Here is a 114397-nt window from a genome sequence, read left to right on the forward strand (position 1 = left end):
ACGCAGCAGCGGCATTGCGCCCTGCTGCGTTTTTCATTGCATCGCTTATTCGATGCCCTGGCTTGCGAGGTACTCTTCGTAACCACCATGGAAGTCGATCACTTCGCCGTCCTTCACTTCAAGGATGCGTGTCGCCAGCGATGACACGAACTCGCGGTCGTGCGATACGAAGATCAAGGTGCCGGCGTATTTATCGAGAGCGATGTTGAGCGACTCGATCGATTCCATGTCCATGTGATTGGTTGGCTCGTCCATCAGCAACACGTTGTGCCGGCCCAGCATCAGCTTGCCATACATCATGCGCCCTTTCTCGCCGCCGGACAGGACCTTGACGGACTTCTTCACATCGTCGCCGGAAAACAGCAGTCGGCCAAGGATCGAGCGCACCGCCTGATCGTCATCGCCCTCTTTGGTCCATTGCCCCATCCAGTCGGTGAGGTTCTTGTCGGCGGCAAATTCCTCGGTCGGATCTTGCGGCATGTAACCGACATTCGCGTTTTCAGCCCATTTCACGTTGCCATGATCGGCTTGCAGACCGGTTATTTCGGTGCCGCCAATGCAGCGCAGCAGCGTGGTTTTACCGGCGCCGTTGGCACCGATGATCGCAATCTTTTCGCCGGCCTCAACCAGGATGTTGAAATTCTTGAAGATCGTGCGGTCATAGGATTTCGCCAGCCCTTGCACATCCACCGCCAGACGATGCAGCTTCTTCTCGCCTTCGAAACGGACGAACGGGTTCTGACGGCTGGACGGCTTGATGTCTTCCACCTTGATCTTTTCGATCTGCTTCGCGCGGGAAGTGGCCTGGCGCGCCTTTGACTTGTTGGCCGAGAAGCGCCGCACGAAGTCCTGCAGTTCCGCCACGCGCTCCTTGGCTTTGGCATTGGCTGCGACCTGCTGCGCGCGCGCCTGCGACGACGCCAGCATGTAGTCATCGTAATTGCCCGGGTAGATCTTCAGCGTGCCGTAGTCCATGTCCGCCATGTGCGTGCACACCTGATTCAGGAAGTGGCGATCGTGCGAGATGATGATCATCGTCGAATTGCGATCATTGAGCACGTTTTCCAGCCATCGGATCGTGTTGATGTCGAGGTTGTTGGTCGGCTCGTCCAGCAACAGGATGTCCGGATTGGAGAACAGGGCCTGCGCAAGCAAGACACGCAGCTTCCAGCCGGGCGCGATGTTGCTCATCGGCCCCTGATGCTGGTCGAGCGAAACACCAACGCCAAGCAGCAGTTCGCCGGCACGTGCCTCGGCGGTATAACCGTCATATTCCGCGAACTTTGCTTCGAGGTCGGCGGCGCGCATATAGTCGTCGTCGGTCGCGTCGGGATTGGCATAGATTGCGTCGCGCTCCTGCATTGCCGCCCACATCTCGGTATGCCCCATCATCACGACATCGAGGACACGCATGTCTTCAAATGCGAATTGATCCTGGCGCAGCTTGCCCAGGCGTTCATTCGGGTCAAGCATGACGTTGCCGGCACTCGGCTCCAGGTCTCCGCCGAGGATTTTCATGAAGGTCGACTTGCCGCAACCGTTGGCACCGATCAGGCCATAGCGATTGCCCTCGCCGAATTTGACGGAAATGTTTTCGAACAGCGGCTTGGGGCCGAACTGCATCGTGATGTTAGCGGTGGAAAGCACGGAAAAAAACCTTTTGCGGGATGAACAACGAAACCGGACATTTTACCATTTCGCGGTGCAGCAACACCGGCTTTCCCGAGTCACCCGGGTTCAAGCTCCTTGCAGAAGGCTATGGCGGGCGGCCATGAAGGCGTCTGCTGAACGCTTCAATGTCATTTCATCAACACGCGGCTGATAAAGCTGGCCTCCGATTCCGAAGCCGGTGGCACCGGCCGCGACGTAGGCAGCCATGTTATGCGGCTGAACGCCGCCTACCGGGAACAGCGGCGTCCCGACGGGCAGAATCTCGCGGATTGCCTTTACCGCTGCCGGCGAAATCATTTGGGCCGGAAACAGCTTCAGTCCGTGCGCCCCGGCCTGCAAGGCATTGAAAGCCTCGGTAGGCGTTGTCACGCCGGGTAGCGCGATCATTCCATGCCTTGCCGCGTGCGAGATCACTTCCGGCGCATAGTGCGGGGAAACAATCAATCGGCCGCCGGCTTCCTTGACGGCATCGACGTCGCTCACGCTCAATACGGTGCCTGCACCGATGAGCGCATCATCGGGCGCAATACGCAGCAGTCCGTGTATTGCATCGATGGCGCCGGGACGGTTCAATGGCACTTCCAGCATGCGAAAACCGGCATCGAACAGCACACGTCCGACGCTCGGAACTTCTGCCGGCGTCAGCCCGCGCAGGATGGCAATCAAGGGGCAGGGAAATGGACGAAACAAGTCGATCATGGCTTACCTTTTCAAGTTGAACAGCGCACGCAAGGCCGCGAGGTAGACGCTGTCCGGCTGCCACGAGCGAGCTTCGACACCGAGCAGTTCCAGCGCGCTGAGATAGCGCGACGACAAGGCGGGGCTGCCGATGACCTGCACGGGAGACGGCATGTCGCCATGGGTCTTTTTCAGGATTTCATGCAGTTCGCTCCCGATCAGCAGGCCGGACAAATAGGAAGCGGTATGCTCGGCGGGCATACGATCTGTCACCACCAGCGCACGACAGCAAAACGCCATATGCGTAAAACCACCGTAACGCGCCGCGCTCACGCCGGCTGCGAAGGCTTCCGGCACCGACTGCTCGCCGGTCATCACCTTCGCCAGCGTGCCGTGATGTGACATCAGGGAAAAAAGCTCGCCGGTCATGTATGTGACCAGCTCGATGATTTTTCCGTTCTCGACCCGCACCCATTTGCTGTGCGTACCCGGCAAAAGAAACCAGCCGCCGGACGCACTCAACTCGAGTGCACCCAATACCTGCGTTTCCTCGCCGCGCATGACGTCCGGGAGGCCCTGCGCATCGATGAATTCGTAGCCGGGCACGATGCGGCAGCGCACATCGGGAATTGCGGTCGCGATCTCGATCAATGCCTGATGCAGATGCGACAAAGGCTGGTCCACCGACAGATAGGGAACCTGACGCCATCCGTTGCGGCTGCCGACCATGCCCGACATCACGACATCGGCATGCTCCACGCCCAGGGCCAGCAACAAGTTCTTCAGCGAACCTTCAAAATCGCCTTCCACGTGCAGGATGCCCGCATCGTCGTTATGCTGCCGTACGATCTTGCCGTCGTGGTCCAGGAGATACGCGCGTCGATTGCTGGTGCCCCAGTCGATGCCCAGCAGGTTGGTGGACGGATGAGTCATGTTGGCGCAGTCAAAGAGCAAGTCCAATGTAACGAACGGTATTGCCTGCAGCGCTGGCGAGCGAAGCAGTCTCGCCCCGTACTGAAGTTCGCCCGACGCATCACGCCCACCCGCCGTCGACGATATATTCCTGCGCGCTGCACATCGCCGCATCGTCGGACGCAAGGAACAGCACCATGCGCGCCACATGCCAAGGCATCACCCTGCCCTTCAGGCATTGGCTGCGGTCGATCAGCTTTTCACCTTCTTCATCCACCCAGAGCTTGAGCTGGCGCTCGGTCATCACCCAGCCGGGCGTGACCGTATTGACGCGAATATTGTAGGGCCCGAGATCGCGCGCCAGACCGCGCGTCAAGCCGCTGACCGCCGCCTTGGTGGTGGTATAGACCGGATAACCGCCATTGGCGATATGCCAGCTGGTGGAACCGAGATTGATGATCGCCCCACCGCCGCGCTTCTTCATCCCCTCGATCACCGCCTGGCAAGTGAAGAACATGGGCCGCAGATTGATGGCGACGCGATCGTTCCAGAAATCCACCGTGACTTCTTCCGGCGTGTGCCGCTGATCATTGCCCGCATTGTTGACCAGAATATCGAAGTCGCCGATGTCCCCGGCTACCGATTGCATCACCTTTTGCAGGGCCGGGATATCGCGGATATCGCATTCGCGAAAGACCGGTTTCTCGCGTCCCGCGACTGCCAGTCTTTCACACAGCGCAAGGCTCGCTTCCACCGCGATATCGACGAACGCAACCTTCGCGCCCTGCTCGGCAAATGCCGTGACGATACTTTCTCCAATGCCTGAGCCGCCGCCGGTCACGAAAACGCGTTTCCCCTTCAAGCTGTCGAACGTCGCCAATCCACCTTCTCCGGACATCATTTTTCTCCTGAACTTTCGATTCGATGGTCAATCAATATTGATTCTGAGTCGAAACCCCTCCTCTAGACCCTGTCATGACCATCCAAAAAACCTATCGTCGCAGCCAGGCATGGTTTGAAAAGCAGGACCGCGACGGCTTCGTGCACCGGAGCTGGACCTTGAAAGCGGGACATCCACAAGACGAAGTGGATGGCCGGCCGATCATCGGCATCTGCAATACCTGGTCCGAATTAACTCCGTGCAACAGCCACTTCCGCGAGTTGGCTGAATTTGTCAAACGCGGTGTACTTGAGGCAGGCGGATTCCCGCTGGAGTTCCCCGTGATGTCTCTCGGAGAAACGCAATTGCGTCCGACGGCAATGCTGTTTCGCAACCTTGCCAGCATGGATGTCGAAGAATCGATACGCGGCAACCCGATTGACGGCGTCGTCCTGTTGATGGGCTGCGACAAGACCACGCCCGCCTTGATGATGGGTGCCGCAAGTTGCGGACTGCCGACCATAGGCATTTCAGGCGGGCCGATGTTGAACGGAAAGTTTCGCGGCAAGGACATCGGCTCCGGCACCGGTGTCTGGATGATGTCGGAAATGGTGCGCGGCGGCTTGATGACGCAGCAGGAGTTCAGCGAGGCGGAAGCTTGCATGAATCGCTCCGCAGGGCATTGCATGACCATGGGCACGGCCTCGACGATGGCCAGCATGGTGGAAGCGCTCGGCATGTCGCTGCCCGGCAATGCGGCCGTTCCCGCGCCCGACACGCGGCGCAATCGCCTTGCGCAGTTGAGCGGACGACGCATCGTGCAAATGGTGGAAGAGGATCTCGGCATGGACAAGATCCTCACGCGCGAAGCCTTCGAAAATGCCATCCGGGTCAATGCGGCCATCGGCGGATCGACCAACGCGGTGGTGCACCTGCTGGCAATCGCCGGGAGGGTCGGCATCGACCTCACGCTCGAAGATTGGGATCGTATCGGAAAAGGCATGCCCTGCCTGGTCAACCTCCAGCCGTCCGGCCACTATCTGATGGAAGATTTTTATTATGCCGGCGGCCTTCCCGCGGTGATGAACGAGATCCGGCATCTGCTGCATCTGAACGTGCTGACCGTGAATGGCAGATCGCTGGGGCAAAACATCGAGGACGCGCCCTGCTACAACCGCGATGTCATCAAGAGTATCGATCAACCCTTCAAGGAAAACGCCGGCATTGCCATCCTCAAAGGCAATCTCGCTCCCGATGGCGCGGTGATCAAACCGTCTGCCGCGTCGTCGCACTTGCTCAAGCATCGCGGACGCGCGGTGGTGTTCGACTCGATCGAAGACTTGCGCAACCGGATCGACGACCCGGCGCTCGATATCGACGAGACCTGTGTGATGGTCTTGAAGAACTGCGGTCCATGCGGCTATCCGGGCATGGCGGAAGTCGGCAACATGCCCCTGCCAAAGAAGATCCTTGAAAAGGGTATCACCGACATGGTGCGCATTTCGGATGCGCGCATGAGCGGGACTGCATACGGCACCGTGGTGCTCCACACCTCGCCCGAGGCCGCCATCGGCGGTCCGCTGGCGTTGGTGCGCGAGGGCGACATGGTGCAACTGGACGTCGGCGAGCGCAGCCTGCATCTCGAAGTCAGCAATGAGGAACTGCAGCGTCGCAAGGCCGAATGGGTGCCACCGCCGATGCCCGCACGCGGCTATGCCAGGCTGTATGTCGATCATGTGCAACAGGCGCATCTCGGTGCGGACCTCGACTTCCTCGTCGGGAAGAGCGGCGCGCCAGTGCCGCGCGAATCGCATTGACGGAGGCAGCCATGAACGCCCCGGAATGCGTATGGAACGCACATGCCGAACTCGGTGAAGGCCCGCTATGGTCGGTCCGAGAACAATCGCTCTACTGGGTCGATATCCTGAGTCATTGCCTGCATCGCTACTCGGCGAAAGAAGGACAGCGCACCTGGCAGTTCGACCAGGAGATATCCGCCGTCGCGGAGCGCGCGGCAGAGGACGGTTTGATCATCACACAGCGCCATCGCTTCGCCACATTCAATCCGAATACCGAAGCGCTGACGCCGCTGCTCGATGTCGAGGCAGAGCTGCCGGCCAATCGCTTCAACGACGGAAAGTGCGATCGCCTCGGCCGCTTCTGGGCTGGCACGATGGACTTCGCGGCCAGACAACCGACCGGCTCACTCTACTGTTTGACGCCGGATCTGATCTGCGTCCGCATGGATAGCGGCTATATCGTCACTAACGGCCCGGCCTGGTCTGCGGATGGCCGTACCCTGTACCACAACGACAGCGTCAACGGCCGGGTATTCGCGTTTGATTGCGACCCCGAATCCGGCGCGCTATCCAACAAGCGCTTATTCCTGCAATTCGGTGGAGAAGAAGGATCGCCTGATGGCATGACCACCGATGCAGAAGGCAGTCTGTGGATTGCGCATTGGGGCGCCGGCAAACTGACTTGTCACGATCCGGCTGGCAAGGTATTGCGGTCAATCGAGCTGCCATGCAGCCAAGTCAGCAGTTGCGCATTCGGCGGTTCTGAATTGAGAACGCTGTACATCACCACAGCCGCAACCGGTCTGTCGCCGCAGCAACGGGAACGCGAACCGCTCGCGGGCGGTCTATTTGCGCTAGACATGGACGTCGCCGGCGTCCCCGCCAACTTCTTTCGTGGATAGCGCAGCCAGCCATGAGCACCCAACTTGTTTCGCAGGAATCGGAAACACAACGCCTGCAATTGGCGCCCGAACTGGGAGGTAGCGTTACCGCCTGGGAATGGAAGACCGGCGATGGATGGATATCCTTGTTCCGGCCGTGGGATGGCGCCTCCGTAGATCGCTACACACTGGCATGTTTTCCACTTGTGCCGTGGTCCAACCGGATGACGCAAGGCGGCTTCGAACATGAAGGCCGCATGTATGCGATCCATGCCAACCGGGCCGAAGAGCATTATCCGATCCATGGAGACGGCTGGCTGCAAGCCTGGCAGATGAGCGAGCATGCGCAAGACCGTATAAAGCTGACGCTTGAATCGCGCGGCTTCGACCGAAGCCCCTATCACTATCGCAGCACGCAAACCTTTTTGCTGCTCCCGGACGGCCTGCAAATCGATCTGACCGTTACCAACACCGGCCATGAGTCTTTACCCTTCGGCCTCGGGCTGCATCCCTACTTCGTCCGAAATGACCGGACCCGCCTGCAGTTCAAAGCCGAGGGTGTCTGGCTGTCCGGTGACGATCCGATTCCTGTTGAGCATGCGACCTTATTTCCGCCCACATGGGACTACAACATGCTGTCGTCGCTCGACGGCCCGATGATCGACAACTGCTATACCGGCTGGAACGGCAAGGCACTGATCGATTATCCCGATCGAGGGTTGTCACTCACGATGGTCATGCCCGACTGTAACGGCTACACCTTGCTCTATCGGCCGCCGGGCCGCGATTATTTTTGCCTTGAACCGATCACCCATCCGATCGATGCTTTTCACATGCCGGGCCAACCCGGATTGGCCTATCTGGCGCATGGCGATAGTCTCGCGCTGCGCGCAAAATTTCTGGTCGGCCCTTCAGGCGGCCGGCGATAGGAAGGGGTAACCTGACATCGTGAGCGATACTGCTTGCCCATTCGAACGCAAGTGTGCCTCGCAGCCGACCGCCAGGGTCGCTTTGTCGCGCGTATGCCCGAACGGGAGACCCGTCAGTATCGGAACGCCCAGACGCTCTCGCAGGTAGGCAAGCATGGCTGCGAAATCATAGCCATTGTCATACTCGGTCAAGCGGTAACTGGAAAAATCACCCAGCACGATTGCCTTCTGATTCAGCAATCCGGCGTGGAAGAGTTGCAGCAGCATGCGTTCTACCCGGTACGGATGCTCATTGACGTCCTCGATGAACAGGATGCCATCCGCGATGCGCGGCATGTATGGCGTTCCGGCGAGATGCGCGAGCATGGTCAGGTTGCCGCCCCATAGAATCCCGGACACATCGAGGGCCGGATTTCCCTCGCCTTCAAAGCGCAGGGTATGGGTCTGGCTGGTGACGCACTGCCAGAAATTCGTCAGCGTGAACGTGCTCGTCTCTTCGCGCGAAAAATCGTCGCAGATCATCGGCCCCGCGAAGCTGATCCCACCGCTGTGCGACAGCAATCCCATCTGCAGTGCGGTGAAGTCGCTGTGCCCGACAAACAGTTTCCTGCTTGTCGCCAATGCGGTGAAATCCAGCGCCGGCAATAATCGCGACATGCCATAGCCGCCGCGCAGCGCGAGGACAATCTGCACATCGGGGTCGGATGCCGCCGCATGCAACTGCGCCAGGCGTCCGGCATCCGTGCCGCCGAAGCGCTGATGGATTGCCGAGGCATTGTAGAAATTGCGCACCCGGCATCCGCATGCTTCCAGACGCTTCGTGGCGCGCTCCACCGCATTCACATCCGCCGCATAGCCTCCCGGCGCGACGATCGCCACCGTGATGCCGGAAAGATCTTGTTCTGCTCCCATCGCCTGTCCAGAAAGTGAATCCTTCACGCGCGGCGCGCCTCCGGCTCCAATTCGCCTTTGCAATGCGCCACAATCAATCCGGACAATACACCATCCAGCGCCGGCGGGAAATCATGTCCCATCCCCTCGATCTCATGCAAGATCGAACCCGACACCAAGCGCGCCGTATCGCGTCCGCAGGCGACCGGCACCAGAGGATCGTCAGTTCCGTGGATGACCAGCGTCGGCGTTTTGACGGTTCGCAGCAGCGCTCCCTGGTCACCGGACGACGCCACAGCCATGATCTGGCGCGCCGTTCCGCTCACGCTCACGTTACGCCGCACGCTTGCGGTCACCCTCTTGCGCAATTCTTCATCGGGAGTCGGATATGAGGGGCTGCCGATCACCTTGAACATCTTGACGAAATGATCGATTACGCTGTTGATGTCGCGCGGGTTGTCCGGACGCGAAAACAAGGCTTTGTTCGCCTCCAATGCCGGCCCCGGCAAGCCCGGGCGACCGCTGGTGGACATGATCGAGGTAAGCGTCAATGCACGATGCGGATAGCGCGCCGCGATGATCTGCGCAATCATTCCGCCCATGGATGCGCCGACGATGTGGGCTTTTTCGATGCCGAGTTCGTCCAGCAGACAGGTTCCGTCCTTTGCCATGTCATACAAGGTGTAGCCGCTGAACAGGGGCATGTGAAACAGGGTTTTGAAAAACGCGAAATGCAGATCGGGTTTGCCGAAGTGATCCATCTTGCTCGACAGGCCGCTATCGCGATTGTCGAAACGGATGACGCGAAATCCCTGATCGGTCAATCCTTTGCAAAACGCATCAGGCCATGAAATCAGCTGCAGCCCGAGCCCGGCGATCAGCAGGATCGGCTCGCCTTTCGGATCGCCCTGCAGATCGTAGGCCAGCTTGATGCCATTTGCTTGAATTGTAGGCAAGTCGAATTTCCCTTCGCTATTTTGCGCTTCGGTACAACAATTTCTTCACTCCGTTCAGCCCGTTCGCGTCGAAGCGCTTCCAGTCGCCGTGTGCTTGCGCGAGTCGATCTGCAACGGCGTACAAGGCCGTCGGGTTCATGCACATGCCAAGATGGCTTGCATGAATCTCGATGTTCTCGGAGCGTTCGGATTCACGCTCCACGCTGCAGCGCCACGCGACAACGCCATCGGTCCTGCTATAGATCGATGTTGTCGGCACCGGCGGGGCCTTGTGCAGATGCACCGTGCGCAGATCGCTTTCTATGCTTTGCCCGCTGGCCATCTCATAGAGCCGCCAAGCGTTGTTCGCTTTCGGATTGCCTGCAAATGGCGTGCCTAGCGTAACCACCATGCGTACATCGTCGGGAATCTGTTTCGCGATCTCGCGTGCGTAGATGCCTCCCAGGCTCCAGCCGACCAGGCTCACCGGCGCTTTGTGATGTTGACGCAGAGACTGCACGCGCTCCACGCAACGTTCGATCACGCCGGGGCGAGGGCCGAGATTCAACCCTTGCTCCCATGCATAGGGGACATAACCACACTGCTCGATGTAATTCCGTAATACCAGGGTGGAAAAATCTCCCGTCACCAGTCCCGGAAATACCAGCACCGGATGGCCGTCTCCCTTCGGTACGCTCTTGAGCAGGGGCGCCGCAACCAGCGACGCACCAAACTCCCAGGCCGCGCGCCCTTCGAGCGCGAGCAGAAGCCAGCTGGGAGCTTGCACTTCATGCAATTCATTGTCCGCAGGGGGGCGACGCTTCTGATCGGATTGCTTCAAAATCAGTTTTCTCTGTCGCATCATGATAAGAACACCACACGAAGGTGGGTGTTTGAAGATTACCGATTACTGTACACGAGCGCCGGGAACTCTGCCGGAGCACGAACGCGGGACAATGTCAGGTCTTGTCCGATTCCAGGGCGGAATCGATGGCGCGCTGCGTGGTGCGCCGACGCTCGGCAAAGAACTCTCTTAGCAGCGCACCGCACTCGTCCGCGAGCACGCCGCCGACCACTTCGGTGTGATGATTGAGTTTTTCCTGCTCGAACAGGTTGACGATAGAGCCGCAGGCGCCCGTCTTCGGATCGGACGCCCCGAACACCACGCGCGCCAGTCGCGCATGCATCATTGCGCCGGAACACATGGCGCATGGCTCAAGCGTCACGTAGAGCTCGCAGCCGGGAAGCCGATAGTTTCCGAGAATTGCCGACGCCGCCCGCAAGGCCATGATCTCCGCATGCGCGGTCGGATCATGCGTTCCGATCGGCTGATTGAATCCGGTCGCAATCACCTCGCCGTCCTTCACGACGATCGCACCGACCGGAACCTCGCCCAAGGCCCAGGCATTGTGCGCTTGCGAGATCGCTAATTGCATGTAGACGGACTCTTGCATGAAGTTTCAGTCGTCAGTGATTTCGGCCCAGCAATTGGGGGTTTCGTGCAGGACCAGCTTATGCAGCCGCAAGCCCGTTCCATAACGGTCCTGGTATGCGGCCTTGAGAATATTGAATGCGGTCTGCGCGAGATTCTCTACGGTCGGAATGCTGCTGATGATGACCGTTTTATGTCCCGGAAGCGATTCCAGGAATTCCCGCACAACAGTGTCCTTCTCGTACGCGAGGAAGGCGTGGTCCCAGACATCGACCAGATGTTGCTTTGCCAATGCTTTCACATCGGAAAAGTCCATGATCATGCCGTTGTCGGAACTGCCCTCTTCCTGAATCACGGAGCCAACGAGCGTGATTTCGAGCGTGTAGCGGTGCCCGTGCAAATTGCGGCACTGGCTCTTATGATCGGGAATGCGATGACCGGCATCAAATTCCAGCTTGCGGGTAATGGTCAACATGATAATCAGGGTATTTGAAGCAGCTTATGCGTTTGCAGGCTCAGCTTCCACTTCGGGTGCGCCTTGCAGATTTCAATCGCAAGCCGGGTATTGCGTTCAAGGTCGGGGCCGGCCATCGGCTGCACGTAAAAATGCTCGAACTCCAGCGATTCGTAGTCGGCAAGCGACTGCCCGTCCTGCGGGATGACGACCTTCAGCTCGCTTCCCTTGCGTACGCACAGCTCTGAACCCATTTTCGGACTGACGCAGATCCAGTCGACGCCTGCCGGTACCGGCAAGGTGCCATTGGTTTCAATGGCGATCTCGAAGCCGTGATCGTGCATGCTTCTGATCAGCGCATCGTCCAGCTGAAGCAGCGGCTCGCCGCCGGTAAACACAACGAACTTGCTTGCCGCATAACTTGCCGGCCAGAGAGCATCAATGGTTTGCGCGAGGCTCTCGCTGTCCTTGAACTTCCCGCCCAACTCACCGTCGGTGCCGACGAAATCCGTGTCACAGAACTTGCATATGGCAGAGGCGCGATCGCTCTCCCTGCCGGTCCACAAATTACATCCGGTGAACCGGCAAAATACTGCAGGACGTCCGGCATGCGTTCCTTCCCCCTGCAGCGTGTAGAAGATTTCCTTGACGCTGTATGTCATTCCCACTCGATCGTCGCCGGCGGTTTTCCGGAAATGTCGTACACCACGCGATTGAGACCGCGCACTTCATTGATAATGCGATTGGAAACCTTGCCCAGCAACTCGTGCGGCAAGTGCGCCCAGTGCGCGGTCATGAAATCCTGCGTCTGTACCGCACGCAATGCGACGACGTACTCATAGGTGCGGCCATCGCCCATCACGCCCACAGATTTCACCGGCAGGAATACCGCGAATGCCTGGCTGGTCTTGTCGTACCAGGATTTGCCTTCCTCGTCCTTTGTCGCACGCAATTCCTCGATGAAGATTGCGTCGGCGCGGCGTAGCAGATCCGCGTATTCTTTCTTCACTTCACCCAGGATGCGCACGCCCAGCCCCGGTCCCGGGAACGGATGGCGATACACCATATCATGGGGCAGGCCGAGTGCAACGCCGAGTTCACGCACCTCATCCTTGAACAATTCGCGCAGCGGTTCCAGCAGCTTGAGGTTGAGCGTCTCCGGCAAGCCGCCGACATTGTGATGACTCTTGATGGTATGCGCCGTTTTCTTGCCCTTGCCGGCGCTCTCAATCACGTCCGGATAGATTGTGCCCTGCGCCAGCCACTTCGCATTTTTCAGCTTGCCGGCTTCGGCCTGGAACACTTCGACAAACTCGCGCCCGATGATCTTGCGTTTAGCTTCCGGATCGGAAACGCCGGCCAGCTTGCCCATGAACTGCTCGGTCGCATCGACATGGATGACCTTCACGCCCAGGTTCTTGCCGAACATGTTCATCACCATCTTGCCCTCATCGAGCCGGAGCAAGCCGTGATCAACGAACACGCAGGTCAACTGATCGCCGATGGCGCGATGAATCAAGGCCGCTGCGACACTGCTGTCAACGCCGCCCGACAAGCCGAGAATGACCTCGTCATTGCCGACCTGCTTGCGAATCGCCTCGACCGCCTCCGAGATGTAATCGGGCATGTTCCAGTCCGCCTTGCATCCGCAAATCTCGTGGACGAAACGGCTGAGGATCGCTTTGCCCTGCTGCGTGTGCGTTACTTCCGGGTGGAATTGCACTGCATACAGCTTCCGCTCTTCGTCGGCCATGCCGGCGATCGGACAATTATCGGTCGACGCCATCAGTTTGAAGCCGGGCGGCATCTCGTTGACTTTATCGCCGTGACTCATCCACACCTTCAGCATGCCGTGGCCTTCCGGCGTCACGAAGTCGCTGATGCCATTCAGCAGCGACGTATGTCCACGCGCCCGAATCTCTGCATAACCGAACTCGCGCACCTTGCCACTTTCAACCTTGCCGCCCAGTTGCTCGGCCATGGTCTGCATTCCGTAGCAGATGCCGAGCACCGGCACGCCGATCTCGAAAACCGATTGCGGCGCGCGCGGCGTATCGCCCTCGGTCACCGAATTCGGTCCGCCCGACAAGATAATGCCGGCCGCGCCATAGTTGCGCACGAAGTCATCGCTGACATCGAAGGGAAAAACCTCGGAGAACACGCCGGCCTCGCGCACGCGGCGCGCGATCAGCTGAGTTACCTGGGAACCGAAATCGAGAATGAGAATTTTAGAGTGCATGGAGTGCGAATAAAAAATCAGGATAAATCTGGAGTCGCCTTGACTACCCGATTGCGCCCCGCGTCTTTCGCGGCATACAGCGCCATATCGGCTCGGCTGATCAATTCTTCTGTTGTCGCAGTCGGGAACAAGTCCGTGGAGGCAACGCCCGCGCTGATCGTCAGATTCAGCGTCGTGCCACCGATCACCTCCGGCTGCGACACAATCGCAAGCCGCATCCGCTCCGCCACGGCCATTGCCGTCGAATGGGACGATCCTGGCAACACGATCAGGAACTCTTCGCCGCCGTAGCGCCCCAACGCTTCCTGAGGGCGGATGCAGGAACGCAAGCGGCTGGCGACCTTGACGAGCACGGTGTCGCCCGCCGGGTGTCCGTATGTGTCGTTGATCTTCTTGAAAAAATCAAGATCGGCAACGATCAGCGACAACGGCACGCCGGCCTTGTCGCAGCGGACCGCCTCGATCGTCAGGATGCGCATGATTGCACCCCGGTTCCAGGTGCCGATCAAGGGGTCGATCAGCGACTTGCGCCGAAGGTTCTTGTTCTTCTTCTGCAGATCCAGCTGCGATGCATTGATCAGGCGGAGATGCAATTCGCGCTCCACCAGCGCAGCCAGGTCCGCAAGCAACTGAATATCTCGTTCGCGAAACGCGGGCCGCGGCGCATAATCAACCAGGTTGATGCTGCCAACCAGCGCCTTGTCGCCGTTATAAACCGGATGCGAAGCGTAAAAGCGTATATACGGCGCGCCAGTGACTGCCCGATGCTGGCCGAGCAGCGAATGACTGCGCGTATCCGGCGCCACTACCGGCTCGTCCTGGAGCGACATGCCGTAGCAAAAAGCGGTCTCGATCGATTCGATGGACCGTACGCCGTCGGGAAAAACCGGCGGCGTATCTCCAAATCTGATCACGCAGTTCGCCACATCGAACAGAGTCTTGCCTATGCGGCTGATCCTCAGCATCTGCTGGTCGACATCACCATTCAGAACATCGGCCTGCTCTGGTCGCAGTATCGATGTGTCTGTGTGCTTGGTGCTATCCACGCGTGTCATACCGTTGAATACATGCGGAGATCATTCCGCACGGTAGTTCGGCGCTTCTTTCGTGATCTGCACGTCATGCACATGCGACTCGCGCATGCCTGCCGACGTAATTTCGACGAACTCGGCCTTCTCGCGGAATTCATCAATCGTCGCACAGCCGCAATAACCCATCGACGAGCGTACGCCTCCGACCAGCTGATACAGGATCGCCAACACACTGCCCTTGTAAGGAACGCGGCCTTCGATGCCCTCCGGGACCAGCTTGTCGGCATTGCTCGCCGAATCCTGGAAGTATCGATCCGCCGAACCTTCGCTCATCGCCCCCAAGCTGCCCATGCCACGATAAGACTTGTAGCTACGGCCCTGATACAGAATCACTTCGCCCGGCGCTTCTTCAGTGCCGGCAAACATGCTGCCCATCATGACGCTGGAGGCGCCCGCGGCCAAGGCCTTGGAGATGTCGCCGGAGAAGCGGATGCCTCCGTCAGCGATACAGGGAATGCCGCTCGACTTGAGAGCGTCGGAAACGTTGGAAATTGCCGTGATTTGCGGCACGCCTACGCCGGCCACAATACGCGTCGTGCAGATCGAACCCGGGCCGATGCCCACCTTGACGCCGTCCGCGCCATGCTCGGCCAAGGCCAACGCCGCTGCAGCGGTAGCAATATTGCCGCCAATGACGTCCACCTGCGGATAATGTGTTTTCACCCACTTGACGCGCTCAAGCACGCCTCTCGAATGGCCATGCGCCGTATCGACCACGATCACGTCCACACCGGCTTTCACCAGCAGGTCGATGCGCTCGTCATTGTCGGCACCGACGCCAACCGCTGCACCCACGCGCAGCTTTCCGTGTTCGTCCTTGCAGGCATTCGGATGCGAGGTCGCTTTCTGAATGTCCTTCACCGTGATCAGGCCGCGCAGCTCAAATGCGTCATTCACCACGATCACGCGCTCCAGGCGGTGCTTGTTCATCAGCCGCTTGGCTTCGGTAAGCCCTGCGCCTTCCTTCACGTACACCAGGCTTTCACGCGGCGTCATCTTGGCACGCACTTCCGCATCCAGCTCTTCTTCAAATCGCAGGTCGCGGTTGGTGATGATGCCGACTACGGTCTTGCCTTCGACGACCGGAAAACCGCTGATGCCATGCTGCTCGGACAGCGCGATCACGTCGCGAATGCGCGTGGTCGGCGGAATCGTGATCGGATCACGTACCACGCCGGACTCGAAACGCTTGACCTTTGCGACCTCGCGGGCCTGATCTTTCGGCTTGAGATTCTTGTGAATAATGCCTATGCCGCCCTCCTGCGCCATCGCGATTGCCAACCGCGCTTCGGTGACCGTATCCATCGCGGCCGACAGCAGCGGAATATTCAGGGTGATGTTGCGCGTCAGGCGCGTTTTCAGGGAGGTGTCTTTGGGGAGAATGTCCGAATGTGCCGGGACGAGCAGCACGTCATCGAATGTGAGTGCTTTTTGGAGTAGACGCATAGTGATTCCTATAGGCGCAAAAGCGGATTATACAGTAATCCACGGAACACGTTGTTTTTGCGTACTTTTTTAGACGAAATCTCCCCTCTCGTTGATTGACATCCCCGTCAAAGCATGGCGAAATCCACACTATGTTTCTGGTGCAAGGATACCAATGATCCGTTTTTCACTTCGACACCTGGCCGCCTCGGCGATCGCCATGACAACGATCTCCCTGAGCGGCGCCGCGTTCGCGCAATATGTGTGGCTTGATGAGCGAGGCATCAAGCAATTCTCGGACATGCCGCCGCCGGCTTCCGTCCCGGCGAATCGCATCCTGAAACAGCCGAGAGGCGGCACGATCCCGGCAACAACGCCAGCCGAAAATGCAGCCCCGGCTACGTCGTCGGCCAAGCCCGAGTTGACCATCGCGGAGAAAAACGCAGAATTTCGCAAGCGGATGACCGAGCAAGCGGAAAAAGAGAAGAAAGCCGCAGACGAAGCCCGGGTCGCGTCTGAGAAGGCCAAGCGGTGCGAACACGCACGGGATTATCTTCGTACGCTGGACGCCGGCGGCCGTATGGCTCGCGTCGACAAGAATGGGGAACGCACGTTCTTGACAGATGAGCAACGCGCACAGGAGCGAAGCGATGCTCAAAAAGTACTCTCCGAATGCAAATAAGAGTGCGACCTGTCCAGGGATGAAGACCGCTCAGCGGTTCTTCGCCTCTTCCTTTTTTACGGCCCGCTTGCGACGGGATTCCTTGGGATCGGCAATCAGCGGCCGGTAGATTTCGACGCGATCGCCATCACGCAGGACAGTGTCCAAGGCCTTCAGCTTCCCATACACACCAACGCGGCAGACGGCAAGGTCGATTTCCGGCAAGTCGCGCAGCATGCCGCTCTGCTCTATGGCGAATTGCAATGTCGCACCTTCACGCACATCCAGCTCCCGCATGTGATGCGATTCCGGCCTTGCGTAGCAAACCTGCACGCGGATGTCAGTCATACACCGTCTCCGCCCGCTTGCAAAAGGAATCAACGAAACTGTTCGCGATCATGTTGAATACCGGGCCGATGATCTGCTCCAGCATCTTGCTGGAAAATTCATATTCCAAGTCGAATTCGATCTTGCAGGCGTCCGATCGCAAGGGTTTGAAGGTCCACGTTCCGTTGAGATGCTTGAAAGGTCCCTCAATCAGCACCATCTTGATCGAAGTCGGAGGTGTATTCGTATTCTCCGTCGAAAAGGATTGCTTGACGCCATGGTAATTGATCGTCATCGACGCGATCACCTGGTCGCCATCTTGATGCTTCACTTGAGCGCCGCCGCACCATGGAAGAAACTTCGGATAGTCCTCGAAGTTGCTAACGAGCGCAAACATCTGCTCGGCGCTATACCCAAGCAATACGGACTTATGTACGACAGCCATTGAAAATAATCCGTTTGATAAAATACGAACTTAGAATTTTAACTGACCTGTCCTGTTTCCCACATTCATGAGCATTGTTGACAATAAAAAAGCCTTCCACGATTACTTCATCGAGGAACGCTTCGAAGCAGGTATGGTTTTGGAGGGATGGGAAGTCAAGGCGATTCGCGCCGGACGCGTTCAGTTGAAGGAAGCCTACGTCATCGTGCGCCAGGGAGAGGTCTTCTTGTTCGGCGCCCACATCAGCCCGCTATCTGCCGCTTCCACCCACATCAATCCGGATCCCGTCCGCACACGCAAGTTGCTGCTGAATGCAGAAGAAATCAAGAAACTGATCGGCAAAGTCGAGCGCGCCGGATACACGCTGGTTCCAATCAACATGCACTTCGCCAAGGGCCGGATCAAATGCGAGATCGGCCTGGCCAAAGGCAAGAAGCAGCACGACAAGCGCGAGAGCGAAAGACAGCGCGACTGGCAGCGCGAGCAGCAAACCATCCTGAAGCAGAATCGACGCTGAGTCTCCGACCGGCGCAGCATTACGCTTTCTGCTGCGACTTCACAACCTGCATGGCACTTGCAATCAGCCCGCTGATGTCGCTCATGTTGGCCGGAACAATGATGGAATTATTGGTCTTGGCGAGTTGCGAGAAGGCGCTCACGTATTGCTCGGCCACCTTCAGGTTGACTGCGTCTGAACCGCCGGGTTCGCGGATTGCCGCAGCCGTCTTGCGCAAGGCTTCCGCACTTGCTTCGGCGATGGAAAGAATCGCTGCTGCCTGCCCTTGTGCACGATTGATCGCGGCCTGTTTTTCACCTTCCGATCTCGCAATAGCCGCTTCGCGTTCGCCACTCGCGATGTTGATCTGCTCCTGCTTGCGCCCTTCCGATGCTGCGATCAATGCGCGCTTTTCCCGCTCTGCGGTGATCTGCGCCTGCATGGCATGCAGGATCTCTTTCGGCGGCGTCAGATCCTTGATCTCATAGCGCAGCACTTTGACGCCCCAGTTTGCGGCCGATTCATCGATCGCATTGACGATCGCCTTGTTGATGTAGTCGCGCTCTTCAAATGTCTTGTCGAGTTCCAGCCGTCCTATGACTGAGCGCAGCGTCGTCTGCGCCAACTGTGTAATCGCCGCGATATAGTTCGAAGAACCGTAGGATGCGCGCATCGCATCGGTCACCTGAAAATACAGGATCCCGTCAACCTGCAGTTGCGTATTGTCCTTGGTGATGCAGACTTGGCTGGGCACATCGAGTGGAATTTCCTTGAGCGAATGCTTGTAGGCGATGCGATCGATAAAGGGAAGCACGATGTTGAGTCCCGGGCCAAGCGTCGCGTGGTACTTGCCCAAGCGCTCCACCACCCATGCATGCTGTTGCGGCACCACATTAATGGTCTTGACAACGAATACCACCGCGACAATAAAAATCACCAGACTGAGGGTTCCAAAACTCATTTCCACTACCCGTCCTTTCTTGTTATTTGTCGCTATTTGCGACGATGAGACGACTTCCTCTTACTTCGCGGATGACAAACATTCCCGGCTGTGCGCGGGCGCCGTGCTCAAGCTCCACATCCCACTGCGCTCCCCGGTAAGTAGCGCGCGCAGTTCTCGCTTCGCCAGCATTGCCGGACCAAGCGTCGACGACAAGCGTCTGACCGATGTCGAGATTGACATTCGGATCGCGTGCAGCCTCTCGCCTCGCTGTTCTTCCCCACTTGCTGCGCCTCAGACCGTAAGTCGCGATGCTGCCTACAATCGCCGCCACGACCAATTGCGCGCCGTCGGAAGCGCCGGCCAATGCGGCCGTGCCGCCGGCGGCGAGGCCGATTCCGATCATCAGAAGGTAGAACGTTCCGGTGAACATCTCAAGAATCATGACAACGCCCACCAGAATGAACCAGATCATCCACTCCGCCATACGCCCCCCCCGTTCCCTATTTGATTTTTTCAATCATATGTCAAAAACAAAAAGCCCCCGCTCTCCAAAGAGTCGCGGGGGCGCAATACACCCAGGTACTGCTGTTTTTGTTGGTTATTGTTCGGTAACAAGTTGGCTCAAGTCTAATCCAAATTTCCATAGCGTCAAATGCTTTTCCTCCGCATTTTGCCGGCACACAACAGCGCAGCGCGTAAACAAAAAAGCGCGGACAGGACGTCCGCGCTTTTCGTGAAACGTGCGTAGGAAAAATCCCTACAGCAAACTCGGATTAACTTGCTGACGCCAACTTCTGCCAAGTGTCAATCACGGTATCGGGATTCAGCGAAATCGAGATGATCCCCTCCTTCATCAGCCATTCCGCAAAGTCCGGATGGTCGGATGGGCCTTGGCCGCAAATACCGATGTACTTGCCTTGTGCACGACATGCCGCAATCGCCTTGGACAGCAGCGCCTTTACCGCGAGATCGCGTTCATCGAAATCAACGGCCAGCAACTCCATGCCGGAATCACGATCGAGACCCAAGGTCAGCTGGGTCAGGTCATTGGAACCGATCGAGAAGCCGTCAAAGAACTCCAGGAACTGTTCGGCCAGAATTGCGTTCGACGGCACTTCGCACATCATGATCAGGCGCAAGTCGTTTTCACCGCGCCGCAAACCATTCTTCGCAAGAAGGTTCACCACCTTCTCGGCCTGGCCCAGCGTGCGAACGAACGGCACCATGATCTCGACGTTGGTGAAGCCCATGTCATTGCGCACGCGCTTCATCGCTTGGCATTCCATCTCAAAGGCTTCCGCAAAATCGGGAGCCAGGTAGCGTGCCGCTCCGCGGAAACCAAGCATCGGATTTTCCTCGTCCGGCTCGTAGCGCGATCCACCGATCAGCTTCTTGTACTCGTTCGATTTGAAATCGGACAGGCGCACGATGACCGGCTTCGGCCAGAACGCGGCCGCAATGGTCGCAACGCCTTCCGCAAGCTTGTCGACGTAAAAAGCCTTCGGCGAAGCATGGCCCCGCGCAACGGATTCGACCGCCTTCTTCAGATCCGCATCGATACCCGGATATTCCAGAATGGCTTTCGGGTGCACGCCGATGTTGTTATTGATGATGAATTCCAGACGCGCCAAGCCAACGCCGCCGTTCGGGATCGACTGGAAGTCGAACGCGAGCTGCGGATTGCCGACGTTCATCATGATCTTCAGCGGCAAGTCCGGCAAGGCGCCACGAGAAACTTCCGACACTTCAGTTTCCAGCAAGCCGTCGTAGATCCTGCCCTCATCGCCCTCCGCACATGACACGGTCACCAGCGTTCCATCCTTCAGCATGTCGGTCGCATTGCCGCAGCCGACTACCGCCGGCACACCCAGCTCACGCGCAATGATCGCCGCGTGGCAGGTACGTCCGCCGCGATTGGTCACGATGGCCGATGCACGCTTCATCACCGGCTCCCAGTTCGGATCCGTCATGTCAGCGACCAGCACATCACCCGGCTGCACACGTTCCATCTCGGAGGGATCACGAATCACGCGAACCGGACCGGCGCCGATCTTCTGGCCGATTGCGCGGCCTGAAGCGAGTACCGTGCCGCTGCTCTTGAGCTTGAAGCGCTGCTGCACATCGGTCGACTTTTGCTGCGACTTTACCGTCTCAGGGCGTGCCTGGAGAATGTACAACTTGCCGTCCCGGCCATCCTTGCCCCATTCGATATCCATCGGGCGGCCGTAGTGTTTCTCGATAATGACTGCATATTTCGCCAGTTCAACGATTTCCTGATCGTTCAGCGAATAACGATTGCGCATCTCGATAGGCACATCGACCGTTTTGACCGATCGCCCGGCCTTGGCTTCACCGGTGAATTCCATCTTGATCAGCTTGGAGCCGATATTGCGACGGATGACTGGCAGTTTGCCTTTTTCCAGCATCGGCTTGTGAACATAGAACTCGTCCGGATTGACCGCACCCTGCACAACGGTCTCGCCCAATCCATAGCTGGAGGTGATGAACACCACGTCCGTGAATCCGGATTCCGTATCCAGCGTGAACATCACGCCTGCGGCACCAACATCGGATCGAACCATGCGTTGTACGCCTGCAGAGAGTGCAACCTCGGCATGCGTAAAGCCTTTGTGCACACGATACGAGATCGCACGGTCGTTATACAGCGACGCGAAGACGTGTTTGATCGCTTCGAGCACATTGTCGATGCCTACCACGTTCAGAAAGGTCTCCTGCTGACCTGCAAACGATGCGTCCGGCAAATCCTCAGCAGTTGCGGAAGAGCGTACGGCAAACGACATTTCCGCCGTCGAACTGGCGACGAGATGCTGGTAAAACTCGCGAATCTCCTGCTCCAACCGCGGCTGGAAAGGTGTTTCGATGATCCATTGGCGAATTTCAGCACCTGCCTGCGCCAAGGCTCGGACATCGTCGATGTTGAGCGTGGACAAGCGATCGGCGATACGCTCTCCGAGCGTTGCCCCGCCACTCGTGCTGAACGCAAGAAAATCACGGAAAGCCTGAGCGGTCGTTGCAAAACCGCCCGGCACGCGGACGCCGGCACCAGCCAGCTGGCTGATCATTTCGCCGAGCGACGCGTTCTTGCCGCCGACGGACTCAACGTCCGTCATTCTCAGGTTTTCAAATGAAGCTACGTACGTAGCCTCCTGGGTCGCCCCGGTGGATAATGCGTTGGACATAACTACCTCTATTTTGATGATAAGAAATCTTCATATGCGCCGTCGCCGCTCGGATCTTTTTGTTATTCTTGGTGAGCACGGTGTGATGTAATCAATTGGTTGTCATTTTACAGTGCGCAACAGGATCGTGTCGCACACGACAGAATTTTTCATGCTTTATATTTGATTAACATTATGCCAGACTTGTCCGCATCTCACTTGCCACCGGCCGATCGCACGGTTTTTTTTGTTTCCGATGGAACCGGCATTACCGCAGAAACCTTTGGCCATTCCGTTTTGACGCAATTTGAGTTGCGATTCAAGCAAATCCGCCTGCCGTTCATCGACACCCTCGACAAGGCGCATGAAGCCGTGCGGGACATCAATGAAGCGTGTGAACGCGATGGCAAGCGTCCAATTGTCTTCTCCACCCTCGTGAAGTCTGAACTATCCTCCGTGATTCGCCGGTCAAAGGGCATGCACATGGATCTGATCCAGACATTTGTTGAACCGCTTGAACAGGAGCTGGGAGTCAAGTCGACCCATACCATTGGGCGTAGCCACAACATCGCTGATTCGGACGACTACAAGAATCGTATCGAAGCGATCAATTTCTCACTCGCGCATGACGACGGCCAGTCCAATCAGAACCTCGCTGCAGCGGACGTAATTCTCGTAGGTGTGTCGCGGTCAGGAAAAACGCCGACCAGCCTCTACCTGGCAATGCAATATGGGGTCAAGGCGGCTAACTATCCGTTGATTCCCGAGGATTTCGAACGCGCCAAGCTGCCTCGCGATTTGCTGCCCTACAAAAGGAAGATTTTTGGCCTGTCCATTGCTCCTGACCGCCTCTCCGAGGTGCGAAACGAACGTCGGCCAGGGAGCAAGTATGCTTCATTGGAAAACTGCCGATATGAAGTGAATGAAGCCGAGAAAATGATGCAGCATGAAGGTATTCGATGGATGTCATCAACAGCAAAATCCATTGAGGAAATTGCAACAATGATTCTTCAAGAGATCAAGTCCGAAAATCCGTCGTATTAGTCTTCAAGCAAGCTCCTTTCCAGCACCTCTAATTCTTGTCTTTATTACAAAAGCCGCCGTGCAGATGCATGGCGGCTTTTTTTATTTCTTTTGAATCAGGAACTCTTACAAAAAAGCTTACACAAAGCTTACAAATTGGGTATAAATAAAGGAAAGACGAATGGAGGCAGACATGGATCTCATGTTGATTGAACTGGTATTGTGGGGCGGGCTGCTCTTCTTCTTCTGGGCGCTGAAGGACGGATTAGGAAACGTCGAATCGGACATTGAATCGCTGGGCCTCTTGCCCAATGCAAAAAATGCCCTGTCATCCCAGGAAGATGCGGGAGCCTCGCACCCTGAACGTGTCGCAGAAGTGATAGGTAGTTATCGCGATGCTCAAATTTACCGCTACGCAGTGATCCAAGGACGCACTTACCAGTTTGATCGTATCTGTCCGCTCGAACGCGACATCAAGCTCGACGCCGGAGAGCGCTATGTTGCACCTGGGCTGATCTATCAGGAGTGTCGAAACAAGCCCGCAGATTCTATCTGATGGCTACACTGCAACTTTTTGCCGCACCTGCTCAAAGAAACACACCGCCGCACTTGCGGCAACATTGAGTGACTCGACAGAACCCAAGTGCGGAATCGCCACTTGGCTCGTCGCCAGTCCCAGCAGATCCTCCGACACACCCTGTCCTTCGTGGCCAAACAACCAGGCGACCGGTTGGGTCAGATCGAGATCATAGATACGCTGACTAGCATGTGAACTGGTCGCCAGTATTGGTATCGTGGCATGCCGCAGCAGCGCAACGAGGTCAACATTCTCGTGAATCTTGAGCAAGAAATGCGCACCCATTCCCGCCCGCAGAACCTTGGGCGACCAAGCGAGTGCCGTACCCTTACCGCAAAATACCGACTCTATCCCTGCAGCCGCCGCACTGCGAAGAATGGAGCCCATGTTGCCCGGATCTTGCAGTCTGTCGAGCAACACTGCGGACCGTGTCAGTTTTTCAGGCACTGCCGTTTGCGGCGTATCGATCACAAATAGCAGGCCTACACCATGCTCAACCTGACTCAATGTCTGATATAAAGCATCCGGCAATTCAATGCACGGTACATGCGCGGATTCACATTGACGGACGATGTCGGCCACTTCCGCGTGTGAGAATGAATTCTCGCTGAGGATGCACGTTGGTGGCATGCCGACGCTCTGCAGATAAGTCTGGCAAAGATGAATACCGTCCAACAAGGTGCGCGCACTCTTGCGTCTGGCCTGCGAACTCGTGGCCAGCAGCTTCAGTTCCTTGTACAGCGGATTCTCACGCGAGCTGATGGTCTTCATGTCAGGATGCTCGCAGATTGTTGTCGCGCGCACCAATCTGTGCCCCCTCAATCAGTTCTCGCACGGGCGCATACGACTTGCGGTGCACCGGCGATACCCCATGCATTCGCAAGCGCTCCAGATGCATTGGTGTCGGGTACCCCTTGTGCTGGTCGAACCCGTACTGAGGATATTCGATATGCAACGCCATTAAAGCAGCATCGCGGGCGGTCTTGGCCAGAATCGACGCTGCCGAGATCGCCGGAATCTTGTCGTCGCCTTTCACAATTGCCTCGGAACGAATCGGCATTACCGGACAGCGGTTTCCATCGATGAGCGCCAGCGTTGGAATCACGTTCAAGCCCTCGATTGCCCTCCGCATCGCCAGCATCGACGCCTGCAGGATGTTGAGCGTATCGATTTCGCTTTCCGAGCATTGCGCTATCGACCATGCCAGTGCATCGGCCTTGATCTGTTCGGTGAGGGAATTGCGCCGCGCTTCGGTCAACTTTTTCGAGTCCCGCAAACCGGCGATCGGCTTCGCAGGATCGAGAATCACGGCAGCGGCAAATACCGCACCTGCCAAAGGGCCTCGCCCAGCTTCATCCACGCCGCAAATCAACTCATCAGCATAGTCAAAAAGCGGCAAGCTCGAAGTATCCGATTTCATGCAGCCGCCGAACGTCCGATCAGTTGAAGAACTGCCTGCGCGCTTTCCTTGGCGGTATCGCGCAGCAGAGCGTGATGCATTTCGGTAAAGCGATGGCGCAAGCTCTCGCGGTGCCGCTCGTCGTCCAACTGCTTCCAGAGTGCATCTGCAAGGCGCTCCGGTGTCGCCGCGTCTTGCAGCAATTCGGGTACGACGAACTCCCGCGCAAGAATGTTCGGCAAACCAACCCAAGGCTGATAGCCCATATGGCGCAGGATTTCCCAGGAGGCCCGCATCATCTTGTATGCAATCACCATCGGCTTCTTGAACAGCGCCACTTCCAAGGTGGCGGTGCCGGATGCCACCAGAACAGCATCTGCTGCGGCAATCGCGGCATGCGAACGTCCGGGCAGCACCTGAATCGGCACATCCGCCAAGCCAGCCTTGGATAGCAGCTCTTTGAAGTAGGATTGCTGCTGCTCGCCTGCCATGGGCACGACAAATCGTATGGAAGAATCGCGTTGCGCCAGGCGCTTTGCAGCACCGATAAACGCTACCGAGTTGTACTTCAATTCGGACATGCGGCTGCCAGGAAGAATCGCTACGATACGAGCATCGGCCGGCAATCCAAGTTCGGCGCGTGCAGCGGCTGTGTCGGGCTCCATGGGAATCACTTCCGCCAATGGATAGCCAACGTAGGTGACCGGAATTCCCTCTTTGCGGTAAATCTCTTCCTCGAAGGGGAACACCACAAGCATGTGCGAGACCGCGCGCGCAATCTTCTTGATGCGCCCGCCACGCCATGCCCAGATTGAGGGACTGATGAAGTGCATCGTAGGAATACCGGCCTGCTTCAATTGTGCTTCAAGACTGAAGTTGAAATCGGGCGCATCCACGCCGATGAAAACAGCAGGTTTTTCCGCCAGCAATTGGTCGCGTAAACTATTCTGGATCGCCTTGATTTCGCGGTAATGGGCGAGCACTTCAAACAGCCCTCGCACCGACAATTTTTCCATCGGCCAATCGCTGCGAAAACCATACTCTGCCATCCTGGATCCGCCGATACCATGGATCAGCGCGTCAGGAAGCTGCGGCCGCAAGCCGGAGAGCAAGCGACTGGCAAGCAGATCGCCTGAACTTTCTCCAGCGACCATCGCAATGGAAAGTTTATCGGACGATGCCACGAGTCGCGTTGTCGAGGAATTCACGCATCAAGCGCAAATGGATGGCGGAATGTGAGGAATCCGCTTCTGCCTTGGCAAGTTCCGTCTTGGCTTCTTCCAGCGTTAACCCGGATTTGTAGATCAGCTTGTAGGCATTGCGGAGCGCACCGATCTGCTCCCGCGAAAAACCGCGACGCTTGAGCCCCTCGATATTGATGCCATGTGCTGACGCGGGGTTGCCGGACAATAGAACAAATGGCGGAACATCCTGGGTGAGGCTGGTATTCATTCCCACGAAAGCATGGTCACCAATCTTGCAGAATTGATGGACGGCCGCAAACCCGCTCAGGATGACCCAATCACCAACATGTACATGTCCAGCCAGGCTGGCATTATTTGAAAAGATGGTGTTATTGCCGACCACGCAGTCATGCGCAATATGGACGTATGCCAGGAGCCAGTTATCGCTGCCGATCCGGGTGAGCCCTTCATCCTGCATCGTACCGAGGTTGAATGTGCAGAACTCGCGAATCAGGTTGCGATCACCGATTTCCAGTCGCGTCTGCTCGCCCGCATACTTCTTGTCTTGCGGTGCGCCGCCAATCGATGAAAACTGGAAAAACGTATTGTCGCATCCGATGGTCGTATGACCGTCAATCACGACATGCGGGCCAATCTTGGTGCGGGCGCCAATCTTTACATTCGGTCCGATGATCGAGTAGGCACCAACCTCGACCGAATCATCGAGTTCCGCCTTCGAATCGACAATCGCGGTCGGATGGATCATCGTCATTACTGCCCCGCTGGCTGGCTGGCGTCCGTGGCGCTGCGCATGGTACACATCAGTTCGGCTTCGACCGCAACCTGTCCGTCAACACTTGCCTGCGCCTTGTATTTCCAGATGCCACGTGCCGTGCGCAAAATCTCCACCTGCATCTTGAGCTGATCACCTGGCTCAACGGGTCGCTTGAAACGCGCGCCGTCAATGCCAACAAAGTAGACCACGCTGTTATGGTCGGGTTTCTGGCCCATGGTCAGGAAAGACAGCAAGGCCGCAGTCTGTGCCAGCGCTTCGATCATCAAGACACCAGGCATGACCGGCTTGTGCGGGAAATGTCCATTGAAGAATTCTTCATTCACGGTCACATTCTTGATCGCGGTAATCGACTTGCCGGACTCCCACTCCAGCACGCGATCGACGAGAAGCATCGGATATCGATGCGGAAGATATTCCTTGATTTGGGTGATATCGAGAGTTTTCATTACTTTTTTTCGGTGAGCGATTTAATAGTTTTTTCCAGCTCGCGGATTTTCTCACGCATCGATCCCAAATTGCGCACAATCGCCGCTGATTTTTCCCATTCGGCATTCTTTGCCAGAGGATAGAAGCCCGTGTAATGGCCCGGCTCAAGAATGGAACGCGACACCATACTGGCAGCAGAGATATGCACGTTATCGACAATCGTCAATTGGCCCAGCACCATCGCTGCACCACCGAAAGTGCAATATTTGCCAATTTTTGCGCTCCCGGCGACACCGACACAACCAGCCATCGCCGTATGAGCGCCGATATGGCAGTTATGTCCAATATGGATCTGGTTATCCAGCTTGACATCGTCTTCGATAATCGTGTCTGCCAGCGTACCGCGATCGATAGTAGTGCTAGCACCGATCTCGACATCATCACCAATCACGACCCGCCCCGTCTGCGGAATCTTGACCCAAGTTCCCTTGTCATTGGCAAAACCGAATCCATCGGCACCGATTACGGCGCCCGAGTGGATAATGCCGCGTTGCCCGATTTCACAGCCCGCATAAAAACTGACATTTGCGTAAAAATGCGTGCGTCCGCCGACCTTGGCGTCGCGCCCGATAAAACATCCCGCCTCGATAATCGCGTGTTCGGCAATTACGGCGTTCGCATCTATTGTTACATGCGGGCCGATATACGCAGTTGGGTCGATTTTCGCATCAGGGTGGACAGTCGCACTGGAGTGAATGCCAGGGACGACCGGTATCGCCGCCTGCTCGGCAAAGAACTGGGCGGCGCGCGCAAAGTATGCGTATGGATTGTTTGTAATGATGCGTACGCCTGAATAGCTGGCGCTGATTGCAGGGTCATCCGCTTGGGAGAGAATCAGTGCTGCGGCTTTTGTCTGCGCCGCTTGCGTACGCAGTTTGGGATTGGAGAGAAACGTCACTTGCGACGAGTCCGCCGTATCCAATGGTGCGATGCCGGTCACTGTTGTGTTGGCATCGCCAATCAGTTGGCCTCCCAAGCGATCGACCAATTCTTGCAGCCGAGTGCTCATTGCGGCCCTTTTCAATGATTACTTGCCGTTGAGCGCCTTGAGCACTTTGTCTGTGATGTCGATGCGCGGACTTGCATAGACCGCTTCCTGGAACACGATATCGTACTTTTCCGTTTCAGCGATTTGTTTGATCACTTTATTCGTACGCTCCAGGACGATCGCCAGCTCCTCATTACGGCGCTGATTCAAGTCCTCGCGGAACTCACGTTGCTTGCGCTGGAAGTCCTTGTCCAGATCCGCCAGGTCACGCTGGCGTTTGACTCGGTCCGACTCGGACAATACCGCCGCATCCTTGTCGAGTTTTTCAGACATGGACTTCAGCTTGCTGGCCATTTCCTGCAGCTCTTTGTCGCGGCGCGAAAACTCCTGTTCGATCTTTGCTTGCGCTGCCTTTGCCGGTGCCGCCTCACGGAAAATCCGCTCCGTACTGACGAAGCCGACTTTGGATTCCTGCGCCTGTGCACTCGCCAGCGGTAACAAAAGCGCCGCAAGAAGAGCCATGCACTTGAGCGATACGGATGATGTGGTTAGAGACTTCAAGGTCATTCTCCGCAAAACAAATTACTATTATGCCACTAGAATCCAGTGCCAAGCTGGAACTGGAACCGCTGCTTCCGATCGCCTGCCTTTGCATTCAAAGGCATGCCGTAACTCAGCTTCAATGGACCAATGGGCGACACCCAACTGATGCCAAGGCCGGCGGAATAGCGCAGTTCAGAAACCTGCGGTCGGACCCCTTCCGCAAATACGTTACCGACATCCGCAAATGTAAACCAGCGCAATGTCCGGTCATTTCCCGAGCCGGGGAATGGAAACTGCAATTCAGCATTGGCGATGATACGGGACGTGCCGCCCAATGGGTCGCCGTTGGCTGCACGAGGGCCGAGCGAGGATCCTTCATAGCCTCGAACCGAGCCAATACCGCCTGCATAGAAGTTCTTGAAAATCGGATACGGCTTGCCGCCCATTCCGCGGCCATAATCAAACTCGCCATTCAAAGCCAAGGTCACGGCACGGAAGAGCGGCCGGAAATATTGGTGCTGATAGACGGCTCGGTAATATCGCAATGTACCCGCCGGCGCCACCTCAAAGTTGACACGCTGATACCGTCCTATAGTCGGCACAAGCGCGCTGTCGCGGCTGTCACGCTGCCATGCTGCAGTCAGCGGGAAGCTGGTCGTTCCTGCGACAGTGCCGTCACCGAAATCGGTCACATAACGCTTGTAAAGCTCGGGACTGTCATTATGTCCCGGCACGCCTGTATATGTCGTTACGTCGGTACGCTCGACACCCGCACCGAAGAAGACGGTATCGAGCTCCGAAAACGGCACACCGAACCGGATGTTTGCGCCTTTCGTTTGCACCATGTAATCGCCGGTGTTCACTTCAGGCGGACGCATCGTTCGCAAAAAGACCTCGTAACTGCGGCTGACACCGTCGTCCGTAAAGTACGGCGTCGTCTGTGACAAGGCAATCGTCTTGTTGAGCTTGCTCGTATTGACGTCCAGGCCAAGCGTATTGCCGCTGCCAAAGGCGTTGGCCTGCTGAATGGAGCCGGTCAGCATGAGCTTGTCGCTGCTGGAGAAGCCGGCGCCCAGCATGATGTTGCCAGTGGGCTTTTCAGCGACCGTCATGTTGATGTCAACCTGATCGGTTGAGCCCGGCACTTCCGGCGTCTCGATATTGACTTCCTTGAAATAGCCGAGGCGATCCACGCGGTCGCGCGACAAGCGGATCTTTTCTCCGTCATACCAGGAGTCTTCAAATTGACGGAATTCGCGACGAATGACTTCGTCACGTGTCTTCGTATTTCCCGCGACATTGATCCGGCGCACGTAAACACGCTTGCCCGGATCGATCAGGACGGTGAAGCCGACTTCTTTCTTATCACGATTGATTTCCGGATTCGCATTGACGTTGGCGAACGCGTAGCCAAAATTCCCCATGCGCTCGGAAATCTTCTTCACGCTTTCCGCGAGTTTTTCGCCGGAATAGACGTCGCCACGCTTCAATTGCACCAACGATTTCAGTTCTTCTTCACGACCAAACATCTCGCCTTCCAGCTTGACGTCTCCGACTGTGAATTTTTCACCTTCATTGATATTGATGGTGATGTAAATATCTTTCTTGTCCGGCGTAATGGATACCTGGGTCGATTCGACCTGCATTTCCAGGTAACCGCGATTCAGGTAAAACGAACGCAGAGTTTCAATGTCGCCGGTCAGCTTCTGCTTGGAATACTGGTCGGCCTTGGTGTACCAGGTAAACCAACCCGGCGTAGAAAGGTTCAGTAATCCCAACAGCTCCTTGTCGGAGAAAATCTTGTTGCCGACAATATTGATCTGCTTGATGCGAGCGACCTCGCCCTCATCCACTGCAAACGTGACATTGACGCGATTGCGTTCGATCGGCGTCACCGTAGTGGTGATCTGCACGCCGTACAACCCGCGCGAAAGGTATTGCCGCTTGAGTTCCTGCTCAGCACGGTCCACCAATGCCTTGTCGAAGATCCGCGACTCGCCGAGTCCGATATCCTTCAATGCCTTGGTCAGTTGCTCCTTGTCGAACTCCTTGATGCCGGAAAAGTCGACGCTTGCAATCGCAGGGCGTTCCTCGACGCTGACGACGAGGACACTGCCCTCGACTTCAATTCGCACATCCTTGAAAAAACCGGTTGCGTAGAGCGCCTTGATGGCTGCAGCACCTTTTTCATCGGTATATGTTTCCCCGACACGAACCGGCAGGTAACTGAAAATGGTGCCCGCCTCGGTACGCTGAATTCCCTCTACACGAATGTCCTTGACGACGAACGGATCTACAGCGAGAGCATGGCCTGCGCAAAGGGCAAAGGCGGCAATGGCAATGAGGCGACGAGGAAAAAAAGGCTGAGGAAAACGCTCGAAATGTAATTTCATCGGTTATTTTATTATCAATGTTTTCGCCAGTCGCCCGTCCTCTGACAAGCTGGCGAAAACTCAGGACATGAGCCGAACGATGTCATTAAAGATGGCAACCGCCATCAATGTCATCAAAATGCCCACACCTGCACGCTGGGCCAATTCTCCGAACCGTTCGGGAATGGCCCGTCCGGTCAAAAGTTCCAGCGAATAATACAGTAAAAGCCCCCCGTCTAAAACCGGAATGGGAAGCAGATTCATCACACCCAAACTGATGCTGATAAACGCGATGAACGTCAGGTAGCTGATGACGCCGATTCGCGCAGTCTGCCCTGCGTAATCGGCAATTGTGATCGGCCCGGTAATATTCTTCCAAGAAACTTCTCCGACTACCATTTTACCAAGCATCTTTAGCGTAAGGGCACTGGTATCCCAAGTCTTTCTGATGGCCTTCGCCACGGCGGGCAATGGCGATTCGCTGGCAATGACCATTTCCGGTGCGAGCGGAACCTCAACCTTGATGCGGCCGTAAATCTGATTGTTCTTGCTGTACGATTCGGGCGTGATCGCAATATGAAATTCCTCGCCCTTACGCAAGACGCGGAGGTCAAGTTGGCGACCGGCGGAGGAACGGACGAGTTCAACAAATGCGAGCCCGTCGACAATGGGTCGGCCATTTACTTCGAGTACACGATCACCCTCGCGCAGCCCGGCATTCATCGCAGGTCCGTCCGGCATGATCTTCGCGAGCGTCGCCGGTGGGCGGGCCAGGTCAATCCCCAGTTTCGAGAGGAAGTCGCCTTCAAGATCCTCGGTTGACAATCCGTCGAGCCGCACCGTGACGTTGCCGGAAACATTGCCACTGGATACCGCAGGATTTGGCCGCTGCACTTCAAGCTGCGCAGGTGTTTTTTCGATGGCCAGCTGCATCAGCTTCCAACGCAGATCCGACCATACCCGAACCCGGTCACCGTTTACGGAAGTGATCAGTTCGCCACCGCGCAGGCCCGCCTGATACGCTGCGCTCTTCTCGGGAACCGCCCTTACTCGCGTGGTCGGCTCGGGGACTCCGTAGGTGTACAAACCGGCAAATACGGCGATCGCCAGCAAGAAATTGGCAAGCGGCCCTGCTGCGACAATGGCGATGCGTTTCAATACCGGCTGCCGGGTGAATTCCCGCTTCAAGTCCTCAGCCGGAAGATTGCTCAAATCCTGCTCACGTGCATCAAGCATTTTCACATAGCCGCCGAAGGGCAAGGCGGAAAGCGCCCACTCGGTTTGATCCGGTCCAATCCGCCGCGAGTAGACAATCCGCCCCATGCCGATGGAAAAACGCAAGACCTTCACGCCGCACCAGCGCGCCACCCAATAGTGACCAAGCTCATGCACCATAACCAGCACGCCGAGCGCCACGAGAAACGCTATCACCGTCTGCAGCAAAGTCATGTTTTCGCTATCTATGAAATGAGGGAATGAGCGGCCTCCCGCGCGCGACCATCTTGTTCCAGCAGTGAATTGATGTCGCTGACTTCGCCATGCGGCACGGTATCCATCACCTGCGCGATCACCCGGTCTATTGCGCGGAAGCCAATTTTTCGATCCAGGAATGCTTGGACAGCAACTTCATTGGCCGCGTTCAGTATAGCTGGGGCACTGCCACCCGCCAACAATGCGTCGTATGCGAGCTTCAGGCAAGGGAATTGCCCGAAGTCCGGGCGTTCGAAAATCAGCTGGCCGATTTGCGCGAGGTCCATGGCGGTAACGCCGGACGCGATGCGTTCAGGATAGGCCAATGCATGTGCAATCGGCGTCCGCATGTCGGGATTGCCCAACTGCGCCAGCACCGACCCGTCTACATAGGACACCATGGAGTGAATCACGCTTTGGGGGTGAATCACGACTTCGATTTCACTTGCTGCAGCGCCAAACAGCCAATGGGCTTCAATAACCTCCAACCCCTTGTTCATCATGGTCGCCGAATCGACGGAAATCTTGCGCCCCATGACCCAGTTCGGGTGAGCGACAGCCTCCTCGGGCGTCACATTTTCCAGTGTTTCGACGGCGCGCTTAAGGAATGGCCCGCCAGATGCCGTCAGAAGAATTTTCGCAACGCCATGGCCGGCCGGGATACGCGAATACGACGCCGGCAAGCACTGAAAGATCGCATTGTGCTCGCTATCAATCGGCAACAATGTTGCCCCGCTCTTCCCCACGGCGTCCATGAACAATCGCCCGGACATGACCAGTGCCTCTTTGTTCGCCAGCAGAATCTTTTTTCCAGCCTTGGCCGCCGCCAATGTCGGCGCCAGTCCTGCCGCGCCAACAATAGCCGCCATCACCACATCGCACGTCGGTGCGCTTGCGGCCGCGCATAATGCGGCCTCGCCGTAGGCCACTTCCGTCTTGAGGCCCTTTTCCGCGAGCAGTCGGATCAAGGTTTCAGCCGCCTGCGCTGTCCCGACAACCGCGACTTGAGGCTCGAAACGCTCGCACTGCGCTGCCAATTCCGCCACTCGATGATGCGCCGTTAGCGCAAAGACGCGATAGCGGTCAGGATGGCGTCCAATCACGTCGAGTGTGGATACGCCAATTGAACCAGTTGAGCCAAGAATCGTAATCTGCTGCATCCTGTCTACCTACTTAAAACCATGAATCGAACAAGACGGCAAGCGGCAAGGTCGGAATCAAAGCGTCGATCCGATCCAGAACACCGCCATGGCCTGGCAACAGGTTGCTACTGTCCTTCATACCCACGCGACGTTTGAGTTGCGACTCAAACAGGTCGCCGACGACGCTTGCGGCAACCATGATCGTCATGACAACGCCAAAGCCAGGCCAACCTGATTTCGTGACCAGACGGGTGGCGAACGTATCAGCGAACGCCGGATGCAATGTGGAGATGCCAGTGAGGATCAGCACTGCCAACCAGCCGCCAATTGCCCCTTCCCATGATTTGCCGGGAGAAATTGAAGGTGCCAGCTTGTGCTTTCCAAACGCCTTTCCGGAGAAATATGCCCCGATATCCGCTATCCAGACAATTGCCATGACGGAAAGCAGGTAGAGCGGAGAATGCTGAAACAAGACGACGATCGCGAGAAAGCATCCGAGTATGGCAATGCCGTAAATGCCGTTGAGGAGGCGATTGCCGAAGCCCTCGAGCGTCGGCAAGCCAATCGCCAACGAAGGCGCCAGGCGAATTGCCCAGATCGCAGCACATAAAGCAAACAACAAGATGGTCGAATCCAGTGCATCTCGGGATACGAGAAAGACGAAAGCCACGGTCCAAAGCGCCGCGCCGACCAAAGGTTGCCGATTATGAAACAGCCTGAAGCTCTCCCATGCCGCAGCGGCGAAGAATGCTGCAGCGACCAGGACGAAGAAGGGATAGGATTTGGAATAAACGACCGATAGCAGAATCGCCAGCAATACCAACGCCGTGATAACACGCGTTTTCAGCATCACGACGCCTTTTTCTGTTCAATCAATTGCTCGCTGGTGCGGCCGAAGCGGCGCTCGCGCTGCTGATAAGATTCGATTGCCCGATCCAGCGCCGCGGCATCAAAATCTGGCCAGAAAGTTTCCGTGAAATAGAACTCGGTATAAGCAAGCTGCCAGAGCAGGAAATTCGAGATGCGTTCTTCGCCACCGGTGCGTATGAAAAGGTCAGGCTCGGGAGCATAGGCCATCGACAAGTATGGGCCCAGTTGCTCTTCCGTGAAATCCGTTGTCCCAGGGTTTGCGGCGATCATCTTGTTGACTGCCTGCATGATGTCCCAGCGCCCGCCATAGTTCGCGCAGATGGTGACGGTCAAGCGGCGATTTTCCGCCGTGCGGCGTTGCGCATCGGCGATCAGCTTTTGCAGTTTTGCATCGAATCGGCTGAGATCTCCGACCACTTTCAGTCGGATCCCGTTCGCATGCATCTTGGACACCTCACGTTCCAATGCAGTGACAAACAGGCGCATCAAGAGGGAAACTTCATCAGCGGGGCGGCGCCAGTTCTCGGAACTGAACGCAAAAAGCGTGAGGTATTCGACGCCGCGCGCAACGCAAGCCTCGACAATGGTGCGAACCGATTCGACTCCCTTGCCATGTCCCGCCACACGGGGCATGAAGCGCTTGGTCGCCCAGCGGCCATTACCGTCCATGATGATGGCAACGTGGCGCGGTACGGAGGAGACGGCAGGTATCGCCAAAGTTGAACTCAAATGCTTCATGAGGTGGAAAGAGCCTGAAAGAGGTTTATTTTGAGGTGCTTCACGATCAACGAACCAGAAAGCATACCCTAATGTGTAATACCTTACGCCGGAGCACTGGAGCCCCGGGCGTAACGCCTACCGCAAATGCAAAATTCTCCATCTGCACTCATTGCAGACACACTCATTGATAGCGAGTTAGGCAACCAGAGATACCGTCATCAAACGGTCAACAACTCTTTTTCTTTTTCGCTAATCAGCTTGTCCACTTCGGCGACAAACTTGTCGGTCAGTTTCTGAACGTCATCCTGTGCGCGACGCTCGTCGTCTTCCGAGCAGGCCTTGTCTTTCAACATCTTCTTCAGCGCTTCGTTCGCGTCGCGCCGGATGTTGCGGATAGCGACCTTCGAATCCTCGCCTTCGCCCTTGACGATCTTTACGATCTCCTTGCGGCGCTCTTCGGTCAACGGCGGCGTTGGTACACGGATCAAATCGCCTTGCGTGGATGGATTCAAACCCAGATCGGACTCACGAATTGCCTTTTCCACGACGCCAACCATCTTCTTTTCCCACGGCTGCACGCCAATGGTACGTGCGTCGATCAAAGTGACGTTTGCGACCTGATTGATATGCGTCGGGGTACCGTAATAGTCAACCAGCAGGTGATCAAGAATGCCGGTATGCGCACGGCCTGTACGTACCTTTGCGAGATCCGCTTTCAGCGTCTCGATCGACTTCTGCATTTTTTGTTCGGCGTTCTTCTTTACTTCAGCGACTGCCATACTGCTCTCCTCTTTTGCTACGAGTTATACGTGAACCAGTGTTCCTTCATCCTCGCCCATGATCACATTCTTCAGAGCGCCCGGTTTTATGATGGAAAACACCTTGATAGGCAATTTCTGGTCGCGGCACAGCGCAAAGGCGGTTGCATCCATGACCTGAAGGTGCTTCGCAATGGCTTCATCGAACGTAATCGTCGAATAGCGTGTCGCATTGCGGTCTTTGTTCGGGTCTGCACTATACACGCCATCAACCTTCGTCGCCTTGAGCACGATCTCGGCACCGATTTCCGATCCGCGCAAAGCGGCTGCAGTGTCAGTCGTAAAAAACGGATTGCCGGTACCGGCGGCGAACACCACTACTTTACCCTCTTCCAGATACTGCAAGGCTTTCGGCCGGACATAGGGTTCGACAACCTGTTCGATGCTAATTGCCGACATGACCCGCGCAGTTAATCCGACCTGACGCATTGCATCGGCCAATGCAAGCGAGTTCATCACGGTCGCCAGCATTCCCATATAGTCCGCCGTCGCACGGTCCATTCCTTGCGCACCGGGTGCCACGCCGCGGAAAATATTGCCGCCGCCGATCACGATTGCCAATTCCACACCCAGCTTCGATACTTCAGCCACATCCGCCACCATACGCTCGATGGTCGATCGATTGATGCCATAGGCATCGTCGCCCATTAACGCTTCACCCGAGAGCTTCAGGAGGACGCGTTTATAAGCTGGTTTTGTCATGGGCTAGACTCCTAATATTTGTCCGATTCAAGGCTGTAATCGGTTATTGCCCGCTTTCATCATTGCATAGCCGCCCTTGGCTAAAGGTTAGATGAAATACGGTGTTTCCGGTGTATTTCAATATTGACGGAGCGTAAGACAATGTTTCTTAGCAAGAATGCCGAAGCATTTCTTTTTCATCCAAGCAATATTCTTGTTCGTGCTGCATTCACGGTAGTCTGGGGCCACCTAGAAAAACGGGCCTTTCGGCCCGCTTGACTGCTTATGCCTGTTTGGCCGCTGCAACTTGTGCTGCAACCTCTGCGGCAAAGTCGTCCTGTTTCTTCTCAATGCCTTCACCAACGACATACAAGGTGAATGCTTTCACCGTCGTATTCGTTGCCTTCAGCATTTGTTCAACAGTCTGCTTGTCGTTTTTGACGAAGGGCTGATTGAACAGCGAAACTTCCTTCAGGTATTTCTGGACACTACCTTCAACCATCTTGGCGACGATATCTGCCGGCTTGCCGGATTCGGCGGCCTTTTGAGTAGCGATCGAACGCTCTTTTTCGATCAGATCGGCCGGCACATCGTTGCTCGACAAAGCAACTGGCTTCATCGCCGCAATGTGCATCGCGACGTCCTTGCCGACCTGCTCATCGGCGCCGTCATATTCGACCATAACGCCAATACGGGTGCCGTGCAGATACGAGGTCAGTTTGGCGCCGGTTTCAAAGCGCTTGAAGCGACGGAAAGCCATGTTTTCGCCAATTTTACCGACCAGTGCGGCACGTACTTCCTCAAGCGTCTTGCCATCCACAGGGAGAGCCGACAAGGCGGCGACATCTGCCGGATTCTTCTCCGCAACCAGCTTGGCCGCCAACTTGGCCAACTCAAGGAACTCCTCGTTCTTGGTCACGAAATCGGTTTCGCAGTTGACTTCGACCAGCGCCCCAACGCCACCGGAAATATAAGTTGCAACCACGCCTTCCGCAGTGACGCGGGACGCCGCCTTGGATGCCTTGCTGCCGAGCTTCACGCGCAGAATTTCTTCGGCACGGACCATGTCGCCATCGGCTTCGGTCAGTGCCTTTTTGCATTCCATCATCGGCGCATCAGTCTTTGCGCGCAGTTCGCCTACCATCGCTGCGGTAATTGCCGCCATGTTCTTCTCCTAAACTCAATAAGCGTCCTATCGGACGCGTTCAATCAAAATACGTTCAAGCCGGCTAAAAAAAAGGGGCGAACCGCTGTTGCCCCTTTTTGAAGCCTGACAATCAGGGCACAGGGCCTTAAGCTTGTTCGTTGACCTCAACGAATTCGTCTGCTCCGCCCTTGACTGCTTCCAGTACTTCGCTGGTCGCATTCGCGCGGCCTTCCAGGATCGCGTCGGCGACGCCGCGTGCGTACAAAGCGATCGCCTTGGACGAGTCGTCGTTACCCGGAATGACGTAGGTCACGCCTTCAGGCGAGTGGTTGGTATCGACCACGCCGATGACCGGAATACCGAGCTTGGCAGCTTCAGTGATCGAGCCCTTGTGGTAGCCAACGTCGATAACGAAGATCGCATCGGGAATGCCATTCATGTCCTTGATTCCGCCGATGGATTTTTGCAGCTTTTCCATCTCACGCTGGAACATCAGCGCTTCTTTCTTGCTCATCTTCTCGACGGAGCCGTCTTCGATCGCCGCTTCCATATCCTTCAGGCGCTTGATCGAGGTCTTGATGGTCTTGAAGTTGGTCAGCATGCCGCCCAGCCAGCGCTGATCGACGTAAGGCATGCCGGCGCGTTGCGCTTCAGCGGCGACGATTTCGCGCGCCTGGCGTTTGGTGCCGACAAACAGGATGGTGCCGCGGTTGGAAGCCAGCTGGCGGATGTACTTCATCGCCTCCTGGTACATGGACAGGGTCTTTTCCAGGTTGACGATATGAATCTTGTTGCGATGACCGAAAATGAAGGGGGCCATCTTGGGGTTCCAGAAGCGGGTTTGGTGACCGAAATGGACACCTGCTTCCAGCATTTCACGCATGGTAACGGACATAATATCTCCAGGGTTAGGTCTGGAATCCGATCAGTCACCCTTGCGGGCACCCTTTGCGACCGGATTCGCGTTTTCAAACAGGTTTCGCTTGAAGCCATTTCAAGCTAACCCGAGATTTTACCCTACATTCCCGAATTTATTCAAGGCGCGGACCGGCTTTGCTTAAGCGCGTACTGCGCGGGTCGTCTATAATTTGAGATTAATTATTATTCACGCCATCTGGCGTAATTGACTTTCGCTATGGGTTCAATTTCCATCAAAACCGAAGACGATATCAAGGGCATGCGCATCGCAGGGAGACTTGCGGCCGAAGTGCTCGATTTTATTGCACCTCATGTCAAGCCGGGCGCCACAACCGGCGAGCTTGACCGTCTCTGCCATGAATACATGCTCAACGTACAAGGGACTATTCCGGCACCGTTGAACTACTGCCCTCCCGGCTATACGCCTTACCCGAAAGCAACCTGCACGTCGGTTAATGACGTCGTGTGCCATGGGATTCCGGGCGATAAGGTTTTGAAAAGCGGTGATATCGTCAACATCGACATTACGGTGATCAAGGATGGCTACCACGGCGATACAAGCCGCATGTTCTATGTCGGCGAGCCGTCCATTCTTGCCAAACGCCTGACGGAAATCACTTTTGAATGCATGTGGCTGGGAATTTCCAAGGTGAAACCTGGCGCGCACTTGGGCGATATCGGCTACATCATTCAACAACACGCGGAAAAAGCAGGATATAGCGTAGTTCGCGAGTTTTGCGGCCATGGCATCGGCAAGGTATTCCACGAAGAGCCGCAGGTTTTGCATTATGGCCGTCCGGGCACGCTGGAAAAATTACTTCCAGGCATGATTTTCACCGTTGAGCCGATGATCAATGCCGGACGCCGCGAAATCCGCGAAATGGGCGACGGATGGACGATCAAGACCAAGGATCGCAGCCTGTCGGCCCAATGGGAGCATACGGTGCTGGTGACAGAGACCGGTTTCGAAGTCCTGACGGTATCGCCCGGCATGCCTCCTGCACCCGCATTCATTACGCAGCCAATCACGTCCCAAACAATCGAAGTCTAGAGATGGCGTCTCTTGCATTGACGCTCAAAGAGCAGCTGAAGAGCGAGCGCCAAGCAGCAATCGATGCGTTTCAGGCCGATGGCAAGCCTGAAAAGCTGCTGAGACAGCTTCGTCAAAATGTCGATGTTGCACTAACCCAGGCATGGGAGGCATTTGGCATGCCTCCCAGTGCGGCGCTGGTCGCCGTAGGCGGATACGGCCGCGGCGAGCTGTTTCCGCATTCCGATGTGGATGTGTTGATTCTGCTTGACTCTCCGGCGGATGCGGACCTGCAGGGGACGCTCGAAGAACTGGTTCAGCTGTTCTGGGATATCGGCCTCGAAATGGGTCACAGCATTCGGACTGTTGATGAATGTCTTACCGAATCGGCGGCCGACATCACTGTTCAGACCAGTCTTCTTGAAGGCCGCTTCATCACCGGCAACCGCAAGCTGTTTCAGTTTTTACGGGATCGCCATACCGCCGCCATCAATCCGCAAGCGTTTTTTCAGGCCAAGACCCTGGAGATGCGGCAGCGGCACGCCAAGTACGAAGATACGCCGTACAGCCTCGAGCCGAATTGCAAGGAAAGTCCTGGTGGATTACGCGACTTGCAGGTCATTATCTGGGTTGCCAAAGCCGCCGGCCTCGGCGATTCCTGGCGCAAGCTGGCTGAACGCGGCCTGATTACGCCGACCGAAGCGCGTCAGTTGACGCAAAAGGAACGCGCATTCAAGGACATCCGGATTCGCTTGCATATCCACGCCCATCGGCGTGAAGACAGACTGGTTTTCGACGTGCAAACGCCCATTGCCGAGTCATTCGGCTTCAAGACGACAGAAACGCGCCGAGCCAGCGAATACCTGATGCAGCACTACTACTGGGCGGCAAAAGCGGTTACGCAGCTCAATACGATCCTGCTGCAAAACATCGAAGCGCAGCTGTTCCCTCAGCCAGGCTCGCTGCAGCCGATCAACGAGCGCTTCAACGAGATCAACGGCCTGGTCGACATTGCCCAGGACAATACGTTCGAGGCAACGCCCTCAGCAATGCTTGAAGTGTTCCTGCTCATCGCTCAGCATTCCGAATTGAAAGGGATGACCGCACGCACCTTACGCGCGCTCTGGCATGCCCGCTTCAAGATTGACGGCAAGTTCCGGCGGGATCCGGTAAATCGCGCGCTGTTCCTGCAGATCCTTCAGGCACCGCAGGGAATCACCCACGCGCTGCGAGGAATGAACCAGACCAGCATCCTGGGCCGGTATCTGCCGAATTTCCGCCGCATCATCGGCCAGATGCAGCATGACCTGTTTCATGTCTATACGGTCGACCAGCACATCCTCATGGTGGTGCGCAATGTTCGTCGCTTCACGATGACGGAACATGCGCATGAATATCCGTTCTGCAGCCAGTTGATGGCCAACTTCGCGCAACCATGGCTGCTGTACATCGCAGCACTCTTCCATGATATCGCCAAGGGTCGCATGGGCGACCATTCCACGCTGGGCATGACCGACGCTCGCCAGTTTTGCAAGGACCATGGCCTGTCGAAGGAGGATACTGCTCTGGTGGTGTTCCTCGTGCAGCATCATCTGTCCATGTCCCAGGTCGCTCAGAAACAGGATTTGTCGGATCCGGATGTCACTCGCCATTTTGCCAACCTGGTCAAGGATGAACGCCATCTCACCGCGCTGTATTTGCTGACGGTTGCGGACATCCGCGGCACCAGTCCGAAAGTCTGGAACGCGTGGAAAGGCAAGCTGCTTGAGGATCTCTACAGGATGACCTTGCGGGTGCTCGGCGGTGAAGACCCCTCTACCGATCATGAGCTGAAAAACCGCCAGGATGCTGCACTGAAGACTTTGCGCCTGTACGGCCTGCCAGAGAGTGCACACGAGCGTCTCTGGCGGCAACTCGACGTGGCTTACTTCCTGCGCCACGACGCATCCGATATCGCATGGCAAACTCGCTCGCTCTATAACAAGACCGACAGCGAGCGCGCCGTCGTCAAATCCCGGCTCGCGCCGATTGGCGAAGGCGTGCAGGTGGCGGTCTATGTCAAGGACCAACCCGATCTGTTTGCCCGGATTTGCAGCTACTTCGACAGGAAGAATTTCAGCATTCTTGATGCCAAGATTCACACCACCAAGAATGGCTACGCGCTGGATACATTCCTGGTCACCGAACCTGCATTTGCCAACAATTATCGCGACATCATCAATCTGATCGAGCACGAGCTGACTGAATTGCTGGAGTCTCGCGAGCCATTGCCGCCCCCGACCAGGGGCCGGCTGTCACGGCTATCGCGCACCTTTCCGATCACGCCGACGGTCGATCTGCGGCCGGACGAACGCGGCCAATACTATCTGCTGTCGGTGTCCGCAAACGACCGCAACGGTTTGTTGTATTCGATCGCGAACGTGCTCGCGAAGTACAAGATCAATCTGCATACGGCAAAGATCATGACCCTGGGGGAACGTGTCGAAGACGTTTTCCTGGTCGATGGTCCGGTGCTCAGCAATGCGCGCAGCCAGATCCAGCTCGAGACCGACCTGCTCGAGGCGCTACGTGTCTAGCTTTCTTATCTCATCCCATGACTGAACTTGTCCGACTCTCCAAACGCATGTCCGAACTTGGCCTCTGCTCGCGCCGTGAAGCCGATGAATGGATCGAGCGTGGCTGGGTACGCGTCGATGGTGTCATTGTGTCCGAACTGGGAAGCAAGGTATTGCCGGGCCAGCGCATTACGGTAGAGCGCCAGGCCAGCGCCCAGCAAGCGCGCCGCGTCACGGTCCTTCTCAACAAGCCGGTCGGATTTGTGAGCGGCCAGGCGGAAGACGGCTACAAACCCGCCGTCACACTCATTAATGCCGACACGCGCTGGAAAGAAGACAAGGCTCCACAACAATTCCATCCCAGCCAGCTGCGCAGCCTAGTTCCCGCCGGCCGGCTCGATATCGATTCGGTGGGCTTGCTGGTCCTGACGCAAGACGGCCGCATCGCGAGGCAATTGATCGGTGAAGATACGTTGGTCGAAAAAGAATATCTGGTGCGTGTGCAATACGGCAAGCCGGGCAAATTACCGGATGCCAATCTCAAGTTGCTGAATCATGGGTTGTCACTCGACGGCAAGAAACTGTTGCCAGCAAAAGTACGCTGGCAGAACGAGGATCAGTTGAGCTTCATTCTGCGGGAAGGGAAGAAACGACAGATCAGGCGCATGTGCGAAGCCGTCGGTCTCAAGGTGCTCGGGCTCAAACGGGTCCGGATCGGGCGCGTTACCCTGGGCGACTTGCCAGTGGGGCAATGGCGCTACCTGCGTCCCGACGAAAAGTTCTAACAGGGTGTTGAAAAGCGACTGCGCGGGCCGACTGACGAAAGCGCCGGGAGTCAGTCATCGTGACTGGCATCCAAGCCCGGGAACAAGATATCGGTAAAGCCAAAGCGCGAGAAATCCTTGATCCTCATTGGATACAAGATTCCCGCCAGGTGATCGCACTCATGCTGTACGACGCGCGCATGAAATCCTTCTGCATCCCGGCTGATGACACGCCCATGCTGGTCGACGCCCTCATAGTGAAGCTTCGTCCAGCGAGGCACCATGCCGCGCAATCCGGGTACCGACAAGCATCCTTCCCAGCCATCTTCGAGCTCGTCCGAGAGCGGTTTGAGCGTCGGATTGATCAAAACCGTCTCGGGTACAGGCGGTGCGTCCGGATAACGTGCATTGTCTTTGAAACCGAAAATGACGAGCTGCAGATTGACGCCAATCTGCGGCGCAGCAAGCCCTGCGCCATTTGCGGCACGCATGGTATCGAACATGTCGTCAATCAACTCATCCAGCTCGCGAGTGCCAAATCGAGTAAGGGGTTCGGCCTGGCGCAGCAGGCGCGGATCGCCCATCCTGAGAATTTCTCTGACGCTCATTTCAGTTGTGCCAGATAGTCCGCGAATGCCTTGCCCATCTGCGGATGTTTCAATCCCATGGCGACGGTGGCCTGCAGATATCCAAGCTTGGAACCGCAGTCAAAACGCCGCCCGGCATAGCGATACGCCAGCACCTGCTCCGATTTCATCAAGGCGGCGATGCCATCAGTGAGTTGGATCTCACCGCCAGCGCCTTTGCCCAAGCCTTCGAGGTAATCGAAAATCCCGTTGTTCAATACATAGCGCCCGACCACTGCGAGAGTCGATGGCGCAGTTTCCGGCGAAGGCTTTTCGACAATGCTGTCGACAAGTTCGAGGTTTGGCTTATACGGCGTTACACGCACGATGCCGTATTGCCCGGTTTCGGCGCGCGGCACGTCCTGAACGGCGAGAAGACTCGCTCCTTCCTGCGTGTAGAGGTCCGTCATCTGGGCCAACACAGGTTTTTGACCCGCATCGACATCCATCAGATCGTCGGCCAGCAAGACGGCGAACGGTTCGTGGCCAATCACAGGGCGGGCGCACAGAACCGCATGCCCCAGCCCGAGCGGTGCGGATTGACGGATGTAGATGCAATTGATTCCCTTCGGAATGGCACCGCGCACCACCTCCAGCAATGCCGTCTTCCCGCTGGCTTCCAGCTCGGCTTCCAGTTCGTATGCCGTATCGAAGTGATCTTCAATGGCGCGCTTGTTGCGACCCGTAATGAACACGAGGTCGGTGATCCCCGCTGCGACCGCTTCCTCCACTGCGTACTGGATCAAGGGTTTGTCGACGATAGGGAGCATTTCTTTCGGTTGCGCCTTGGTCGCCGGCAGGAAGCGGCTGCCCAGCCCCGCAACCGGGAATACGGCTTTTGTGATTTTTTTCATTTTTCTTCCAGCAATCGAAACAGACCGTCTTCATCCAGGATGGTGATGCCCAGTTCCTGCGCCTTGACCAGTTTGCTGCCGGCCTCTTCGCCGGCCACGACATAGCTCGTTTTTTTGGAAACCGAGCCGGCCACCTTGCCGCCGGCGGCCTCGATTTTCTCCGCGGCTTCATCGCGCGTCAGTGTCGGGAGTGTTCCGGTCAGGACAAAGGTCTTGCCTTGCAAATGTTTGGATATGCCCGCAGATCGTTCACTCTCGGTCCAGTGTATGCCCGCCGCCCGCAACTGTTCGATCAACTCGCGGTTCATCGGATCGGACAGGAAGGTGATGATGGAACGAGCAACGACGGGGCCGATATCCGCGACCTCGAGCAACTGTTCTTCCGACGCTTCCAGGAAGGCATCGAGGCTGCCGAAATGGTTCGCCAGCTCCTTCGCGGTTGCTTCACCCACATGGCGGATGCCGAGCGCGTAAATGAAGCGTGCCAACGTGGTCGACTTCGACTTTTCCAGCGCGCTCAGCACGTTCTGTGCTGATTTTTCCGCCATGCGATCGAGTTCAGCCAGCGCATTCAGGCCAAGCTTGTACAAATCCGCAGCGGTAGTGATGACGTGCTTGTCGACAAGCTGATCGATCAGTTGCTCGCCGAATCCCTCGATATCCATCGCGCGGCGCGATACGAAATGCAGCAGTCCTCCCTTGCGCTGCGCCGCGCACTTCACCCATCCGCCTGAACAACGCGCCACTGCTTCTTCTTCCGGCCGCACGATCGGCGATCCGCAGACCGGGCAACTCGCAGGCATGACAAATTTGCGAACATGTGACGGGCGCAATTCAGGAACATAGGCGGCCACTTCAGGAATGACATCGCCTGCACGGCGCACGATGACGGTGTCGCCGATCCGGATGTCCTTGCGATGAACCTCATCCTCATTGTGCAATGTCGCGTTCGTCACTGTGACGCCGCCGACAAATACGGGTGCAAGCCGCGCAACCGGCGTAATTGCACCGGTACGACCGACCTGCACGCCAATGTCCTGCACCACTGTCATCGCCTCTTCCGCCGGGAATTTGTGCGCCAGTGCGAAACGCGGCGCACGGGAGACAAAGCCGAGATTTCGCTGATATTCAAGCCGGTTCACCTTGTAGACAACACCGTCGATGTCGTAAGGCAGTTGCTTCCGCTTGGCGCCGATGCTCCTGAAGAATTCGAGCAGTCCCTGCACGCCCCTGACCACCGCACGCTCTTTGCAAACCGGAAGGCCGAGCTTGGCATACCAATCCAGCAAGGCGGAATGCGAGGGCGGCATATCCGCGCCGTCAAGCATGCCGATGCCGTAGGCGAAAAAACGAAGCGCGCGCTGCGCAGTGATGCGCGAGTCAAGCTGTCGCAAACTGCCGGCTGCCGCGTTGCGTGGATTGGCAAACTCCTTCTGCCCTGCTTCGCGCTGCCGTTCATTGAGTTTCGCAAAATCCGATTTGTACATCAGCACTTCGCCGCGCACTTCAAGGACTTTCGGCGGATGGTCGATGTGCAGGCGCAGAGGCACGGCACGGACAGTGCGGATATTGCCGGTCACGTTTTCGCCGGTCGTGCCGTCGCCGCGGGTCGCTGCCTGCACCAGCATGCCGTTTTCATAACGCACACTGATAGCGAGTCCGTCGAACTTGAGTTCGGTCGAGTACTCGACCTCGGCAAGGTTTTCGAGGCCTTCCCGCACCCGGCGGTCAAAGCCAATCACTTCGTCATCGTCAAACGCGTTATTCAAGGACAGCATTGGCGTCGAGTGGCGTACCTGCTCGAACTGCGGCAAGGGTTTGCCACCAACGCGCTGGGTGGGAGAATCCGACGTGATCAGGTCTGGATGCGCCTGTTCAAGCTCGACCAGCTCGCGAAACATCTTGTCGTATTCCGCGTCTGGAATGGTAGGCTTGTCGAGCACGTAATAGGCATGACTATGCCGGTTGAGCTCCACCTTCAACCAGGCTGCGCGCTCCTGCCAATGATTTGCTTCCGGGTTCGTGGTCATGTCAGTCGCCTGACCCGGAGTCGAAAAGAGATCCGGTTGCATGGTTTAGCTGAACAAACGCAAGGCCCGTGTCGACCCCGCCGGGATGCCGGCCGCTTCCATCTGCTTGTAGAACGCCTGAACCTGTTCCGCAATTTCCGTCAGCGCCGCGTCCGACAGCGGCTGGTTGCCGTCATCGACCACAACGCCATCCAGGCGTGCCGCGAGCATCTTGGCGCATGCAATCATGGCTCCGAAGCCGTCGCGCGCAGGCGTAACGCGAGGCACGTCGAGCAACAAGGTCAGGCGCGCTGTCGTCTCGGCGGCAAGCGTCACGTTGGTCGACAGGGAAAACAGGATGTCGCCTTCTCCGTCGGGCATCACCAGCCGCCCATCCGGGCGCAGATCGAAACCTTGGCGCTCAAGTGCTGTGAGCAATGTATTGATCGCCCATGGGGCGCCTTTTGCTTGCACATTGACACTCAGCTGTGCGTCATATTCGGCAACAAACTGGTGCAGGCTGCGTGCGCGCGTCATGACGTCCGTCATGTCGGGCACATCGGGCTCCGCATCGATTTCGTCACACACCTGACGCAAACGCATGATCAGCTCGGAATACTCCAGTTCATTCAGCGCACCGCTGCGATTGGCGAGCTGTACTCCCGCAAACAGTCCGTAGTACACGCCACCGTGCGTGACCGGCTCCCATACGCCATCATCGCGCTGTGCGATGAAATGGACCGGCTTGTTGCCGACATGTCGCAAGGCCTGGAGCTTGGGAAGAATCTTTTCGCCTCGTGCCGGCGCTTCCAAGGCGAGAGAAATGGCGCAATCGATCAGCTCGTCGACGGGTAGTTCCTTCTGGGGCTCCTCGACCGTCTGAGCTGCCGCTTCACCGCCAGCGTGAATTTCAGGCTCCGCTCCTTGATGCTCTGGCGTCGGCGCAAACATGGGTTCATGACGTTCGCTGACTGCATCGCCGGAAACAGCTCCGGAATGCATCAACACGTCGTCGTGTTCGGAGGAAAAGGCGCGTTGTACGCTCTTCTTTGCCTTGTATTCCTGCCACTTGTTGTAGGTGATGACGCCGACGACGATCGCGCCACCGATTGCCATCAGGCTTGCCTGGAGGTCTGTCATGCCGGCTGCACTCCTGTGTAGGAAATCGCAGCGCGAATGATGCCAAGGTCGAAGGAACAGGCGTATACCCATTCCGCAGATAGAAATCGGGTCATTTGGAAAATCCAGTTAGGTGACGGCGGCTCCGATATGTCGCCGTCAAAACATTATGGCTGAAGGCGCGAAATCGCGCGTGCGCGAAGGCTGTCGCAACTTGGGACTCAGGGTAGTGTTCAAGGGAAAAGTTGTCAAGCTGGACAGCCCGGCACACCACTCGGAAACTCCAAATATTGTGCTCCGAAGAAAAATGTATGTCCGGCATTGATCGTTGCCCAATCGCCGCACTCATGCCGTTGACGATCATCAATGCACAGGACATTCAGTGACTAAAGAATAACAACAACCCGGAGCGGCATCTGATTGTTTCTCGTAACAAAGTATTGCGCGCCGCTCCTAAACGTATCAAACATCCTTTCTATATGGAGACACGCATGGAACTCGATCATGGAACAGCTACCATGTCCCGCGCCTTTGCAAGCTCTGGCGAGCACGCCGAAGCGACCGTGCACGCAAAAGCAAACAACAGCTCCTCCAGCAATCCGACAAGGCCGGCCGGGATGAACATGCGCTTGAAAAAAAATCGTCTCGACAATTCCGGGACGAAAGACTTCAAGCTGCAGGAGCTTGCCATGCTTTCCATCGCCCCCATCGTTCGCTCAATCCATCATTGGTGGCTGCAACGCGCTGAGGAGCATTACCTGATTTGCGCTGATGTTGAACAGCAACGCGCACGTGAGGCGCAGATGAATGTCGCCTATTATCAAAAACGTGCAGCCCTCGCCCGCTCCGCCCGGAACTAAACCCAGCCTCGCTCAAACAGCGGGCGGCCTTCCAAGCCACCCGCTCTCCTTGAACACCAGAGATCACGCCGCCTGAGCTTCACTCGCGAAATTTGCCGCGGATTCCATATCAACGGCCACGATGCGCGACACGCCTTGTTCCTGCATCGTCACGCCAATCAGTTGCTGTGCCATTTCCATTGCGATCTTGTTGTGCGAGATGAACAGGAATTGCGTGTGCGACGACATGCGCTTGACCATGTTGCAAAAACGTTCCGTATTCGCGTCATCGAGCGGCGCGTCGACCTCGTCCAGCAGACAGAACGGAGCGGGATTCAACTGGAACATCGAGAACACCAATGCGGTGGCGGTCAGCGCTTTTTCTCCGCCGGAGAGCAGGTGAATCGTGGCGTTCTTCTTGCCCGGCGGCTGGGCCATCACTTGCACGCCGGAATCGAGAATTTCCTCGCCGGTCATGATCAGTTTTGCATTGCCGCCGCCGAACAGTACCGGGAACAATTCGCCGAAATGTTTGTTCACCTTGTCGAATGTATCCTGCAACAGGTCGCGCGTCTCCTTGTCGATCTTGTTGATCGCATCTTCCAGCGTCGTGATGGCTTCGGTCAGGTCGGCGTGTTGCGCGTCGAGGAAGTTCTTGCGCTCCGATGCCTGTGCAAGCTCGTCCAGTGCAGCCAGGTTGACGGGACCCAACGCGGCAATAGCATTGGTCAGGCGGGTCACTTCACCTTGCAGATAGGACGGGCGAATCTCACCGGTGAGCTTCTCCGATAACGCCGCTTCGTCCGCCTGCGCCTCGGCCAGTTGCTGCGCGTATTGTTCGAAATTCAGGCGGGCCGCCTGCTCCTTCAGTTGCAGTTCCGTGATGCGGTCGCGCTGCGGCTGAAGATTTCGCTCTGACTGCAAGCGGGTTTCCTCGGTATGGCGCAGCTTTTGGGTCAATTGATCCAATTCATGACGCGCATCCGCCAGCGCACGCTCCTGGTCAGTACGTTTTTCCAGCAGCGATTGCAAGCCGGCTTGTGCAGCCTGGTCGTCGAGGCTTTCGAGTTCCAGATGGCCTTGTTCCATGCTGGCGAACAATTGGGCCGATTGCTCCAGCGCGGTGGCGATGCTGCGCTTGAGTTCTTCGATCTTGTTGCGGTGCGCCTTCTCGGCAAACTCGGCTTCCTGCGCAGCACGCTCCAGTTCGCGCAGGCGTTGACGTGCGTCGTTGAGCTGTTGCTCCTTGGCGAGGTAGTCGGTCTGGCCGTCTTCATGCTTTTCCTGGAGTTCCGCAAGTTCCATGTCCAGCTGTTCGAATTTTGCTTCCGACTCGGCCTTGATCTGCTGCTGCTCGGTTTCCTGCGCGGCGATTTCGGCGAGGTCGGATTCGATTTGCGTGCTGCGCTGATTGAAACGGTCCTGCACTTCGGAAAGTTTCATCACGTCGATCTGCAGGCTGTGCACGGTTTGCGTCAAGAGCGAGACGCGCTGGCGCAACTCCTGCAGGCGCTGCATGGCTTGCGACAAGGCGGCTTCAGCGCGCACCGCACGCGACTTTGCCTCTTCCGCGAGCATGTGCTGCGCGCGAAGCTGCTTGCCAATGTTTTCGATTTCCTGCTGGCGCGCCAGCATGCCATCCTGTTCGGAATCGGAGGCGTAAAAGCGGACACTCGACTGGCTGATGACATGGCCTTGCTTGGTCACGAAATAGCCGCCTACCGGCAACTTTGTGCGGTCGACGAAAGCGGCTGCAACGTCCTCTGCCACGAAGACATTGAACAGCCAGTCCTGCATCAGGGTCCGCAGGCCTGGGTCGTTCAGTTGCAACAGATTGATGAACGGTTTCAGGCCGGCCGGCGCTTCGACGCTTGCCGGAGCACCGACGTTCGGGGTGAAGAGTGCCAGCTTGGCGGGCGGGGCATCGTTGAAAAATGACTTTGCCCAGTCCAGATTCGACATCTCGAGTGCGGAAGTCCGTTCGCGCAGCACGGATTCAAGCGCCGTTTCCCAGCCTTGGTCGATATGCAATTTTTGCCATAGGCGCGGCAAGTCACCCAGCTCATGCTTCTTGAGCCATGGCTGGACCTTGCCCTGATTCTGCACGTTTTCTTGCAGTTGCTTCAATGCCGCCAGACGCGCTTCCAGCTGGGCGTTATTGGCGGTTTCCCGATTCAATTGCTCTTGTGCCGTGCGGCGCTCTTCTTCCAGCCTCGGCTGCTGCTCCTGGGCACCTTCCAGTTGCTCGCGCACCTCTTCCAATGCCGCCTGTTTTTCCTCCAGCTGCATCCTCAGATTGTTCAGGTGCGCGGTGTCCGGCATGGACATGCCGTTCTTCTCCTGCGCCAGGCGTTCGCGGCGCGCGGCCAGGTTGGCGAGGATATTCGACGCGTTGCGCTGATGTGCGGACTCGAGTTCAATCTGCTGCTGGATCTGCATGATGGTGCTGCGCGACTCGGTTGTCTTGAGCTGTGCTTCACGCCATGCCTGCTCCAGAGCGGGCAGATTGTCGTGCTGGGTCTGTGCGGCGTGCTGGGCCTGTTCAACGCGCATGCCCTGCTCCTCCAGATGCATCTCGGCTTCAGCCAGTTCATCCTGATATTGCTGACCCTGGCGTTGCCATTGGTCGCGCTGTGCAGTCAGCGAATTAAGCTGGGATTTCAGGCGGTTGCGCGATTCGATCACGAACTTGATTTGTGCCTCCAGGCTGCCGATCTCGGAGTTGGTCTGATACAAGTGACCTTGCGCGGTATGCATGCGATCGCCGGCAGCGTAGTGCGCCTGGCGCATATGCTCCAGCTCGGTCTCGACGTGACGCAGCTTGGCATTCTGCTCTTCCAGATCGGTTTGCGCCTTTTCGATGTCACGGAAAAATTTTTCCTGCTCGGTCTTGGCTTCGTTCTTGCGCAGCAGCCATAGAAGTTTCTGCTTTTCATCCTGATCGGCCTGCAATTCGCGGAAGCGCTGTGCAACGGCCGCCTGGGCTTCGAGCTTTTCGAGATTTGCGCCCAGTTCGCGCAGGATGTCCTCAACCCGGGTCAGGTTCTCGCGCGTGTCTTGCAAGCGGTTCTCGGTTTCGCGGCGACGCTCCTTGTACTTGGACACGCCTGCGGCTTCTTCCAGGAAGATACGCAGGTCTTCCGGGCGCGCTTCGATAATGCGCGAAATCATGCCCTGCCCGATGATGGCGTAGGCGCGCGGTCCGAGGCCTGTTCCAAGGAAAATATCCTGGATGTCGCGCCTGCGAACCGCCTGGTTGTTAATGTAATAAGTCGATGTGCCGTCACGCGTGAGAGTGCGCTTGACCGCGATTTCCGCGTATTGGCTCCATTGCCCGGCGGCACGGCCATCGGCATTGTCGAACACAAGCTCGACCGAGGCCCGGCCAGCCGGTTTGCGGGAGGTCGAGCCGTTGAAAATCACGTCCTGCATCGATTCGCCGCGCAATTCCGATGCCTTGGATTCGCCCAATACCCAGCGCACTGCATCCATGATGTTGGATTTGCCGCAGCCATTCGGGCCCACCACGCCGACAAGCTGGCCCGGAACCTGAAAATTGGTGGGATCGACGAATGACTTGAATCCCGATAATTTAATAGAAGTTAGACGCACGTTATGGACTGTTCTTGGCTAGGGTTGGCAGACGGAGAATTTGCCTACGCGAAAGGGTCTTATCATATCATTTCAAGTTCGCACATCAGTACTTTCAAATCAGCAACTTAGAGGCAGAGAAGATGCGCGAACGGTATAATTCGCCCTTTGCATTTCCGACCACTTCTCCCCGTTCCCATCAACGTGAACCCGCTCTTAGACAAGCTGCAACCGTATCCATTCGAAAAGCTCCGGCTTCTCTTTTCGCAGATTACGCCCAATCCTGATTACTCGGCCATTGGCCTGGGCATCGGCGAGCCGAAGCATCCGACGCCGGCTTTTATCCAGAAAGCGCTGACCGACAATCTTGCCGGTTTGGCCAACTATCCGAGTACTGCCGGCTCAGAAGCACTGCGAAGTGCGATAGCCGGCTGGCTGGAGCGCCGCTACAACTTGCCAAAATTGAATCCGGCAACCCAGATCCTTCCGGTGAATGGATCACGTGAAGCCTTGTTCGCGCTCGCACAGACCGTCATCGATCCGACCCGCCAGGCGCCGGGCGGCGGTCCGCTCGTCATGTGCCCGAATCCCTTCTACCAGATTTACGAGGGCGCGGCCTATCTGGCAGGAGCCGAGCCGTATTTCGTCAATTCCGATCCAGCGCGCAATTTCGCTCCCGACTACAAGAGCGTTCCGGCAGAGGTGTGGCCACGCGTGCAATTGCTTTACATTTGCTCTCCCGGCAATCCCACCGGCGCGGTATTGACCCTGGCTGACTGGAAGGAATTGTTCGACCTGTCGGACCGCTACGGTTTCGTGATTGCCGCCGACGAATGCTATTCGGAGATTTACTTCAAGTCGGAAGCGCCGCTGGGTGGACTGGAAGCGGCACACAAACTCGGCCGCAGCAGCTATCCGCGCCTGATCGCATTTTCGAGCCTGTCCAAGCGATCCAACGTCCCCGGGATGCGCTCCGGTTTTGTCGCCGGCGATGCAGAGGTGATGAAGAAATTCCTGCTGTACCGCACCTACCACGGCAGCGCGATGAGCCCGGCCATTCAAGCCGCTTCCGTCGCCGCATGGAACGATGAACAACATGTGATCGAAAACCGCGCGAAGTACATCGCGAAGTTCAATGAAATCACGCCCATGCTGGCCGAAGTACTGGATGTTTCCCTGCCCGATGCCGGGTTCTACCTGTGGGCCAAGGTTGACAGATACGGTGGAATCTCGGATACCGAGTTCGCCCGACGCCTGTATGCCGAATATAATGTGACGGTATTGCCGGGAAGCTATCTCGCGCGCGAGGCCCATGGCATCAATCCGGGACAAGGCCGCATTCGCATGGCGCTGGTCGCCGAAGTCGACGAATGCCTGGAAGCCGCACACCGTATCGTTGCGTTCACCAAAACATTATCGTAATCCCTCAACTTTAGAAGCACTCGACATGACTCAACAACTCCAGCAAATCATCGACCAGGCGTGGGAAGACCGTGCCAATTTCTCACCCAAGTCGGCACCTGCCGATGTCCGCGACGCTGTTGCGCAGGTACTGGCGCAATTGGATCAAGGAATGCTGCGCGTGGCACAGAAAGACAGCGGCACCTGGCACGTCAACCAGTGGGTGAAAAAGGCCGTGTTGCTGTCGTTCCGTCTCGAGGACAACGTTCCGATGCCGGCCGGCAGCGCCATGCAGTTCTATGACAAGGTGCCGACCAAGTTCGCCAATTACACCGCCGAAGACTTCGCCAAGGGCGGCTTCCGTGTAGTGCCGCCGGCGGTCGCCCGCCGCGGCAGCTTCATCGCCAAAAACGTGGTGCTGATGCCCTCCTATGTCAACATCGGCGCCTATGTCGATGAAGGCACGATGGTCGATACCTGGGCAACCGTCGGCTCCTGCGCGCAGATTGGCAAGAACGTGCACCTGTCCGGCGGCGTCGGGATCGGCGGCGTGCTGGAACCGATGCAGGCCAATCCGACCATCATCGAGGACAACTGCTTCATCGGCGCACGCTCTGAAATCGTGGAAGGCGTGATCATCGAAGAGAACTCGGTAATTTCGATGGGTGTGTACATCGGGCAAAGCACGCCGATCTACGATCGCGCCACGGGCGAAACCACCTACGGTCGTGTGCCTGCAGGCTCGGTGGTCATCAGCGGCTCTCTGCCACGCGACGGAGGCAAGTACAACCTGTACGCCGCGGTCATCGTGAAGCGCGTCGATGCGCAGACCCGCGCAAAAACCGGAATCAACGAACTGCTGCGCGAAGCGTAATTCGCACTCGAGGGATTGAAGACCAGGCTTCGGTCCCTTAAACCCTCTTCTGTCCTCTGAAGAGGTCAGCATCACGGCGGAAGGCATCGCGCGCTTCCGCAATATTTTTTAGATGGGGCACATCATGGCAATGGACCGCTTATTCCAGTTGATGAAAGATAAAAAGGCGTCGGACCTGTTCATGACCGTGAACTCGCCGATCCATATCAAGATCAATGGCCATCTGCTCCCGATCAACCAGCAGGCGATGGATTCCGCGACCATCAAGGCACTGCTGGGTGAAGTGGTCTCGACCGCACAGATGCAGGAACTGGAAACCCATAACGAATTGAACATGGGTATTCCGGTCAAGGGGTTGGGCAGTTTTCGTCTTTCGGCGTTCCGTCAGCGCGGCAGCATCTCCGCGGTGTTCCGATACATCCCCGGCGAAATCCCGAAGCTGTCCGATTTACATGTCCCACCGGTACTGGCCGAAATCATCATGGAGAAGCGCGGACTGGTCCTTGTGGTAGGTGCGACCGGTTCCGGCAAATCGACCACGATCGCCGCGATGCTTGACCATCGCAACATCATGAAGACGGGCCACATCCTCACGCTAGAAGATCCGATCGAATTCCTGTTCACCAACAAGAAATCGATTGTGAATCAGCGCGAGATCGGCATTGATGCCGAAAGCCTCAAAGTTGCGCTCAAGAACGCGCTGCGCCAGGCACCGGACTGCATCCTGATCGGCGAAATTCGCGACAAGGACACGATGGCGGCTGCGCTCGCCTACGCCCAGTCGGGCCACCTCGTCGTCGCAACACTGCATGCCAACAACAGCTATCACGCGCTGAACCGCATCATCAACTTTTACCCGCTCGAGAATCGACCGTCGCTGCTGCCTGACCTGGCTGCCACCATCAAGGCCATCATTTCCCAGCGCTTGGTGATGACGGTCAATCAAAGCCGTCGCGCTGCGGTGGAAGTCCTCGTGAACACGCGGCATGTGGCGGAACTGATCGAGCAAGGCGAAATCGGCCAGATCAAGGACGCGCTTGAAAAGAGCATGTCGCCGGGCTCGCAGACCTTTGAGCAGGCGCTCATGCAGCTCATCAAGGACGGTGTGATTACCCAGGAAGAGGGTTTGGCGAACGCGGATTCCGCGACCAACCTGTACTGGTTGCTGAACAATGACGAGTCCACCAAGCAGGCGCCGCCCGAACCGGAGCTCAAGAAAGACGACGGCCCGACCTTCACTGAATTTACGCTGAATGTCTGATGCGATGACCGTCACCCTTTACGGCATCCCCAATTGCGATACGGTCAAGAAAGCGCGTACCTGGCTTGACCAGCAGGATATCCCCTACACCTTTCACGACTTCAAGAAGGCCGGCATCGAACGCGATGTGATCAAGAGCTGGCTTGCCGACGTGGCGTGGGAGATTCTGGTGAATCGCAAGGGAACAACCTGGCGCGGCTTGAGTGACGAGCGCAAGGCAGCCGTCACAAATGCGGACAGCGCAGCCGATCTGATGCTTGAACTGCCCTCGGTCATCAAGCGCCCTGTGTTGCGGGCCGGAACAGGCACGCATGTCGGTTTTTCCGCCGAACTCTATCAACACATTTTCAAGAAGTAAGTTATGAGCAAAACCCTCGCGCTGACCGAAGAACTGATCGCACTCTCGTCCGTCACACCTGACGACAAGGGATGTCAGCAGCGGCTGGCCGAGTTGCTGTCAGGGCTCGGTTTCCATTGCGAGCCTATCCTTTCCGGCAATGTCACGAACCTCTGGGCGCGGAGGGGAGATACGCAACCGTTGTTGGTTTTTGCTGGTCATACCGATGTGGTGCCCACCGGACCGCTCGATCAATGGCATTCCGATCCCTTTGTTCCGACTCAGCGCGATGGCAAGCTGTACGGCCGTGGCGCGGCAGACATGAAGACCTCGCTCGCCGCCATGGTCGTGGCTGTCGAGGAGTTCATCGCAGCGCATCCGAGGCACAATGGTTCCATCGGTTTTCTGCTGACCAGCGACGAAGAAGGCCCGGCTGTCGACGGTACGGTGGTGGTGTGCGAAAAGTTGAAAGAGCGCGGCGAACAGCTTGACTATTGCATCGTCGGCGAGCCGACGTCCACCGATCAACTGGGTGACGTGATCAAGAACGGACGTCGCGGCTCGATGTCGGGCAAATTGATCATCAAGGGCGTGCAGGGTCATATCGCTTATCCGCAAATGGCCAAGAATCCGATTCACCTCGCAGCCCCGGCACTGGCGGAGCTCGCGGCCGAAAAATGGGATGACGGCAACGAGTACTATCTGCCGACCTCGTGGCAGATGTCGAATATTCATGCGGGAACCGGCGCGACGAATGTGATTCCTGGCGAAGTCGTAGTCGATTTCAATTTCCGTTTCTCGACAGCGAGCAGCGTCGAAGGTCTGCAACAGCGCGTGCATGAAATTCTGAACAAATACGACTTTGAATACGATCTGAAATGGATCATCAGCGGCCGTCCTTTCCTGACGCAGCGCGGGAAGTTGAGCGACGCAGTCACCGCCGCGATCAAGGCGGAAACGGGTGTCGATGCGGATCTTTCAACGACCGGCGGAACATCGGACGGACGTTTCATCGCACGCATCTGTCCCCAGGTAATCGAATTCGGACCTCCCAACGGCAGCATTCACAAGATCGACGAACATATTGAACTGCGTTTCATTGATCCCTTGAAGAACATTTACCGCCGCACGCTGGAAAACCTGCTGCTCTGATTGCTCCGCAATGCCGCCACGTCTCTCTCCTTGCGGGAGAGGATAATGGCGTGGAAACGCCAGCACCAACAATCAACTCTCTTGTCATGACTCCAAACAACTTCACTACCATTCGCGATCTGTTGCGTTACGCGGTCACCCGCTTCAATACTGCCAACCTGTTTTTCGGTCATGGCAGCAGCAACGCCTTCGATGAAGCCGCCTATCTGATCCTGCATACACTCAAGCTGCCGCTGGACAAGCTGGATCCCTTCCTTGATGCGCATCTGTTGCCGGACGAGACTGCGTCCGTGCTGAAAATGATCGAACGCCGCACGACTGAGCGCGTTCCGGCAGCCTATCTGACGCACGAAGCTTGGCTCGGCAACTACCGCTTCTACGTCGATGAGCGGGTAATCGTTCCGCGCTCGTTCATCGCGGAACTGATCCCCGACCAGTTCGCACCGTGGATTGACGATCCGGAGTCGGTGGCGAATGTACTGGACTTGTGTACCGGTTCAGGATGTCTGCCCATCATGCTGGCCGACGCCCTCCCGAATGCACAGGTCGACGCCGTCGACATCTCGGCGGATGCCCTGGCTGTTGCCCGCCGCAACGTGGATGACTATCAATTGCAGGATCGCATTGCTCTGATCGAGTCTGACTTGTACACGAACGTGCCGAAGAAGAAGTACAACCTGATCGTCAGCAATCCGCCGTATGTCAACGCCGATTCGATGAGCAAACTGCCGCAGGAATACCGGCATGAACCGCAGCTCGCCCTGGCGGGAGGAACGGATGGCATGGACCTGGTACGCAAGATCGTCGCAGGAGCCGCAGAACGATTGACGAAGAATGGCATCCTGGTGGTCGAAATCGGCAACGAGCGCGCATTTGCAGAAGCGGCCTTCCCCGACCTGGAACTTACCTGGCTATCGACCAGTGCCGGCGATGATACGGTATTCCTGCTGACCGCCGACCAACTCAAAGCATGATTCGTTTTCAGCAAGTCAGCCTGACCCGCGGCATCAAACCGCTATTGGAAAATGTCGACCTGACGCTCAATCCGGGCGACAAGATCGGCTTGATCGGCGCCAACGGTGCGGGCAAGTCAAGCCTGTTCGCATTGCTGCGCGGCGAATTGCATGCCGACCTTGGCGAAGTCGATTTCCCGGCCAAATGGCGCATGGCTTACGTGGCGCAGGAAACACCTGCACTCGACCGCCCTGCCCTGGAGTATGCGATCGACGGCGACGCCAATCTGCGCAAGCTGGAAGCCGAACTGGCAGAACTCGAAAAAGGACCCCACAGCGCAGCCGACGGCACGCGCATCGGTGAACTGCACGCGGCCATGGCCGATGCCGACGCCTACACCGTGAAATCGCGTGCGGAACAGTTGCTGACCGGCCTCGGCTTCTCGCAGGAACAGATGCAGCAACCGGTCGCGAGTTTTTCCGGCGGCTGGCGCATGCGCCTGAACCTCGCACAGGCTTTGATGTGCCCCTCCGATCTGCTGCTGCTCGACGAACCGACCAACCACCTCGACCTGGACGCCATCATCTGGCTGGAAGACTGGCTGAAGCGTTATCCGGGCACATTGATCATCATTTCGCATGACCGCGATTTCCTTGACGGCGTGGTCAATGTGATCGTGCATATTGACGATCTCAAGCTCAAGCGCTATTCCGGCAATTACTCTTCCTTCGAGCGTCAGCGCGCCGCGCACATGGCCCTGACGCAGGCGGCGTTCGAAAAGCAGGCCCGGCAACGCGCCCACCTGCAGTCCTTCATCGACCGCTTCAAGGCAAAAGCCACCAAGGCGCGTCAGGCGCAAAGCCGCATGAAAATGCTGGCCAAGATGGAAGAACTGGCACCCTTGCGCGCAGCTGCCGAGTTTTCATTCGAATTCCGCGAACCGCTGAGTGCGCCCAATCCGCTGCTCGTGATGGAAGATGTCGTTGCCGGTTACCGTATCGAGAGTGCGACGGACCATCAAAGCATCGACAAGCCGATTGTCTCGGGCGTCAATTTTTCGTTGCAGACAGGACAGCGCATCGGCCTGCTGGGCGTGAATGGCGCCGGCAAATCGACGCTGGTGAAAACCATCGCCGGCGAATTGAAGCCGCTTGCCGGCGACATGCGATTGGGGAAAGGCCTGGCGATCGGTTATTTCGCGCAGCATCAGGTCGAAATGCTGCGTCATGACGAGTCCCCCTTGTGGCATCTCGCCCGCATTGCGCCGACCACACGCGAACAGGAGCTGCGCAATTTCCTCGGCGGATTCAATTTCGGCGGCGAGATGGTAACCAGCAAGATTGCCCCGTTCTCCGGTGGAGAAAAGGCACGGCTGGCGCTGGCGCTGATCGTATGGCAGCGCCCCAACCTGCTGTTGCTGGACGAGCCAACCAACCACCTTGATCTCGAAACCCGCGAAGCGCTCACGATGGCGCTGGCCCAGTTCGAGGGCACGCTGGTGCTTGTCTCGCACGACAGGCATCTGCTGCGCGCGACGACCGATCAGTTCATGATCGTCGCAGAGGGACGGCTGCAGCCGTTTGACGGCGATCTGGACGACTATCGCGACTGGCTGTTCAAGACCAAGCTCGGCAAGGCAGAGGCGACGCCTTCGCCGCTGCCGCAGAATTCTGCAGCGCCAAGCGTTCCTGCGTCGGAATCACGCGAAGACCGCCAGGAGCGCCGCCGGATCGAGGCCGAGGAGCGCCAGCGCCTCTCATCGGTGAAGAAACCCATCGAGTCGCGCATCAAGCGGCTGGATGAGCAAATGGCGAAACTCAATGCCCGCAAGGCGGCAGTCGACGGCAAGCTGGCCGATCCGGCCATCTATGACGATGCCAACAAGGAGCAATTGAAGGCATTGATTCTGGATCAAGCCTATCTCGCAAAAGAACTGGAACAATTGGAAACCGAGTGGCTGGAGCAGCACGAAGCACTGGAGCAACTGAATTCATGATCCCGGGTTGCCGCTTGCCGGCATCCCTCATTGACATAGGCGGCCCGCATGACATCATCGATCGACAAACCCCTGCAAGGCGTTCGCATCCTCGACCTCACCCGCTTGCTGCCAGGCCCTATGGCGACCATGCATCTGGCTGACATGGGGGCCGAGGTCATCAAGATCGAGGATCCCGGGCTGGGCGACTACGCGCGAACCATGGGTCCGGTGCGCAAGGAAGTCTCGCAGTTCTTCATTGCTGTCAACCGCGGCAAGCAAGGCATGCGGCTAGATTTCAAGAATGCCGGGCAACGCGAGGAATTCCTCGCGATGGTGGAGAACGCCGATGTGGTGGTTGAAAGCTTCAGGCCTGGGGTTATGGACAAGCTCGGCGTGGGCTGGGATACGCTGAGACAGCGCAATCCGAAACTGGTCATGTGCGCGATCTCCGGCTACGGACAGGACGGGCCTTTCTCGCAAATGGCCGGTCATGACATCAACTACGTCGGCCTTGCGGGAATGCTGGAGCAGAATGTCGGCCCCGATGGCATACCGGCCTTGCCCAACCTGCAGATAGGCGATCTGCTTGGCGGCGCACAGGCCGCGGTCCAAGGGATCCTGGCCGCGCTGATTGGCGCGAAAACGACCGGGCAGGGGCGTTTCGTCGATGTGTCGATGACTGACGCGGTCTTCGCCCACAACATCATGCCCTTGGTGGCCGTCAACAATTTTGGCCGGGCAGCTCCGCCTGGCCGCGATTTGCTGACCGGTGGCGTGCCCTGCTACAACGTGTACCGGACCAGGGATGGGCGCTTCATGGCCGTCGGCGCACTCGAATTGAAGTTTTGGGAGGCGTGTTGCGATGTGCTCGGCCGTCCCGATCTGAAGACGAGACACTGGAGCCTGGGACAGAAGGTTGGCGGCAGCGATGCGATGGCGGTCAAGGCGGAGCTCGATGCGATCTTTGCGCAGGAGTCGCTGGCGACGTGGAGCGAGCGATTCGCCACAAACGACTGCTGCGTGACCCCCATATTGCGCGCCGACGAGGCGCTCGATCATCCGCTGTTCAAGGCACGCGGCATGATCGAGCGCAAGATTCATCCGACCGAAGGCGAATATTGGGCGACTGGCCCGGCCGTAAAATTCCGATATTGATCATGTCCGTCCAGATCACTGAATCACCATGATCCACCGCTTTCCTCACCTGCGAACCCCTCGCCTGCACCTGCGGGAAATCGACTCTTCGGATGCGCCGGCCTTGTTCGCCATTCACTCGGATATCGAATGGATGCGCTGGTATGGCGTCGACGCGATCACCGACCAATCGCAGGCCGATCAACTGGCGGAACTGTTTGCCGGCTGGTTTCCTGCCGGGACCGGCTTTCGCTGGGGGCTGGAACGAATACAGGATCGCCGCTTGATTGGCACCTGCGGACTGTTTCGATGGAACAAAAGCTGGCGCAACTGCGTCATCGGCTATGAAATCGAGCGCGACTCCCATGGGCAAGGCTACATGCGCGAAGCGCTGACCGCTGTCCTCGATTACGGGTTCAACATCATGCATTTGCACCGTGTGCAGGCAGAAACGCATCCCGACAACCTGGCTTCCATCGGACTTGCGACGCACCTCGGCTTTCGGTTCGAAGGGTTGCATCGGGAACAGGCATTCTGGGGCGGCAGGTACCACGACCTGAACTGCTATTCCTTGCTTGAACAGGATTGGCGCGCCGTTTCACGCATTACCTGACCGCCGAAAGGAACGCGATCTTGACCAGGACGCTCAATATCATCGGCTGCGGCAACGTCGGGAAAGTTCTCGGGCGGCTATGGGCCGCCAATGGAACCTTCTCGATACAGCACGTTCTGAACCGATCGCTGGATAGCGGTAGGCAAGCCGCCTCCTTCATGCAGGCCGGCGAAGCGGTTGGCGCCTATGACAGTCTGCGAGCTGCCGACGTCACCATGATCGCAACACCGGACGACTCCATTGGGGAGGCCTGTGCAAGGCTGGCGCAGACCGGTTTGCTGGCTGCAGGCAGCATCGTCTTTCATTGCAGCGGGGCGCTGCGCGCGACAGAACTCGCAGCAGCATCCGCATGCGGCGCGGCTGTGGCAAGCGTTCACCCGATTCGCAGCTTTGCCGCACCGGAGCAATTGGTAAATGCCTTTGCTGGCACGTTTTGCGGGATGGAAGGCGATTCCGAAGCGCTCGCCATCCTTGAGAAGGCATTTTCTTCGATTGGTGCGCAGACGGTGGAAATCGCCCCTGAGTTCAAAAGCGTCTATCACGCTGCCGCAGTGTTTGCCTCAAACTATGTGGTCACTGTGCTGGACGTCGCGTTGCAGGCCTATGTCAAGGCGGGCATTCCCGAAGGTATTGCATTGCGCTTGATGGAACCGCTGACGCGAGGGACTGTCGATAACGTGTTCCGGCTCGGTCCGACCGATGCCCTCACCGGACCGATCGCGCGCGGCGATATCGGCACCGCAGTGAAGCAATATCGCGCGGTCAACGCGTGGGATGACCGCTACGGCGCGCTGTACAAACAGTTGGGGAAACTGACGGCCGATATCGCGGCGCGCCGAAATGCATCGAAAAAGGCAAAGATCTGAACTAGCGGCGAATAGCCTTAGCGTTTGGGCGAATAGATGTCGTGACCGGCTTCGTCGATCTGGCGACGCAATGCGCGCCGTTCTTCAGGGGTGAGCCGGCCCTGCTGCCGCCGGCCATTGTCCGAAGAGGAGTTGGATGCGGAGTTGACCTCTCCCGATGTGCTGTAGCCGCTGCTATCCGTCAGCCCCGCCTCGCGGGCCTGGCGACGTTCCGGCTGCACGCGCAACTGCGCTTCGGCGCGTGATTCCCCCCGGTCGACCGTCGTATTCTGCGTAAAGAAGGCACGCACGGTTTCCCGCCCATCATGGAGATAGCCGCCCGGTTGCGCCGCTGCCTGCGCTGCACCGAGAATCAACAGGAGAGAAACGCCGATGTGTGTGGTTCTCATGGTTATTGAAGTTTATCCGTCATGCCCGTAATTCCCGTTTCTTGGGATAGACTTCGCATACGGGTTAATCTGAACGATGATTAAGTGTATGCGTCGCTGTACGACGCGGTAACATGATTAAGGTAAAGTTTGTAACACTTTGTAATGCTTTGCGCTACAAATAATTTCCCCTGATTTTCTGACGTTACCATAGCGCCATGAATACTACGAATCTGACCACAAATACGCCCTCCCAGTCCACTCCCGGGCATCAGGCAAGGATCCTTGTCGTCGACGACGATCTGCGTTTGCGCGACCTGTTGCGCCGCTATCTCGCCGAGCAGGGATTCAACGTCGTGACTGCGGAGAACGCGCAGGCCATGAACAAGCTGTGGATCCGCGAGCGCTATGATCTGCTGGTGCTTGACCTGATGCTGCCCGGCGAAGACGGCCTTTCGATCTGTCGCCGGTTGCGCGGCGCCGGCGATCAGACACCGATCATCATGCTGACCGCCAAAGGCGAGGATGTGGATCGCATCGTCGGTCTCGAAATGGGCGCGGACGATTACCTGCCGAAGCCATTCAATCCACGCGAACTGGTTGCGCGCATCAATGCGGTATTGCGCCGCAAAGGGCCGGACGAAATCCCCGGTGCGCCGTCGGAAACACCGCAGACCTTCCAGTTCGGCGATTTCATCCTGGACCTCGGTACCCGCACCTTGAAAAAAAGCGGCGAAACCATTTCTCTCACCACCGGGGAGTTTTCCGTTCTCAAGGTTTTTGCACGCCACGCACGCCAGCCGCTCTCGCGCGAGAAACTGATGGAGCTTGCGCGCGGACGGGAATATGAAGTGTTCGACCGCAGCCTGGACGTGCAAATCTCTCGCCTGCGCAAACTGATCGAACCGGATCCTTCGAATCCGATCTATATCCAGACCGTGTGGGGCCTGGGATATGTGTTCATCCCGGAAGGCCAACCGCGCTGAAGAAAACCCGATGCCGCTCCTCGGAAATCGTCTGAACTGGCTTAAGAGCGGCCTATTCTGGCGCACCTTCTTCCTGCTCGCCTTCCTGATCGCGGCGAGCATCCTCGCCTGGGTGGCGAGCTTCCGCATCGTCGAGCGCACACCGCGTGCGCAACAAATGGCCGCGCAGGTGATTTCAATCGTCACGATTACGCGCGCCGCGTTGACCCATTCCGCGCCCGACCTCAGGCGGGAGCTATTGTTCGACCTGGCGAGCAACGAGGGCATTCGCATCTATCCGCTGGAAGAAACCGATGTGGTTGTCCCGCCGCCGGAAAGCGGCTGGATGCCGGTTCTTGAAGCGAATGTCAAAGCACGTCTGGGCAACGACACCAAGTTTGCAGGCAAGGTCAACGACGTGGCCGGCTTCTGGATCAGCTTCAAGATCGATGAGGACGAATACTGGCTGCGCCTCGACCGGGAGCGAATTGAAGGCGTGTCGAGCATTCAGTGGCTCGGACTCGGCACCACCACCCTGGTGCTGTCCCTGCTCGGCGCCGTGTTCATCTCGCGCCTGATCAATCAGCCGCTGGCGCGCATCACGGCGGCCACGCGCGCAATCGCCAAGGGCAACAAGCCCGAACCATTGCCGGAAAAAGGGCCGACCGAAATCAAGGAAGCCAATCGCAGCTTCAACCAGATGGTGGCAGACCTCCATCGCGTCGAGTCGGACCGCGCGGTCATCCTGGCCGGCATTTCCCACGATCTGCGGACTCCCCTGGCACGCATGCAACTGGAAGTCGAAATGGCGCACTTGCCTGACGATGCGCGCGAGGGCATGCAATCCGATCTGGCGCAGATGGACGCGATCATCGGTCAGTTCCTTGAATTCGCGAAGCCCACCGAAAGTACGCATCTGACGAGCGTGAATCTGACCGCGCTGCTGACGGACTGCTCGCGCGAGGCCGGACGCCTTGGCGATGTCAGTGTCAATAGCGACATCGCACGCAACGTGAATGTCTTTGGCAACGCGACAGACATCAAACGTGTCGTCAACAACCTGATCGAAAACGCTCGCCGCTATGGCAAGACGCCGGAAAAGAATCTCACCGAAATCGACATCGTCTGTCGAACGGAAGGCGATCAAGCCGTCATCGAATTCAACGACCACGGCTCCGGCGTGCCCAACGAAGAAATCGAACGCTTGCTGCGTCCCTTCACCCGACTGGATATCGCACGCGGGCAAGCGAACGGCGCAGGGCTCGGTCTGGCGATTGTGGAGCGCATCGTCAAGAGGCATCACGGCGTCTTGAAGCTGTCCAACCGGCCGCAAGGCGGCTTGCAGATCAAGATCCTGCTCCCGGTCACCGGCACCCTCGCCTGAACACCATCTTCCATGCGGATAACTTGCCGCAGGGCTAACACTTTATTACATTGTATTTCTTCTCATAAGCGTTTCCGCGACATACAGTCCTCTCCGTAGAGGCCAACATTCGGGGAAGTATTCCGAAGGGCTTTTTTTGCCAAGGAGAAAACATGTACGCCCAACAATTCTTTCGCGCCCTTGCCCTGCCCTCGGCGATTGGACTCGCCGCCCTGCTTTCTGCATGTGGAGGTGGCGGCGGTGCCAGCGTGGGTTCCGGTACCTTGCAAGTTTCGCTGACCGATGCACCGTCCTGCGGCTTCGATCAGGTCAATGTCACAGTTTCGAAAGTGCGTGTGCACCAAAGCGCAAGCGCAACCGAAACCGATACCGGATGGCAAGACATCACGCTCAGCCCGACCCGCAAGATAAATCTTCTGACCCTGACCAATGGCATCCTGCAAGATCTCGGGAAAACGACGCTGCCGGCCGGGCACTACACGCAGGTACGCCTGGTGCTCGACCCCAACAGTTCAACCGCTCCGGTGGCGAATTCAGTCGTCGCCGAAGGCACGATGACCGAAATCGCACTTGTCACCCCCAGCGCAGTGCAGACCGGCATCAAGCTTAATCATGAATTCGATGTCGCGGCCGATGCACAGGTCGATCTCGTGCTCGACTTCGATGCCTGCAAATCCATCGTCAGCAGAGGCAACGACAGCTATTCGCTGAAGCCGGTCATCAGCGTGATACCGCAAATCACCAGCGGCGGTATCAGTGGCTTCCTTCCGGCCGGCCTGACCAGACCTGTCGTCAGTGCACAGCAAAACGGTGTCGTGGTGAAATCGACCACACCGGATACAAGCGGCTCGTTCAACCTGTCGCCGCTGCCGGCAAGTTCGACCGGCTATGTGGTCGTCATCGCCGCTGACGGCCGTACGACTGCCGCAATTACCGGCGTTCCGGTAACGACCGGCGCGACAACCCCTGTCAGCACCAGCACGGCGCCCATCATCCTGTCCACATCGGCCATGCGCACCATCAGCGGCATCGCGACGCCGACCACGGCGCAGGCAACGGTCCGGGCAACGCAGGCCTATGCATCTGGCGGGCCGAAGGTGGAAGTGGCCTTCAAGGCCGCCGATTTGACTAGCGGCGCTTACGCCATGTCAGTCCCGGTTGCAGCACCGCTACTCGGAAAGTTCGGCACACTGCCGATTACGCTTGCCGCCGATGCCAGCCTCGCCGGGAAATATGTGCTTGAAGCATCTGCAACCGGCTACGCAACGCAAACCTTCAATGCTGACGTCGGGACGGCGGACGTGACGAAGGATTTCGCACTGGTTCCCTGATCGCAAAATCGCTCTCGACAACAAGCAAAAAGTCCCGCCTTTAAACGCGGGACTTTTTTATGCTTTTCGGATGCGTCTGCTGGAGATAGTCGCGCAAGGCGACTGCGTTATTGAGCCTGTGCTCCTTGCTGCTGAACAAAAAGGTGGCAACGGACGACTTCAAGTGATGGAGAAGTTCCTGCACGCCTTCCGGATTGTCATCAAGTTCCCGTCGATAACGCTCGCAAAACTCTTCCCATTTTTCCGGATCATGTCCATACCATTTGCGCAGTTCAGTCGAAGGGGCGATCGCCTTCGACCAGTATTCAATCCCCAGTTTTTCCTTCGTGACGCCACGCGGCCACAGGCGATCAACCAGAATCCGCGTGCCGTCTTCGTCATCGGCAGGTTCATATGCCGACTTCACCTTGATTGTTGACGTCATGGTGTCTTTACGATTCGCGCGATTTAGTCGTCATGATGGCCGGCAATGTCGCCGCCCTTGAACAAGGTTTCTCGCAGTTCCGCATCCATTTTCGGGTCTCTTCGGCGGATCCACTCCAGAACCATCGCCGCATGCTCCTTTTCCTCGTCGCGGTTGTGTTCAAGAATACGCTTCAGTTCCGGATCGGTTGCGGCGTCGACGCGCTGGTTGTACCAGTCGACTGCCTCCAGTTCTTCCATCAGCGAAGTAATCGCGCGATGCATGTCCATTGTCTGTGGACTGAGTTTTTCAAGCGATTCGTGATAGCCCTCGTTTGCCATTATTGCTCCTGGGTGTCATGGGTTTTGTGTGTGCCATCCGTGCATCTGCCCGGTCATACATCCTGTTCGCATTGTCAAACGCTGCAAGGCAAAGCTCAAATTGGCAAATTCAATGTGAAATGTCGGTGGAACCAATCGTGGTTTCGGTTAACGAGAATTGCTCCGGCGGAAACACCGGGCACCTTGTCTGCACGATAATAACCGAGCTGTCATAATTCGACCGAGGCAAGCCGACGTGCAAAGAGCTTGCCCGATAATTATTATCTGCTCGAGACACTCCATTTCCACTGAAAGAGATTTCCCATGCTCAACTTCGATTTCTATAATCCGACGCGAATACTGTTCGGGAAAGGCCGGATCGCCGATTTGTCCAAAGTTGTACCCGACGGCGCGCGCGTGCTCGTGCTGTATGGCGGCGGCAGCATCAAGAGCAACGGCGTGTTTGATGAAGTCATGTCCGCTCTGGCTGGGCGGACCGTGCGCGAGTTTCCCGGGATCGAACCTAATCCCAGCTATGAAACGCTGATGCAAGCCGTTGAACTGGTGCGCAAGGAAAAACTCGACTTCCTGCTCGCGGTCGGCGGCGGCTCGGTGATCGACGGAACCAAGTTCGTTGCGGCGGCTGTCCATTTCGAAGGCGATCCGTGGACCATCCTGGAAAATCGCGGGAGGAACGTCACACAGGCCTTGCCGTTCGGTGCAATCCTTACCCTGCCCGCCACCGGATCGGAAATGAATAACGGCTCGGTCGTCACGCGCAAATCACTGCAAGCCAAGCTGCCCTTTTCCAGCAAGCTGCTCTTCCCGGCATTTTCCATACTGGATCCGAGCACGACCTTCACGCTTCCCGTGAGGCAGATCGGCAATGGCGTGGTCGACGCATTCGCGCACATCATGGAGCAATACGTGACCTACCCGGTCAACTCGCCGGTGCAGGACCGCTTTGCCGAGGGGCTGCTGCAGACCTTGATTGAAGAAGGTCCGAAGGCGCTCGCCACCCCGGACGACTATGATGTGCGCGCCAACATCATGTGGTGCGCCACGCTGGCCTTGAACGGCCTGATCGGCGCCGGCGTTCCCCAGGACTGGGCAACCCATATGGTGGGCCACGAGCTGACCGCGCTCTATGGCCTGGATCATGCACAGACGCTGGCTATCGTGCTTCCCAGCATGCTGCGCGTCCGCAAGGACAGCAAGCGCGTGAAACTGCTGCAGTATGCCCGGCGCGTGTGGAATATTACCGAGGGCGACGAGGATGCGCGCATCGAGGAAGCGATCAAACGCACGCAGGATTTCTTCGAGCAAATGGGCGTGAAGACGCGTCTCTCCGATTACAAGCTCGGCGCGCAAAATATCGATGCCATTCTGAAACAACTTGGCGACCATCAAATGGTCGCGCTTGGGGAACAGCGCGATGTCACTCTGAATGTCAGCAGGAAAGTGCTGGAGCTCAGTATTTGAACCAGGCACGTTCAGCGTGAAGCTCCACGCTTGAACTTCTTGAAAGCAGGGCAATCTACCGATTCACGGAAGACCATGCATCAACGGCATGAAGCTTGAATGGCTTCATGCCGTTCGCGCTTCAGGAGGTTTCATGCCCACGACACCATCTACCAACCCGCCGACACAACCCGCCACCCATCTGAAACCCGGCGATGAAGCCATGCCCGGAACACCGGGAACCGGCGAAGATCTGTGTGAAGTATGCGGCGGCACCGGGGCCAGGAAAGACGGGAGCGAATGCCCGAATTGCGAAGGAACGGGCCGCGTCATCCACGGAATCGGCGGCGGCTAGACACAACGCCACCGGCCTGATGCACCGTTACTTCCGGTAAATCAAAGCGGCTGCTTCGGCGGCAATACCCTCTTCGCGCCCAAGAAAACCAAGTTTCTCGTTGGTTTTGGCCTTGATGTTGATCTGCGTCGGCGGCACATCGAGATCGGCGGCAATATTGGCAATCATTTTCTCGATATGGGGCGCCATTTTCGGTGCTTGCGCAATGATGGTGGCATCGATATTGCCGATCGCATATCCGACTGCGCCTACGCGTTTGCAGGCTTCGCGCAGCAGCACGCGCGAATCGGCGCCCGCAAAGCGCTCGTCCGTATCGGGGAAATGGCGACCGATATCGCCCAGCCCAGCCGCACCAAAAATCGCGTCCGTAATCGCGTGCAGCAGCACGTCGGCATCGGAGTGACCGAGCAGTCCCGTCGCATGCGGAATGCTCACACCGCCGATGATGAGCCGGCGTCCCGGTACCAGCGCATGACAGTCGTAGCCTTGACCGATACGAAACGGAATCGCGGGCAAATTGCTCATGCTGTCCCTTTCAAATGCAGTTCGGCCAGCGCAACATCATGCGGCAAGGTGACCTTGAAATTGCGAGGACTGCCTTCGACCAGTTTTGGCTTGAGGCCCAACGCTTCGACGGCGCTGGCCTCATCGGTCACTTCAGTGGCCTGTTGCAATGCGCGCTGTAATAGCGCGTAGCGAAACATCTGTGGCGTCTGCGCGGCCCACAGGCCGTCGCGAGCCACGGTGGCCTCCACGCGCCCGGCCGAATCGCTTCGCTTGAGTGTATCGACGATCGGCAAGGCCAGCAGGCCGCCAACCTCATCCGATTGCACGCCGGCGATCAGGCGTTCAATCAAACCCTCTGTCAGCCCGGGACGCGCGGCGTCATGCACCAGCACCCAATCCTCATCCCGGACCTGCTCGCGCATCGCCAGCAATCCGTTCAAGACGGACTTGTGACGGGTCGGGCCGCCCTTGTAAATGACCGTCACCCGATCGGCGAGATGCTTTGCCCCGGACAGCGCGTCGTCGATATAACCATCTTCCGCGCTCACCACGACATAGGTATGCGCGATCATCGAGGAACCGGCAAAGGTGTCGAGCACATGCATGAGCATCAGCTTGCCGGCAAGCGGCATGTATTGCTTCGGGCACTCGGTGCCCATCCGCGCACCGGCGCCGGCGGCGGGAATGAGGGCAAAGAAACGTGGGACAGTCATGATATTTCTGCAAAATGGCGGGAGAATGGCAATCCGGCGGTCCGCAAGGGTCATAGTTTATAATCTCGACATATTTTCTCACAGTCGAAGCTCGCCGAAACGCAGTCCAGACAGGCAACTTCTGACCCTATGACATTTCAGATGTCGTAACGTGATGTCATTCGATCTAAAAAAATCCCTTCCCAAATCCGGAAACCGCTTCGCCTTGCCAGCCGTCCACGGCTCCTCGGACGCATTTTTGCTGGCGCAGGCCGCAAGCGAATTGAAATCACAGCAGCGCATGCTCGCTGTCGTGGTCGCCAGCGCGACCGACGCGCAGCGTCTGCTTGCCGAAATTCCATGGTTCGGCAACAAGGAAGGCGCCGAATTGCGCTGCCATATGCTGCCGGACTGGGAGACCCTGCCGTACGACGCGTTTTCACCGCATCAGGATCTGGTTTCCGAGCGCCTGGCGACGCTGCACGAGGTCCGTACCGGGCAATGCGACGTGCTCCTGGTTCCCGCCACGACCGCCCTGCTGCGCATGGCGCCGCCATCCTTTCTGGCCGCCTATACCTTCTTTTTCAAGCAGGGCGAAAAGCTGGACGAGGCGCAACTCAAAGCACAGCTGACCCTGGCCGGCTATACCCATGTCAGCCAGGTGATGTCGCCCGGTGAATATTCGGTGCGTGGCGGCCTGATCGATTTGTTCCCTATGGGATCGGCCCTGCCCTACCGCCTGGACCTGTTCGGTGACACGATCGAAACGATCCGCACCTTCGATGCCGATACGCAACGTTCCCTGTATCCGGTGCGCGAGGTACGCCTGCTGCCCGGTCGGGAGTTTCCGATGGATGAAGCCGCGCGCACCGCGTTTCGCAGTCGTTGGCGCGAGGAGTTCGAGGGAGATCCGTCCCGCTCACCGATCTACAAGGACATCGGCAACGGCATTGCTCCGGCCGGTATTGAATACTATCTGCCGCTCTTCTTCGAAGAGACAGCGACCTTGTTTCAGTACCTGCCGGACGAAACCATGTTTGCGCTGGTCGGCGAGATCGAGGGGGCGATCAAGCGTTTCTGGAGCGATACGCAGTCGCGCTACAAGTTCCTGAAGGCCGACCGCGACCGTCCGCTGCTGGCGCCGGAGCGCCTGTTCCTGACGGACGAGGATTTCTTCACGCTGGCCAAGCCGCATGGCCGCTGGGTCATCCAGGCAAGCGATGTCGCATCAGAGATATCGGCACCGATTCCAAATATCGCGGTCAATCGCCGCCTCGATGACCCGCTGTCCAACCTGCGCTCCTATCTTCTGCAGACAAACAAGCGGGTGATGATTTGTGCGGAGTCGAGCGGACGGCGCGAGACGCTGCAGCAGTATTTCAATGAATACGACCTGGTGCTGGCGCCGTGCGAGAGCTTCGCCGACTTTGCGACGGCCTCCGCCAAACTGATGCTGGGCGTAGCGCCCCTGCAGGCCGGATTCGAGCTCAGCTCCGATCTCGGCAATCTTGCATTCATCACCGAGACCGAACTTTACGCGGGCACCGGCCGGCGTGCGGGGCGCCGAAAGCAGGAAGGCGCCACGCAGGTCGAATCCATGGTGCGCGACCTGTCGGAGCTGAAAATCGGCGACCCGGTCGTGCACGTGAACCACGGCATCGGCCGCTACATGGGCCTGCTCAGCATGGACCTAGGCGAAGGCGAGACCGAGTTCCTGCACCTTGAATACGCGAAGGACACCAAACTGTACGTGCCGGTATCGCAGTTGCATGTCATCTCGCGCTATTCCGGCAGCTCGCCTGAAGACGCGCCCTTGCATGTGCTCGGCTCTGGACAGTGGGAAAAGGCCAAGCGCAAGGCCGCGCAGCAGATCCGCGATACCGCGGCCGAACTGCTCAATCTGTATGCACGACGCGCGGCGCGACAAGGCCACGCATTCCAGTATTCTGCCCGCGATTACGAAGCCTTCGCGGAAAGCTTCGGCTTCGAGGAAACGCCGGACCAGAGTGCCGCGATTAACGCCGTCATCAAGGACATGACCAGCGGCAAACCGATGGATCGCCTGATCTGCGGCGACGTCGGCTTCGGCAAAACGGAAGTTGCCTTGCGCGCGGCGTTCGTCGCCGTCATGGGCGGCAAGCAGGTTGCAATCCTCGCGCCGACCACGCTGCTGGCGGAACAGCATGCGCAAACCTTTGCCGACCGTTTCGCCGACTGGCCGGTGAAAATCGCCGAGCTGTCGCGCTTCCGCACCGGCAAGGAAGTCACGCAGGCAATCAAGGGCATGGCCGACGGCACGATCGACGTCGTGATCGGCACGCACAAACTCCTGTCAAACGACGTGAAATTCGCTCGCCTCGGCCTGGTCATCATCGACGAAGAACATCGTTTCGGCGTGCGCCAGAAGGAAGCGCTGAAGGCATTGCGCGCGGAAGTCGATGTGCTGACGCTCACGGCAACGCCGATACCGCGCACCCTGGGCATGGCGCTTGAGGGCCTGCGCGATTTCTCCGTCATTGCGACCGCGCCGCAGAAACGGCTGGCGATCAAGACCTTCGTGCGCAGCGAAGACGACTCGGTGGTCCGCGAAGCCTGCCTGCGCGAGTTGAAGCGCGGCGGTCAGGTTTATTTCCTGCATAACGAAGTCGAAACGATCCAGAACCGCAAGGCGATGCTGGAAGAGTTGCTGCCCGAGGCGCGCATCGCTGTTGCGCACGGTCAGATGCATGAACGCGACCTGGAAAAGGTGATGCGAGACTTCGTCGCACAGCGCTTCAATATCCTGCTGTGTACCACCATCATCGAGACCGGCATCGACGTGCCGACGGCGAACACGATCATCATGCACCGCGCCGACAAGTTCGGCCTGGCGCAGTTGCATCAGTTGCGTGGCCGTGTCGGACGCTCGCATCATCAAGCGTATGCCTATCTGCTCGTGAACGATGTACACGGCCTGACCAAGCTGGCGCAGCGCCGCCTGGAAGCGATCCAGCAGATGGAAGAACTCGGCAGTGGCTTCTATCTCGCGATGCACGACCTGGAAATCCGTGGCGCCGGTGAAGTGCTTGGCGAGAACCAGTCAGGTGAAATGCAGGAAATCGGTTTCCAGCTCTATTCCGACATGCTCAACGAAGCGGTGCGAGCGCTCAAGAACGGCAAGGAGCCCGATCTCGCCGCGCCGCTGGCGACCACCACCGAGATCAACCTGCACGTCCCCGCTTTGCTGCCGCAGGATTATTGCGGCGATGTGCATGAGCGGCTCTCGCTCTACAAGCGGCTCGCCAATTGCGAATTCCAGGCAGCCATCGACGAGCTGCAGGAAGAATTGATCGACCGCTTCGGCAAGATGCCGGACGCCACCAAGGCATTGATCGAAACGCATCGACTGAGGATTGCCGCGATCCCGGTCGGGATTGTTAAAATCGATGCCCATGCGGAGTCGGCCGTGCTGCAATTCCAGCCGAACCCGCCCATCGATGCGATGCGCATCATCGAGCTGATCCAGAAGAATCGCCATATCAAGCTGCACGGCCAGGACAAGCTGCGCATCACGGCGAATATGCCGGACCTGGCGGCGCGGGTGACACAAGTGAAATCGACCATCCGTTCGCTGGTCCCCTGATCTTTTTTATTGAACACAGAAACAAGCAGTTCCAACCAGCAGCCCAACATGAATCTGATCCTGCAAGGCCTGAACACCGACCGCTCAACCATCGAACGCATCGCCGGCATGGCGGACACGCAATACGTTGTTCCGATCACCGCGCATGCCTATCGCTGCGAAGGCGTCCGCTACACCGACGCGCTCAAGACCCGCATCGACGCCGAGTGCCTCGCCGCGAAGCTGGATTATGCCTTCGTCGAGCCTGGCCGCAAGCTGTCGGACTTCAAGCTGGTGACGATGGACATGGACTCGACATTGATCACCATCGAGTGCATCGATGAGATCGCCGACATGCAGGGACTCAAGCCGCAAGTGGCGGAAATCACGGAAGCGGCGATGCGCGGCGAAATCGAATTCTGCGAAAGCCTGACGCGCCGCGTCGCGCTGCTGAAGGGTTTGGACGCTTCCGCCTTGCAGCGCGTGTATGACGAGCGGCTGGCGCTGTCTCCCGGCGCGGAAAACATGCTTGGCGCGGTCAAGGCCGCCGGCCTGAAGACACTGCTCGTTTCCGGTGGTTTCACCTTTTTTACCGATCGCATCAAGACCCGGCTCGGCATGGATTACACCCATTCGAATGAACTGGAGATCGTCGATGGCAAGTTGACCGGGCGTGTGCTTGGCGGCATCGTCGACGGGGATGAAAAGAAAAACACGGTCGAGCGGGTATGCTCGGAGCTGGGCATTTCTCCGCAGCAGTCCATTGTGATGGGGGATGGCGCCAACGATTTGAAGATGATGCGTATTGCGGGAATGTCCGTCGCATTTCGCGCCAAGCCGGTCGTCCGCGCACAGGCCGATGTTGCCTTGAATTTTGTCGGGCTGGATGGGATCTTGGCATTGTTTGATTGATCTGAAAAACAAGCGCTTCACAAGGAGACGGAATGGTCCAGGAACTCGTGTTCGATCCCAAGCTGCAATCCGCCAAGAATCTTGCCTGGTGGCTTTATCTGATGCATGCCGCGAGTTTTCTCTTCTCCCTCGGCGCCTTTTCCTGGATTCCGTTGATCCTTAACTACATCAAGCGCGGCGATGCGGCCGGCACCTTCGTCTACAGTCATCATTCATGGCAGATCCGCTCGTTCTGGTGGTATTTTTTCTGGATGATGATCGGCGGCCTCCTGTTCATCACCGTGATCGGCGCACCGATCGGCTGGCTGATCTGGTGCGTGGTATGGATCTGGAAGGCCTACCGGCTCCTGAAGGGTTTGCTCGATCTGAATGACAACAAGGCAATGCCGGTTTGACACTGCTTCCGCTTGAGCCATGCCGTGTGGCGTATGGCTCGAGAACGCGTGGCCGCATATGCCGACTCTTCTTTGCCAACAATTTCTAGAAATCATCATTCTTACGGTGTAACCTGAATTAAGCCTACGTGTAGCGTATGTGCGACTGTTGCCACGCATGAGTTGATAAAAATTCAAGTTATCGGCACACTGACGGCGGCCAAGGAGAAGACCAGCATGAAGTTGAGCACGTTTTCGTTTCAAGCAGGGAGAGGCTGGTCGCTGGATGCATTTCCCGCGCTGGATTCGCCTCGTACGCTGCTGATGGTGTTCGCGGCGCCGGAGTACATGGACGCCCCGGCGCCCATCGCGGAACTGCTCTCCGCCTATCCCCAATCGCATTTCATCGGTTGTTCCACCGCTGGCGAAATCATCGGCCCGCTGGTGGGGGACCGCAGCCTCTCGGTCGCGGCACTGCGCTTTGAGCACAGCCGCATTGCCTCGGTCTCGGCCAGCATCGAACACGCGAGCGAGTCGCGCAGTGCGGCCGAAAGGCTCGCCATGCAGCTTGATCCGTCCGGCCTGCGCGCCGTCTTCGTCCTGTCGGACGGCCTCAACGTCAATGGCAGCGAACTGGTAAAGGGCCTCAATGGCGCCCTGCCAGCGGATGTCATCGTTACCGGCGGCCTGGCCGGCGACGGTGACCGTTTCAAGCGCACCTGGGTTCTCTGTGATGGTCGCCCGCAAAGCGGGATCATTACCGCCGTCGGTCTGTATGGTGACCGACTGAGGGTCACGCACGGCTCGCGTGGCGGCTGGGACAGCTTCGGCCCCGAACGCAGGGTTACCCGTTCGAATGCCAACATTCTGTACGAGCTGGACGGCAAACCCGCACTGGAACTCTACAAGGAATATCTTGGCGAACGCGCCTCCGGATTGCCGGCCACCGGGCTGCTGTTTCCGCTTTCCATTCGCAAGGACGCGAATAATTCTCGCCAGGTGGTGCGCACTATTCTTGGGGTCGACGAATCCAATCAAGCATTGATTTTTGCGGGGGATGTACCGAAAGGCTTCCTCGCGCAACTCATGCGGGCCAATTTCGATCGACTGGTCAATGGTGCGAGTGTCGCAGCGGACCAGGCGCGCGGCGGCCCTGTGGCCGGTCCGGTGCTGGCAACGGCGATCAGTTGCGTCGGTCGGCGACTGGTGCTTGGCGAACGTGTCGAGGAAGAAACGGAAAGCACGCTCGAAAACCTGCCGGCGGCCACGCAGCAGATCGGCTTTTATTCCTATGGCGAGATTTCGCCGTACACGACTGGCAGTTGCGATCTGCATAACCAAACGATGACCTTAACGACCTTCGCAGAAACATAACGTGCGCCCCAACCACACACTACTGCTGCGGCAACTGAAAAAGCTCGGCATCGATCTTGCCGGCGCGCCACCCGATCGGGAACAGTGGCTGCAATTTCTTGATCGCGTCAATCGTGCTTACACGGAGGCGGACCAGGAGCGGTATTTGATTGAGCGCACGCAGGACATTTCGTCGCGTGAAATGCAGGAGTTGTACAACCGGCTGGAAGAAGCACAAAGAATCGCCGGCCTGGGCAACTGGTCATTCCAGCGCGGCGAGCCCAAAGGGCACTGGTCGGAAGAATGTTTCCGGATTTTTGGCGAGGATGCATCGTCGCCGGCCCCGAGTTACCGGCAATTCCTGCGACGGGTTCAAAGGCAGGATCGCGTGCGTCTGCAGGAGGTTGCCCACGCCGCCCTGAATGACGGCAAGGACTTCGAGATCGAGTTCCGCCTGCAATTGCCCAACGGAGAAACGCGATGGGCACGGGCCCTTGGGCAAGCTGTCATTCGGCGCGACAAGAGCGTGGACAGGTTGCACGGCACCATCATGGATATCACCCGGCGCAAGCAGGTCGAAATGCGCCAATACGTCGAACATACCGTTACGCGCCTGCTGGCGGAATCCGACGTACTTGAAGAAACCATGCCTCGCATCATCGAGACCATCTGTGAAACGCTTGGCTGGCCTTGCGGCGCCTTGTGGCTGCTGAAACGGCAGGAAAACCTGTTCGAGCGCGCATTCACGTGGTCGATAGGTAACCGGCGCGTCGAAGACTTCTTCCACAATTCGAAGCGAACCATTGCGCTTCCTGCTTGTGGCGGCCTGATCGGACGTGTGCTGAAACGCGGTGAACCGGCCTGGATCAGCGATGTTACCGCGGACAGCCAGTTTCCCCGCGCAGGAGCCGCATGCGAGGCCGGTTTGCGGGCCGCATTTGCGTTCCCGATACAGGCCGGCGGCGACATCATCGGGGTGATGGAATTTTTCAGCAAACATACCCAGAATGTCGACTCAGAAATGCTGAACAGTGCGCATTTCATCGGGCGACACATCGGACAATTCTTTCGGCGCAGGCAAACTGAACAAGCCTTGCGGGAGAGTGAAGCGCACTTCCGCTCCGTGGTCGAGCAGGCATCGGACAGTTTCTACATCCATGACATCGAGGGACGCATTATCGACGTCAATCAGCGCGGTTGCGACAGCCTCGGTTACACGCGGGCAGAACTGCTTTCGATGACGGTCATGCATATCGATGCCGACCTGTCGCTGAGCGACCTGAAATACCTGCAGAACCAGGCAGAGAAAGGCGCGCCGATCGCCGTCGAGAGTCGTCATCGGCGCAAGGATGGCATTTCGTTTCCGGTCGAAATTCGCATGGGGCCGATCAACATCGACGGCCAGCAGCATTGGCTCTCGCTGGCACGCGACATCACCGAGCGCAAAGAGCTGGAAAACCATATCCAGCATCTTGCCTATCACGACTCGCTGACCGACCTGCCCAACCGGGCCATGTTCAATCGCCACCTCCAGCATGCCATCGCTCACGCTCAACGCAACAACACGCGTCTCGCGGTATTGTTCATCGATCTCGATCGCTTCAAGAACGTCAACGATACCCTGGGCCACAATGCCGGCGACCGTTTGCTGCAAGAGATGGGACGGAGGATCGGTTCCTGCCTGCATGGCAGCGATTTCGTCGCGCGCTTCGGCCACGAGGATTTGGTGGCGCGCCTGGGCGGCGACGAGTTCGTGGTGCTGATCGAGGAAGTAAGCGATACCAGCCAGGTCGCAGGCATCGCACACAAGATTCTGGCGGCGATGGTCAAGGAATATCCGCTGGACGGCCAGTTGATCCACATGACGGCGAGCATCGGCATCAGCCTGTTTCCGGATGATGGCCGCAATGAATTTTCATTGATGAAGCATGCCGACATCGCGATGTATCGCGCCAAGGAAACCGGCAAGAACAGTTTCCAGTTCTATTCGGCGAATATGGATGCCTACTCGGCCAAACTGCTGGCCCTGGAATCCGGTCTGCGCCGCGCGATCGAACGCGGAGAGCTGCTGCTCTATTACCAGCCGAAGGTGGATGCAAGAAACGGACGCGTGAGCGGAGCTGAAGCGCTGGTCCGCTGGCGCCATCCGGATCTCGGCCTGATCTCGCCGGCGCATTTCATTCCGCTGGCGGAAGAGACGGGGCTGATCGTACCGCTGTCGCAATGGGTTTTGCGCGAATCATGCCGCCAGAATCTCGCTTGGCAACAACAGGGTTTGCCGCCGATGCGCATCGCCGTCAATTTGTCTGCACGCCAGTTCACGGACGACAATCTGATTGCCGACACTGCCCGCGTGCTGCGTGAAATCGGTATTGATCCGTCGCTGGTGGAAATTGAAATTACCGAGAGCATGATGATGTACAACACGGACAAGACTGTTCACATGTTATCGGCACTGCGCGAGCTGGGCATCAGCATTGCGATCGACGATTTCGGCATTGGATACTCGTCGCTGTCGCACCTCAAGCACTTCCCGCTCGACATCATCAAGATCGATCGTTCCTTCATCAAGGACGTGCCCGGCGATCTGTCCGATGCCGCGATCGCGGACGCGATCATTGCCATGGCCAAGCGCATGCAGGTCAAGGTGGTTGCCGAGGGCGTTGAAACCGCGGCGCAACTCGATTTCCTGCGGGAGCGGGGCTGTGACGAGATTCAGGGCAACTACTTCAGCAAACCGCTCTCACCCGAGAATTTTTTCGCATTCGCTTCGACGCGCATGCCCGGCGCCACCTTGCTGACCGACCCGAGCTGAGCGCCTGCTCAAGCCGATCGCAATGCCGACAATGCCTGTTCGATGTCTGCGATCAAGTCATCCGGATCTTCAAGCCCGATATTGAAGCGGACCAGTTGTCCCTTGCCGCTCCACTGCTTGCGCATCGACTGGATGCGGTACGGAACACACAGGCTGTTCGACCCACCCCAGCTGTAACCGATCTTGAAAAGCTGCAGGCTGTCTATGAAACGATCGGTCTGTTCCTCGACATACTGCTCGTCGAACACGACAGAGAACAAGCCGCCTGCACCCGTAAAATCGCGCTTCCAGGTTTCATGGCCGGGACAATCTTCGAAAGCGGGATGCAGCACACGCGCTATTTCCGGCCGCGTCATCAGCCATGTGGCGACCTTGCGCGCCCCGGTGTCATGTGCGTCGAAGCGCAGCTTCATGCTGGGCAAGCCACGCAGCACGAGGTAGGTATCGTCCGCGCTGACACCAAAGCCAATGCGCATATGCGCCAGTTCCAGCCGGTGCAGCAGCGCCTTGTCGCGCGTGATGACCGCGCCCATCAGCACATCCGAACCGCCAGACTGGTACTTGGTCAGCGCCTGCATCACGATATCGACGCCATGATCGAATGCGCGGAAGGCAATGCCGGCCGACCAGGTGTTATCGATCGCCACGTAAATTTCCTGTCCGGCAGCGCGCCTTGTCCGCGCCGCCTTGCAGATTGCAGGAATATCGGGCACCTCCATCGATACCGACCCCGGCGCTTCGGTCCAGATCAGGCGCGTGTTGGGTTGAATCAGATCGGCAATGCCGGCGCCAATCATCGGGTCATAGAAACGCGTGTTGACGCCGAAATCCTGCGCCAGCCAGCGTCCAAGTTCACGATTGGGGTTGTAGACGTTATCCGGGATCAGGACATCGTCTCCAGTCTTGAGCAGTGCGAAATCAACCATCGCAATCGCCGCCAATCCGCTGGGCGCAAGCACGCAGTGCTCGCCTCCTTCGATTTCCGCCAGCCGCGCTTCCAGCGTGAAGGTCGTCGGTGTGCCGTGCAGGCCGTAGGTATAGGACGTCTTGTCCTGCCAGTTGCGTGAACGAAGCGCCGCGACGTTTTCGAAGAGCACGGTCGACGCGTGATGGATGGGTGTCGGAAAAGCGGCAAAACCTTCCGGTGCCCGATAGTCTGAATGAATCAGCGCAGTTTGGAAGGATTTGCGATCTGCCACGCTAGTGCTCCATTCGGATTTATTGCTGCTTGCTCGGACCCGATGATCTGGATGTCGAGGCGGTCCCGATCTTGTCGTCGCTGCGCATCATCCTGACCGTGAAGGGTTTGGTCAGTTTGCCGTCGGCGGATTGCCATTCGCCACTGATGATGTCGCCGACCAGTTTTCCGGTCCACTGCCCGGACACGTCCTTGCCGTTCTCGGACTCTTCGAGGAAGAAATCGTCGCCTTCAAGTTCGCCTGCCAGCAAGACCTGTTGCGGCTTACCGAGAATGACATATTCTCCTTCTATCCCCTCCTCCTTCTCGGCCTTGTTGCGCAGAGTTGCCTGTATTTGCGACTCGCCCAATGTGCCACGCAAGGTCACCGGATCGATGAACGGCATCTTGCCGGTCGATGCCTGTGTTTCCTGCGACTGCACTGCTGAAGCGGCCGTCATATCCATCGCCAGTGCAACGGCCAGCAGTGATTGTGCCAACATTCGCTTCATTTATGCTTCCGCCCACATGTCATGCGCATCGGCTGCGGTGATTTTCACGTCGACAAATTCGCCAACCTTCAACTTCCTGTGCGGCTCGTACGGCGGCTTGACATAGACCACGCCGTCGATCTCCGGCGCATCTGCCGCGGAGCGCGCCACACCGCCGTTTGCCGATACTTCATCAATCAGGACGCGCATGGTTTTTCCGACCTTTGCCTGCAGGCGCTTCCTGGAAATCCCTTCCTGCAATTCCATCACCCTCGCGCGACGCTCTTCGCGCACCTCTTCCGGAATCGGGTTCGGCAACGCATTTGCGGTCGCGCCGTCCACCGGCGAATAGGAGAAGCAACCGAGGCGGTCGATCTCCGCTTCTTTCAGGAAGTCCAGCAGATATTCGAATTCCGCTTCGGTTTCACCCGGGAATCCGGCAATGAACGTGGAGCGAATCGTGATGTCCGGGCACATCCTGCGCCACGCCTGGATACGTTCGATATTCTTCTCGCCGTTGGCGGGACGCTTCATGCGTTTCAACACCTCAGGATGTGCATGCTGCAACGGCACATCGAGGTAGGGCAACACCCTGCCCTGTTCCATCAGCGGAATCACATCGTCAACATGCGGATAGGGATACACGTAATGCAGACGTACCCATGCGCCATATTGCGCGGCCACTTCGCCAAGCGCTGTCGCGAGCTGCGTCATGTGCGTCTTGACCGGCTTGCCGTTCCAGAAGCCGGTACGGAACTTCACATCCACCCCGTAGGCGCTAGTGTCCTGGGAAATGACGAGCAATTCCTTGACACCCGCCTTAAAGAGGTTTTCCGCCTCCAGCATGACGTCGGCAATCGGACGCGACACCAGGTCGCCACGCATCGACGGAATAATGCAGAAGCTGCAGCGATGGTTGCAGCCCTCGGAAATCTTCAGGTAGGCGTAATGCTTCGGCGTGAGCTTGATGCCCTGCGCCGGCACCAGATCGAGAAAGGGATCATGCGGCTTGGGCAAATGCTTGTGCACGGCGGACATCACTTCGCCGAGCGCATGCGGCCCGGTGACTTCCAGCACTTTCGGATGAACGCTGTGAATGATGTCCTTGCCTTCGGCATCTTTTTTCGCGCCAAGGCAGCCGGTGACGATGACTCTGCCGTTTTCATGCAAGGCTTCGCCGATGGCGTCGAGCGACTCCTGCACGGCGGCGTCGATGAAGCCGCAGGTATTGACGATGACGAGGTCAGCACCGTTATACGAGTTGGCTGTCTCGTAACCTTCTGCGCGCAATTGCGTAATGATTTGTTCCGAGTCGACCAGCGCTTTAGGGCAACCGAGGGAGACGAATCCGACTTTGGGCAGGTCCGTCTTGGAGGATTGAGAAGACATAAGAAAAAGGGTACAAAGCGAATCCGCTATTGTACCCTCTCATGCACTGTTTCTTGCCGAAACCGAGAAATTGCTTACTCTTCCGACAAGCCGTAAGCGCTTGAATTATTTCTTGTTTTTATCGGTCGGCACGAACGGAAAACTGCCGAACATGTTCTTGGTCTGGTTCTGCATCTGCTCCTGCATCTGCATGAACAGGTTCTTGCTCTGCTCGATGTAATTGCTCATCATCCCTTGCATCATCGGACCCTGCACATTCATGAACTGGGTCCACATCTCCTGGCTGAACGGCTTGCCCTCGTAGAACCCCTTGGAGCTCTCGGCCAGCTTGTTCTGGATGTCGATGAAAGCCTGGATATTCTTCTCCAGATAGGAACCCATCATCCCCTGCATCGCGTGCCCGTAATAGCGAATGATCTGCGACAAGGCACCGCTGGAAAACATCGGCGTACCGCTTGCTTCTTCTTCCAGGATGATTTGCAGCAGGATGCTGCGGGTCAGGTCTTCATCGGTCTTGGCATCGACGACGGTGAACTCTTCATTATCGAGCACCAACTGCTTCACATCGGACAAGGTGATGTAGGAACTTGTCTGCGTGTCGTAAAGACGGCGGTTCGGATACTTCTTGATCAAGCGCTCAGAAATCTTTTTTGCACTATTCATCGAAAATTCCAGTTATTGCGTCGCAACGCATTTATGCCGTTTCGTAAAAAAAGCGAACAACTGTTCGCCTGAGGCAGTTTTATTATAGTGCGAAAAAACAAAGATTTACCCAAGTATTGCCAGGTTTTTATAGACTTATTGCAATGCATCCGGCAAATACGCCCTGCTGATCCGAGGCCCGGAAGTGAATTATTGCAATATTGACAGCAGACAATGAAATAACGCTGTTTGCAGATCGGGGCCGTCTTCCAGACGAAAGGCCGGCCCCAACCCTGTTTCTGCCTAACCTGCCTTGACCTTTACATATCGGCCCGGTGCCGGCTCGATCGCCTTGTACTGCGCATTGCCATACTTGCGCGGTGCGGCGATCTGTTTTCCGGCATTCTTGGCCAGGAACGCGGACCACTCGGGCCACCAGCTTCCCGGATTCTCCTTCGCTGCGTTCAACCAATCCTGTGCGTTGTCCGTAGCGTGATCATTGGTCCAATAGCTGCGCTTCTTCTTCGCAGGCGGGTTGATCACGCCTGCAATATGGCCCGACGCACCAAGAATGAAGCGATTGCGATTGCGTTTCTTCGGATTGATCAGCTGAGTGGATTCGAATGCAGCCGTCCACGGCACGATGTGATCTTCTTTCGATCCGTAAATGAAGGCCGGAGCATCGATCTTCGACAGATCGATCTTCTCTCCCGCGACGCTGAGCTTGCCCGGCACCCGCAGGCTGTTGTCCAGATACAGATTGCGCAGGTACCAGCAGAACATCGGCCCCGGCAGATTCGTCGCATCTGCGTTCCAGTAAAGAAGGTCGAATGCCGGCGGATCTTCCCCCTTCAGGTAATTCGTATTCACGTAATTCCACACCAGGTCGTTTGGCCGCAGGCTGGAGAACGCCGAGGTGAAATCACGTCCTGGCATGAGTCCGCCGTTTCCAATGGACTGTTCGCGCATCGCAACCTGCGCCTCGTCGATAAAGACGTCGATGACGCCGGTATTGGAAAAATCGAGCAGCGCGGTCAGCAGCGTCATGCTGGCAACCGGGTTCTCGCGACGGCCGTAGAGCAAGGCCAGTGCCGCGGAGAGAATCGTCCCGCCGACGCAAAATCCGAGTGCGTTGATTTGCTCCTGCCCGGATATCTCCTGCGCCACCTTGATCGCCCGCACTGCGCCTTCAAGAATATAGTCGTCCCAAGTCAGATGCCCTAGCGAGGCGTCCGGATTCACCCATGACACGAGAAACACCGTGTGTCCTTGCTCAATCGCGTAACGTACGAGAGAGTTCTCGGGCTGCAGGTCGAGGATGTAATACTTGTTAATGCACGGCGGCACCAACAGCAGCGGCCGCTCGTACACTTTTTTCGTCAGCGGCTTGTACTGAATCAACTGAAAAAGCTGGTTTTCAAAAACGACGGCGCCTTCGGTATTGGCGACGTTCTTGCCGACCGAGAAAGCCGTTTCATCGGACTGAGAGATATGCCCTTTTTGCAGATCCTCGAGCATGTGCGCAATGCCTTTTGTGAGGCTCTCACCCTTGGTTTCGATGATCTTCTTCTGCGCCTCCGGATTGGTCACCAGGAAGTTCGCAGGCGACATGGCGTCCACCATCTGCTGGACCGCAAACCGGATCTTTTGCTTTGCCTTGGGCGACGCCTCGACGGAGTCGGCCATCGATGTCAGGAATCGTGCGTTCAGCAGGTAGGCCGCCGCGTTGAAGGCATACAAGGGATTCGTTTTCCATTCCGCGCCGGAGAACCTCTTGTCGGAGATTGCCGGCGTCTTTGAATTCAGCATTTCCTGCCATAAGGCGGACAACTGCTGCATGTACTGATTTTGCAATTGCGCAACGACTGTCGGATCAATCGTGGCGCCGAATTCCTTGATGGTTGCCGTAATCGGCTTGGTATCGAGCGGAGGCGTTTTCAGCCACGCCTGCCACGCGTTCGGATCGGCGAGTTGCGACATCCATGCGTTGGCACCGGCTTGAGGCGGGAACATGTTCATGCTTCTTTCTCTAATATGGCGTAATGTTACGGATCGGGAGTGCTAAAGATTTATGTATATCGTCGCCATCGCATGGATTTATGTTGTATTGATGATGTCAATCACCGAGCAATCAGTGATTGCCGGGATAATGACCTTCCTGCTGTATGGCGTGTTGCCCCTGGCGATCATTTTATACGTGATGGGTAGTCCCCGACGCAAACGCGACCGTGCGAACCCGCAAAAATTTCCGCCTGCACCGTCAGCCGAAGCATTGACATCCGCGAAAGAGGAAACAAAAGCAGAGGCGTCCGATTGACGATCGGCATATTCGCCGATTCTGTGCAGGGCCTACTTGAGCCAAATCAACGACGCCATCCGCCCGGTGACCTTGTCGCGTCGATAGGAGTAAAAGCGCCGCGCCTCCGTCACTGTGCACAACCCGCCTCCATAGACTTGCCCTACCCCCGCGCTTGCCAGCCTGGTGCGGGCAAGACGGTAAATGTCCGCCAGATATTTCCGCTGATCGGGTAGCGCCCTGAATGCCGATGCCATTGACGCATCGCGTTCGACAAAGGCGTCGAACACATCCTGTCCCACCTCAAAGGAACGAGGGCCGATTGCCGGCCCCATCCAGGCGAGGATATCGCCCGCGCCTGCATCGCGCATGCGTAAGACAGTGTTTTCCAGTACGCCGGATGCCAGCCCGCGCCAGCCGGCATGCGCAGCGCCGACGACGCGGCCCTGCACGTCGCAAAACAGGACGGGAAGGCAATCCGCCGTCTGGATGACGCACACGACGCCGGCCTGCGTTGCAATGCTCGCGTCCGCGTTCGGCGCGTTCGTTGCATCGGCCGCGTCAAGCACGACAGTGCCGTGCACCTGCGACAACCATGCGGGCTCACCACGTAACGCTGTGCGCAGCAGCGCGCGATTCTTTGCCACGGCATCGGGATCATCGCCCACATGTGTGCCCAGGTTCAGACCACCGCCGCCCGCCCCATCGTCATAAGGCGTACGACTGAATCCGCCCGTCCGCGTGGTCGATATCGCACCTACGTTGGCGGGAGCGTTGATCCAGTCGGGAGTGATGAAATCCATGCGTTCGCCGTGAAATCATTCAATGACAAAATCGTTGATGCCGGCACGCTGCAGCAACTCTGTCAAATCGGCCGGCAAGCCAGCCGTCCATTCCATCGGCTTGCCGGACGATGGATGAATCAGGCCGAGGCGATACGCGTGCAGCGCCTGGCGCCCGAACACGGAAGCCAGATGCGGCTTCCCGTACAAGGGATCGCCCACCAGCGTAAAGCCGATCGCTTGCATGTGAACCCGAATCTGGTGTGTGCGGCCAGTTTCCAATTGACAGCGCACCAGACTCACCGCCCGGCCGTCCAGCGTACCTGCCGCGACGCGTTGATAATGCGTGACCGCGGGCTTTGCGCTTTCGTGTTCCGAGACGGCCATCTTGATGCGATCGCGCGGATGCCTGCCGATCGCCGCATCGACTACTCCATTCGCCCGTGGCGTGCCCCAGACCAGAGCCAGGTATTCGCGCTTGACGGTCCGGGCTTGCAACTGGCGCACCAGATCGGTTTGCGACTGGAGCGTCTTCGCCACGACCATCAAGCCGCTGGTGTCCTTGTCCAGTCGATGCACGATGCCGGCACGCGGCACGCCGGCAAGCGATGGCAAATGATGCAGCAAACCGTTGAGCAAAGTTCCGGACCAATTGCCCGCAGCCGGATGCACCACCAGGCCCGCCGGCTTGTCGAGCACCAGGATCGCAGCATCTTCGTGGACAATCGCCAGGTCCATCGGCTCAGGCTTGAACGCCTGTTCTTCCGGCGCGGCCTGCGGCTGAATGATAATGGTTTCATCGCCGAGAACGGGTGTCTTCGCGCGTGCCGGCTGACCGTCGATGGTCACGTATCCGGCATCGATCCATTGCTGCAGGCGGCTGCGTGAGTACTCAGGAACAAGTTGCGACATCACCTTGTCCAGTCGCACGCCACAGAATTCGGGCGTCAGCTTCAGTACAATCGGGGACAACTCCGGCGCGGCGCTGTCAACATCGCCATCGTCAATATCGGTTTCAGGTATGGATTGGTTCAAAATGGGCGTTTCAGTTGATATCGCTGCAAGCTGCATCGGCTATAATCGTGGCCTTGTCCAGATGTGCTCTCGCAAACGTCATGCATAAAAGATCGTTGAAGTTCGCTGCCATTGCCCTTGCTTTGTCCCTGTCCGGATGCGGTCTGTTCCCGGAGAAGATCGACGAAACCAAGGATTGGTCAGCCTCCAAATTATACTCGGAGGCCCGCGACGAATTGTCGAGCGGTAATTTTGAAAAAGCAGTCCAGTACTTTGAAAAGCTGGAATCGCGTTATCCGTTCGGGACGTACGCACAACAGGCACAGATGGAAGTCGCTTACGCCTATTATCGCCAGGGCGACCAGGCGCAAGCCCTGGCGGCCGTCGAGCGCTTCATCAAGCTGCATCCGAATCACCCGAACGTCGACTACATGTACTACCTGCGCGGGCTGATCAACTTCAATGACAAGGTCAGCTTTCTCGACTTTCTGTCGAAGCAGGATCCGAGCGAACGCGACCCGAAAGCCGCGCGCGACGCCTTCGACTCGTTCAAGCAGCTGGCCGAGCGTTTTCCTGACAGCATCTACACCAAGGATGCGCTCGCCCGCATGAAGTACCTGGTCAATGCGATGGCGCAGTATGAGGTGCACGTGGCCGATTACTACTATCGCCGCGGCGCTTACCTGGCGGCGGCGAATCGCGCACAGATCGCGGTGAATGAATACCGTGACGCACCGGCGATCGAGGAAGCCTTGTTCATCATGGTGCGTTCTTATGATGCGCTCGGCCTGCCGGAATTGCGCGATGACGCGGAGCGTGTGATGCGGAAGAATTTCCCGAACAGCGTCTTTTTCAAAGGCGGTCCCGATCGCAGCGGACCTTGGTGGAAGATCTGGTAAGGCCGTTACGCATTCGACAATTCGAACAACCTCGGCGGGTCAGTCCGCGACCCGCCGTCGGAACACCCAGCTTTTTTCGGTCGAGGCTTTCTCGTCGAACGCATAGCCTTCGGCGTCAAATGCCTTCAGCTTCTCCACTCGCCTGATCCCGTTCTCTGCCGCAAAACGCGCCATCAAGCCGCGCGCCCGTTTCGCATAGAACGAAATCACCTTGTACCTGCCGCCTTTCCAGTCTTCAAAAACCGGCGTGACGACTTGCGCGCGCAGCAGTTTTGGCTTGACCGCCTTGAAGTACTCTTCCGAGGCAAGGTTGACCAGCATGTCGGACTTCTTCGTTCGCATGGTTTCATTGAGTGCCTCTGTCACGACACCGCCCCAGAATGCATACAAATCCTTGCCGCGCGCGTTCGCCAGCCGCGTGCCCATTTCTAGACGGTAGGGCTGCATCAGATCCAGCGGGCGCAGCACGCCGTACAGGCCGGATAAAATACGGATGTGGGTCTGCGTGTAGTCAAGTTGCCTTTTCGACAAAGTTGATGCGCTCAACCCCTCGTAGACATCGCCGTTGAATGCCAGGATCGCCTGCTTTGCGGCTGGCCGGGTAAATTCGCGTGTCCAGGATGCATATCGCGCGACGTTCAGCACAGCCAAGGGATCGGAAATACGCATGAGGCTGGCAAGCTGTGCCGGCGAGAGCCGTTTCAAGGTGTTGATCAGCTCGGCGGAATGCTCGATAAAATCCGGCAAGGTGTATTTATCCGTAGACGCTGGTGTGTCATAGTTGAGGGTTTTGGCAGGCGACAGAACGATCAGCATTTGAATCCGGTTTGAATAATCAAGATTGGCCGCAATGATACCGAAACGCATTGTTCTCGACACCAACGTTTGTCTGGACTTGTTTGTCTTCCGCGATCCACGCTGGGCGTCTCTGCTGGCCGCGCTTCGCAATCGCACCGTCGAAGCAGTCACGCGTAGCGACTGCCGAACCGAATGGTTAATGGTCCTCGAATACAAACACTTGCCGCTGGATCCGGAGACGCGCCCGATCGCCGCCGCAGAATTCGATGCCTTGATTACCTGTGTCTCGACTGATGAGACGCGTCCACGCGTGGACGTCCAATTGCCCGTCTGCAGCGATCCGGACGATCAGAAATTTCTCGAACTGGCACGCGACGCGTTTGCGCAAACGCTGATCACCAAGGACAAGGCACTCCTGAAGCTCGCCAGGCGAACCGCGCGCGCAGGCTTGTTCGGCATTGTGACACCCGAAAAATGGTCACTCGATGCATCGCTGCAGTGCTCTGTATAAAATGCCACATTCACCTTATCTCACTGACCGAGCATGAACACGCCAGCCACCCCCGCCCTGACCGATCACCTGCCCACGCTGCAATCCCGGCTGCCCAACGTGGGTACCACGATTTTCACGGTCATGTCCGCGCTAGCGACGGAAAAAAGCGCAGTCAACCTCGGACAGGGTTTTCCCGACTTCGACTGCGATCCGGCATTGATTGATGCGGTGACAGGCGCCATGAAAGGCGGCCTGAACCAATATCCGCCGATGACGGGCGTGCCGGCGCTTCGGGAGGCGATTGCGGCGAAGATCGCGGGAATCTACCAGCACAAATACGATGCTGCGACCGAAATAACGGTGACGGCAGGGGCAACCCAGGCCATCCTGACAGCCATCCTGTGCTGTGTGCATCCTGGTGATGAGGTGCTCATCATCGAGCCGGTCTACGACAGCTACGTCCCGGCGATCGAGCTTGCGGGCGGCAAACCAGTATTCGTGCAAATGGAAGTCGGTCCACAAGGCTATTCGGTGCCATGGTCGAAGGTCGCCGCCGCGATCAATGCCCGGACCAGGCTCATCATGATCAATTCGCCACACAATCCAACCGGATCGGTGCTGCGCGAGGCGGATATCCGAACATTGGCCGATATCGTTCGTGGAACGAATATCCTTGTCGTGTCGGACGAAGTCTACGAACACATGGTGTTCGACGGCGCGCGCCATGAATCGGTCTGCCGCCATCCCGAGCTCGCGGCGCGCTCATTCGTCATTTCGAGTTTTGGAAAAACCTATCATGTCACTGGCTGGAAAGTCGGTTATGTCGCGGCCCCGGCAGCGCTCAGTGCGGAGTTTCGCAAGGTGCACCAGTTCAACGTGTTTACCGTCAATACGCCGGTACAGCACGGCCTTGCGCAGTACATGGCAGATCCCCGCCCGTATCTCGAGCTGCCGATTTTCTATCAACGCAAGCGCGATCTGTTCCGCAGCGGGCTGAATACAACCCGGTTCAAGCTCTTGCCGTCGGATGGCACGTATTTCCAGTGTGTCGACTATTCGGACATCTCGTCGATGCCGGAAGCCGACTTCGCGAAATGGCTGACGGCGGAAATCGGCGTCGCCGCCATTCCTGTATCCGCCTTCTACAACCAGCCGAAGGAATCCGGCATCGTGCGCTTCTGCTTTGCGAAGAAGGACGAAACCCTGCGGTCGGCACTTGAAAGGCTTGCAAGCCTGTAAAAAGTCTCTTATGCTGCACCTCAATAGTGCGCAAAAACAACCGATAACAATCATAGCGCCTGGTGGCAAAACCGCCTCAAGCGGTTAAACGGCCACCGAGCAATACGCACCATATTGCGCACCACGTTGCAAATGTGACAGTGTAGTTCCCGTTCTCGCAACCCAATTCACTCGGAGGGGTAGCATGAGTGACCAGCGACGCCTCAGTATTGCCGACCTTGTCGTGGGCGAACCGCTGCCATTTGATGTCTATGGCGAGGGGAACAAACTGCTGCTCCGTCGAGGCTACATCGTCGAAAGCGAGCACCTGGCGGAAGAACTGGTGCAGCGCGGCGTCTTCATTGATGCCGGCCAGGCAGAACGTCTCGCCCAGGCAAAGAAAGAAGCGCAAGCTGTCCGGCTCGAAATTCCCTCCGCATTACGCTTCATTAATCTCGCCACCAAGCGCCTCGAACGTCTGCTCTACAACCTGAATAACGAAGACAACGCGCAGGGCAAGATTCTCGAAGTCGCCAAAGCGCTTTCCTACGCGTTCGACATTAACGCCGACATTGCGATCGCAAGCGTGTTTCTTAATCAGGCCGCGGCCAATTACGCGGTGCGACACTGCGTCGACACTGCACTGATTGCACAACTGATTTCGCGAGCGATGAAGAAGTCCCCGGACGAGATACAAGTCACCATGGCTGCCGCATTAACGATGAACATCGCGATGCTGCGGCAGCAAGACCAATTGGAAAACAAGCAGGAGCCCCTTACGCCTGCCGAAACTGAAATCATCAAGACGCATGCCGAGAAAGGCGTGGAAATCCTGAAGCAGGTCGGCATCACCAATCCGGCATGGCTCTCCTATGTCGAACTTCATCACGAAAACGAAGATGGTTCGGGTTATCCGCTTGGAAAAGAGATCAAGGAAATACCGCAAAACGCAAAAATCCTTGCCTTGGCCGACCGCTACTGCGCGTCCGTCTCCATCAGAAAATACCGCAAGACGCTCCTGCCGAGCGCGGCATTGCGCGACGTGCTGCTTCCCGACGGAAAACCGAGCGATCCCATGCTCGCGGCATACTTCATCAAGGAGTTGGGGCCACAGCCTCCAGGTAGTTTCGTCCGTCTCCAGAATGGCGAAATCGCTGTCGTGACCCGCAAGGGGAAAGCTGCCAACACGCCGATCGTCCATTCCTTCATCGGACCACGCGGCGCGCCCTTGTCCTTCCCCATCCAGCGCGACACTGGCAAGGAGCTGTATGCGATCCGCGATCTCCTTTCAGGACAGCAGGCGACTTTGCGGTTCAGCATGCAGCAACTCTGGGGAGAAGAAGCGGCGCTCTGATCAGACCTGGCAATGAACGTCATTCGCAACCCGGCATCGGATTGCAGCGCACATTGTGTCAGGTGCTCTTGCGTTTCATCATCAATTCCTGATTCGCCTTGCGGTCCGCGTTGACCCGTTGCGCAGTCGGGCGCTCACCCAGCATGCGTGTGTACTCGCGTACAGGCAAATCCACCAGCACGTCCGTGCCGTAGATGGCCTTCGACGCGAGGCTAACCAAGGGCAGATGTGCCAGCCCTGCGCAGTCCGCCATCGTGAATTCCGCGCCGGCGATAAACGGCGAAAACTTAGCCAACCGGGCAAAGGCCTTTGCATTGCGGGTCAAGAGCTTTTGTGTCCGCTCCTTGACCTCATCGCTTACCTTGCCGCCGAAGAACGCTTCGGCATACAGCTCGCGCGCCACCAGTTCCAGATGCAGTTCCATGAAAGTGATCAGTTCGCGTACCTTCGCCGCCGCAAACGGATCGGCCGGCAGCAAAGGCTTTTCCGGGTAGGCTGCTTCGAGATACTCCATCATCACCTGCGATTCGCACAGGGTTCCTTGCTCCGTTTCGAAGAACGGCACTTTGCCGAGCGGCGAACGTGCGAGCAACTCGGGCGAACGATCAGTCCAGACCAGCTCCTCCTCAAATGCAACGCCTTTTTCAAGCAAGGCGAATTTGACTTTGTTGTAGTAATTGCTGACGGCGAAGCCGCAGAGTTTCAGCATGGGTGTCTCCCTGAGTTGTTGATATGGAACGTTCAAGCTTACCTCAAGCTGCGCGTGCTTGCTGGCCGCTCCCAATGCGTTTGACGGATGAACAAACCGATTCCGCACATTTCGGCAATAATATCGATCATAAGCCACTCACTCGACCCACACATGTCCGCCGAACTCCAAGCTTCACGCCAAGATGCAACGCTGATTCTGACATTGTCCAACCCCGGCGCAAAAAACGCGCTGCACCCGGACATGTATGCCGCCGCCATCGAGACCCTGTCGACCGCCGAGCGCGACGACTCGGTCCGGGCTGTGGTACTGACCGGCGCCGACCAATGCTTTTGCTCTGGCGGCAATCTCAATCGTCTCCTGGAGAACCGGAGCCGGGACAAGTCGGTGCAGGCAGAATCCATCGATAACCTGCACGGATGGGTCGAAGCGATCCGCGATTGTCCGAAACCGGTCATTGCCGCTGTCGAAGGCGTCGCCGCCGGGGCCGGCTTCTCCCTGGCGCTCGCCTGCGACCTGATCGTGGCCGGCGCATCGACAAAGTTTGTCATGGCCTATGTCAACGTCGGGCTGACGCCGGATGGCGGTGGTTCGTGGTTCCTGACACGGGCACTGCCGCGCCAGCTCGCCGCAGAGATACTGCTCGAAGGCAAACCCATTTTAGCGCCAAGATTGCATGAACTTGGTCTCGTCAACAAACTGGTTGCCGACGGTACCGCGCTGGACACGGCGCTGGCCTGGGCCGAAGACCTGTCGGTACGCTCGCCAAACGCAGTCGAGCGCATCAAATCGCTCACGCACGAGGCGCTCGACAATACACTTGCGCAGCACTTCGAATCGGAAAAGCGGAATTTTGTCGAAAGCCTGCATCATCGCGATGCGCAAGAAGGCATCAGCGCATTCCTCGAAAAAAGAAAGCCCCACTACAAATGACTTCCCAAAAAAGGCGGCGTATCTACCTGATGCGCCATGGCAGCGTCACGTATTTCGATAACGAGGGCAAGCCCTTCCTCCCTGAAATGGTGCCGCTGAACGAGCTGGGCCGCGAGCAAGCGAGTGCTGCCGGCCAGGTATTCGCGCAGGAGAATCTGTATTTCGATCGGGTCATTGTGTCCGGCCTCCCTCGAACCGTGGAGACCGCCACGCGCGTGCTGGCCGAAACCGGGCAGGAAATCGAACTCGAGCATTGGAGCGACCTTGAGGAACTGCGCGGCGGAAAACTGTCTGCCATTCCGGACGAAAGCCTGAAGGAAGCCTTTGTAGGCGCATTCGATGGCCTGGTGCCGGAACACAAGCAGTTCCTCGGCGGTGAAACCATCGGGCAATTGATGGACCGCGTACATCCCTGTATCGATCGGCTGCGCGCCGACAAGTCTTGGGACACCGTGTTGCTGGTGCTGCATGGCGGCGTCAATCGTGCCATTCTGTCCTATGCGCTGACCAACCAGCGCTTGTTCCTCGGCAACCTGGCGCAGACCGCAGGATGCATCAATGCGATCGACATCGGCGATCATCATGCCGATTGGGTTGTGCGCATGGTCAATTACTCGCCGCTCTCCGAGCTGCAAGGCGACACGCGCCATACGACGATGGAAATCCTGCTGGAGCAGTACAAGAAGTCGCGCGGCTTATAGCAGCCCGCATCCGTCTGTCCGGCAGGACAAGTATCATGAAATAGTACGGTCGTACGTTTTTATGCGGTAAAATCGCTTAATACCTAATTCGCGTCTATGACAAAGGAGACAAGATGTTCGAAGAATTCATGGGCACACGTCCGGTTTCGGATCGCCAGAAGTTCGATATCGCGGCCATGCAAACCTATATGCATGAGCACGTCGAGGGGTTTTCGGGCGAGCTGAGCGTCGAGCAGTTCAAAGGCGGCCAGTCCAACCCAACGTTCAAGCTGACCGCCGACGGCAAGAGCTACGTACTGCGCACAAAACCCGGACCAGCCGCAAAGCTGCTGGCCTCCGCCCATGCCATCGACCGCGAATTCCGCGTCATGAATGCGCTCAACAAGGCGGGATTCCCGGCGGCGAAGCAGTACGCGCTCTGCAACGATGAGTCGGTCATCGGCCGCGCCTTCTACATCATGGAATTCGTCGACGGCCGCGTGATATGGGATCAGGCGATGCCTGGCATGACGCCGGCGGAACGCGCCGCGCATTATGACGAAATGAACCGCGTGATCTCCCAGCTGCACACGATCGATTACGCTGCCATCGGCCTGGCCGATTTCGGCAAGCCGGGCAATTACTTCGCCCGCCAGATCGACCGCTGGACCAAGCAGTACCGCGCGTCGGAGACCGAAAAGATCGAAGCCATGGACCATCTGATCGAATGGCTTCCGAATAATATTCCTCCGGGCGACGAAACCAGCATCGTCCATGGCGACTATCGCCTGGACAATATGATTTTCCATCCGACCGAACCACGCGTGCTGGCCGTGCTGGATTGGGAATTGTCGACATTGGGTCATCCCCTGGCCGACTTCTCCTACCACTGCATGAGCTGGCATATCGCACACGACCAGTTCCGCGGCATTGGCGGGCTTGATCTGAAAGCACTCGGCATTCCGAGCGAAGACGAGTACATCGCGAAGTATTGCGAACGGACCGGCAAAACCATCCGCAAGCAGGACTTCAATTTCTATCTTGCCTACAACATGTTCCGCATGGCGGGTATTTTGCAAGGCATCATGAAACGCTATGTCGACGGCACTGCCGCGAGCGAGGCCGCGCTGAAGAACGGCCAGTCGACCCGGCCGATGGCGGAGATGGGCTGGAAGTACGCATCCGGCCAGAAGAGCTGACCGAGGCAATGCGGTAATCAGGCATCCTGCTCAAAGCGAAGAATCTCAAACCGCTGCATAATCATGTGGCGTTTGAGATTCCAGAAAAACAAGCAGGAGAAAAAATGATCGACGTCTATTCCGAGGCCACGCCGAATGGCCACAAGGTACACATCATGCTGGAGGAGTGTGGCCTGCCCTATCGGGTACACCATATCAACATCGGCCAGGGCGATCAGTTCAAGCCTGAATTCCTGGCGATCTCCCCCAACAACAAGATTCCCGCCATCGTCGATGCTGACGGCCCCGACGGCAAACCGATTTCCCTGTTCGAATCCGGTGCCATTCTCGTCTACCTCGCCAGCAAAGCCGGCAAGTTCCTCGGCGAGCCGGACAGGCAAAAGTTCATGACGCTGCAATGGCTGATGTTCCAGATGGGCGGCGTCGGGCCGATGCTCGGGCAGGCACATCACTTCCGCATCTATGCGCCGGAAAAAATCGAATACGCGATCAACCGCTACACCAATGAAGCCAAGCGCTTGTATGGTGTCATCGACCGGCAATTGTCGAAGAATGCGTATCTGGCCGGCGACGAATACACAATCGCCGACATTGCGACCTTCCCCTGGCTGCGCTCATGGAAGAACCAGGGCATTGACTGGGACGATTATCCGAATGCGAAGCGCTGGTTCGACGAGATCAGCGAACGCCCGGCCGTGATGCGCGGCGTCGAAGTGCTGGCAAATGCGCGAAAACCGCTACTCGACGACAAGTCGAAGGAAATCCTCTTCGGCGCAACCCAGTACCAACGGCACTAAGCGTTCCGACGCTCCATATACAAAGGGCACGACGAACCTTGGTTCCTCGTGCCCTTCTCCATCAATTCTTGCAGTCCAGCCCCGTCGGCTGTGTTCAATTACCAGTAACGACGCGAGATCGACTCCGCCACGCAGACCGGCTTGTCGCCGCCGTCACGCTCCAGCGTCACACTCCAGGTGATTTGAGCGCCACCCTGGATGTCTTCCACTTCCTTTAGCGTCATGCGCCCACGGATTCTGCTTCCGACAGGAACCGGCGCCGGGAAGCGCACTTTGTTCAGCCCGTAATTCACGCCCATCTTTGACATGGACATGGAGACAGCGCCCTCCATGATCATTGGCAGCAGCGAGAGCGTGAGAAAGCCATGCGCAATGGTGCCGCCGTAGGGCGATTCCTTGCGCGAACGTTCCACATCAATGTGTATCCATTGATGGTCTCCCGTTGCCTCTGCGAACAGGTTCACTCTCTCCTGGCTGATCGTGATCCAGTCCGTGACCGCCACCTCCTGCCCAACCAAACTCTTCAGTTCTTCCACTGATGCGATAACCCGCATGTCGCCTCCATGATAATTATTGATTTGATCCGCCGGCTATTGGGGGCGTCGCTTGAACATCCCCATTCCCTTGATGGTCGCCACCAATTCGCCGTGCTGATTCTTGGCCTCCCACAAGGTGACCACGACACCACGATCAGGTTTGCTGGAAGAAGGACGAATCTCCTGTGCAGTCGTGGTGACGGTCAGTGTATCGCCGCCGCGTACCGGTTTGATCCAGCGGATTTCGTCCACGCCCGGTGATCCGAGGCTTGACGCCTCGCGCAAAAAGCCGTCGACCATCAGCCGCATCATCATGCTGCAGGTATGCCAACCGCTGGCGATGATGTCGCCATAGATCGAATGCCTGGCGGCCTCTTTGTCCACGTGAAACGGTTGGGGATCGAACTTTGTCGCAAAGTCGATGATTTCTTCTTCAGTCACACTGCGCGATCCGACATGGATCGTCTTGCCAATTTCAAAATCTTCAAAATACCACTTCAATTGCGACATGCTCGTCCCCTCCTTGACTTATCGGTTTAGGCGGCTTCCTTGAACCCAGGCTGCGCGGTGAATCGACCCAGGTGGTGGTCGGTATCGCCGAGAGTCAGCTCAATCATGGTCAGGCGCTTGAAGTGATGCGCCGCCGGCAGTTCATTGGTCACCCCCATACCGCCGTGCAGTTGCACCGCCTGCTGCCCGACGAATTTCAGTGCCTGCCCGATGCGCGCCTTGGCTCCGGATATGGTGCGACGACGTTCCTGCGCATCCGACGACGACACTTTCACAGCCGCCAGGGTCGCCATCGACCGCGCCTGCTCGGCTTGCATGAACATGTCCGCCATCCGGTGCTGCAATGCCTGGAATTTCCCGATCGGCACGCCGAATTGCTGACGAGTCTTCAGGTACTCCAGGGTCGCCGCATTGAGCGCGTCCATTGCACCAACCGCTTCAGCGCACAGCAAGGCCCGGCCATAATCGGCCGCTGCATCGAGGATATCCCAGCCCGCCCCTGCTTTGCCCAGCAATGCCGAAGCCGGCACGCGCACGTTGGAGAACGTAATGTCGGCGGCACGTTGGCAATCGATGGTGCGGTAATCGCGACGCGTGACGCCTGCTGCGTCTGCGGGCACGACGAACAAGGAAATTCCGTCCTCGGCGCGCTGCTCGCCGCCAGTGCGCGCCGAGACAATCAGCTTGTCGGCTTGCGCGCCGTGGATCACAACCGTCTTCGCTCCGTTGATCACATAGCCGTCCCCGTCCGCCTTGGCCGTTGTCGCCACGTCGCACAATTCATGACGTGACTGTTTTTCGCCAAGCGCTGCGGCAAGTTTCAGTTCGCCGCCGGCCACTTGCTCGAGCAATGCTTCCTGCCCGCCCGCCAGTTTCAAGAATTGCGCCCCCAGGACGGTTGCGAAATACGGTTCGACGACAAGGCCGCGTCCCAGTTCCTGCATCACGACGAGCATGTCGACTGCGGACCCGCTGAAGCCGCCCTGCTCTTCCGGAATCGGCAAAGCCGTCATGCCAAGTTCGACGAGCGTTGCCCACGCTTCGTCCGACACGCCTTTTTCCGAATAGACGATCTTGTTGCGATGCTCGAAAGTGTAGTCCTTGTCGATGAAGCGACGCAGGGCATCCTTGAACTGTTGTTGCTCTGATGTGAAATTGAAGTCCATGCTCGCCTCACAGTCCCAGAATCATCTGGGTGATGATGTTTCTCTGAATTTCATTGGAACCGCCGTAGATCGACGTCTTCCGATAGTTGAAGTAGTACGGCGCAAGCGGCGCGGCATCATCCTGCTGCGTGACGCTGTGTTCCTTCTTCCCTTCCAGATATTCCGGATCGAAAGGCATCGCGTAAGGGCCGGCGGCTTCCACCATCAGCTCGGTGAGAGTCTGCTGAATTTCAGTGCCCTTGACCTTCAACATCGACGCCTCCGGTCCGGGGCCGCGCTTCGCATGGTCTTGCGAGAGAACGCGCAGCACGGTGACTTCCAATGCCATGAGTTCGATTTCGAGGCTCGCGACTTTTGCCGAGAACAGCGGATCGTCGAGCAGCGGTTTGCCGTTCTTCGTCTGCTTGTTGGCGAGGCGCTTGAGGAACAGCAATTCACGCTTGGCGCGGCCGACCGCGGCGATGTTCGTACGTTCGTGGCCGAGCAGGTATTTCGCGTAGGTCCAGCCCTTGTTCTCTTCGCCAATCAGATTTTCGACCGGCACTTTCACGTTGTCGAAGAACACTTCATTCACTTCATGCTCTTCATCGAGCATGATGATCGGACGAACCGTGATGCCGGGCGTATGCATGTCGATCAGGAGGAAGGAAATGCCTTCCTGTTTGCGCGCATTCGGATCGGTGCGCACCAGGCAGAAGATCATGTCTGCATGCTGCCCTAGAGTGGTCCAGGTCTTCTGTCCATTGACGATGTAGTGATCACCCTGACGCTCGGCGCGGGTCTTCAACGACGCAAGGTCGGAGCCGGAGCCGGGTTCGGAATAACCCTGACACCACCAGTCGTCGCAATTCAGAATGCGAGGCAGGTAGTGGCGTTTTTGCGCCTCATTGCCGAAGGCCATGATCACCGGCGCCACCATGTTCACACCGAAGGGCAGGATAGGCGGCGTCCCGGCGTGCGCGCATTCCTCTTCCCAGATATGGCGCTGTACCGGCGTCCAGCCGGTGCCGCCGTACTCCACCGGCCAGCCGGTGCCTACCCAGCCCTGCTTGGCAACAATCTTGTGCCAACGGACCAGATCGTCCTTGGAGAGGCGTTTGTGATTGAGGACCTTTTGTTGCAAATCTTTCGGCAGGTTCGCATCCAGGAAGGCGCGAACAGTATCGCGGAAGGCCAAATCCTCCGCTGAGTAGTTCAAATCCATGCTGTCTCCTTGTTGTCCCGGCTAAAAAGCACGACCGTTCGCAAACGATTATACAGTGGATTTTTACTATGTGTTGCGAATTTATGGAGTGTGCGTATGCGCTTGTTTTTATGTCAAGAATCCGCTTTTCCAGCGGCTTTCTCCAACTGCGCCGTAGTAACGACAGGAAGAATCACGCGACGCTGCTGGCTGCAGCCCGGAACGCTTACTGGAGGGGTTGTTTCAGTGCGGCCGGCACGGGGAGGGACATCACTTCAATCCCTTCTTCGGCCAGGGCCGTGCACTCGGATTTTGAGGCGGTACCGCGGATGGCGCGTTCCGGTGCTTCATTGTAGTGGATGCGCCTTGCTTCTTCGGCAAATCGTTCGCCGACATCCTCGGAATTGGCGACGATCTTGCGCATCATCTCGATTACTTCAGCCTGAATCTGCGTGCTGACATCAGTCTGTGGCGCTGGTGCGGACGATAGATTCAATCGCGGTGCGGACGGCAGTTTCCTGATGCCGTGACTCTCACATACCGGGCATTGAATAAGGCCTTTTCCCAGTTGTGCACTGAAATCCCCTTCCGAAGAAAACCATCCTTCGAAACGATGATCGTGTTCGCAACTGAGGTTGTAGACTTTCATGAAAAGCGGCGTGATCGGTACGGGTTAAAAATGAAAATCCGGGGCACCCGAAAGCGGCGCCTTGCATTGAGCGGAGCAACCAGCATCGCTTGCTGACTGGCTTTCCAATGCTCAAGTCAACCACATTTTACATTTTTTCCACCGATCCGCGCTTTCGGCAGAGGCAGCGGCCTGATGCTGCTGCATCAGCCATCGGATATTCAGGCGGCGTGTCACAGGCGCGCCATGAACGACGCGCCTGATGCGACTTCACTGCTTGAATTCAAACTGCTGTTGCGCCTGCTCCAGAATACTCGGCAAGCGCTGTGCGAGGAGAATTGCCTTTGCACGCCTGCGAGCAGAATGTGCTTCGATTGCGCCAGCCAGCTTCTGCACGTTGGTTTTGATTTCGACGACTTGCTCGGACTTTGCCAGTCGGACCAACGCTCGAAGATTTTCCCGATAAATGTGATATTGGCGGGCGCTTGTATTTTCGCCTAGTGTCGCAACGATCAAGTTCTCAATGACTGCGTCAGTCTCAAGCTTCTTTTTCATGACATAGAACAAGCAAGTTGATGAAGGGAATTTGCTGAGATGCAAGTGTGTAGGATTTTCGAATTCAAATGCTTGAGAATTCTCAATCGTGCCGCGAGTAAATGTTCGGCTGAGGGAAGATACTTTTTCGGCGCAAAAAAAATGCCCGTCAGCTCGCGCTGCACGGGCAAACACTTCCTGGGAGGCTTAAGGGACCGAGACCATCATAAGGGGATCGAATGCCGCCCGGTTTGCGTTACCGCAAGGAACTCCCCGGACTTGAGGAAACGCAAAAGTTAATCACAGCAACTGTTGGCAAGTCTGTTGATAACTCTGTGAATTAACCAGTAAGCCTTTGATTCCGCTTGTTTTTCCAACTGAGATGGCAAAGTGAGCAAAATACGCGAGGCGCCGTTAGAGCCGCACGCGCTCAGTCGGGAGAAGGAAGTACGCCCTTTGCCTGCAAGTCCGCATGGTAAGAAGAACGCACCATCGGGCCGGATGCCACGTGTGTGAATCCCATTTTCTCGCCCCGCTCACGCAAGGCATCGAATTCCTGGGGCGGCACATAGCGCTGCACGGGCAAATGATGCGCGCTTGGCTGCAGATACTGTCCCAGCGTGAGCATCTCGATGCCGTGTTGCCTCATGTCGTGCATGACAGCCTCGACCTCTTCCAGGGTCTCGCCCAAGCCGAGCATCAGGCCGGATTTGGTTGGCACCTTCGGATGCAACTCCTTGAAGCGTTGCAGCAAATCGAGGGAGCCGTCATAGTCGGCGCCAGGCCGGGCTTGCCGGTAAAGTCGCGGCACGGTTTCCAGATTGTGATTGAAAACATCCGGCGGAGCTTGCTCGAGGATCTTGAGCGCCGTATCGACGCGTCCGCGAAAATCGGGCGTCAGGATTTCAATCGTGATTCCCGGATTCAGCCGACGCGTTTCCTCGATACAGGAAACGAAATGCCCCGCCCCGCCATCGCGCAGGTCATCGCGATCAACCGAGGTGATGACGACATACTTCAGGCCCATTGCCCGGATCGTCGTCGCCATGTTCTTCGGTTCGTCCGGATCAAGCGGATTGGGCCGGCCATGACCGACGTCGCAAAACGGGCAGCGGCGCGTACAGATGTCGCCCATGATCATGAACGTTGCCGTTCCGTGCTTGAAGCATTCGCCGAGGTTCGGACAGTTTGCTTCCTCGCAGACCGTGTGCAACTTGTTCTCGCGCAGCACCGCCTTCAGACGCTGTACTTCGCGCGTGCCGGTGAACTCGGCCCGGATCCATTTTGGCTTGCGCAAAAATTGCGACGGCTCTGTCGGCACGATCTTGATCGGAATGCGCGCCATCTTCTCGGCACCGCGCAGTTTTTCGCCCGTCTTGACCGGATGCGGGACGGGTTTCGTGTCACTCATGAGAACCTCTTAGCCGCGATAGTAGCGTTGCGGAGTGAACGGCGTCTTCACGACTTCGACAGGCACCGGCTTGCCGCGCACGATCGCTTGCAACGCCGTTCCCGGTTTTGCCAGTTCCGTCGCCACGTAACCCATTGCCACAGGCACGGCAACCGTCGGGCCGAAGCCGCCACTGGTCACTTTGCCGATTGCCCTGCCATCGGTATCGACCAGTTCCGCACCTTCGCGCACCGGCATGCGATCCTTGACCAGAAGCCCGACACGTTTGCGCGCCACGCCTTCCGCAAGCTGGCGCATGATGATGTCCGCTCCCGGATAACCGCCCGGACGAGCGCCATCGGCACGACGGGCCTTGGACAAGGCCCAGCCGAGGCTGGCTTCGACCGGTGTGGTGTTGACGTCCATGTCGTGTCCGTACAAACAGAGTCCGGCTTCCAGGCGCAGTGAATCGCGCGCGCCCAATCCGATGGGTGCCACTTCCGGCTGCGCCAGCAACAGGCGAGCCAGCTCTTCGGCTTTGTCTCCTGGAACCGAAATCTCGAATCCGTCTTCGCCGGTATAGCCGGAACGGCTGATAAAGCATTCTGCGCCAACCAGTGTCACCTTGGCGGTATTCATGAAAATCATCTTTGCCGTTTCAGGAGCGAGACGCGCCATCACCGCACCGGCTGCCGGCCCTTGCAGGGCAAGCAGCGCACGATCGGCAAGTTCTTCGACTTCGCAGCGGCGGGCGAGATGTTTTTTCAGATGCGCGACGTCCTGCTGCTTGCAGGCGGCGTTCACTACCAGGAACAAATGGTCGTCGCCGTTGGATACCATCAGGTCGTCCAGGATGCCGCCCTGTTCATTGGTGAACATCGCATAACGCTGGAAGTGCAAGGGAAGGTCAACCACATCGACCGGCACCAGCGACTCAAGCGCAACCGCCGCCCCGGCACCAGAGAGCCTCACCTGCCCCATATGCGACACGTCAAACAAGCCGGCTTGCGTGCGTGTATGGTTGTGTTCCTTGAGCACACCAGTCGGATACTGCACCGGCATTTCATAACCGGCGAAAGGCACCATGCGGGCGCCAAGTTCAACATGCAGGTTATACAGCGGAGTGCGCGCCAGGGTTTGCGAGGTGGTATCCATAGAAGTCCGTTCCTTGTTATTGAATGCAAAACGATCGATGTGCCATCACCTGTTTCAGCGGAAACTGGTGTTCAGCATTCGATCACATTGACCGCGAGCCCTCCGCGCGCAGTCTCCTTGTATTTAATCTTCATGTCGGCGCCGGTCTCGCGCATGGTCTTGATCACCTTGTCGAGCGACACAAAGTGATGACCGTTTCCGCGCAAAGCCATGCGCGCCGCATTGATCGCCTTGATCGAGCCCATTGCATTGCGCTCGATGCACGGCACTTGCACCAGCCCGCCGATCGGGTCGCAGGTCAGGCCAAGGTTGTGTTCCATGCCTATCTCGGCAGCGTTTTCCACTTGTCCCGGCGAGCCGCCCATCACTTCGGCAAGCGCACCGGCCGCCATTGAACATGCGACGCCGACCTCCCCCTGGCAACCGACCTCGGCGCCGGAGATCGACGCATTTTCCTTGTACAGAATGCCGATCGCGGCGGCCGTCAGCAAAAAGCGGATCACGCCATCATCGCTCGCCCCACCAATGAAACGATGGTAGTAATGGAGGACCGCCGGAATGATTCCGGCAGCGCCATTGGTTGGTGCCGTCACGACACGTCCTCCCGCCGCGTTCTCTTCGTTCACCGCAAGCGCATACAGGTTGACCCAATCCATCGTCGTCAAGGGATCACGCAGGCTCACCTCCGGCTGACTCGACAGATTGCGGAACAGTTCAGCGGCCCGGCGGCGCACTTTGAGGCCACCGGGCAGCGTGCCTTCCTTTTCACATCCGCGCCTGACACATTCCTGCATCACCTGCCAGATCCTCAAAAGCCCTCGGCGCGTCTCTTCTTCCGAGCGCCATGCCTTCTCGTTTTCCAGCATCAACTGGCTGATGGAGAAATTGTTTTTTTCGCACAGGCCGAGCAACTGTTCCGCACTCTTGAACTGGAATCGCAGCACCGTCGTATCCGGAACGATGCGTCCCGCGCCAGCTGCTTCTTCATTCACGACGAAACCGCCACCGACAGAGTAGTAAACCTTGCTCTCGAGCTCCACGCCGCTCGCATCGTATGCAGTGAAGCGCATGCCGTTTGGATGATAGGGCAATGACTGGCGCTTGTGGAGCAACAGATGCTCACTCTCAACGAACGGAATATCCTTTTCGCCAAGCAGCTTGAGGCGCCCTGAATTGCGAATCTGCGCCAGCTTTGATTCCACCGAATCGGTATCGACCTGATCCGGTGCCTCCCCCTGCAAACCGAGCAGCACCGCCTTGTCGCTGCCGTGCCCCTTCCCGGTTGCACCGAGAGAACCGTACAGCTCGGACTTGATCGCTTCCGTTTGCGCGAGCTTTCCCGATTCATTCAGTCCATTGGCAAACAACAATGCCGCACGCATCGGTCCGACGGTATGTGAACTCGACGGCCCGATGCCGATCTTGAACAACTCAAAAACACTGATGGCCATAATTTCTGTCTGCCATTTCAATCCCCATCAATGAAGCCACCGTAACGTTGCCTGGATGGAGAAATGCCGCACTGCTGCCTGTAGACAGCGGCGCGGCAACATCAAGCCTTATTCGTAATCCGAGACCGGCGGGCAGGCACAGACCAGATTGCGATCGCCATAAACATTATCGACCCGGCCGACCGGAGGCCAATACTTGTTGCCTCGCAAGGAGCTCACAGGGAATACAGCCTGTTCGCGTGAATATTTGCGATTCCAGTCGCCGGCGATATCCATTGCCGTATGCGGCGCATGGCGCAGCGGGCTGTCTTCGGAGGTGATGCTGCTATTTTCGATGGCGCGAATCTCCTCTCGAATCGCAATCATCGCGTCGCAGAAGCGATCCAGCTCATCCTTTGCTTCGCTCTCGGTCGGCTCGATCATCAAGGTGCCGGGAACCGGAAAGGACATGGTGGGTGCGTGGAAGCCGAAGTCCATCAGACGCTTCGCCACGTCATCGACCGTCACGCCGGTATCCTTCACGGGACGCAAGTCGACGATGCATTCATGCGCCACGAGACCGCCCTCGCCTGCGTACAGGATCGGGAAATGCGGCGCAAGACGCTTTGCAATGTAATTGGCATTGAGGATCGCAAACTCACTCGCTTCCTTCAAACCCTGGCGCCCCATCAGCTTGATATAGGTCCAGCTGATCGGAAGGATGCTGGCGCTGCCCCACGGCGCGGCACAAACCGGCCCGGAGTGATTCTCAAGCACGCGATGCCCCGGCAGGAAAGGCGCCAGATGCGACTTCACGCCGATCGGACCGACGCCCGGTCCGCCACCGCCGTGCGGAATGCAGAAGGTCTTGTGCAGGTTCAAATGCGACACATCACCGCCGAACTTGCCCGGTGCGCACAAGCCGACCATGGCATTCATATTCGCGCCGTCGATATAGACCTGCCCGCCATGCGAATGCACGATGTCGCAAATTTCACGTACCGCCTCTTCAAACACACCATGTGTCGAAGGATAGGTAATCATCATTGCAGCCAGGTCGGTCGCGTGCGCGTCGGCCTTGGCCTTGAGATCGGCAACGTCCACGTTGCCGCGTTCGTCACACTGCACCACGACGACCTGCATGCCCGCCATATGCGCGGTAGCCGGGTTGGTACCGTGCGCCGAACTCGGGATCAGGCAGACGTTGCGATGTCCTTCGCCACGGCTCTTGTGATATCCGCGAATCGCCAGCAAACCGGCATACTCGCCTTGCGAACCGGCATTCGGTTGCAGGGAAACCGCATCGTATCCGGTGCATGCGACCAGCATCTGCTCCAGTTCCGTGATCAGTTGCTGATAGCCCTGCGCCTGGTCGAGGGGCGCGAACGGATGGATGTTGCCGAATTCCTTCCATGTGATCGGAATCATCTCGGTCGTCGCATTCAGTTTCATCGTGCAGGAACCGAGCGGAATCATGGTGCGGTCGAGCGCCAGATCCTTGTCCGCCAGTGCGCGGAGATAGCGCAGCATCTGGGTTTCGGAATGATGCGTATTGAATACCGGGTGGGTCAGATAAGCACTGGTGCGAATCAGCGACTCCGGAATGCGATCGGCAGCGTCAGCTTCACAGGCAGTGAACGACGGAATCGCCTTGTTGCCGCTGAAAACGGCCCACAAGGTTTCCACATCCTCGCGCGTCGTTGTCTCGTCCAGAGACACGCCGACGGTTTCGCCGTCGACGGCACGCAGATTGATCGAGTGTTTGCGCGCCGATGCATGAATCTCCTCGGTGCGGCTACCCGTGCGTACTGTGATGGTGTCAAAGAACGACGGCGTGCGCACGTCGAAATCCATTCTGCGCAAGCCTTCGGCAAACGCTGCCGTCAAACGATGGACGCGTTGTGCAATGGTCTTCAATCCCTTCGGGCCATGGTAGACCGCGTACATGCTGGCGATATTCGCAAGCAGGACCTGCGCCGTACAGACATTGCTGGTCGCCTTCTCGCGGCGGATGTGCTGTTCGCGCGTCTGCAGCGCCAGGCGGTACGCCTTGTTCCCGTGGCTGTCGATCGACACACCGACCACGCGTCCGGCCATCAGGCGCTTGTTTGCATCGCGCGTGGCGAAATAGGCCGCATGCGGGCCGCCGTATCCGAGCGGAACACCGAAGCGCTGTGCGGATCCGATCGCAACGTCAGCGCCGAATTCGCCCGGCGGCGTCAAGACCGTCAACGCCAGCAGGTCGGCTGCAACGACGACCAGCGCGTTCTTCGCGTGCGCCTTTGCGATCGTGTCAGCGTAGTCATTAATCTCGCCGTCCAGCGCCGGATACTGCAGCAGCACGCCAAAACAATCCTGGTGTTCGAGATCGCTACGATGGTCGCCAACCACTACTTCGACACCAATCGGTTCCGCGCGGGTGCGAACGACGTCAATCGTTTGCGGGAGGCAGTCCTTCGAAACAAAAAAGACCTTGCTCTTGCTCTTCGAAACCCGCTGGCAGAACGTCATTGCCTCGGCAGCGGCAGTAGCCTCATCGAGCAGCGACGCATTGGCGATTTCCATGCCGGTCAGGTCCGAGATCATGGTCTGGAAGTTCAACAAGGCTTCCAGGCGTCCCTGCGAGATTTCAGGCTGATATGGCGTGTACGCGGTATACCAGGCGGGGTTCTCTAGCAGGTTGCGCAGAATGACGGTCGGCGTGTGGGTGTTGTAGTAGCCCATGCCGATGTACGACTTGAACACCTGGTTTTTGGATGCGATCTTGTGCAGTTCGTCCAGCACTTCAGGCTCGGTTCGCGAGCCTTCAAGCTTCAACTCCTCGTTCGTCAGAATCGCATTCGGTACAACCTTTTTGATAAAGGACTCCATGGATTCGAATCCGAGCTCAGCCAGCATCGCCTTCCGGTCTGCCTCTCCGGGGCCGATATGCCTGTCGATGAAGTCGGTGCGCTGCTGCAAATCCTCGAACGCAGCCCGTTTCTGAATCATGGTTACCTCTCAAAAAACTTGATTAATGTGAATATGGCGCGATGGCCCCAAATGCTGTCCTGGATGGTGGGTCGTTCTGCTTCAGCCGAGCGTGTCGATATATGCCTTGTAACCGGCCTCATCAAGGAAGCCATCCAGATCTGCAGGCTGATTCGCCTTGAATTTGTAGAACCAGCCGGCGCCCATCGGATCTTCGTTGACCTTGCCCGGTTCATCGGCCAGCGCGCTGTTGACTTCCGTGATGACGCCTGTTGCCGGCATCAGAATTTCACCCGCGGTCTTGACGGACTCGATCACCGCCGCTTCTTCGCCCTTTGCGTATTCCTTGTTGACTTCCGGCAGTTGGACGTACACCAGATCGCCGAGATGGTCCTGTGCGTAGTCGGTGATGCCTACCGTTACGGAGCCATCGCCTTCTACACGCAGCCATTCGTGTTCCTGGGTAAATACGGTTTTGCTCATTTTCTTATCTCCTGAAGGTTATTAATCGAACTGCCGTTTGGCTAAAATTTGTGGGATCGTGCCGCACCTATAAAGCGGACACCGATCATGCTTTTCTGATCGTTTGACCGGATATGACTTCTGGGGCGCCGGAGGCGCCTTCTTCCTCCTGCCCGCAGTGCCGAAGTGAAGAAAAAGCCTCTATGTTCGTTCGGCGAAATTTTAGAGGGTTCCAAGTTTTTAATGTGTTCAATAGCCACACAAAAACATTTAAATGCAAAATCCTTTTTCTTATTTTCGTTTAATTTTGAAAAATCTTGCCATTTATATTTCATCGATGAAAACAGCTAAATTCTCGCTTCACAGATCCGCAAAAAACGTCCGTCGCAGGAAAACAGCCGCAAGTTTAGACACTCGACAGTCAGACCGAGACACTTGGCCTGTGTTCCGGAGAAATGTCTGTCCGCCCTTCGAGCGACACGGCGCTTCAGCAACGCTTTCAGAACCCGCCAATACCATGGCAAGGCCATGCAAACCGACGAGTCCGACAGCAGCCGTACATCAAATCCACGGACGAGTTCAGACGGCTGTGCCGTCAAGGGCACAACATGATTGGCGCCGTTGTGAATTGTCAAAGTAACTGCCATACATTTAGACAATGATGTACACGTAATACATTCCCCAATACACCTTCGACCGACATCCGGTCCTGACAAATCGCGAACGATCATCCTATGTCGAAGCTGGAATCCGCAAAATCCGCCATTGAAGCCGAAATCGCCCACGCAAAAAAGGGGCTGGCGTATTACCAATCGCGAATCGACGTTTTGGAGCAGACGCTTTTTCAACTCGACAGCATTATTGCGTCGGAGAGCGCTCCAGCCATCCAACGTGGAAAGCGGCAAAAACAGCAGCAATCCGAAGGAAGTCGAGCTAAGCGCGGACGCACGAAAGGTGCCGTCAAGGAGATCGCTACCAGTGGCATGGACCTGCCGTCCACGCCCAGCGAATATTGGATGGATCTCATCACGGATCAACCGCAAACGGCGCCCGAGATCTTGAAGTCGGCGGTTGACTCTCTTGGATTCACCCCTTCTCCAGCCCAGGTACAAAAGTTGCGCCAACGCCTCACACCTGCCCTGCAGGCACTCCTTAAATCGGAAAAAATTCGAGACTCCGGTTCAAGGCGCGAACGCCGTTTTTTCAAGGTTTGAGAGCAACGTCTTCTTGCCCGTTCACGGCAGACGGGTTTGCGGGGAACGCAAAGAGCCCGATCGCTTGAGGTCCGCCATACACGCGAATAACGCGCAGAAAATAGGCGGCAGCAATATTGCGAGGATTGGGACCGATGATCGGGCAGATGGAATGAAAAACCGCGGATGATGCGCAGCGCATTCACCGAAAATGCAGCCGGTGACCTGCCCTGTTCGGTGGCTTCTTTTCAGCGAGGAATCTCATTGAAGGCGCCTTGGTGCCCGAGACCGGAATCGAACCGGTACGCCCCCTCTCGGGTAAGCGGCGGATTTTAAGTCCGCTGTGTCTACCAATTTCACCACTCGGGCACAGTGCGGCACTAATCTACCGCACAAACAAAAAAAGCGCACGCGGCGCTTTTCTGAAAACTGGAGGCGAGGATCGGAACCGACCGGTGTCGACTGCTTTGCAGTCCGCCACTTCTTATAAATCAACGATTTATAAGCTCACCACACTGATCACCACAAGATTGCAGTTTAAACAGTCAAAAAGCCCATCGAAGTTGCAAATCTGGATAGGTTTTTTATCCAAAACGCGCATCGATTTAGGAGCGGAAGTTTAGCATATCCGCTCCAATTCATTCTGGACATTGCACGCGGACTCTCATCTTTTCCGCGATACAGCGATGGAGGCCTGCGTTGCTTCCTGAAACCACTGCTGCTCGCAGCCGTCGCCAGGAAAGGACTACTCCTCGTTTGGCGAGTGAAGGCCGAAGCGGCGCGCGACTAATACTGCCTGGGTGCGATTGACGACATCCAATGCACGGAAAATCGCCGACACATGAAGTTTGACGGTAATTTCAGCAAGCTTCAAACGCAAGCCGATTTCCTTGTTGGAGAGACCCTGCGAAAGAAAAACAAGAATTTCGCGCTGCCTCGGAGTCAGCATCAACAGAGGTTCTTCGCCAACCGCGTGGTCACCGCTCATGGTGATCCACTCCGGCTCCAGCAAATCGCCGGCCAACGCCCGCTGCACAATTTTCGCGATCGTTTCCGTCGAGACTGCCTTGGAAATAAATGCCTTGGCCCCCGCCTGCAATGCCGCATTGGCTTCACGGCGGTCCTCCGAAGCGGAGACCACGATGATCATCGCAGACGGACATTTGCGCCGAAACGCCGTCACCGCTTCCACCCCATTCAATCCGGGCAGGCCGGAATCAAGCAGTATCAGACCCAAATCCCGGATGCTGCCGGCGATGCTCAGACCTTCTTCAGCGGAACTCGCCTCCGCGACCTTGTCATCACCAACGATGGGCCGCACGAGATGCATGAGCGCCCCCCGATAGAGAGGATGATCCTCAACAATAAGCGCGTCTTTTGCCATGATCTTGTTTTGCAGAAAGTGTTCCATCCTGTTTGCCAGAATTGCGGACCAATCACCGATCCTGCACGTGATATTAGGGCATTTCAAACGAATGAAGCCGGAATTTGTTTAGCTCTGATTAATGTTTCTGTATTGCATTTAATTGTGGCGGTGCGGCAAGCACATCTCGCAAGTCAGCATCACGCGCGGGAAAACGATCACCGATCAATCATTCGGTCGCGCGGTCTTTGCCGGGTTTCATAAAATCTAGGATGCTCTCGACGCGCGCTGCGTAAGAGCCCATTTTGGCGGGAGGCGTCTGCAAGCTGCGGGCGCCCCCTGATGAAATGGACTCCAGGTCAATCAAGCTCGGCACCACCATCCGGATACCTCAATTGCAAAGCACTGCCTCGACGTAGCGCCACTACCGCGGGTTTCTACGCCAGAGCCTATGATGTCTACCGTGCCTTCACACAATCGGAACAATCGGTGGCAGGCCCTCATTGCCTGAAAAAATGGATTTCAACTTTCCGTATCTAGCGTAGAAATTTGGAAGGCTGCCACCTTGCTCTTCGCGTTCGCTCGAATCATTAACGAACACTAATCTTTGTCGACTTGAGCACCGATTCGCCGACAAACTCCTGGATGTGCCATTCAGCTTCAAACAAAGCTTCGCCAATGCGCGAAAGCGATCGGTCGTTATCAATTCGAGGAAAAAAATAAATATGGGCGTGTACAAATCGGCCGAGGCAAGCGACGCTCCAGCGCTTGCGGAATTACCAGATCCAAGCGCGACGCCCACAGACCGCTCTTCACCAGCCATCATGCATCAAAGCAGCCTGGCCTTGTTGCCAACCGAGCTCGCAGAAAAACTCTTCGACAACCTCATGCCATCCGAAACAATCGAAGACGGAACGAGTTCGCCTGCACGCATTCATCAGGCAATCATTGAATCTGCGCGCATGTCGCCACACCGCTTCAATTTCGCGACGGCATTTCAGACGGTGTCGCAAACATTCTTGCGTCGACGCCGGAGTACAAGACTGCCGGTGGTAACCGAAGAGGCGATTGCCCGCCATGCACGCCTTGACGACCAGTTGTTCCAGCAACGCATCGCCAAGTTGTTCGCGCGAGCCCTGTCGATCGAGGTCGCTTTCTATTCGCTCACAGCAGAAAAAAGCCGCATTGTCCTGACCGAGCTGATCGAGGCGGCAAGCCGTCCGGCCACGCCTTTGCAACATGTGCACTTAATTGCGAAGGGTGCCACGATCCCGATTTCCACGCTGATGGCAACGATCCAGGCCATGACGCAACAAGGGCGTAAAGACTTGAAGATCGGCCTCGATGCGAGGGGAAGAGGCATCGGCGAGGCCGGCGCAATTCTTCTTTCCGGTGCACTGCAAGACTCGCGCTGCAAGCTGGTTCACCTGGATGTGAGCCGCAACCTCATTGATGACGCCGGCGCGACAGCTCTCGCAGCAGCATTACAACATCCATATTGCAGGCTGACACATTTGGGCCTGAGCGGCAATGCCATCGGCGGAGCTGGAGCAATCGCTCTCACCAATGCGCTGACACATCCGGCTTGCAAGCTAACCAGTCTCAACATGTTCGTCAACCACATTGGCGATACTGGCGCCATCGCGCTTGCCGCAGCCCTGAAAGGTCCGAACTGCAAGTTGACTCACCTGGATGTGGGCGTGAACGATATTTCTGACGCCGGTGCGATTGCCCTTGCTGCCGCGCTGCGACATCCGGCTTGTCATCTGACCCACCTTGATTTGAAGGCCAATAATATCGGTGAGATCGGGACAAAATTTCTTGCCAGCGCGCTGAAACATTCACATTGCAAGCTTCACATTTGAATATGAACTGCAACAAGATCGGCAGGCCCGGGACGGCAGTCCTCGCCGAATTGCTCGCCGCGCATCCGGCACTGCCGATCAGATTTCATGATTTGTTCGATAACGAAAGCTGCAAGGCAGGCTGACGCTGTCCGGAAGCTCACTTCCTGCCCGCCACACATCAAGTCTCCGGAAAGTCTCCCCGTTTGATCTCGCTGCCTGCCTTTGCCGCGGCCGCCCGGGCAAGGGACGCCTCAATCGCATTGATCTGGGTATCAATATCAGTCTCCACCATACCGATATCGCTCGACAGAACGCAGCATCCCGCCGCGACTCTCGGGTCGCTCTCTACCACCAGGCTGCGCAGATTGGGGCAGACGTTCGCAAGGGTATCCGCCGATCGGCGCACGGCCTCATATTGCTCCGGGTGTACACGAATCGTTCCCTGGGTTTGATTACGCAAGGTGTGGAGCGCCTTGGAAACGACAATTCTGGCGCGCTCTGCATCATCGAATTCTGAAAAGATCTTGCGCATCGCGTTCACCACAACAGCAACCAATTCAACTTCCACCTCGGCGAGATAAGCGTCGCGCCGCGCGATCATGTCGAGCGTGATCCGGGTCTGCTTCTCCTGCGCTTGCCGGCTCCCTTCCGCGTAGCCGCGCGCTTCCTCTCGCACTGCATGTTCCCGTGCCGTGGCGATGATGGCGCGGGCATCCGCCTGCGCCAGCTCAAGGCATTGCTGCCCGGTTTTCCAAAGCCCAATCTCTTCGCGCCGGATGAGCTTTCCTTGCCTGGCTAGACGAACCGGTTGTCCGTCAAGAATCTGCTTGCCCATGTGGTCTCCAGTTCACGCAATGTCTTCATTGCCATGCGCCGCAATGTTGGCGCTTCGATGATGGTTGAATACGCGCTGGCCCCTGCCTGCGCCGGATCAGGCTGTATATCCGGCAGCATCAGTT

Annotated in this window: 109 protein-coding genes and 1 tRNA gene (1 of these 110 running past the window's edge); 42 read left to right on the forward strand and 68 right to left on the reverse strand. The window is 57.4% G+C overall.

Annotated elements, in window-relative coordinates:
• Positions 1 to 45: 45 nt before the first annotated feature.
• The 4 genes from E6W33_RS10835 to E6W33_RS10850 form a co-directional block, all read right to left on the reverse strand.
• Complete coding sequence (locus tag E6W33_RS10835) at positions 46 to 1647, reverse strand: ABC-F family ATPase (RefSeq protein WP_136417298.1); 1602 nt, start codon at positions 1645 to 1647, stop codon at positions 46 to 48.
• Positions 1648 to 1737: 90 nt separating this feature from the next.
• Positions 1738 to 2370, reverse strand: a complete 633-nt coding sequence (locus E6W33_RS10840) for a 2-dehydro-3-deoxy-6-phosphogalactonate aldolase (RefSeq protein ID WP_136417299.1) — start codon at positions 2368 to 2370, stop codon at positions 1738 to 1740.
• 3 nt (positions 2371 to 2373) lie between these two features.
• The gene (locus E6W33_RS10845; RefSeq protein WP_168798607.1) at positions 2374 to 3282 is read right to left on the reverse strand and encodes a 2-dehydro-3-deoxygalactonokinase; all 909 of its coding nucleotides are present in this window, start codon (positions 3280 to 3282) and stop codon (positions 2374 to 2376) included.
• Positions 3283 to 3382: 100 nt separating this feature from the next.
• Complete coding sequence (locus E6W33_RS10850; RefSeq protein WP_136417473.1) at positions 3383 to 4159, reverse strand: SDR family oxidoreductase; 777 nt, start codon at positions 4157 to 4159, stop codon at positions 3383 to 3385.
• Positions 4160 to 4236: 77 nt separating this feature from the next.
• Between E6W33_RS10850 and E6W33_RS10855 the strand changes: the two genes are divergently transcribed.
• From E6W33_RS10855 to E6W33_RS10865, 3 genes are read left to right on the forward strand one after another with little or no spacing between them, the layout of a single operon-like run.
• The gene (locus tag E6W33_RS10855; RefSeq protein ID WP_136417301.1) at positions 4237 to 5958 is read left to right on the forward strand and encodes an IlvD/Edd family dehydratase; all 1722 of its coding nucleotides are present in this window, start codon (positions 4237 to 4239) and stop codon (positions 5956 to 5958) included.
• Between the two features lie 11 nt (positions 5959 to 5969).
• Positions 5970 to 6842 carry an SMP-30/gluconolactonase/LRE family protein gene (locus tag E6W33_RS10860; RefSeq protein ID WP_136417302.1) on the forward strand — a complete coding sequence of 291 codons (873 nt, stop codon included), beginning with the start codon at positions 5970 to 5972 and terminating at the stop codon, positions 6840 to 6842.
• Positions 6843 to 6853: 11 nt separating this feature from the next.
• The gene (locus E6W33_RS10865; RefSeq protein ID WP_136417303.1) at positions 6854 to 7750 is read left to right on the forward strand and encodes an aldose 1-epimerase; all 897 of its coding nucleotides are present in this window, start codon (positions 6854 to 6856) and stop codon (positions 7748 to 7750) included.
• On the opposite strand, the gene ldcA is transcribed toward E6W33_RS10865, so the two are convergent.
• From ldcA to guaB, 9 genes are all read right to left on the reverse strand, one after another.
• Positions 7733 to 8662 carry a muramoyltetrapeptide carboxypeptidase gene (gene ldcA / locus E6W33_RS10870; RefSeq protein ID WP_136417304.1) on the reverse strand — a complete coding sequence of 310 codons (930 nt, stop codon included), beginning with the start codon at positions 8660 to 8662 and terminating at the stop codon, positions 7733 to 7735. The two genes, E6W33_RS10865 and ldcA, sit on opposite strands and share 18 nt — an antisense overlap.
• Positions 8663 to 8685: 23 nt before the next feature.
• Positions 8686 to 9597 (reverse strand): alpha/beta hydrolase, encoded by a 912-nt coding sequence (locus E6W33_RS10875; protein WP_136417305.1) that lies wholly within the window; start codon positions 9595 to 9597, stop codon positions 8686 to 8688.
• A gap of 16 nt (positions 9598 to 9613) precedes the next feature.
• The gene (locus E6W33_RS10880; protein ID WP_247869615.1) at positions 9614 to 10441 is read right to left on the reverse strand and encodes an alpha/beta fold hydrolase; all 828 of its coding nucleotides are present in this window, start codon (positions 10439 to 10441) and stop codon (positions 9614 to 9616) included.
• A 94-nt stretch (positions 10442 to 10535) separates the two neighbouring features.
• A complete protein-coding gene (tadA, locus tag E6W33_RS10885; RefSeq protein ID WP_136417306.1) occupies positions 10536 to 11030 on the reverse strand; it encodes a tRNA adenosine(34) deaminase TadA in 495 nt (164 codons plus the stop codon).
• A gap of 6 nt (positions 11031 to 11036) precedes the next feature.
• Complete coding sequence (gene queD, locus E6W33_RS10890) at positions 11037 to 11483, reverse strand: 6-carboxytetrahydropterin synthase QueD (protein ID WP_136417307.1); 447 nt, start codon at positions 11481 to 11483, stop codon at positions 11037 to 11039.
• A 5-nt stretch (positions 11484 to 11488) separates the two neighbouring features.
• A complete protein-coding gene (gene queE, locus E6W33_RS10895; protein WP_136417308.1) occupies positions 11489 to 12124 on the reverse strand; it encodes a 7-carboxy-7-deazaguanine synthase in 636 nt (211 codons plus the stop codon).
• Positions 12121 to 13701, reverse strand: coding sequence for a glutamine-hydrolyzing GMP synthase (gene guaA, locus E6W33_RS10900; protein ID WP_136417309.1), 1581 nt, complete (start codon positions 13699 to 13701; stop codon positions 12121 to 12123). Before guaA ends, queE begins: the two co-directional genes overlap by 4 nt.
• Before the next feature lie 17 nt (positions 13702 to 13718).
• Positions 13719 to 14747, reverse strand: a complete 1029-nt coding sequence (locus E6W33_RS10905) for a sensor domain-containing diguanylate cyclase (RefSeq protein WP_168798608.1) — start codon at positions 14745 to 14747, stop codon at positions 13719 to 13721.
• A 30-nt stretch (positions 14748 to 14777) separates the two neighbouring features.
• On the reverse strand, positions 14778 to 16238 hold the full coding sequence (gene guaB, locus E6W33_RS10910) for an IMP dehydrogenase (protein ID WP_136417311.1): 1461 nt from the start codon (positions 16236 to 16238) through the stop codon (positions 14778 to 14780).
• Between the two features lie 154 nt (positions 16239 to 16392).
• Between guaB and E6W33_RS10915 the strand changes: the two genes are divergently transcribed.
• On the forward strand, positions 16393 to 16899 hold the full coding sequence (locus E6W33_RS10915; RefSeq protein ID WP_136417312.1) for a DUF4124 domain-containing protein: 507 nt from the start codon (positions 16393 to 16395) through the stop codon (positions 16897 to 16899).
• A gap of 30 nt (positions 16900 to 16929) precedes the next feature.
• Here E6W33_RS10915 and E6W33_RS10920 read toward each other — a convergent pair whose 3' ends face one another.
• Entirely contained in the window at positions 16930 to 17226 is a 297-nt protein-coding gene (locus E6W33_RS10920) for an RnfH family protein (RefSeq protein WP_136417313.1), read from the reverse strand.
• Positions 17219 to 17650 (reverse strand): type II toxin-antitoxin system RatA family toxin, encoded by a 432-nt coding sequence (locus E6W33_RS10925; RefSeq protein WP_136417314.1) that lies wholly within the window; start codon positions 17648 to 17650, stop codon positions 17219 to 17221. The genes E6W33_RS10920 and E6W33_RS10925 overlap by 8 nt, the downstream gene beginning before the upstream one ends.
• 67 nt (positions 17651 to 17717) lie before the next feature.
• On the opposite strand from E6W33_RS10925, the gene smpB reads away from it, so the two are divergent.
• Positions 17718 to 18167 (forward strand): SsrA-binding protein SmpB, encoded by a 450-nt coding sequence (smpB, locus tag E6W33_RS10930; RefSeq protein WP_136417315.1) that lies wholly within the window; start codon positions 17718 to 17720, stop codon positions 18165 to 18167.
• Between the two features lie 19 nt (positions 18168 to 18186).
• Here smpB and E6W33_RS10935 read toward each other — a convergent pair whose 3' ends face one another.
• From E6W33_RS10935 to ppsA, 3 genes are all read right to left on the reverse strand, one after another.
• A complete protein-coding gene (locus E6W33_RS10935) occupies positions 18187 to 19107 on the reverse strand; it encodes a stomatin-like protein (RefSeq protein WP_211097302.1) in 921 nt (306 codons plus the stop codon).
• A 22-nt stretch (positions 19108 to 19129) separates the two neighbouring features.
• Positions 19130 to 19573 (reverse strand): NfeD family protein, encoded by a 444-nt coding sequence (locus tag E6W33_RS10940; RefSeq protein WP_136417475.1) that lies wholly within the window; start codon positions 19571 to 19573, stop codon positions 19130 to 19132.
• Between the two features lie 289 nt (positions 19574 to 19862).
• A complete protein-coding gene (gene ppsA / locus E6W33_RS10945; RefSeq protein WP_136417317.1) occupies positions 19863 to 22289 on the reverse strand; it encodes a phosphoenolpyruvate synthase in 2427 nt (808 codons plus the stop codon).
• A 174-nt stretch (positions 22290 to 22463) separates the two neighbouring features.
• On the opposite strand from ppsA, the gene E6W33_RS10950 reads away from it, so the two are divergent.
• A complete protein-coding gene (locus E6W33_RS10950; RefSeq protein WP_136417318.1) occupies positions 22464 to 23312 on the forward strand; it encodes a pyruvate, water dikinase regulatory protein in 849 nt (282 codons plus the stop codon).
• A 172-nt stretch (positions 23313 to 23484) separates the two neighbouring features.
• Positions 23485 to 23847 carry a hypothetical protein gene (locus E6W33_RS10955; RefSeq protein WP_136417319.1) on the forward strand — a complete coding sequence of 121 codons (363 nt, stop codon included), beginning with the start codon at positions 23485 to 23487 and terminating at the stop codon, positions 23845 to 23847.
• A 3-nt stretch (positions 23848 to 23850) separates the two neighbouring features.
• Here the strand turns inward: E6W33_RS10955 and E6W33_RS10960 are convergent, their stop codons facing one another.
• The 16 genes from E6W33_RS10960 to rpsB form a co-directional block, all read right to left on the reverse strand.
• Entirely contained in the window at positions 23851 to 24639 is a 789-nt protein-coding gene (locus tag E6W33_RS10960) for an RNA methyltransferase (protein ID WP_136417320.1), read from the reverse strand.
• 1 nt (position 24640) lies between these two features.
• A complete protein-coding gene (gene rnhB / locus E6W33_RS10965) occupies positions 24641 to 25288 on the reverse strand; it encodes a ribonuclease HII (protein WP_136417321.1) in 648 nt (215 codons plus the stop codon).
• Positions 25285 to 26421 carry a lipid-A-disaccharide synthase gene (lpxB, locus tag E6W33_RS10970; protein WP_136417476.1) on the reverse strand — a complete coding sequence of 379 codons (1137 nt, stop codon included), beginning with the start codon at positions 26419 to 26421 and terminating at the stop codon, positions 25285 to 25287. Before lpxB ends, rnhB begins: the two co-directional genes overlap by 4 nt.
• A 13-nt stretch (positions 26422 to 26434) precedes the next feature.
• Positions 26435 to 27223, reverse strand: coding sequence for an acyl-ACP--UDP-N-acetylglucosamine O-acyltransferase (gene lpxA, locus E6W33_RS10975; protein WP_136417322.1), 789 nt, complete (start codon positions 27221 to 27223; stop codon positions 26435 to 26437).
• The gene (gene fabZ, locus E6W33_RS10980; RefSeq protein ID WP_136417323.1) at positions 27223 to 27693 is read right to left on the reverse strand and encodes a 3-hydroxyacyl-ACP dehydratase FabZ; all 471 of its coding nucleotides are present in this window, start codon (positions 27691 to 27693) and stop codon (positions 27223 to 27225) included. The genes lpxA and fabZ overlap by 1 nt, the downstream gene beginning before the upstream one ends.
• On the reverse strand, positions 27693 to 28742 hold the full coding sequence (gene lpxD, locus E6W33_RS10985) for a UDP-3-O-(3-hydroxymyristoyl)glucosamine N-acyltransferase (RefSeq protein WP_136417324.1): 1050 nt from the start codon (positions 28740 to 28742) through the stop codon (positions 27693 to 27695). The genes fabZ and lpxD overlap by 1 nt, the downstream gene beginning before the upstream one ends.
• 18 nt (positions 28743 to 28760) lie before the next feature.
• Positions 28761 to 29288, reverse strand: a complete 528-nt coding sequence (locus tag E6W33_RS10990) for an OmpH family outer membrane protein (RefSeq protein ID WP_211097303.1) — start codon at positions 29286 to 29288, stop codon at positions 28761 to 28763.
• A gap of 29 nt (positions 29289 to 29317) precedes the next feature.
• Complete coding sequence (gene bamA / locus E6W33_RS10995; protein ID WP_136417326.1) at positions 29318 to 31657, reverse strand: outer membrane protein assembly factor BamA; 2340 nt, start codon at positions 31655 to 31657, stop codon at positions 29318 to 29320.
• Positions 31658 to 31717: 60 nt separating this feature from the next.
• The gene (gene rseP / locus E6W33_RS11000) at positions 31718 to 33085 is read right to left on the reverse strand and encodes an RIP metalloprotease RseP (protein WP_136417327.1); all 1368 of its coding nucleotides are present in this window, start codon (positions 33083 to 33085) and stop codon (positions 31718 to 31720) included.
• An 11-nt stretch (positions 33086 to 33096) separates the two neighbouring features.
• A complete protein-coding gene (gene ispC / locus E6W33_RS11005) occupies positions 33097 to 34266 on the reverse strand; it encodes a 1-deoxy-D-xylulose-5-phosphate reductoisomerase (RefSeq protein WP_136417328.1) in 1170 nt (389 codons plus the stop codon).
• A gap of 13 nt (positions 34267 to 34279) precedes the next feature.
• Positions 34280 to 35098 carry a phosphatidate cytidylyltransferase gene (locus tag E6W33_RS11010; protein WP_136417329.1) on the reverse strand — a complete coding sequence of 273 codons (819 nt, stop codon included), beginning with the start codon at positions 35096 to 35098 and terminating at the stop codon, positions 34280 to 34282.
• Positions 35098 to 35856: a polyprenyl diphosphate synthase gene (gene uppS / locus E6W33_RS11015; protein WP_136417330.1), complete on the reverse strand. Its 759-nt coding sequence runs from the start codon at positions 35854 to 35856 to the stop codon at positions 35098 to 35100. Before uppS ends, E6W33_RS11010 begins: the two co-directional genes overlap by 1 nt.
• 200 nt (positions 35857 to 36056) lie before the next feature.
• Complete coding sequence (gene frr / locus E6W33_RS11020) at positions 36057 to 36617, reverse strand: ribosome recycling factor (protein ID WP_136417331.1); 561 nt, start codon at positions 36615 to 36617, stop codon at positions 36057 to 36059.
• Positions 36618 to 36641: 24 nt separating this feature from the next.
• The gene (pyrH, locus tag E6W33_RS11025; RefSeq protein WP_136417332.1) at positions 36642 to 37358 is read right to left on the reverse strand and encodes a UMP kinase; all 717 of its coding nucleotides are present in this window, start codon (positions 37356 to 37358) and stop codon (positions 36642 to 36644) included.
• A gap of 262 nt (positions 37359 to 37620) precedes the next feature.
• Entirely contained in the window at positions 37621 to 38502 is an 882-nt protein-coding gene (gene tsf / locus E6W33_RS11030) for a translation elongation factor Ts (protein ID WP_136417333.1), read from the reverse strand.
• 127 nt (positions 38503 to 38629) lie between these two features.
• Positions 38630 to 39379: a 30S ribosomal protein S2 gene (rpsB, locus tag E6W33_RS11035; RefSeq protein ID WP_136417334.1), complete on the reverse strand. Its 750-nt coding sequence runs from the start codon at positions 39377 to 39379 to the stop codon at positions 38630 to 38632.
• A 240-nt stretch (positions 39380 to 39619) separates the two neighbouring features.
• Here rpsB and map point away from each other — a divergent pair, with 240 nt between their 5' ends.
• From map to E6W33_RS11050, 3 genes are read left to right on the forward strand one after another with little or no spacing between them, the layout of a single operon-like run.
• Positions 39620 to 40453, forward strand: a complete 834-nt coding sequence (gene map, locus E6W33_RS11040) for a type I methionyl aminopeptidase (RefSeq protein ID WP_136417335.1) — start codon at positions 39620 to 39622, stop codon at positions 40451 to 40453.
• 2 nt (positions 40454 to 40455) lie between these two features.
• Positions 40456 to 43008 carry a [protein-PII] uridylyltransferase gene (locus tag E6W33_RS11045; protein ID WP_136417336.1) on the forward strand — a complete coding sequence of 851 codons (2553 nt, stop codon included), beginning with the start codon at positions 40456 to 40458 and terminating at the stop codon, positions 43006 to 43008.
• Positions 43009 to 43025: 17 nt separating this feature from the next.
• A complete protein-coding gene (locus E6W33_RS11050; RefSeq protein ID WP_136417337.1) occupies positions 43026 to 43772 on the forward strand; it encodes a pseudouridine synthase in 747 nt (248 codons plus the stop codon).
• A 50-nt stretch (positions 43773 to 43822) separates the two neighbouring features.
• Here E6W33_RS11050 and def read toward each other — a convergent pair whose 3' ends face one another.
• From def to E6W33_RS11070, 4 genes are read right to left on the reverse strand one after another with little or no spacing between them, the layout of a single operon-like run.
• On the reverse strand, positions 43823 to 44359 hold the full coding sequence (gene def / locus E6W33_RS11055) for a peptide deformylase (RefSeq protein ID WP_136417338.1): 537 nt from the start codon (positions 44357 to 44359) through the stop codon (positions 43823 to 43825).
• Positions 44356 to 45231, reverse strand: a complete 876-nt coding sequence (galU, locus tag E6W33_RS11060; protein ID WP_136417339.1) for a UTP--glucose-1-phosphate uridylyltransferase GalU — start codon at positions 45229 to 45231, stop codon at positions 44356 to 44358. The genes def and galU overlap by 4 nt, the downstream gene beginning before the upstream one ends.
• Positions 45228 to 47261 (reverse strand): NAD-dependent DNA ligase LigA, encoded by a 2034-nt coding sequence (gene ligA / locus E6W33_RS11065; protein ID WP_247869616.1) that lies wholly within the window; start codon positions 47259 to 47261, stop codon positions 45228 to 45230. Before ligA ends, galU begins: the two co-directional genes overlap by 4 nt.
• Before the next feature lie 45 nt (positions 47262 to 47306).
• The gene (locus E6W33_RS11070; protein ID WP_136417341.1) at positions 47307 to 48380 is read right to left on the reverse strand and encodes a cell division protein ZipA C-terminal FtsZ-binding domain-containing protein; all 1074 of its coding nucleotides are present in this window, start codon (positions 48378 to 48380) and stop codon (positions 47307 to 47309) included.
• Positions 48381 to 48850: 470 nt separating this feature from the next.
• Between E6W33_RS11070 and E6W33_RS11075 the strand changes: the two genes are divergently transcribed.
• Entirely contained in the window at positions 48851 to 49219 is a 369-nt protein-coding gene (locus tag E6W33_RS11075) for a hypothetical protein (protein WP_136417342.1), read from the forward strand.
• Between the two features lie 63 nt (positions 49220 to 49282).
• On the opposite strand, the gene smc is transcribed toward E6W33_RS11075, so the two are convergent.
• On the reverse strand, positions 49283 to 52810 hold the full coding sequence (smc, locus tag E6W33_RS11080; RefSeq protein WP_136417343.1) for a chromosome segregation protein SMC: 3528 nt from the start codon (positions 52808 to 52810) through the stop codon (positions 49283 to 49285).
• Between the two features lie 183 nt (positions 52811 to 52993).
• Between smc and dapC the strand changes: the two genes are divergently transcribed.
• The 10 genes from dapC to E6W33_RS11130 all read left to right on the forward strand — a co-directional run bounded on the left by dapC (position 52994) and on the right by E6W33_RS11130 (position 63359).
• On the forward strand, positions 52994 to 54211 hold the full coding sequence (gene dapC / locus E6W33_RS11085) for a succinyldiaminopimelate transaminase (protein ID WP_136417344.1): 1218 nt from the start codon (positions 52994 to 52996) through the stop codon (positions 54209 to 54211).
• A 25-nt stretch (positions 54212 to 54236) separates the two neighbouring features.
• Positions 54237 to 55064 carry a 2,3,4,5-tetrahydropyridine-2,6-dicarboxylate N-succinyltransferase gene (gene dapD / locus E6W33_RS11090; protein ID WP_136417345.1) on the forward strand — a complete coding sequence of 276 codons (828 nt, stop codon included), beginning with the start codon at positions 54237 to 54239 and terminating at the stop codon, positions 55062 to 55064.
• Positions 55065 to 55188: 124 nt separating this feature from the next.
• The gene (locus E6W33_RS11095; RefSeq protein WP_136417346.1) at positions 55189 to 56325 is read left to right on the forward strand and encodes a PilT/PilU family type 4a pilus ATPase; all 1137 of its coding nucleotides are present in this window, start codon (positions 55189 to 55191) and stop codon (positions 56323 to 56325) included.
• Positions 56318 to 56683: an ArsC family reductase gene (locus E6W33_RS11100; RefSeq protein WP_136417347.1), complete on the forward strand. Its 366-nt coding sequence runs from the start codon at positions 56318 to 56320 to the stop codon at positions 56681 to 56683. The genes E6W33_RS11095 and E6W33_RS11100 overlap by 8 nt, the downstream gene beginning before the upstream one ends.
• A gap of 3 nt (positions 56684 to 56686) precedes the next feature.
• Positions 56687 to 57814, forward strand: a complete 1128-nt coding sequence (dapE, locus tag E6W33_RS11105) for a succinyl-diaminopimelate desuccinylase (RefSeq protein ID WP_136417348.1) — start codon at positions 56687 to 56689, stop codon at positions 57812 to 57814.
• A gap of 86 nt (positions 57815 to 57900) precedes the next feature.
• The gene (gene prmB / locus E6W33_RS11110) at positions 57901 to 58788 is read left to right on the forward strand and encodes a 50S ribosomal protein L3 N(5)-glutamine methyltransferase (protein ID WP_136417349.1); all 888 of its coding nucleotides are present in this window, start codon (positions 57901 to 57903) and stop codon (positions 58786 to 58788) included.
• Positions 58785 to 60764 carry an ATP-binding cassette domain-containing protein gene (locus tag E6W33_RS11115; protein ID WP_136417350.1) on the forward strand — a complete coding sequence of 660 codons (1980 nt, stop codon included), beginning with the start codon at positions 58785 to 58787 and terminating at the stop codon, positions 60762 to 60764. The genes prmB and E6W33_RS11115 overlap by 4 nt, the downstream gene beginning before the upstream one ends.
• 48 nt (positions 60765 to 60812) lie before the next feature.
• Entirely contained in the window at positions 60813 to 61901 is a 1089-nt protein-coding gene (locus E6W33_RS11120; RefSeq protein ID WP_136417351.1) for a CaiB/BaiF CoA-transferase family protein, read from the forward strand.
• Positions 61902 to 61929: 28 nt separating this feature from the next.
• On the forward strand, positions 61930 to 62493 hold the full coding sequence (locus E6W33_RS11125) for a GNAT family protein (RefSeq protein WP_136417352.1): 564 nt from the start codon (positions 61930 to 61932) through the stop codon (positions 62491 to 62493).
• 20 nt (positions 62494 to 62513) lie between these two features.
• On the forward strand, positions 62514 to 63359 hold the full coding sequence (locus tag E6W33_RS11130) for a Rossmann-like and DUF2520 domain-containing protein (RefSeq protein ID WP_136417353.1): 846 nt from the start codon (positions 62514 to 62516) through the stop codon (positions 63357 to 63359).
• Positions 63360 to 63376: 17 nt separating this feature from the next.
• Here the strand turns inward: E6W33_RS11130 and E6W33_RS11135 are convergent, their stop codons facing one another.
• Positions 63377 to 63748, reverse strand: a complete 372-nt coding sequence (locus tag E6W33_RS11135; RefSeq protein ID WP_136417354.1) for a hypothetical protein — start codon at positions 63746 to 63748, stop codon at positions 63377 to 63379.
• A 197-nt stretch (positions 63749 to 63945) separates the two neighbouring features.
• Between E6W33_RS11135 and ompR the strand changes: the two genes are divergently transcribed.
• The 3 genes from ompR to E6W33_RS11150 all read left to right on the forward strand — a co-directional run bounded on the left by ompR (position 63946) and on the right by E6W33_RS11150 (position 67407).
• Positions 63946 to 64713, forward strand: a complete 768-nt coding sequence (ompR, locus tag E6W33_RS11140) for a two-component system response regulator OmpR (protein WP_136417355.1) — start codon at positions 63946 to 63948, stop codon at positions 64711 to 64713.
• Positions 64714 to 64723: 10 nt separating this feature from the next.
• Positions 64724 to 66076, forward strand: a complete 1353-nt coding sequence (locus tag E6W33_RS11145) for an ATP-binding protein (RefSeq protein WP_136417356.1) — start codon at positions 64724 to 64726, stop codon at positions 66074 to 66076.
• A gap of 152 nt (positions 66077 to 66228) precedes the next feature.
• Entirely contained in the window at positions 66229 to 67407 is a 1179-nt protein-coding gene (locus E6W33_RS11150; RefSeq protein ID WP_136417357.1) for a DUF4382 domain-containing protein, read from the forward strand.
• Positions 67408 to 67447: 40 nt separating this feature from the next.
• On the opposite strand, the gene E6W33_RS11155 is transcribed toward E6W33_RS11150, so the two are convergent.
• Together E6W33_RS11155 and E6W33_RS11160 are read right to left on the reverse strand one after the other, a co-directional pair.
• On the reverse strand, positions 67448 to 67831 hold the full coding sequence (locus tag E6W33_RS11155; RefSeq protein ID WP_136417358.1) for a DUF488 family protein: 384 nt from the start codon (positions 67829 to 67831) through the stop codon (positions 67448 to 67450).
• Positions 67832 to 67854: 23 nt separating this feature from the next.
• Positions 67855 to 68151, reverse strand: a complete 297-nt coding sequence (locus E6W33_RS11160) for an encapsulin-associated ferritin-like protein (protein WP_136417359.1) — start codon at positions 68149 to 68151, stop codon at positions 67855 to 67857.
• Between the two features lie 303 nt (positions 68152 to 68454).
• On the opposite strand from E6W33_RS11160, the gene E6W33_RS11165 reads away from it, so the two are divergent.
• Positions 68455 to 69612, forward strand: a complete 1158-nt coding sequence (locus E6W33_RS11165; RefSeq protein WP_136417360.1) for an iron-containing alcohol dehydrogenase — start codon at positions 68455 to 68457, stop codon at positions 69610 to 69612.
• Positions 69613 to 69745: 133 nt separating this feature from the next.
• Positions 69746 to 69946 carry a hypothetical protein gene (locus tag E6W33_RS11170; RefSeq protein WP_136417361.1) on the forward strand — a complete coding sequence of 67 codons (201 nt, stop codon included), beginning with the start codon at positions 69746 to 69748 and terminating at the stop codon, positions 69944 to 69946.
• 27 nt (positions 69947 to 69973) lie between these two features.
• Here the strand turns inward: E6W33_RS11170 and ispF are convergent, their stop codons facing one another.
• Together ispF and ispD are read right to left on the reverse strand one after the other, a co-directional pair.
• Positions 69974 to 70471 (reverse strand): 2-C-methyl-D-erythritol 2,4-cyclodiphosphate synthase, encoded by a 498-nt coding sequence (ispF, locus tag E6W33_RS11175; RefSeq protein WP_136417362.1) that lies wholly within the window; start codon positions 70469 to 70471, stop codon positions 69974 to 69976.
• Complete coding sequence (gene ispD, locus E6W33_RS11180; protein WP_136417363.1) at positions 70468 to 71166, reverse strand: 2-C-methyl-D-erythritol 4-phosphate cytidylyltransferase; 699 nt, start codon at positions 71164 to 71166, stop codon at positions 70468 to 70470. The genes ispF and ispD overlap by 4 nt, the downstream gene beginning before the upstream one ends.
• Positions 71167 to 71320: 154 nt before the next feature.
• On the opposite strand from ispD, the gene mfd reads away from it, so the two are divergent.
• From mfd to E6W33_RS11205, 5 genes are all read left to right on the forward strand, one after another.
• Positions 71321 to 74767, forward strand: coding sequence for a transcription-repair coupling factor (mfd, locus tag E6W33_RS11185; RefSeq protein WP_136417364.1), 3447 nt, complete (start codon positions 71321 to 71323; stop codon positions 74765 to 74767).
• A 48-nt stretch (positions 74768 to 74815) separates the two neighbouring features.
• Positions 74816 to 75658 carry a phosphoserine phosphatase SerB gene (gene serB, locus E6W33_RS11190; RefSeq protein WP_136417365.1) on the forward strand — a complete coding sequence of 281 codons (843 nt, stop codon included), beginning with the start codon at positions 74816 to 74818 and terminating at the stop codon, positions 75656 to 75658.
• A gap of 32 nt (positions 75659 to 75690) precedes the next feature.
• A complete protein-coding gene (locus E6W33_RS11195) occupies positions 75691 to 76053 on the forward strand; it encodes a hypothetical protein (RefSeq protein ID WP_136417366.1) in 363 nt (120 codons plus the stop codon).
• Positions 76054 to 76269: 216 nt separating this feature from the next.
• Positions 76270 to 77406, forward strand: a complete 1137-nt coding sequence (locus tag E6W33_RS11200) for an FIST N-terminal domain-containing protein (RefSeq protein ID WP_136417367.1) — start codon at positions 76270 to 76272, stop codon at positions 77404 to 77406.
• Between the two features lies 1 nt (position 77407).
• Positions 77408 to 80200: an EAL domain-containing protein gene (locus E6W33_RS11205; RefSeq protein WP_136417368.1), complete on the forward strand. Its 2793-nt coding sequence runs from the start codon at positions 77408 to 77410 to the stop codon at positions 80198 to 80200.
• An 8-nt stretch (positions 80201 to 80208) separates the two neighbouring features.
• Here E6W33_RS11205 and E6W33_RS11210 read toward each other — a convergent pair whose 3' ends face one another.
• The 5 genes from E6W33_RS11210 to phaC all read right to left on the reverse strand — a co-directional run bounded on the left by E6W33_RS11210 (position 80209) and on the right by phaC (position 85918).
• Positions 80209 to 81399 (reverse strand): cystathionine beta-lyase, encoded by a 1191-nt coding sequence (locus tag E6W33_RS11210; protein WP_136417369.1) that lies wholly within the window; start codon positions 81397 to 81399, stop codon positions 80209 to 80211.
• 19 nt (positions 81400 to 81418) lie between these two features.
• Positions 81419 to 81889, reverse strand: a complete 471-nt coding sequence (locus E6W33_RS11215; RefSeq protein WP_136417370.1) for a hypothetical protein — start codon at positions 81887 to 81889, stop codon at positions 81419 to 81421.
• Positions 81890 to 83257: a 30S ribosomal protein S12 methylthiotransferase RimO gene (gene rimO, locus E6W33_RS11220; protein ID WP_136417371.1), complete on the reverse strand. Its 1368-nt coding sequence runs from the start codon at positions 83255 to 83257 to the stop codon at positions 81890 to 81892.
• Between the two features lie 105 nt (positions 83258 to 83362).
• Entirely contained in the window at positions 83363 to 83920 is a 558-nt protein-coding gene (gene phaR / locus E6W33_RS11225; RefSeq protein ID WP_136417372.1) for a polyhydroxyalkanoate synthesis repressor PhaR, read from the reverse strand.
• A 282-nt stretch (positions 83921 to 84202) separates the two neighbouring features.
• Entirely contained in the window at positions 84203 to 85918 is a 1716-nt protein-coding gene (phaC, locus tag E6W33_RS11230; RefSeq protein WP_136417373.1) for a class I poly(R)-hydroxyalkanoic acid synthase, read from the reverse strand.
• A gap of 52 nt (positions 85919 to 85970) precedes the next feature.
• On the opposite strand from phaC, the gene E6W33_RS11235 reads away from it, so the two are divergent.
• Positions 85971 to 86216 carry a hypothetical protein gene (locus tag E6W33_RS11235; protein WP_136417374.1) on the forward strand — a complete coding sequence of 82 codons (246 nt, stop codon included), beginning with the start codon at positions 85971 to 85973 and terminating at the stop codon, positions 86214 to 86216.
• Positions 86217 to 86248: 32 nt separating this feature from the next.
• Here E6W33_RS11235 and pgeF read toward each other — a convergent pair whose 3' ends face one another.
• On the reverse strand, positions 86249 to 86998 hold the full coding sequence (pgeF, locus tag E6W33_RS11240) for a peptidoglycan editing factor PgeF (protein ID WP_136417375.1): 750 nt from the start codon (positions 86996 to 86998) through the stop codon (positions 86249 to 86251).
• A gap of 15 nt (positions 86999 to 87013) precedes the next feature.
• Complete coding sequence (locus tag E6W33_RS11245; protein ID WP_136417376.1) at positions 87014 to 88048, reverse strand: RluA family pseudouridine synthase; 1035 nt, start codon at positions 88046 to 88048, stop codon at positions 87014 to 87016.
• A 44-nt stretch (positions 88049 to 88092) separates the two neighbouring features.
• Between E6W33_RS11245 and E6W33_RS11250 the strand changes: the two genes are divergently transcribed.
• Positions 88093 to 88890 (forward strand): outer membrane protein assembly factor BamD, encoded by a 798-nt coding sequence (locus E6W33_RS11250; RefSeq protein ID WP_136417377.1) that lies wholly within the window; start codon positions 88093 to 88095, stop codon positions 88888 to 88890.
• A gap of 39 nt (positions 88891 to 88929) precedes the next feature.
• Here E6W33_RS11250 and yaaA read toward each other — a convergent pair whose 3' ends face one another.
• Positions 88930 to 89706, reverse strand: a complete 777-nt coding sequence (gene yaaA / locus E6W33_RS11255) for a peroxide stress protein YaaA (RefSeq protein WP_136417378.1) — start codon at positions 89704 to 89706, stop codon at positions 88930 to 88932.
• Positions 89707 to 89740: 34 nt separating this feature from the next.
• Here yaaA and E6W33_RS11260 point away from each other — a divergent pair, with 34 nt between their 5' ends.
• From E6W33_RS11260 to E6W33_RS11270, 3 genes are all read left to right on the forward strand, one after another.
• Positions 89741 to 90199 carry a putative toxin-antitoxin system toxin component, PIN family gene (locus E6W33_RS11260; protein ID WP_136417379.1) on the forward strand — a complete coding sequence of 153 codons (459 nt, stop codon included), beginning with the start codon at positions 89741 to 89743 and terminating at the stop codon, positions 90197 to 90199.
• Positions 90200 to 90232: 33 nt separating this feature from the next.
• The gene (locus E6W33_RS11265) at positions 90233 to 91420 is read left to right on the forward strand and encodes a pyridoxal phosphate-dependent aminotransferase (protein ID WP_136417380.1); all 1188 of its coding nucleotides are present in this window, start codon (positions 90233 to 90235) and stop codon (positions 91418 to 91420) included.
• Between the two features lie 184 nt (positions 91421 to 91604).
• A complete protein-coding gene (locus tag E6W33_RS11270) occupies positions 91605 to 92753 on the forward strand; it encodes an HD domain-containing phosphohydrolase (RefSeq protein WP_136417381.1) in 1149 nt (382 codons plus the stop codon).
• A gap of 58 nt (positions 92754 to 92811) precedes the next feature.
• Here the strand turns inward: E6W33_RS11270 and E6W33_RS11275 are convergent, their stop codons facing one another.
• Complete coding sequence (locus tag E6W33_RS11275) at positions 92812 to 93462, reverse strand: glutathione S-transferase (protein WP_136417382.1); 651 nt, start codon at positions 93460 to 93462, stop codon at positions 92812 to 92814.
• A 153-nt stretch (positions 93463 to 93615) separates the two neighbouring features.
• On the opposite strand from E6W33_RS11275, the gene E6W33_RS11280 reads away from it, so the two are divergent.
• The 4 genes from E6W33_RS11280 (at position 93616) to E6W33_RS11295 (ending at position 97071) form a co-directional block, all read left to right on the forward strand.
• The gene (locus E6W33_RS11280) at positions 93616 to 94395 is read left to right on the forward strand and encodes an enoyl-CoA hydratase (RefSeq protein WP_136417383.1); all 780 of its coding nucleotides are present in this window, start codon (positions 93616 to 93618) and stop codon (positions 94393 to 94395) included.
• Positions 94392 to 95096, forward strand: a complete 705-nt coding sequence (locus E6W33_RS11285; protein WP_168798609.1) for a histidine phosphatase family protein — start codon at positions 94392 to 94394, stop codon at positions 95094 to 95096. Before E6W33_RS11280 ends, E6W33_RS11285 begins: the two co-directional genes overlap by 4 nt.
• A gap of 113 nt (positions 95097 to 95209) precedes the next feature.
• A complete protein-coding gene (locus E6W33_RS11290; RefSeq protein ID WP_136417384.1) occupies positions 95210 to 96274 on the forward strand; it encodes a phosphotransferase family protein in 1065 nt (354 codons plus the stop codon).
• Positions 96275 to 96378: 104 nt separating this feature from the next.
• Complete coding sequence (locus E6W33_RS11295; RefSeq protein ID WP_136417385.1) at positions 96379 to 97071, forward strand: glutathione binding-like protein; 693 nt, start codon at positions 96379 to 96381, stop codon at positions 97069 to 97071.
• 98 nt (positions 97072 to 97169) lie between these two features.
• Here the strand turns inward: E6W33_RS11295 and E6W33_RS11300 are convergent, their stop codons facing one another.
• From E6W33_RS11300 to gcvH, 11 genes are all read right to left on the reverse strand, one after another.
• Entirely contained in the window at positions 97170 to 97625 is a 456-nt protein-coding gene (locus tag E6W33_RS11300) for a MaoC family dehydratase (protein WP_136417386.1), read from the reverse strand.
• Positions 97626 to 97661: 36 nt separating this feature from the next.
• Positions 97662 to 98117, reverse strand: a complete 456-nt coding sequence (locus E6W33_RS11305) for a MaoC family dehydratase (RefSeq protein WP_136417387.1) — start codon at positions 98115 to 98117, stop codon at positions 97662 to 97664.
• A 26-nt stretch (positions 98118 to 98143) separates the two neighbouring features.
• Positions 98144 to 99283 (reverse strand): acyl-CoA dehydrogenase family protein, encoded by a 1140-nt coding sequence (locus E6W33_RS11310; RefSeq protein ID WP_136417388.1) that lies wholly within the window; start codon positions 99281 to 99283, stop codon positions 98144 to 98146.
• 7 nt (positions 99284 to 99290) lie between these two features.
• A complete protein-coding gene (locus tag E6W33_RS11315; protein WP_136417389.1) occupies positions 99291 to 100487 on the reverse strand; it encodes an acyl-CoA dehydrogenase family protein in 1197 nt (398 codons plus the stop codon).
• Between the two features lie 205 nt (positions 100488 to 100692).
• Positions 100693 to 101115 carry a DUF1178 family protein gene (locus E6W33_RS11320; RefSeq protein WP_136417390.1) on the reverse strand — a complete coding sequence of 141 codons (423 nt, stop codon included), beginning with the start codon at positions 101113 to 101115 and terminating at the stop codon, positions 100693 to 100695.
• A 249-nt stretch (positions 101116 to 101364) separates the two neighbouring features.
• A complete protein-coding gene (locus tag E6W33_RS11325; RefSeq protein WP_136417391.1) occupies positions 101365 to 101823 on the reverse strand; it encodes a hypothetical protein in 459 nt (152 codons plus the stop codon).
• A gap of 235 nt (positions 101824 to 102058) precedes the next feature.
• Positions 102059 to 103039, reverse strand: coding sequence for a lipoyl synthase (lipA, locus tag E6W33_RS11330; RefSeq protein ID WP_136417392.1), 981 nt, complete (start codon positions 103037 to 103039; stop codon positions 102059 to 102061).
• A gap of 9 nt (positions 103040 to 103048) precedes the next feature.
• Complete coding sequence (gene gcvT, locus E6W33_RS11335) at positions 103049 to 104173, reverse strand: glycine cleavage system aminomethyltransferase GcvT (RefSeq protein ID WP_136417393.1); 1125 nt, start codon at positions 104171 to 104173, stop codon at positions 103049 to 103051.
• A gap of 71 nt (positions 104174 to 104244) precedes the next feature.
• The gene (locus tag E6W33_RS11340) at positions 104245 to 105624 is read right to left on the reverse strand and encodes an L-serine ammonia-lyase (protein WP_136417394.1); all 1380 of its coding nucleotides are present in this window, start codon (positions 105622 to 105624) and stop codon (positions 104245 to 104247) included.
• Positions 105625 to 105732: 108 nt separating this feature from the next.
• Positions 105733 to 108594: an aminomethyl-transferring glycine dehydrogenase gene (gcvP, locus tag E6W33_RS11345; RefSeq protein WP_136417395.1), complete on the reverse strand. Its 2862-nt coding sequence runs from the start codon at positions 108592 to 108594 to the stop codon at positions 105733 to 105735.
• An 81-nt stretch (positions 108595 to 108675) separates the two neighbouring features.
• Positions 108676 to 109056, reverse strand: coding sequence for a glycine cleavage system protein GcvH (gene gcvH / locus E6W33_RS11350; RefSeq protein ID WP_136417396.1), 381 nt, complete (start codon positions 109054 to 109056; stop codon positions 108676 to 108678).
• Between the two features lie 713 nt (positions 109057 to 109769).
• On the opposite strand from gcvH, the gene E6W33_RS11355 reads away from it, so the two are divergent.
• Entirely contained in the window at positions 109770 to 110249 is a 480-nt protein-coding gene (locus tag E6W33_RS11355; protein WP_136417397.1) for a hypothetical protein, read from the forward strand.
• 255 nt (positions 110250 to 110504) lie between these two features.
• Here E6W33_RS11355 and E6W33_RS11360 read toward each other — a convergent pair.
• Together E6W33_RS11360 and E6W33_RS11365 are read right to left on the reverse strand one after the other, a co-directional pair.
• Positions 110505 to 110597 (reverse strand) — tRNA-Leu (locus E6W33_RS11360).
• A 376-nt stretch (positions 110598 to 110973) separates the two neighbouring features.
• Positions 110974 to 111639 carry a response regulator transcription factor gene (locus E6W33_RS11365; protein ID WP_136417398.1) on the reverse strand — a complete coding sequence of 222 codons (666 nt, stop codon included), beginning with the start codon at positions 111637 to 111639 and terminating at the stop codon, positions 110974 to 110976.
• Between the two features lie 677 nt (positions 111640 to 112316).
• Between E6W33_RS11365 and E6W33_RS11370 the strand changes: the two genes are divergently transcribed.
• Complete coding sequence (locus E6W33_RS11370) at positions 112317 to 113456, forward strand: hypothetical protein (RefSeq protein ID WP_136417399.1); 1140 nt, start codon at positions 112317 to 112319, stop codon at positions 113454 to 113456.
• Positions 113457 to 113616: 160 nt separating this feature from the next.
• On the opposite strand, the gene sctL is transcribed toward E6W33_RS11370, so the two are convergent.
• Together sctL and E6W33_RS11380 are read right to left on the reverse strand one after the other, a co-directional pair.
• Positions 113617 to 114273, reverse strand: a complete 657-nt coding sequence (gene sctL / locus E6W33_RS11375) for a type III secretion system stator protein SctL (protein ID WP_136417400.1) — start codon at positions 114271 to 114273, stop codon at positions 113617 to 113619.
• Positions 114234 to 114397, reverse strand: the 3' portion of a protein-coding gene (locus E6W33_RS11380; RefSeq protein WP_348983158.1) for a SctK family type III secretion system sorting platform protein. The gene runs 544 nt beyond the window's last position; only the last 164 of its 708 coding nucleotides appear in the window; the start codon falls outside the window, past its right edge — the gene reads right to left on this strand; the stop codon is at positions 114234 to 114236. Before E6W33_RS11380 ends, sctL begins: the two co-directional genes overlap by 40 nt.

The organism is Herbaspirillum sp. ST 5-3 (assembly GCF_004804275.1).
Classification (GTDB): domain Bacteria; phylum Pseudomonadota; class Gammaproteobacteria; order Burkholderiales; family Burkholderiaceae_D; genus Noviherbaspirillum.

What these genes read in the sequence shown, in the direction of transcription:
- E6W33_RS10840 (WP_136417299.1), bottom strand. Translation starts at nt 2,370, where the DNA reads ATGATCGACTTGTTTCGTCCATTTCCCTGCCCCTTGATTGCCATCCTG.
- E6W33_RS10845 (WP_168798607.1), bottom strand. Translation starts at nt 3,282, where the DNA reads ATGACTCATCCGTCCACCAACCTGCTGGGCATCGACTGGGGCACCAGC.
- E6W33_RS10850 (WP_136417473.1), bottom strand. Translation starts at nt 4,159, where the DNA reads ATGTCCGGAGAAGGTGGATTGGCGACGTTCGACAGCTTGAAGGGGAAA.
- E6W33_RS10855 (WP_136417301.1), top strand. Translation starts at nt 4,237, where the DNA reads ATGACCATCCAAAAAACCTATCGTCGCAGCCAGGCATGGTTTGAAAAG.
- E6W33_RS10860 (WP_136417302.1), top strand. Translation starts at nt 5,970, where the DNA reads ATGAACGCCCCGGAATGCGTATGGAACGCACATGCCGAACTCGGTGAA.
- E6W33_RS10865 (WP_136417303.1), top strand. Translation starts at nt 6,854, where the DNA reads ATGAGCACCCAACTTGTTTCGCAGGAATCGGAAACACAACGCCTGCAA.
- ldcA (WP_136417304.1), bottom strand. Translation starts at nt 8,662, where the DNA reads ATGGGAGCAGAACAAGATCTTTCCGGCATCACGGTGGCGATCGTCGCG.
- E6W33_RS10880 (WP_247869615.1), bottom strand. Translation starts at nt 10,441, where the DNA reads ATGATGCGACAGAGAAAACTGATTTTGAAGCAATCCGATCAGAAGCGT.
- tadA (WP_136417306.1), bottom strand. Translation starts at nt 11,030, where the DNA reads ATGCAAGAGTCCGTCTACATGCAATTAGCGATCTCGCAAGCGCACAAT.
- queD (WP_136417307.1), bottom strand. Translation starts at nt 11,483, where the DNA reads ATGTTGACCATTACCCGCAAGCTGGAATTTGATGCCGGTCATCGCATT.
- queE (WP_136417308.1), bottom strand. Translation starts at nt 12,124, where the DNA reads ATGACATACAGCGTCAAGGAAATCTTCTACACGCTGCAGGGGGAAGGA.
- guaA (WP_136417309.1), bottom strand. Translation starts at nt 13,701, where the DNA reads ATGCACTCTAAAATTCTCATTCTCGATTTCGGTTCCCAGGTAACTCAG.
- guaB (WP_136417311.1), bottom strand. Translation starts at nt 16,238, where the DNA reads ATGCGTCTACTCCAAAAAGCACTCACATTCGATGACGTGCTGCTCGTC.
- E6W33_RS10915 (WP_136417312.1), top strand. Translation starts at nt 16,393, where the DNA reads ATGATCCGTTTTTCACTTCGACACCTGGCCGCCTCGGCGATCGCCATG.
- E6W33_RS10920 (WP_136417313.1), bottom strand. Translation starts at nt 17,226, where the DNA reads ATGACTGACATCCGCGTGCAGGTTTGCTACGCAAGGCCGGAATCGCAT.
- E6W33_RS10925 (WP_136417314.1), bottom strand. Translation starts at nt 17,650, where the DNA reads ATGGCTGTCGTACATAAGTCCGTATTGCTTGGGTATAGCGCCGAGCAG.
- smpB (WP_136417315.1), top strand. Translation starts at nt 17,718, where the DNA reads ATGAGCATTGTTGACAATAAAAAAGCCTTCCACGATTACTTCATCGAG.
- E6W33_RS10935 (WP_211097302.1), bottom strand. Translation starts at nt 19,107, where the DNA reads ATGAGTTTTGGAACCCTCAGTCTGGTGATTTTTATTGTCGCGGTGGTA.
- E6W33_RS10940 (WP_136417475.1), bottom strand. Translation starts at nt 19,573, where the DNA reads ATGGCGGAGTGGATGATCTGGTTCATTCTGGTGGGCGTTGTCATGATT.
- ppsA (WP_136417317.1), bottom strand. Translation starts at nt 22,289, where the DNA reads ATGTCCAACGCATTATCCACCGGGGCGACCCAGGAGGCTACGTACGTA.
- E6W33_RS10950 (WP_136417318.1), top strand. Translation starts at nt 22,464, where the DNA reads ATGCCAGACTTGTCCGCATCTCACTTGCCACCGGCCGATCGCACGGTT.
- E6W33_RS10955 (WP_136417319.1), top strand. Translation starts at nt 23,485, where the DNA reads ATGGATCTCATGTTGATTGAACTGGTATTGTGGGGCGGGCTGCTCTTC.
- E6W33_RS10960 (WP_136417320.1), bottom strand. Translation starts at nt 24,639, where the DNA reads ATGAAGACCATCAGCTCGCGTGAGAATCCGCTGTACAAGGAACTGAAG.
- rnhB (WP_136417321.1), bottom strand. Translation starts at nt 25,288, where the DNA reads ATGAAATCGGATACTTCGAGCTTGCCGCTTTTTGACTATGCTGATGAG.
- lpxB (WP_136417476.1), bottom strand. Translation starts at nt 26,421, where the DNA reads ATGGTCGCTGGAGAAAGTTCAGGCGATCTGCTTGCCAGTCGCTTGCTC.
- lpxA (WP_136417322.1), bottom strand. Translation starts at nt 27,223, where the DNA reads ATGACGATGATCCATCCGACCGCGATTGTCGATTCGAAGGCGGAACTC.
- fabZ (WP_136417323.1), bottom strand. Translation starts at nt 27,693, where the DNA reads ATGAAAACTCTCGATATCACCCAAATCAAGGAATATCTTCCGCATCGA.
- lpxD (WP_136417324.1), bottom strand. Translation starts at nt 28,742, where the DNA reads ATGAGCACTCGGCTGCAAGAATTGGTCGATCGCTTGGGAGGCCAACTG.
- E6W33_RS10990 (WP_211097303.1), bottom strand. Translation starts at nt 29,288, where the DNA reads ATGACCTTGAAGTCTCTAACCACATCATCCGTATCGCTCAAGTGCATG.
- bamA (WP_136417326.1), bottom strand. Translation starts at nt 31,657, where the DNA reads ATGAAATTACATTTCGAGCGTTTTCCTCAGCCTTTTTTTCCTCGTCGC.
- rseP (WP_136417327.1), bottom strand. Translation starts at nt 33,085, where the DNA reads ATGACTTTGCTGCAGACGGTGATAGCGTTTCTCGTGGCGCTCGGCGTG.
- ispC (WP_136417328.1), bottom strand. Translation starts at nt 34,266, where the DNA reads ATGCAGCAGATTACGATTCTTGGCTCAACTGGTTCAATTGGCGTATCC.
- E6W33_RS11010 (WP_136417329.1), bottom strand. Translation starts at nt 35,098, where the DNA reads ATGCTGAAAACGCGTGTTATCACGGCGTTGGTATTGCTGGCGATTCTG.
- uppS (WP_136417330.1), bottom strand. Translation starts at nt 35,856, where the DNA reads ATGAAGCATTTGAGTTCAACTTTGGCGATACCTGCCGTCTCCTCCGTA.
- frr (WP_136417331.1), bottom strand. Translation starts at nt 36,617, where the DNA reads ATGGCAGTCGCTGAAGTAAAGAAGAACGCCGAACAAAAAATGCAGAAG.
- pyrH (WP_136417332.1), bottom strand. Translation starts at nt 37,358, where the DNA reads ATGACAAAACCAGCTTATAAACGCGTCCTCCTGAAGCTCTCGGGTGAA.
- tsf (WP_136417333.1), bottom strand. Translation starts at nt 38,502, where the DNA reads ATGGCGGCAATTACCGCAGCGATGGTAGGCGAACTGCGCGCAAAGACT.
- rpsB (WP_136417334.1), bottom strand. Translation starts at nt 39,379, where the DNA reads ATGTCCGTTACCATGCGTGAAATGCTGGAAGCAGGTGTCCATTTCGGT.
- map (WP_136417335.1), top strand. Translation starts at nt 39,620, where the DNA reads ATGGGTTCAATTTCCATCAAAACCGAAGACGATATCAAGGGCATGCGC.
- E6W33_RS11045 (WP_136417336.1), top strand. Translation starts at nt 40,456, where the DNA reads ATGGCGTCTCTTGCATTGACGCTCAAAGAGCAGCTGAAGAGCGAGCGC.
- E6W33_RS11050 (WP_136417337.1), top strand. Translation starts at nt 43,026, where the DNA reads ATGACTGAACTTGTCCGACTCTCCAAACGCATGTCCGAACTTGGCCTC.
- def (WP_136417338.1), bottom strand. Translation starts at nt 44,359, where the DNA reads ATGAGCGTCAGAGAAATTCTCAGGATGGGCGATCCGCGCCTGCTGCGC.
- galU (WP_136417339.1), bottom strand. Translation starts at nt 45,231, where the DNA reads ATGAAAAAAATCACAAAAGCCGTATTCCCGGTTGCGGGGCTGGGCAGC.
- ligA (WP_247869616.1), bottom strand. Translation starts at nt 47,261, where the DNA reads ATGACCACGAACCCGGAAGCAAATCATTGGCAGGAGCGCGCAGCCTGG.
- E6W33_RS11070 (WP_136417341.1), bottom strand. Translation starts at nt 48,380, where the DNA reads ATGACAGACCTCCAGGCAAGCCTGATGGCAATCGGTGGCGCGATCGTC.
- E6W33_RS11075 (WP_136417342.1), top strand. Translation starts at nt 48,851, where the DNA reads ATGGAACTCGATCATGGAACAGCTACCATGTCCCGCGCCTTTGCAAGC.
- dapD (WP_136417345.1), top strand. Translation starts at nt 54,237, where the DNA reads ATGACTCAACAACTCCAGCAAATCATCGACCAGGCGTGGGAAGACCGT.
- E6W33_RS11095 (WP_136417346.1), top strand. Translation starts at nt 55,189, where the DNA reads ATGGCAATGGACCGCTTATTCCAGTTGATGAAAGATAAAAAGGCGTCG.
- E6W33_RS11100 (WP_136417347.1), top strand. Translation starts at nt 56,318, where the DNA reads ATGTCTGATGCGATGACCGTCACCCTTTACGGCATCCCCAATTGCGAT.
- dapE (WP_136417348.1), top strand. Translation starts at nt 56,687, where the DNA reads ATGAGCAAAACCCTCGCGCTGACCGAAGAACTGATCGCACTCTCGTCC.
- prmB (WP_136417349.1), top strand. Translation starts at nt 57,901, where the DNA reads ATGACTCCAAACAACTTCACTACCATTCGCGATCTGTTGCGTTACGCG.
- E6W33_RS11115 (WP_136417350.1), top strand. Translation starts at nt 58,785, where the DNA reads ATGATTCGTTTTCAGCAAGTCAGCCTGACCCGCGGCATCAAACCGCTA.
- E6W33_RS11120 (WP_136417351.1), top strand. Translation starts at nt 60,813, where the DNA reads ATGACATCATCGATCGACAAACCCCTGCAAGGCGTTCGCATCCTCGAC.
- E6W33_RS11125 (WP_136417352.1), top strand. Translation starts at nt 61,930, where the DNA reads ATGATCCACCGCTTTCCTCACCTGCGAACCCCTCGCCTGCACCTGCGG.
- E6W33_RS11135 (WP_136417354.1), bottom strand. Translation starts at nt 63,748, where the DNA reads ATGAGAACCACACACATCGGCGTTTCTCTCCTGTTGATTCTCGGTGCA.
- ompR (WP_136417355.1), top strand. Translation starts at nt 63,946, where the DNA reads ATGAATACTACGAATCTGACCACAAATACGCCCTCCCAGTCCACTCCC.
- E6W33_RS11145 (WP_136417356.1), top strand. Translation starts at nt 64,724, where the DNA reads ATGCCGCTCCTCGGAAATCGTCTGAACTGGCTTAAGAGCGGCCTATTC.
- E6W33_RS11150 (WP_136417357.1), top strand. Translation starts at nt 66,229, where the DNA reads ATGTACGCCCAACAATTCTTTCGCGCCCTTGCCCTGCCCTCGGCGATT.
- E6W33_RS11155 (WP_136417358.1), bottom strand. Translation starts at nt 67,831, where the DNA reads ATGACGTCAACAATCAAGGTGAAGTCGGCATATGAACCTGCCGATGAC.
- E6W33_RS11160 (WP_136417359.1), bottom strand. Translation starts at nt 68,151, where the DNA reads ATGGCAAACGAGGGCTATCACGAATCGCTTGAAAAACTCAGTCCACAG.
- E6W33_RS11165 (WP_136417360.1), top strand. Translation starts at nt 68,455, where the DNA reads ATGCTCAACTTCGATTTCTATAATCCGACGCGAATACTGTTCGGGAAA.
- E6W33_RS11170 (WP_136417361.1), top strand. Translation starts at nt 69,746, where the DNA reads ATGCCCACGACACCATCTACCAACCCGCCGACACAACCCGCCACCCAT.
- ispF (WP_136417362.1), bottom strand. Translation starts at nt 70,471, where the DNA reads ATGAGCAATTTGCCCGCGATTCCGTTTCGTATCGGTCAAGGCTACGAC.
- ispD (WP_136417363.1), bottom strand. Translation starts at nt 71,166, where the DNA reads ATGACTGTCCCACGTTTCTTTGCCCTCATTCCCGCCGCCGGCGCCGGT.
- mfd (WP_136417364.1), top strand. Translation starts at nt 71,321, where the DNA reads ATGTCATTCGATCTAAAAAAATCCCTTCCCAAATCCGGAAACCGCTTC.
- serB (WP_136417365.1), top strand. Translation starts at nt 74,816, where the DNA reads ATGAATCTGATCCTGCAAGGCCTGAACACCGACCGCTCAACCATCGAA.
- E6W33_RS11195 (WP_136417366.1), top strand. Translation starts at nt 75,691, where the DNA reads ATGGTCCAGGAACTCGTGTTCGATCCCAAGCTGCAATCCGCCAAGAAT.
- E6W33_RS11200 (WP_136417367.1), top strand. Translation starts at nt 76,270, where the DNA reads ATGAAGTTGAGCACGTTTTCGTTTCAAGCAGGGAGAGGCTGGTCGCTG.
- E6W33_RS11215 (WP_136417370.1), bottom strand. Translation starts at nt 81,889, where the DNA reads ATGAAGCGAATGTTGGCACAATCACTGCTGGCCGTTGCACTGGCGATG.
- rimO (WP_136417371.1), bottom strand. Translation starts at nt 83,257, where the DNA reads ATGTCTTCTCAATCCTCCAAGACGGACCTGCCCAAAGTCGGATTCGTC.
- phaR (WP_136417372.1), bottom strand. Translation starts at nt 83,920, where the DNA reads ATGAATAGTGCAAAAAAGATTTCTGAGCGCTTGATCAAGAAGTATCCG.
- phaC (WP_136417373.1), bottom strand. Translation starts at nt 85,918, where the DNA reads ATGAACATGTTCCCGCCTCAAGCCGGTGCCAACGCATGGATGTCGCAA.
- E6W33_RS11235 (WP_136417374.1), top strand. Translation starts at nt 85,971, where the DNA reads ATGTATATCGTCGCCATCGCATGGATTTATGTTGTATTGATGATGTCA.
- pgeF (WP_136417375.1), bottom strand. Translation starts at nt 86,998, where the DNA reads ATGGATTTCATCACTCCCGACTGGATCAACGCTCCCGCCAACGTAGGT.
- E6W33_RS11245 (WP_136417376.1), bottom strand. Translation starts at nt 88,048, where the DNA reads ATGCAGCTTGCAGCGATATCAACTGAAACGCCCATTTTGAACCAATCC.
- E6W33_RS11250 (WP_136417377.1), top strand. Translation starts at nt 88,093, where the DNA reads ATGCATAAAAGATCGTTGAAGTTCGCTGCCATTGCCCTTGCTTTGTCC.
- yaaA (WP_136417378.1), bottom strand. Translation starts at nt 89,706, where the DNA reads ATGCTGATCGTTCTGTCGCCTGCCAAAACCCTCAACTATGACACACCA.
- E6W33_RS11260 (WP_136417379.1), top strand. Translation starts at nt 89,741, where the DNA reads ATGATACCGAAACGCATTGTTCTCGACACCAACGTTTGTCTGGACTTG.
- E6W33_RS11265 (WP_136417380.1), top strand. Translation starts at nt 90,233, where the DNA reads ATGAACACGCCAGCCACCCCCGCCCTGACCGATCACCTGCCCACGCTG.
- E6W33_RS11270 (WP_136417381.1), top strand. Translation starts at nt 91,605, where the DNA reads ATGAGTGACCAGCGACGCCTCAGTATTGCCGACCTTGTCGTGGGCGAA.
- E6W33_RS11275 (WP_136417382.1), bottom strand. Translation starts at nt 93,462, where the DNA reads ATGCTGAAACTCTGCGGCTTCGCCGTCAGCAATTACTACAACAAAGTC.
- E6W33_RS11280 (WP_136417383.1), top strand. Translation starts at nt 93,616, where the DNA reads ATGTCCGCCGAACTCCAAGCTTCACGCCAAGATGCAACGCTGATTCTG.
- E6W33_RS11285 (WP_168798609.1), top strand. Translation starts at nt 94,392, where the DNA reads ATGACTTCCCAAAAAAGGCGGCGTATCTACCTGATGCGCCATGGCAGC.
- E6W33_RS11290 (WP_136417384.1), top strand. Translation starts at nt 95,210, where the DNA reads ATGTTCGAAGAATTCATGGGCACACGTCCGGTTTCGGATCGCCAGAAG.
- E6W33_RS11295 (WP_136417385.1), top strand. Translation starts at nt 96,379, where the DNA reads ATGATCGACGTCTATTCCGAGGCCACGCCGAATGGCCACAAGGTACAC.
- E6W33_RS11300 (WP_136417386.1), bottom strand. Translation starts at nt 97,625, where the DNA reads ATGCGGGTTATCGCATCAGTGGAAGAACTGAAGAGTTTGGTTGGGCAG.
- E6W33_RS11305 (WP_136417387.1), bottom strand. Translation starts at nt 98,117, where the DNA reads ATGTCGCAATTGAAGTGGTATTTTGAAGATTTTGAAATTGGCAAGACG.
- E6W33_RS11310 (WP_136417388.1), bottom strand. Translation starts at nt 99,283, where the DNA reads ATGGACTTCAATTTCACATCAGAGCAACAACAGTTCAAGGATGCCCTG.
- E6W33_RS11315 (WP_136417389.1), bottom strand. Translation starts at nt 100,487, where the DNA reads ATGGATTTGAACTACTCAGCGGAGGATTTGGCCTTCCGCGATACTGTT.
- E6W33_RS11320 (WP_136417390.1), bottom strand. Translation starts at nt 101,115, where the DNA reads ATGAAAGTCTACAACCTCAGTTGCGAACACGATCATCGTTTCGAAGGA.
- lipA (WP_136417392.1), bottom strand. Translation starts at nt 103,039, where the DNA reads ATGAGTGACACGAAACCCGTCCCGCATCCGGTCAAGACGGGCGAAAAA.
- gcvT (WP_136417393.1), bottom strand. Translation starts at nt 104,173, where the DNA reads ATGGATACCACCTCGCAAACCCTGGCGCGCACTCCGCTGTATAACCTG.
- E6W33_RS11340 (WP_136417394.1), bottom strand. Translation starts at nt 105,624, where the DNA reads ATGGCCATCAGTGTTTTTGAGTTGTTCAAGATCGGCATCGGGCCGTCG.
- gcvP (WP_136417395.1), bottom strand. Translation starts at nt 108,594, where the DNA reads ATGATTCAGAAACGGGCTGCGTTCGAGGATTTGCAGCAGCGCACCGAC.
- gcvH (WP_136417396.1), bottom strand. Translation starts at nt 109,056, where the DNA reads ATGAGCAAAACCGTATTTACCCAGGAACACGAATGGCTGCGTGTAGAA.
- E6W33_RS11355 (WP_136417397.1), top strand. Translation starts at nt 109,770, where the DNA reads ATGTCGAAGCTGGAATCCGCAAAATCCGCCATTGAAGCCGAAATCGCC.
- E6W33_RS11365 (WP_136417398.1), bottom strand. Translation starts at nt 111,639, where the DNA reads ATGGAACACTTTCTGCAAAACAAGATCATGGCAAAAGACGCGCTTATT.
- E6W33_RS11370 (WP_136417399.1), top strand. Translation starts at nt 112,317, where the DNA reads ATGGGCGTGTACAAATCGGCCGAGGCAAGCGACGCTCCAGCGCTTGCG.
- sctL (WP_136417400.1), bottom strand. Translation starts at nt 114,273, where the DNA reads ATGGGCAAGCAGATTCTTGACGGACAACCGGTTCGTCTAGCCAGGCAA.